This window comes from Xanthomonas melonis, from assembly GCF_020783655.1.
GTDB classification, from domain to species: Bacteria; Pseudomonadota; Gammaproteobacteria; order Xanthomonadales; family Xanthomonadaceae; genus Xanthomonas; species Xanthomonas melonis.
Genome location: NZ_JAJGQH010000009.1, coordinates 115,343 through 228,298 on the forward strand (window position 1 = coordinate 115,343; position 112,956 = coordinate 228,298).

Sequence of the window (112,956 nt, forward strand, 5' to 3'; positions counted from 1 at the left end):
CCGGGCTGCGGAGCGAACGTGCTCGGTGCCAGATACGGGGTGTGCGCGGAGGCGGAGGCCGCAAGCAACAGCGCCGACAGCGTCAGATATTTCATGGGGAGCCCTGTTCCGAATGAGTCGCTGGCGGACGGGGCGCAGGCGCGCACGGGCTGGCTGATGACGCGATATTAACGAAAATGCGAATCGTTCACAATGAGGGTGTGCACTGTCGCGCTGATCGCCGTCTCGCGATCCATGACGTTGGCGCTGCCTGACGTGTACCGTAGCGCGATGGCATTGTTCTCCCCCGCACGATGAGTACCTACCACCTGCAGCAGGTCTTTCGTCCCACCACCGTGGCGGTGGTCGGCGGCAGTCCGCGCGATCGCTCGGCCGGGCGGGCGGTGGTGCGCAACCTGCGCGCGGCCGGGTTTCCCGGGCAGATCGGCTGGGTGAGCCCGCGTTACAGCGAGATCGATGGCGTGCGTACGGTGGCGCGGCTGACCGATCTGCCCTGGGTGCCGGACCTGGTGGTGATCACCGCGCCGGCGCGCATCGTGCCGCGCATCGTGTCGATCGCGGCGCGGCGCGGGGTGGCTGCGGCGATCATCCTCACCGCCGGGCTGGGCAACGGCCCCGGCTCGCCGGCCGCGCGCATGGAGGCGGCCGCGCGCGCCAAGGGCATGCGCATCCTCGGCCCGCACTGCCTGGGCGTGATCGCCCCGCATGCGCGGCTCAATGCCAGCATCGCCGCGCATTGCCCGCAGGCCGGCGACCTGGCGCTGATCTCCGAATCCAGCGCCATTGCCGCCGCACTGGTGGAATGGGGCGTGGCGCGCTCGGTGGGGTTCTCGGCGGTGGTGTCGCTGGGCGATACGCTGGATGTGGATTTCGGCGATCTGCTGGATTACTTCGCCACCGACTACCGCACCCGCGCGATCCTGCTCTACGTCGAACGCATCGGCGATGCGCGCAAGTTCATGTCCGCCGCACGTGCGGCCGCGCGCGCCAAGCCGGTGGTGGTGGTCAAATCCGGTCGCCAGTTCCGCATCGATCCCAATGCCGACACCCACGCGCAGGCGCTGGCCGGCTCGGATGCGGTGTACGGCGCGGCGTTCGCGCGCGCTGGCCTGTTGCGGGTGGGCGCGCTGGACGAGTTGTTCGCCGCTGCCGAAACGCTGGGCCGGCTGGGCAGTTTCCCCGGCCGGCGGCTGGCCATCCTGAGCAATGGCGGCGGAGTGGGGCAGCTGGCGGTGGATCAACTGGTGCTGCGCGGCGGCACCCTGGCCGAGTTGTCGGCCAAGACGCTGGAAAGACTCGATCAGTCGCTGCCCGACGGCTGGTCGCGCAGCAATCCGGTGGACATCATCGTCGACGCCGACGGCGCGCGCTATGCCGCGGCCATCGAAGCGCTGCTGGACGATGCGGAGAACGATGCGCTGCTGGTGGTCAACGTGCCCACCGCGTTCACCTCTTCGGCCGATGCGGCCAAGGCGCTGACCCGCGCGCTGGAGCAGCGCAACCGCTACCAGCGCGACAAACCGGTCTTCGCAGTGTGGCTGGGCCAGGACGATGCGGCCATCGCCGCGCTCAACGCCGCGCGCGTGCCCACCTATGCCACCGAATCGGACGCGGTGCGGGGTTTCACCCACCTGGTGCGCTACCGCGAGGCCCAGGCGGCGTTGATGGAAACCCCGCCCAGCCTGCCGGAAGACTTCGTGGTGGATGCCGGCATCGCGCGCACGCTGGTGGAGGACGCGTTGGCCGCCGGCCGGCGCTGGCTGGACCCGGTCGCCACCAACCGCCTGCTGGCCGCCTACGGCATTCCGGTGGTGCCGCTGCAGGTGGCCGCCACCGCCAACGATGCCGCCCTGCTGGCCGACCCGCTCCTGGCGGTCGGGCGCACGGTGACCTTGAAAGTGTTGTCCAGCGAGATCGCGCACAAGTCCGATGTGGATGGGGTGCGCCTGAACCTGTCCAGCGTGGCGGCGGTGCGCGAGGCAGCGACCGGCATCCTGGCGCGTGCGCGCGCCGCGCATCCTGACGCGGCGATCGAAGGGGTGATCGTGCAGCCGACGGTGCTGCGGCCGAAGGCGCGCGAACTGATCGCCGGGATCGCCGACGATCCGGTGTTCGGGCCGGTGATCGTGTTCGGGCGTGGCGGTACCGCGGTGGAGGTCATCAACGACCGCGAGCTTGCCCTGCCGCCGCTGGACCTGCGCCTGGCCCACGAGCTGATCGGCCGCACCCGCGTCTCGCGCATCCTCAAGGCCTACCGCGACGTGCCGGCCGCCGACGAGCGCGCGGTGGCGCTGGTGCTGGTCAAGCTGGCGCAGCTGGCCGCCGACATCCCCGAAATCACCGAGCTGGACATCAATCCGCTGCTGGCCGACCGCGATGGCGTGATCGCGCTGGACGCCCGCGTGGCGGTGGCCCCGGCGCGCAAGCTGCACAAGGGGCGCGGCCACCCGCGCTTTGCGATCTTTCCGTACCCGAAGGAATGGGAGCGCCAGATCGGCCTGGGCGACGGCACCCATGCGCTGGTGCGCCCGGTGCGGCCGGAAGACGACGCGCTGTTCCGCGCCTTCTTCGCTCGCGTCACCGACGAGGACCTGCGCCTGCGCTTCTTCCAGTCGGTGAAGCATTTCAGCCACGAGTTCATCGCCCGGCTGACCCAGCTCGACTACGCCCGCTCGATCGCGCTGGTGGCCATCGACCCCAGGACCGGCGACATGCTGGGCGCGGTGCGCCTGCACGCCGATGCCGATTACGAGCGCGGCGAGTACGGCATCCTGATCCGCTCGGATCTCAAGGGCCACGGCATCGGCTGGCAGCTGATGCGCATCATGATCGAGTACGCGCGCTGGCTGGGGCTCAAGCAGATCGAAGGCCAGGTGCTGCGCGAGAACCGCACCATGCTGGCGATGTGCCAGAGCCTGGGCTTCGGCGTGCGCCCGGATCCGGACGATGCCAGCCTGATGACAGTGACACTCCCTATAATGGGCGAGCCGCGCCCGGCCTGACGCCCCGTCACGCCGCGGTCCCCCATCCTCACCGCACGCCGGATCCGCCGGGCCTTGCCCCGGCCCGTTGCTTCGGCTGTCGTCTCGGCCCGCCTGGGAGTGTCAATGTTTCGCGATTTCAGAATGTCGTTCGTGGTCACCGCGATCTGCCTGGGCCTGGCGGCCTGGTGGGGTCATAGCTCGTCCCTGGGGATCTGGCAGGCCTTGTGGTTATGCCTGGTGCTGAGCGTGCTGGAGGTGTCGCTGTCGTTCGACAACGCCGTGGTCAACGCCGGCGTGCTCAAGCATATGAACGAGTTCTGGCGGAAACTGTTCCTGACCGTGGGCATCCTGATCGCGGTGTTCGGCATGCGCCTGGTGTTCCCGATCGTGATCGTGTCGGTGGCCACCGGCATGGGCCTGGTGCCGGTGATGCAGATGGCACTGAAGGAGCCGGACCGCTACAGCCAGGTGCTGACCGATCACTATCCGTCCATCGCCGCCTTCGGCGGCATGTTCCTGCTGCTGGTGTTCCTGAACTTCCTGTTCGACCAGGAGCGCAAGCTGCACTGGCTGGGGCCGGTGGAGCGGCTGGTCGGCAAGCTGGGCAAGGCCGATGCGATGTCGGTGATCGTGGCGGTGTCGGTGCTGCTGGGCACCAAGCTGTTCCTGCCCGAGGCGATCTTCCAGAGCGTGTTGTTCGCCGGGCTGGGCGGCATCCTGCTGTATCTGCTGGTCGGCAGCGTGGACGCGTTGTTCGAGGCCGAAGACAGCGAGGACGGCGGCGTGGGCCCGGCCAAGCGCTCGGGCATCGCCGCCTTCCTGTACCTGGAAGTGCTGGACGCCTCGTTCTCCTTCGATGGCGTGATCGGCGCCTTCGCCATCACCCGCGATGTGGTGATCATCATGCTGGGCCTGGCGATCGGTGCGATGTTCGTACGCTCGATGACGGTGTACCTGGTGCACAAGGGCACCCTGGACGAGTTCGTGTTCCTGGAGCACGGCGCCCATTACGCCATCGGCGTGCTGGCCATCATCATGCTGGTGGGCACCGTCTACCACGTGCCGGAGGTCCTCACCGGCCTGATCGGCGTGGCCTTCATCGCCGCCTCGGTGTGGTCCTCGATCCGCTACCGCAAGCGCAACCATCTCGGGCCGACCGAGATCTGAGCGGCGCCGCGGCGGTGGCGGTGGATGCGGGCCGACGCCTGCCGAGGCGCCAGCGGTGGCCTGGCGCAGCGACAGAAAAAGTGCGACCGATACCACGGTTGGTGTGGACGTCGAGTGAGCGCGTCAGCCGGTTCAGAAGCTTCCCGACTTGACCTGCGCAGTCGGATTCGTCCTCCGGCCGTCGCGCCCGACCGCTCGTCCGAGCAGCCCGTTACGCCACAAGGCCTGCGCGGATTTCTCCACATTTGGTGTTGACCCTCTGGGGGCACCCCACTATCTTGGGGTTCGGTGGTGACCGCCCCCCAAGTGGCACCGAATGACGACGCGGATGCGCAAGCCGCATCGCCTGTGGCTCCCAGCGCAGCGGCCCGAACGCGTTCCGGCAGTGCCGCGGGCGCTGCGGGATCCGACGACGGCAGCGCGTCACCACCGACCAACCATCACGCGACAGCACACCGCGTGATGGCGGCCATGGGACTTCGGAAGAATTGGTAGGAGATGCTGCCGTGGGCCATGGGGTCGCGCGTGGTGTGTCCGGTCTGGTCAATGCCGTCCGAAGTCCACCGGCTGTCGCCTGCTCCCCAAGCGGGTTCGTGTGCCTACGCATGGAGGACGCATGACCACCAACGACACCCTTTCCGCGATCGCCGCCGGTACCGCAGCACCCACCAGCGTTCCTGCCAGCGTTGCCGCGCCCGCCTGTGGCGCGCCGGAATTGACCGACCCGTCGGACATCGTGCCGCCTCCCCGCCAAGCCATTGCAATGCACGCACAGACCATCGAAGAACAAAACGTCTCCACCTGGATCACCAAGGAAGCCGGTAACCGCCGGATTCCGTTCGAGCCGCAGCGCCTGGAGCGCGCCATCGACCAGATCCATGCCGAGTTCCCGCAGCTGGACGTGGCCGACTACAAGCGCTCGGTGTTCGGCTTCGTGGAGCGCAAGGACAGCGTCAACGCCGACGACCTGGTGGACCACCTGATCCGTGAGGCCGAAGCCCGCGTCGATCTGACCACCCCGGAGTGGGAACACTTCGCCGCGCGCCTGTACCTGCGCCGGCTGTACAAGCGCGCCAGCCGTAACCGCTTCTACGACGCCAGCCAGAAGTACGGCTCGTTCGTGGGCCTGCAGGAGAGCCTGGCCGACCGCAATGTCTATTCCAACGACATCCTGCGCCGCTATTCCAAGGACGAACTGATCGAAGCCGGGCAGATGATCGAGCCCGAGCGCGACAAGCTGTTCGCCTATAACGGCCTGTACCTGCTGGCCACCCGTTACCTGGCCACCGACAGCTCGCGCGGCGTGTTCGAACTGCCGCAGGAGCGCTGGCTGACGATTGCGCTGTATCTGATGCAGGACGAGATCGGCACCGGCAAGGGCAGCCGCGAGCGCCGCATGCAGCTGGTGGGCGAGGCCTACTGGGCGCTGTCCAACCTGTACATGACCGTGGCCACCCCGACCCTGGCCAATGCCGGCAAGGTCGGCGGCCAGCTGTCGAGCTGCTTCATCGACACCGTCGACGACAGCCTGCAGGGCATCTACGACTCCAATACCGACGTGGCGCGCGTGTCCAAGCACGGCGGCGGCGTGGGCGCCTACCTGGGCTATGTGCGTTCGTCGGGCTCGGCGATCCGCGGCGTGTCCAACTCCTCCGGCGGCGTGGTGCCGTGGATCAAGCAGCTCAACAACACCGCCGTGTCGGTGGACCAGCTGGGCCAGCGCAAGGGCGCCATCGCGGTCTACCTGGACATCTTCCACCGCGACATCGAAGCGTTCCTGGACCTGCGCCTGAACAACGGCGACCAGCGCCTGCGTGCACACGACGTGTTCACCTCGGTGTGCATCCCCGACCTGTTCATGGAAGCGGTCGAGCGCCGCGGCGACTGGTACCTGTTCGATCCGCACGAAGTGAAGCGGATCAAGGGCTGGTATCTGCAGGACTTCTTCGACGAGAAGAAGGGCGATGCCAACGGCAGTTTCCGCCGCAAGTACGAAGAAGTCGTCGCCGACGAGCGCATCACGCGCAAGACCGTCAAGGCGATCGAGATCTTCAAGCGCATCATGGTCAGCCAGCTGGAAACCGGCAATCCGTTCATGTTCTATCGCGACGAGGTCAATCGCAAGAACCCGAACAAGCACGAGGGCATGGTCTATTCGTCCAACCTGTGCACCGAGATCCTGCAGAACATGAGCCCGACGCGCATGATGCAGGAGATCATCAGCGGCAATCAGATCGTCACCACCAAGAAGGCCGGCGACTTCGTGGTGTGCAACCTGTCCTCGATCAACCTGGGCCGCGCGATCACCGTGCAGGCCGACCAGGCCGATCTGCTGGGCGCCGACGTGCTGGAGCGCTTGATCCCGATCCAGGTGCGCATGCTCGACAACGTCATCGACCTCAACCAGCTGCCGGTGCCGCAGGCCACCATCACCAACCAGAAGTACCGCGCCATTGGCCTGGGCACCTTCGGTTGGCATCACCTGCTGGCGCAGAAGAGCATCCACTGGAATGCCAAGGAAGCCGAGGACTACAGCGACGAGCTGTACGAGCGCATCAACTACCTGACCATCCAGGCGAGCATGGAGCTGGCCAAGGAAAAGGGCACCTACAGCGTGTTCCGCGGCAGCGACTGGCACAACGGCGAGTACTTCCGTGCACGCGACTACAACAGCCCGCAATGGCTGGAGCTGTCGGCGCAGGTGGCGGTCAATGGCGTGCGCAATGCCTGGATGCTGGCGGTGGCGCCGAACATGAGCACCGCCCAGATCGCCGGCTCCACCGCGTCGATCGACCCGATCTACAGCGCGTTCTACTACGAAGAAAAGAAGGACTTCCGTCGCCCGGTCGCCGCACCCGGCCTGTCGCTGGAGACCTGGCCGTATTACGAAAAGGGCGCCTACAAGGTCGACCAGTTCGCCAGCGTGCGCCAGAACGCGCGTCGCCAGCGGCACGTGGACCAGTCGATCAGTTTCAACTTCTACGTGCCTAGCACCATCCGTGCGAGCACGCTGCTGGATCTGCACATGACCGCCTGGCGCGAAGGCCTGAAGACCACGTACTACGTGCGTTCCAACGATATCGATATCAGTGAGTGCGAGTGGTGTTCGAGCTAAAGCGCATTCAGTAGCGAAGCGCATTCGCGCTTCGCTTCCACGGTTCGCGTTGCGAACCGTGGACCCTGCTTCACCAGCTTCCACACCCCCGCGCCGTCGGCGCGCCCCCCTGACTCAGGGGGGCTTTCCTCCAGATTGATTTGTTGCGCCGTCGTTTCTGTTTGGACGCGCGACGCCTGAAATACGAGTAGAAACCCATGTCCGCAACACCGCTCGACCGCATCAAGATCCTTGAGCCGCGCAATCCGAACCGTTCGACCGGCATCATCAACGGTCAGACCTCCGGCATCCTCAACTGGAACGACATCCCGTACCCGTCCTTCTATCGGGCCTACAAGGAATTGTCGACCAACTTCTGGATCCCCGACGAGGTGGACATGAAGGGCGATGCGCGCCAGTACAACGAGCTGTCGGCGCGCGAAAAGAATGCCTACGATTCGATCATCGGCCTGCTGGCCACGCTGGATTCGCCGCAGACGCGTTTCATCTACAACGTGGCCGAATACATCACCGACCCGGCCGCGCACGCCAATGCCGCGATCATCGGCCAGCAGGAAGTGATCCATAACGAGAGCTACAGCTATGTGCTGGCCTCGATCACCGGCCTGGCCGACCAGAACCGCGTGTTCGAGATCGCGCGCACGCACCCGACCATCATCAAGCGCAACGCGCCGATCATGGGCGCCTACGAAGACTTCATGCGTGAGAAGACGGCCGAAACGCTGATCCGTTCGCTGATCCAGTCCTCGATCCTGGAAGGCATCAACTTCTATTCCGGCTTTGCGTATTTCTACAATCTGGTGCGCCAGAACCGCATGACCGGCACCGGCAAGATCATCAGCTTCATCAACCGCGACGAGCTGGCGCATTCGAAGTTCATCAGCGAGCTGATTCGCGCCATCATCGGCGAGAACCAGGCGCTGCAGGGCGACGAGCTCACCGACTACGTGCACAAGGCCTTCGAACACGCGATCGACCTGGAAACCCAGTGGACCGCCGAAGTGCTGGACGGCATCGACGGCATCGACGTGGACGAGATGATCCGCTACGTGAAGTACCGCGCCAACAAGATGGCCGGCATGCTCGGCATCGAGAAGCTGTACGAAGGCGCCAACGACAACGTGATGCCATGGATCAAGGCCTACGCCGACAACTTCACCGAGACCAAGACCGACTTCTTCGAGATGCGCAATGCCTCGTACAAGAAGACCAACTCGGATAACGGCTTCGACGATCTCTAGCCGCAACTGACCCTATACCTTCTACAGAGTTGCCACGTTAGCGCGGGCTCGATGGAGTGATCTCAGTGCAATACGATAATCCTGCCGCTCGCCTTTTAGCCATTTTGGAAGAAGGTCAGAAGATTTCAATAAACGAGCGCTGTCGAAATGCTTGGCAGTCTCTGTTGGAAACCGAATCGCAGCCTCAGTTGATGTCAAGGCTTGGGAAGCTTATGAGCCTTCCTCAGGAAATTATTGACCAGACCAGAGAGCTGTATCCTAACCAGAGGCCAACATGGAGCCATTGGTCCAATCAAGTAAATACGGCATTTGCTGCCCAAAATATAAATGCAGAATGGAATACTTTTATCCGCTACATAGATAGTCATACTATTGATTATCTCGCGATTTCGGCAGATCTGCTTCAGGCGAAGTCAACAGCTCGGCAGCTTAATTTTGATGAATTGCTGTCCACTCGTGAAATGATCGATTCTTTGCTCCAAAGCGTTCTTGAATCAGAAATTTCCCAGGGCCTCAAGAAGTTTATTGTTCATCACTTGCGTAAAATTCTTACCTCTATTGAAGAATTCAAGATAACTGGCTCAATCCCGATTCTTGACGCTGTTGAATCTACAATTGGCCACGCTCACTTGGAGAAGGGTTTCTATGAATTTTTGAAGGATACAGAGCTAGGGCGCAGGATCTTGGACACACTTGCTGCTACTGCAAACGTAGTAACCGTGGCAGTTGGAATTCCTCAAATAAGTCAAGCATTGCTCACCATCTCTTGAACATTTAACTCTTGGCACGTCGATGCCAGATAAGCTGTTCACTAGTCGCATTGAGAACTGCCGCATGCGAAGTCCGGTCCAGCCCATGCGCATCCTCCTAGCCCACACCTCGCTCAGCGGCAACACGCGCGACGTTGCGCGTGCGATCTGCGCGCGCTGTGAGGAACTGGGCCACGCGGTAACATGGATCGATGCCGACATCCAGACGCTGGCGCAGGCGTGCCCGAACGGGGCCGAGCACGATCTCTACATCCTCGGCAGCTGGAGCATCAACGCCGGGCGTACGCCGCCGGAGATGAAACGCTTCATCGAACAGCTCGTCAACGCTGTCGGCAAGCCGGAGCGCATGGCGGTGTTCGGCACCGGCGAGACGCAGTGGGGTGAGGAGAACTACTGCGGCGCGGCGCGGCGCATCGCCGCGTTCTTCGGTACGCGCTACCCGCGACTAGAGATCGAACAGATGCCCCACGGCGAACGCGACGCCACTAAGATCCAACGTTGGACCGACACCATTCTTGCCCTTACCGACACACCGTTCGAGAACACGCCCCATGCAGACGCTCCACGCCACCACCCCTGATGACTACGCCGCCGCCCTGGCTGCGCATCCGCGCCTGCTGGTCGACTATTACAAGGACAATTGCCCGGGCTGCAAGATGCTCGACATGTCGCTGACCAAGTTTGCTGCGAGCGAGGACGCCGCGGGCGTCGCACTTCTCAAGGTGAAGCTGGAAGTGGTTGGCGAGGAGTTTTTCCGCAGCTTGGGCTTGCGGCAGACGCCGACCCTGGCCTTGTTCAAGGACGGCGCCGAAGTGACGCGCTTGCCTGGCTTCCAGTCGCCGGCGCAGGTGGAAGCGGCGGTACGCAGCGGGCTGTGAGCACGCCGCACGTCCATCGCGACCGCATAGGCGCCCGGCGATGAACACCACCGTCACCATCGTCGCCTGGAGCTTCCTGCTGGCAGGGCTGGGCATGCTGGTCGGCGCGGCGCTATTGCCGGATCAGGCGCGCTGGATCCTGTTGCTGCTGAGCGTGGCGTTCGGTGGAGTGGGGGGCGGCATCCTCGGCTATCGCGTCTGGCATGCGCGTCGTGCTGCCTGGTTGCGCCAGCACGGCACGGTAGTGGAAGCGCGCTTCGTCTGCGTTGAACGCAATGCGTCCGTACAGGTCAACGGCATGCACCCGTTCCGTATCCTGGCCCATCGCCACGACCGCACACACAACATCTTGATGGAGTATCGCAGCGACAACCTGTGGACCGATCCGCAGCCGTTCCTGCGCGAGGGGCAATCGCTGCGTGTGTTCGTCGATCCGCAGCGGCCGTCGCGTTACCACATGGACCTGAGTTTCCTGCCGACGCTGCGTAGCTGAGCGGCTGGCTTTCCTTCCTTCTGACGGCACTTCTTCATGACCAGTTCCACGCCTGTTGCACCCACCGAAGCCCGCATGGTCGAGATCGTCTTCCCCAATCACACCAATCACCTGGGCACCCTGTTCGGTGGGCAGGCACTGGCGTGGATGGACAAGGCCGCATTCCTCGCCGCCTCGCGCTATGCGCGCCGCACGGTGGTGACCGCGCGTTCGGACCAGGTGGATTTCAAGCTGCCGATCCGCCAGGGCCAGATGGTGGAAACCATCGCCCGCGTGGTGTCGGTGGGGCGCAGCTCGATCAAGGTGGAAGTGGAATTGATCGCCGAAGATCTGCTCAGCGGCGCACGCGAGCTGTGCACCCGCGGGCAGTTCGTGATGATCGCGCTCGATGCCGATGGCAAGCCCACCGCAGTGCCGCCGCTGCCTGCGCAAGTGTGACGGCAGCGGCTGTCCGTCGCCGCGCATTCCGCACTCACCATGACATCTGCATGCCCTTGGTCTGATGCCGCGTGCGCAGGCAGGCGCTGGCATTGCCGCCTGGTAGCGCAAGTCTCGCACGCCACGGTGAGCAATGCATGACGTTCGCCAGGCAGCCCATCTTCGTTGCGCAGTCGCTCCGCCGTGCTCGGACTGGGCGCCGCCGACGGCGGCATGCACGCCGCCGCCGTCACCAGGAACCAGTGATTTAGTTGATCTTGCCAACCCCGGCATTCGCGCGCACGGTGTTCGCGGCGCTGGACGCCGAGGCCGGTGTCACCAGCGATGCGCTGACCGGGCCGAACGCTGCCAGGGCTTGTTCGTCCAACGGCCGATTCTTGCTGCCGCTGGCGATCTGGTCATTGGCCACGCATTCCCGACCGAGGTATTGCAGGCAGAGGTCGTTACGCGGATCGCGCATGCCGACGAAGGGCGCAAACGTGTAGCCGGGGCCCGGGTTGTGCGGATAGATGTAGACCGGCAGGCTCACCTTGTTGAAGTAATTGCCTTCCAGCAGCAACAGCGCCGTCGAGGTCAACGGCATCGCGGCGCCCTCCCGGGAAAGGTCTTCGAAATAATTGTTGACCATATGCGCCAGCACCGATGCGTTGTTCAGTCCGCCGGCATGCGGCCCACGACCGGAGGTGTGATGCACATAGTTGCGTGCGACGGTGATGGTGTCGTGCGCGCCCAGGAACAGCCACAACCAGTAATGCCGATTGTCGCAAGTGGACGAGGTGTCGGTGCGTCCATCGAATTCGTTGTTGGACAGGGTGACGTGCGAAGCGCTGCCGAAGCCGGTCACCACCATTTGTCGGCCGATGCGCGCAAAGCGGTTGTGGTCCACCCAGACGCCGTCCGCGTCGTCGATTGCGAGTGCATCGCCACCCCACACCACGCCTGGATTGATGTCGGAAATCGTGATGTTCTGGATGATGACGTTGCTGTTGCCGCCACCCACGCGTAGCCCGCGCCCGGTGATGGCGCCATCGCTGGCCAGACCGATCAGGGTCTTGTTGGAGCCGATCTGCAGGGGCGTGCGTCCGGCATTATCGAAGCTGACCTGCGCAGCGGTGCGGCCTGCGCAATAGTTGGCGATGTTCAAGCCCAACTGGCTGGTGCCGGTGCTGCAGGTGGTCGCCACGCACCCGGTCGTGGTCGTGATCGAGGACCCGTTGGTGATCAGCGAGCCGGTGAAGTCGAAGGTTCTGTCCAGCACGATCACGCGTGGAGTGGTGTCAATGCATCGATTGCCGTCGAAGCTGCTGCAGAGCGCTTGCTGCAGTTCCAGCAGGGAGGTGGGTCTGACAGCGGCGGCATTACCGCCACCGGTGACACCGGCGGCGAAACCATCTGGGGCGCCGACTGCCTGGGCGCATGCCTGGTTGGCGAACACAGCTGCCGCCAGCAACAGTGCCGATGAAGCACAGCGGAGAGAAAGAGAGAGCATGGAGGACTTCAATGAAAATCCCCGCTCGGTGTGCCCAAGCGGGGATAGGTGGATGCAAGGAATGTCATGTCCAGATGGTGAAGGCCTGAACAGGTGGACTCTAGCAGCCCACTCTTGCCGCCATGTCTTGGGCCAAGGCGATTCTAATGGTGAGAAGAAGGCTGGTTCGCTTCACGATACAAACATGCGTGTGCGTGTGCGTGTGCGTGTGCGTGTGTCGCGCAGTGCGCGCGTCGGCCGAGGGTGTTGCACGATGGCAATGAGCGCGCTGCTGGGCTTGTGAAGCGGAACGTCCTACTCCTCGACCTCGCGGTCTTCGCGCTTGGCTTCTTCCATCGCCTCCGGTTCCAGCTCTTCGGCGCTGCGATTGAGTTTGACGAACACGCCCCAGGCGACCAGCAGCAGCGCCGCGCATGAGCCGACGGCGGCGGCATAGGGCAGCTTGGCCGGGTCGGCGTGCATCAGTTCGAAGATCGATACCAGTGTTTCGATCGCCAGCGCGATCACGATCACCACGAAGAAGCGCGACAGATAGCGCCGCACGCGCGTAGGACCGCTGACCTTGACGTCGCGCAGGATCTCTTCTTCGAAGATGGTCTGGCCCAGTTCCAGCGTCACCAGTGCCACCGTGAGCAGGCCAACCGCCTCCAGGACCACGTTGAAACGGTCGCGTATCACCATGTCGCCGCCCGGGCTGAAGCCATGCCATAACTCCAGTCCCGCCATCGCCACCAGGCCGGCCGCGCACAGCACGAAGAACGCCAGGATCACGAAATGACCGGCACGGAACAGGTGGCTGAGCAGCTTCATGGCAGGCGTGGCTTGGAGGGGATGCAGAGCATCGTGTGCGCGGCGTGGTGGCGGCGCGAAGGCTGCGGCAAGCAGGTGCGCCCTCATCCGGCGCTACGCGCCACCTTCTCCCGCGCGCGGGAGAAGGGCCATGACGGGGCGGCCGTCGGCTCACCGCCGTGTAGCGACCGCCGTCCTCGGTAAGCGCTCCCTCTTGGTACGCGCTCCCTTCCCCCGCCTGCGGGGGAAGGTGCCCGAAGGGCGGATGGGGGCGGCCGATGCCGCGCGCACACATCGCGCACACCAGCGCCTGTCATCCCATCAGCGCTGCCGCAGCACTCGATACGCCTGCAGCGGCAAGCCGATTGCCGTGTAGGCGACCGCCGTCCCTGGTCTCAGCTCCCTTCCCCCGCCTGCGGGGGAAGGTGCCCGAAGGGCGGATGGGGGCAGCCGATGCCGCACGCACACAATCGCGCACACCAGCGCCTGCACACCCCATCAGCGCTGCCGCAGCACCTGATACGCCTGCAGATGCACGTTGGCGGCCATCAATAGCGGCGTATTGCGTCCGGTCTCGCGCACGCGCGCCAGCATGTCGCCGACGATCTGCGCCGCTTCCACGTCCTGGCCGGCTTCCAGATCCCGCAGCATCGAGGCCTTGAGTGGCGAATCCACCTGCAGCAGCGTTTGCAGGGCCTTGCTGCGGGCCGCATCGGGAATCGATTGCCCGGCCGCATCGGCAGCCCACAGGCATTCGTTGTACAGGCCATTGATCAGCGCGCGGCCATCGTCGGTGGCCACGATCGCGCCCACCGGCGCACGCATCAGGCAGGTGGCCGCGGCCAAGGCAGTGAGAAAGCTGTACTTGATCCACTGTTCCTGCGCGATCTGCTCGCTGGCGAGATGGTCGATGCCCGCCTGCGCGCAGGCGGCGGCGAACGCCTGCACCCGTGCCGAGGCCGCACCCCCATCGCGCTCGCCAAAGGTGATCGCCGCCGGTTTGCCCAGGTGCAGGATCTCGCCGTGCTCGCCCTTGCTGGCGCTGATGAAGCACAGTCCGCCCAGCACCCGCGCGGCGCCGAAGCGTTCGTCCAGCACTGCGTAATGGCGCAGCCCGTTGAGGATCGGCAGCACCGTGGTGTGCTCGCCCACCGCCGGCGCAATCGCTTCGATCGCGCTGTCCAGGTCGTAGGCCTTGCAGCTGAGGATCACCAGATCGAACGGCTGCTGCGCCACCAGCGCCGGCAATGCATCGGCGGTGACGTGCGCCACCGGCACCTGCGCATCGCCGAGCGGGCTGCGGATGCGCAAGCCGTCGGCCTGCAACTGCGCCGCACGCGCATCGCGCACCAGGAAGGTGACATCCACGCCGGCCTGCGCCAGTCGTCCGCCGAAGTAACCGCCGGTGCCACCGGCGCCGAGAATGAGCATGCGCATAAAGTGATCTGTCCTCAGTCAATCTGGTCTTGCCCTTCCCCCGCTTGCGGGGGAAGGTGCCCGAAGGGCGGATGGGGGGGCAGCGCGTCCGCCAGCCACCGACGTTGCCAATGAAATCCGCGCCCGGCGTCAGCTACGCAGCCCGACACCACGCCGCAGCAACCACAGCGCCAGCGCGCTGAGCACCGTGACAAAGCCCAGCATCAGCGCGTAGGCGACCCAGATCGGCACATCCGAGCTGCCCAGCAGGCCATAGCGGAACGCGTTGACCATGTAGAAGATCGGGTTGGCGTGGGTGGCCGCCTCGGCCCAGCCGGGCAGCAACTTGACCGAATAGAACACGCCGCCCAGGTAGGTCAGCGGGGTCAGGATGAAGGTGGGCACGATCGCCACGTCGTCGAACTTCTTGGCGTAGACCGCGTTGACGAAGCCGGCCAGCGAGAAGATGGTCGCGCCCAGCAGCACCGTGGTCAGCGTGACGATGGGATGCGGGATGCGCACCGGGGTGAAGAACATTGCGATGATCAGCACGATGGCACCGACCATCACCCCGCGCAGCACCGCCCCGGCCACGTAGCCCCACAGGATCACCCAGTTGGGCATCGGGCTGACCAGCAGCTCTTCCACATGACGGCCGAACTTGGCGCCGAAGAAGCTGGAGGAGATGTTGCCGTAGCTGTTCTGGATCACGCTCATCATCACCAGGCCCGGCACGATGAACTGCATGTAGCTGTAGCCACCCATCTCGCCCACGCGCGAGCCGATCAGCCCGCCGAAGATCAAAAAGTACAGCGTCATGGTGATGGCTGGCGGCACCAGGGTCTGGCCCCAGATGCGCAGGATGCGCTGCACTTCGCGGCGCACGATGGTGCCCAGCGCGATCCAGTTGCGTTGGCGGGGTGTGGCGGGCGTGGCGGACATCGACGGCTCCGAGAAACTCATGGGTGACCTGCCGGGCGCGCAGGCGCCGCTGCGGCAGGCGCCGGGGCGAGGCTCTCGCCGGGCCCGGTCAGGCGAACGAACAATTCTTCCAGCCGGTTGCTCTTGGTACGCATCGAGCGTACCCGGATGCCGGCAGCACCCAGCGCGGCGAACACGCGGTTGAGGTCCATCGCACGCGGCATGTCCAGATCCAGCGTATGGCCGTCGACGGCGGTGAGCGTGGTGCCTTCGATCACCGGCAGCTGCGCCGGCAGCTCGCCGTCGATATCGAACAGGAAGCCCTCCACATCGAGCCTGGCCAGCAGTGCGCGCATCGGCCCCTGGGTGACGATCTGGCCGTGGTTGATGATGGCCAGGTTGCGGCACAGGTGCTCGGCTTCCTCCAGGTAATGCGTGGTCAGGATGATCGTGGTGCCGGCAGCGTTGATGTCCTTGAGCACTCGCCACATGTCGCGGCGGATCTCGATGTCCACCCCGGCGGTGGGCTCGTCCAGGATCAGCAGGCGCGGCTGGGTCATCATGGCGCGGGCGATCATCAGCCGTCGCTTCATGCCGCCGGACAGCGTGCGGCTCATCACCTGGGCCTTCTCCCACAGATGCGCGCGGCGCAGTTCCGCTTCGGCCAGACGCTCGGCATCGCTGCGTGGCATGCCGTAGAAGCCGGCGTAGTTGACCAGGATATCGAACGGCTTCTCGAACAGATTGAAGTTGATTTCCTGCGGTACCAGGCCGATCAGCCGCATCGCCTCGCTGCGGTGGGCGACCAGGTCGGTGCCGAACACTTCCACCTGCCCGCCGGACAGATTCACCAGCGAGCTGATGATGCCGATCAAGGTGGACTTGCCCGCACCGTTGGGGCCGAGCAGGGCGAAGAAGTCGCCCGGCGCCACATCCAGCGACACGCCCTTGAGCGCCTGGGTGCCGTTGTCGTAGGTCTTGCGCAGATCGCACACGCGCAGGGCGGGCGCACTGGGAGAGGGGGAATTCAAGCAGGATCCTTCGCGCCAGGGTCACGGCGCAGCGAGTTGCAGCCCGCTATTATAGAAGGCCGCGAGGGTACGCCCCGATCACAGACTGTCCCAAATACGTTCGTGCCTGTTCAATTTCCCCTCAAGCTTGTCGACCGGCGCATGCTCGCGCCGACCGTGGCCCACTGCCAGTTCGTACGCGACGACGGCCAGCCGCTGGATTTCCAGCCTGGGCAGTTCATCCAGATCCATTTCGCCTATGCGGACGGGACCGCGACCAAGCGCAGCTATTCGCTGGCCACCATCCACGACCATGCGCTCGGACCGGGCGAGGCGGTGGACATCGCGGTAAGCTTCGTGCCCGGCGGCTCGGCCACCGCGTTGTTCGAAGGCCTGGAAATCGGCGACCAGTTGCAGGCCAGCGGACCGTACGGCCGGTTCTGCCTGCAGGCCGGCGACCACAATCGACGCTATCTGCTGATCGCCACCGGAACCGGCGTCACCCCGTACCGCTCGATGCTGCCGTTGCTGGCCGAGGCGATCGCCACCCGCGGCGTGGAAGTGGTGTTGCTGCAGGGCGCGCGGACGCCGGCCGAACTGCTGTACGGCGAGGATTTTCGTGCTTTCGCCGATGCGCACCCGCAGTTCCGCTATGTGCCGTGCTTCTCGCGCGAGCTGCCGGCGCAGCCGCATCCCGATGTCCGGCACGGCTACGTCCAGCAGCAACTGGCCGAGTTCGCGCCCGATGCCGCGCACGATATCGCCTACCTGTGCGGCAACCCGGACATGGTGGACAGCTGCGCCGAGGCGCTGAAGGCTGCCGGCCTGCCGAATGCGCAGATCCGCCGCGAGAAGTACGTCAGTTCGTCGCCGCCCAAGAGCTGAGCGCGAAGACGGGGTTCGCCTGGCAGGCGCCGGTGTCGGCGCTCGCCAGCAGCGCGATGCCGGCGCGATCACACCCGCTGCCCAGATCTGCCGGCCACCAGGGCGGCCCTGGTGGCCCCTATGGATCAACGCGGTTGCAGCGTGACCAGCACCACGTCGTTGCTGCGCATCGGTACGCGCACCTCCACCACGCCATCGGCACCGACGCGCACGGCCCTGTCCTGCTCGGGCGCATCGACGCTCGCCTGCTGCAACTGCGTGAGCTGCTGCGGGCTCAATGCCTTGGGCATGCCCATCTCGATGTACAGCGACAGCGGATCGTTGCGCTTGTAGCCGGTCTTGTGGACTTGCAGACGGTAACTGCCGGCCGGCACCTGGGTCATGCGCAAGCGCAGCGGTGCGGAGTCGGTGGCCGGCACCTGGCGGGTGTAGAACGGCGTATTGCTCACCGCCTGCACCGGTTGTTGCCAATCCCACGCCAGCGCGGCGATGCGTTTGCCATCCACGGCGGCCATGGCATGCGCATCGGCCAGCGGAATGTCGCGGCCGGTGAGTGCGTTCAAATACTTGTAGGCAAACCATGCCGGCTTGCGGATGCCTTCGCGATTCATCAGCCCGAATCCGCCGTGGAATGGCGTGGGCGGCGGGCCGGGTTCTTCGAACAGGTCGGTATAGGTCCAGTAGCTCATGCCCTGCACCAGGCCCTGCACCTGTTTGAGCTTGGTCAGGATGTAGGGCGCGCTGATGTAGCTGTCGTGGACGAAGTCGCGCGGTGTATAGCTGGTGCTCCACTCGGTGAAATGCAGCGGAAGATCGGGAAAAGCCGACGCCTGGATCTGCGCGCGAACCCGGCGCACATCGCCGACGATGGCGTCCGCAGATGCGGACAGCTTGGTGTCCTGCTTGCCGTTCTCGTCGAGAAACCCGCCTTCCACGCCGTAGGTATGGGTGGTCACGAAATCGATCGGCAGTGCGTTCTTCGCCACGAAGGCGAGCAGTTCCGGCACCCAGGCCGCTCCTGCGGTGGAAGGGCCGCCGACACGCAGCTGCGGATCGATCGCCTTGATGGTGCGCGCGGTGTTGGCGTACAGGTCGAAGTAGGCCTGCTGGTCGGCGTTCTCCCAGAAATCCTTCAGGTTGGGCTCGTTCCACACTTCGAAGTACCACTGCCGCACTTCGTCGGCGCCATAACGCGCACGGATGTGCCGGATGTAGGCATCGATCAGCTGCGTCCACTTGGCCGGATCCGGATGCGAGGTGTTGCCCTTCCAATAGAACAGCGTCTGCTCGGACGTCTTCATCGCAGCGGGCGTAAAGCCCAGTTCGACGAACGGGCGGATGCGTTTGGCCAGCAGCGCGTCGTAGAGCTGATCCAGCCGGGTCCAGTCGTAGACGAGCTTGCCGTCGACCTCCTTCACCGTGCCCAGCACGTCGTGGAAGACATCGTGGAAGCGGATGTAGCGAAATCCCAGCTCCTGGACCGCAGGCACCAGATGCGCCTGGGTGTCGCTGCGGATCAGCGTGCCCGGGAAATCCGACCCGACCGACAGGTCGTAGAACCGATCCACCGGTTCGCCGGCCGCCGCGACATCCAGCACGATCTCCCGCGGTGCCGCGCCTTGCGCCAGGGCCGGGGTGGCGATGCAACAGGCCAGCGTCATCGCAAACAGGGTGTTCAACCGCATGGTCGCTCCGGGAGTTGAGTGCGGGGACCGCCACCGACTGCGACCGCGCTTGGCGCGGCGGTCATGGGGGGGCACTGTGAAGAGGCGTTCAAGGGTAACGGAATCGATCGGCCACCGGCCGCAGGGCGGCACGCAGTGTGATGCGTGTACTGCAACGTGGTCGCGCTCGTTGGCCGGTGACCTGCGCGATGGAGCCGAGCAGAGTGCCTGGCCGTGGTCGCCACATGGCGATATGCGGCCTGCCATGTGCGAATGCCGATCGCGCACCTGCACTGCGCCACGGTGCGGTGTAAAGGACGCTTGACAGGATGCGCATCGACGCGCACTCTGCCTGTCAAGGGAACTTGACACTGGCTGCGGGATAGATGAGATGAAGAACGACGCGATCCCTCTGCCGCCGCAGGCGCGGCCCGACAGCACTGCACGCGCACATATCCCGCGCTGTGTGGCATCCCTGCGGCAAGCCACGGGTGCACAGGCAGTGGTCACCGCGAGGGCGACACCATGAGCCTTGCTGCCTTGGCGCGTCGCGCCTTGCAGGTGGTCAGTGTCGGCGTGCTGCTGCTGGGCGGTGTGCGGCGCTGGTTGCCGTGGCAGATGAGCGACTACACCCAGGGATTGCTGATCGGTTGCGGGATCAGCGGCTTGCTGGTGGCCTTGATGCTGCGCGTCGGGCGCGACAGCCTGCGCGATTGCGCACCGCCTGCGCTGGTACGTCGCTACCGCCGCGAATTCGCTCCGCCGATGCTGGCCTACGTTGCAGTGATGCTGTGCTGGCGCCGCTTGCTGGCCGGCGTGCATGAGAGCTGGGGTCGGGTGTTGATCGCATTGCTGCCGGCGCTGCTGCTGATGCTGGCGATGCGTGCCGTGGCGCGTTTCGTCCGCGATTCGGACGAACTGCAACGCCGCATCGAGCTGGAATCGATCGCCATTGCCGCTGGCCTGGTCAGCATGGTCTATATGACCGCCGGCTTCCTGCAATCGGCGCAGCTGATCGCGGTGCCGGCAGCGGCGGCGATGATCTGGGTGTTTCCGATGTTGTGCATGACCTACGGATTCACCAAGGCCATCAATGCGCGTCGGTATCAATGAACAGTCGGGTACGCGTGTTGCGCGAGGCCAACGGCTGGTCGCAGGGCGAATTGGCCGAGCAACTGGGAGTGTCGCGGCAGACCATCAATGCGTTGGAGACCGGCAAGTACGATCCCAGCCTGCCATTGGCGTTTCGCATCGCGCGTCTGTTCGGCGAGCCGATCGAACAGGTCTTTCTATACGAAGAAGGTCAGTAGCTGCGGCGGTCATTCGGGCGGCAGCAAGGTCAGGGAACGGGCACTAGGAGAGATGGATATGTACAAGCAGGTCAATCTGGCAGCGGCCTTGCTGATCGCGCTGCTGGCCGGTGGATGCCAGCGCACGCAGGCGCCGCAGGCAGGCGCGTCCGGCAAGACGGCAGACGCCACGCCGACGGTTGGAGCAACGGCAGCCACGGCCACCGGCGGCAATCGTTACGGCGCACTGGAATTCGCCCCGTGCACGCTCAGTTCCGGCAGCGCCGCCGGCAACATCGAAGCACAATGCGCGCACCTGCAGGTGCCGGAAAATCCGGCGGTGCCGAACGGGCGGAAGATCGCATTGAAGATCGCCTGGCTCGAAAGCGACGCCGGCGGCGGCAGCACGCCCGATCCGGTGTTCTTCATCGCCGGCGGGCCGGGGCAGTCGGCCACGCAGGTGGCCGCGATCGTGGACATGGGCTTGCGTGAGGCACGCAAACAACGCGATGTCTTTCTGGTCGATCAGCGCGGCACCGGCGGATCGCATCCGCTGGTGTGCCGCGATCCCGCCGGCAAGCCGCTGGAGATGGACGGTGGCGCCGCCGCCAGCGTCGCGCAGCTCACCGACTACGCACGTCGTTGCGCCGACGGCCTGCGCAACGACGCAGATCCCCGCTACTTCACCACCACCGAGGCCATTGCCGATCTGGACGCGGTGCGTGCAGCGCTGGGCGTGCAACAGCTCAATCTGATCGGCGCCTCGTACGGCACGCGCGTCGCGCAGCAGTACGCCATGCGCTATCCCGCTCACACCCGCAGCGTGGTGCTCGATGGTGTGGCTCCCAACGATCTGGTGATCGGCGGCGAGTTCGCACGCACCTTCGAAGATGCCATTGCGCTGCAGACCAGGCAATGCGCCTCCACCGCAGCGTGCGCCGAACGTTTCACGGTGGATACGCGCACGCAGTTGCGGCAGGTGGTCGAACGCCTGCGGCAGGCTCCGGTGGCCGTGGATTACCGCGACCCGCGTACCGGTGTGCTGCGGCATGAACAGGTCACCGCCGATACGGTCGTGGGCTTGGCCTTCGGATTTTCATACGCGCCGGAAACCGCCTCGCTGCTGCCGCTGGTGCTGGATGAGGCGGCTGCCGGACGCTATGGCGCGTTGATGGCGTTGGCGCAGATGAGTGCTTCGGACATGTCCGACCAGATGAATCGCCCGATGCAATGGTCGGTGTTGTGCAGCGAAGATGCAGGGCGTTATCGCGCGCCCGAAGACAAGGACGCCACCCTGCTGGGCAACGCGGTGGCCGAGATGTTCTTCGCACCGTGCAAGGTGTGGCCTTCCAAGCCTGCGCCCAGCGCTGCGACTGCGCCGTTCCAGTCGACGTTGCCGGTACTGCTGTTGTCCGGCGAGCTCGATCCGGTGACGCCGCCACGCTATGCGCAGCGTGTGCTGCAGGGCCTGCCCAATGGCCGTCACGTGGTCGCGCCGGGGCAGGGTCACGGAGTGTTCCGGCTCGGCTGCATGCCCAAGGTGCTGAGCCAGTTCCTGCAGACCGCCGATGCCAGGACGCTGGACACCACCTGTGTGGCCAGCCTGACCACCGTGCCCGCGTTCACCTCGTTCAACGGATGGGAACCATGAGCCACATCGACCACGCCACGGAGGCGCACGCATGATCGTCGTCGAAAATCTGCACAAGTCGTTCCAGACCAAGACCGGGGTGGTGAAGGCGGTCGACGGCGTCGGTTTCAGCGCGGCCGATGGCCAGATCACCGGCCTGCTCGGCCCCAACGGGGCCGGCAAGACCACCACCTTGCGCATGCTCTATACGCTGATGTCGCCGGAGCAGGGCCGTGTCACCGTCGATGGCGTGGATGCCGCGCACGATCCGGTGACGGTGCGCCGTGCGCTCGGCGTGCTGCCGGACGCGCGCGGTGTGTACAAGCGGCTGACCGCGCGCGAGAACATCGCCTATTTCGGCGAGCTGCACGGCATGTCGCAGCTGCAGATCGCGCAGCGCACCCAGGTGTTGTCCGCCGCGCTGGACATGGACGACATCCTCGACCGCCAGACCGAAGGCTTCAGCCAGGGCCAACGCACCAAGACCGCCATTGCACGCGCGCTGGTGCACGACCCGCGCAACGTGATCCTGGACGAACCCACCAACGGACTGGACGTGATGACCACGCGCGCGATGCGCGGATTCCTGCAGCAGCTGCGTGCGGAAGGACGCTGCGTGATCTTCTCCAGCCACATCATGCAGGAGGTGGCGGCGCTGTGCGATCGCATCGTCATCATTGCCAGGGGAACGGTGGTGGCATCCGGCAGCGCCGACGAGCTGCGCGCGGCCACCGGCGAAGACAATCTGGAAGACGCCTTCGTCAAGGCGATCGGCTCGGAAGAAGGACTGCACGCATGAGCAAGACCTCCCTGTTCGCTACGGTGTGGACGGTGCTGCGCAAGGAACTGCGCGATATCTCGCGCGACCGCCGCACCCTGGCACTGGCATTGCTGCTCTCGCCCTTGCTGTATCCCATCCTGATTCTCGGCATGGGCGCCTTGAGCGAGAGCCGCGTACGCACGCAGATCGACAAGCCGCTGGACATTCCCACGCTCGGTCGCGCGCATGCGCCGAATCTGGTGCGCTTTCTGGCCGCGCAGGGGCTCAATGCGGTGGATGCACCCGCGGATCTGACCGCCGCCATCCGCAATCAGGATGTGGACGTCGCCTTGCGCATCAGCGACAGCTATGCGGAGGATTGGCGCGAGGGCCGCCCGGCCCTGGTGGAGGTCATCAAGGACAGCACCCGTCGCGAGGCCGATGTGCCGAGCATGCGCCTGCAGGCGGCATTGAGTGCGTACAGCCAGCAGGTGGGCGCACTGCGTCTGCTGGCGCGCGGCATCGATGCGCAGGTGGGCAGGCCGCTGGAAGTGGCTGCGCAGGATCTGGCCACCGCCGAAGCCAAGCGCGGCCAGGTGATGGCGATGCTGTTGCCGGTGCTGCTGGTGATCACTTCGTTCCTGGGCGGCGCTTCCTTGATCCTGGATGCCACCGCCGGCGAGCGCGAACGGCAGTCGTTGGAACCACTGCTGGCCACGCCCGCGCCGCGTAGCGCGATCGTCAGCGGCAAGATCGCCGCCGCCTGCGTGATCGGCATGGTGTCGCTGCTACTCACGTTGTTGGCGTTCAAGCTCAGCGCACAGCTGTCCACATCGACCCTGGGCCGCCAGCTCAACGTCGGCTTCGTGCCGATGTTGCAGATGTTGTTCATCCTGGTGCCGATGCTGTTCGTGGGCACCTCGCTGCTGACCTACCTGGCGGCCGCTGCCAAGAGCATGAAGGAAGCGCAGGCGCATATGACCTGGCTGCTGCTGCTGCCGATGCTGCCCGGTTACGCGTTGATGGCGTATCCGCTCAAGACCCAGCTCTGGCAGTTCGCGGTGCCCTTCCTGGCGCAGAACCAGATGCTGCTCAAGGTGATTCGCCATGAGACCATCACCGCGCAGACCTGGGCGGTGTATCTGCTGGCCGGCTTTGGTCTGGCCGCGGGGCTGTGGTACGCAGCGGTGCGTCGCTACCACCAGGAACGTCTGGCCATCTCGGGCTAGGTGCTGCGCGATGCTTCGGCCTCATGCCCCAGTCGTTCGGCAACCGATGTAGGAGCGGCCCCCGGCCACGATGGGGGCGTTACCGATAGCGTCGCATTGCGATTGCAGATGTCGCCAGAGACGCAAACGCCCACAGTGCTGCGGGCGTTTGCGTGTCCACTCTCTCGCGTGTCGATCGGCAGCGGCCAACGACTGGGCAGTTCGCGTCGGTCGCGATGGAGACTGATCCCAATTCCAGTTCCAGTTCCGGCGCCGAGCTCTCCGCTCGGCGCGCGGTCTGCCGTAGCCGCATCAACCGCCCGGGTTGAACGACAGCGTGCGGCGGGTGGTCACTGGTGCGGCGACCGGTTCGAAGCGCCAGCGCTTGACCGCGTTGAGCGCTTCGCGATCGAACACGCGTGGCGGATTGGCGCGCAGCACGCGCGAGGCGGTGATCGAACCATCGGTGCCGACCGTGATCTCCACCAGCACTTCGCCGGAGGTACCGGCGCGCAGCGCTTCGGGTGGGTAGCGCGGTGCAGGTGTGCTGATCGGGCGCAGCGATTGCGCGGCCGGCGCAGCGGCGGCGGGCGCCGGCGTCGGGCGGGGCGCAGCGGCGGTCGGCGCGGCCGGTTCGGCCGGGCGCCTGGCAGCTACCTGGCGCTCGGCTTCGGCGGCCTGCTGGCGTGCGGCTTCCTGCTGGGCGGCGATCTGCTGGGCCGCAGCGGCTTCGCGCGACTGCTGCTCGGCCAGGCGCTTCTGCTCTGCGGCCTGCTTGGCCTTGTCCTCGGCCAGCTTCTTGGCCTGCTCGGCATCCTGCTCGGAGCGGCTGGCGGCGGTCTTCATGGCGGTGTCCAGGCCGCTCTTCAGACGCGGCAGCGCCGGTGCCTTGGGGTCGACCTTTTCGATCAGCGCGATCAGCCGCTGCGCTTCGGGAAACTCCTCCCGGCCGATGCCCTGCTCGGCGGCGATCAGCGTGTACGGCATCAGGTCGGTCAGCGCGCTGTTGACGGTGGCGTCCTGCGGCTGCTTCTCGCGCAGCGCCAGGTAGTACTCCACCGCGTTGTCGCCGGCCGGGGCGTACATGCGGTTCTCCTGCAGCGCCTTGGTGGCCGATTCGCGCAGCTGGTCCGCGCCCATCGACTGCACTTGCGGCGAGACTGCGGTGGCCGGCGTCGGTGCCGGCGTGGTGGCCGGTGCCGCAGGCGTGGCAGCGGTGGTGGCGGCCTTGTCTTCCTGCTTGGAGCAGGCGGCCAGGCCGACCAGCAAAATGACCGGCGCGATCCGGCGTGCCATACGGCCCTGTGTCAGATCCAACATGCGTCCCCCTTACCCCGAGTGCGAAAGATACGTTGCTGCGGTGAGCGCCGGCCCCTGTTCCCGCAAGGGACGGCAAAGCCGCAATCTAGCATTGCTGGGGCGGTGGAAGCCAAGCCTTGCATCGGCCGGAGGCGAATTTCATCCTGCCGGGCTCCCCAGCGCCGCAGGGGACGGCAACGGTGTGGCCGTCCCCTGCGGCGGCGCGGCCGGGCAGTAGCGGTGCAGGAAGTCCGCATGCGCCGGCAGCCGCACCAGCGCGGCCTCCACCCGCCCGCGGATGCCCTGCAGAAACTGGCTCAGCTCCGTATCGCCCATCAGGTCGGCCACCGGGTGGTGCTGGCGGGGTGTGATGCCCTGGCCCAGCATGACCTGCACCCAGGAGTTTTCCGCGAACAGCTCGTTGCCGCGGTGGAAGACCCGCCCGCTCTCGCGAAACAGTTGCATCCGGTGGCGCAGCGAATCGGGGATGTCCATCGCCGCGCAGTCGCGCCAGAACGGCGTATCGCGGCGGTCGGTGGCGTGGTAGTGCAGGATCACGAAATCGCGGATATGCGCGATTTCCTCGGCGGCCTGGCGGTTGTATTCGGCAACGTCGACCGGGTGGATGACCTGCGGGAAGGTCTGCAACAGCCGCACGATGCCACGCTGGATCAGGTGGATGTTGGTGGACTCGATCGGCTCCAGGAACCCGCTGGCCAGCCCCAGCGCCACGCAATTCTTCTCCCACACGCGGTGGCGCTGGTTGGGGGTGAAGCGCAGCGCGCGCGGTTCGGTCAGCGCACGTCCCTGCAGATTGCGCTCCAGCACCGCCCTGGCGCTGTCCTGGTCGGTGTAGCGGCTGGAATAGACGATGCCGTTGCCCACCCGGTGCTGTAGCGGAATGCGCCACATCCAGCCGGACTGGTCGGCGCGCGCACGGGTGTAGGTCACCGGCGGGCCGACCGATTCGGTCTGCACCGCCAGCGCGCTGTCGGCGAACAGCCACTGCGACCAGTCCTCGCTGCCCACGCCCAGGGTCTTGCCGATCAGCAGCCCGGCAAAGCCGGTGCAGTCGACGAACAGGTCGCCTTCCACGCGCGTGCCGTCGCGCAGCGTCAAGGCAGTGAGGAAACCGCTCTCCGGGTCGGTGTCGACCTCGCCGATGCGCCCTTCGATGCGCCGCACGCCGAAGCCTTCGCTGAAACGGCGCAGGAAGCGTGCGTACAGGCCGGCATCCAGATGGTAGGCGTAGTTCATGCCGCCGTTGGGCAGATGCGCGAAACGCCCTTCTTCGGCCGCGCGCAGTTCCAGGCAGTAGTCGCCGAAGGCGCGCGCCACCCCGCGCTGGCAGCCTTTCAGCCAGAAGTGGTGGAAGCCGGCGCTCCAGTGGTCGGTACCGGTATGCCCGAAGGAATGGATGTAGTGCCTGTCCACATCGCGCCAGTGCTCGAAGGCGATGCCCAGCTTGAAGGTCGCCTGGGTGGCGGCCATGAACGCGGCCTCGTCGATCTCCAGCAGGCGGTGGAAGGTGACCAGACTGGGGATGGTGGCTTCGCCCACGCCGACGGTGCCGATCTCGTCCGATTCCACCAGGGTGATCTGCAGGTGCCGGCCCAGCAGCTTGGACAGCGCAGCGGCGGCCATCCAGCCGGCGGTGCCGCCACCGGCAATGACCACGCGGCGCACCGGGCGCTGGCGTGGGTCGAAAAGGGGGGCGTGGTCCATCGGCAGTCCTCAGCGGTTCAAGCGTTGCAGCAGCCGCGCGCGCAGGCTGCGGGCACGGTCCGCGTCCATCGGTGCCAGCACGCCGCGTGCGGCCTCGGGCACATGCGCAGCGGTGTGCGCGTCGGGCTCGAACACGTAATGGCGAAACACCTCCTGCCAGGTGGCACGCTGTTCGGGCGGAAGATCGCGCACCGCCAGCAGCGCCAGCATCAGCGCGTTCATTGGCGAGTCCATATAGGCCGCGCTCTGCCGCCACCAGAAATTGACCAGCACATTGAAGCCCTCCAGCGCCTGCACGTGATGCCACCACATGCTGGGAATGAACAACGCATCGCCAGGTTCCAGCTCGGCGACGAGGGCGTGCTCCAGCGCCTGCGCATAGCGTGGAAAGCGCTGCAGATCCGGTGCGGCGATGTCCACCAGGCTGACCGGTTGCCCGGCCGGGGTGAGATCCAGCGGGCCGATATACAGATTGCGCAGCTGATCGGGCGGAAACAGGGTGAAGCGGCGGCGCCCGGCGACCACGCAGGCCAGGTTGTCCGGCAGGTCCTGATGGGCGGCGATGCGGGTGCGGTTGCCGATCCAGATGCTGGCCAGCGGTTCGGCCTGCGGCAGCGCGATCGGATTGTGCGCGCGCAGGCCGGGCAGGTAGGTGTCCAGCGTGGTGGAGCCGACATAGATCGCCGGCGGCTGCGGGTTGTCCAGGTCGCGCAGCAGCGTGTCCAGCACCACCCCCAGCGGCACGCGCTCGGGGCGGAAATTGAAGCCGCTCATGTCCGCGTTGTAGAAGAAGCGCCCGCCGATCTCCGGCGGCCCGACCTGGGCCACGACGGCCTCACCGCGGTCGTAGCCGCGCAGGTAGGCGGCGGCGGCCTGCGCGGACTGCGCGCCGGCGCGGGCCAGCGGCCAGTCGCGCACCAGTCCGCGCAGCACCAGCGGCGTGGTCGAGCGCAACAGCGCCGGATCCAGCTGCTGCGGATCCAGGCCGTGGCGTTCGTCGATAGGGCGCGGCTCAGCCGGCATGGCGACGGTTGAGGCGTTCGAGCAGGTGGCGGAACTGCGCGATCGAGGCCACTGCCATGTACAGCGGCTCCAGATCGCCGTGCCGGTGCAGGTCCAGCAGCGCGGTATTGCCGAGCGCGCGCAGGCGCTCCTCGTGCACGGTGTACAGACCGGCCAGACGGCAGTCCAGGCCATTGTCCAGGGTGGCTTCGAAGACGAACGGTTCGAGCAGCTCGTAGCGCAATGCGCGCTCCACGAAGGCATCGCTCTCGGCCAAACCGTCGTGCAGGGTGCGCAGCAACTGGCTGATATGGTCGAGAAACTCGGTGGTGCCGCCATGTTCGCGAAACAGTAGTTCGCCGTCGTGCCGGCCGATGCGTGGGCTGTCCAGGTCCACATGCACCATCGGCCCCTCCGGTTGCTGGCCGATCAGAAACGGTTGGCGCTGGATCGCCAGCGGCACATAGGGCGCATCCCAGCGCGCGCCCTCCAGAAACAGGTTCTCGCCCAGTCGCAACCCCAGCAAGGCCAGCGGCTGAAAACGCCCGTTGCCGCTGCGGTGGAAGACGATCGGGTACTGCGCCTGCAGCTGGCGGAATTCCTGGGGAAAGGTCGCCGCCGACATCACGTCGTCGCCGTAGGCGGCGCCATGGGCGGTGATCACGCGCAGGTCGCGGTGATCGAGGTTGTTCAACAACACGGCATTGGTCATGGGGGCAGCCACATCACGCGGGGCGCGTGGCCCATGCTTGGACAGTTGCCCTTCGCCAGGCAAGTGCCGGATGGCCCGCATCCGGACACCGCACGGGAAGGTCGAAACAGCGACCCGGCAGACGCGCTGCCGGGTCGCCTGGAGCGGCTCACATCACCAGAACTTGTAGCGCAGGCCCAGCATGTAGCGCGGGCCGGTCTGAGTGGCGAAGATCACCTGGTTCGGATGACGGCCGTGCTGGCGCTGGACCGCATCGTTGAGGTTGATCGCCTCCAGGCTCAGCGACAGGTTCTCGTTCCACTGGTAGCCGATGTTGAGGTCCAGCTGCCCATAGGCTTCGGTATAGACCGGGTTGGGCTGACCGCTGCCGTCGAACCGCGCGGCCAGGAACTGGTCGCGCCAGTTGTAGGCGGCACGGATCTGCCACGGCCCCTTGTCGTAGAAACCGACCACGTTGGCCGAATCGCTCAGCCCTTCCAGCGCGAACTGCTCGCCGATGACGTAGTTGTCGTAGGTCAGGCCCGAGTCGACCATGGTGTAGTTGGCCGACACGCCGAAACCGCTGTCGCCGAACATGTGCTGCACGTTGAATTCCCAACCGTCCAGCGACGCCGAGCGCTGGTTGGCCGGCGCGGTGATGGCGAAGTTGGCCACCGGATCGCCCGGCCGCCCGCTGATCACGCCGGTGGCGTTGCCGTTGGAATCGTCGGCTCCGCGCACCACGCCGGGCTGGCCGTTGAAGTTGCGGAAGATGTAGTTGCGGATGCAGGTCAGGTCGGCGGTGGCACAGCTGTTGGCCAGCGCCTGGTTCCAGTACGCGCCGCCGATCGGCGTGTTCAGACCCAGCGAAGCATCGTTGCGGGTGGTCACGCCGACGTAGTTGTCGATGTTCTTGCGGAAGAAGCCCACCGAGGCGTAGCTGGCGTCGCTGTAGTACCACTCCAGCGAGAAATCGATGTTGTGCGACAGCAGCGGCTTGAGGCCGGGATTGCCTTCCTGCCCGGTGCCGCCTTCGATGCGCGCGATCTGATTGAGCGTCTGCCCGCCCTGGATGTCGCCCCAGCCGGGACGGCCGATGGTTTCGCCATAGCTGCCGCGCAGCACCAGATCCTCGGTGAGCTTGAAGCTCAGGTCCAGGCTGGGCAGCCAGTATTCGTACTTGCCGCTGCCGCCGGAGAACGCCGAGTCGGCCAGACGGATCGGCAATTCGTTGTTGGCTACCCAGTCGATACCCACCGCCACCGGCACCAGCGCTCGCGCCTGGACCTCGGTTTCCTCATAGCGCACGCCGGCCGCCAGGGTGATCGGCACGCGCAGATCGTCCCAGCTGTTGCCCCATTGCAGGTAGGCGCTCTTGGACTTTTCGGTCACGCGGCGGTCGGTGTTGTAGATCGGCGACGGGCGGTACAGCGCGTCGTCGCCGGCGACCCGCGCGGCCGCCTGGCGCGCACGCTCGAAGTCGAACAGGAACAGCTGGCTGAACTGCGCCGGATTGCCGCTGCCGTCGATCGCATCGAAATAGCGCGGGAACGAGGTGGGAATCCACAGGTCGTCCGGGTAATCGGCTGCGGTACCCGCGCCGCCCCAGGTGTCGCGCTGCACATTGGAGAACGCCGAGCGGTTCTTGACCTCGGTGCTGCCGATGCCGAACTTCAACTGCGAATAGTTCTCGAAGGTGAAGTCGCCATTGACCTGCGCCTGGTCGATCTCCGACTTCATGTAGCTATTGCGGAAGGTGGAGCCGGTGACCAGGGTGCGAGAGGGATCTAGCCCGGTCAGGCCGAAGCCCAGCTGCTGCTGCAGCACCGGGAAATCCTTGCTGAAATCCACCACCGAGGTGCCGCGGTAGAAACCGGCCACGCCCAGCGAATTGCCCGAGCCGTAAGGGCCGTCCGGGCCGGCCTCGGCGGTGGAGCGGTGGACGTCGAAGTTCAACTTGAACTGGTCGTTCACCGCCCAATCCACGTTGAAACCCAGCGATTTGTTCTGGTTGCGGGTGGCCGCGTTGGAGCCGGCAGTGGCCAGATCGCTGGTGGCCGGATCGACGATCTCCGAATAGCTGATCGGGCCGGCCACCGGACCATTGGTCCAGGCGCTGGCCGACGGGCCGTAGTTGAACCACACCGACATTTCGTTGCGCTGCTGCTGGATCTTGTTTTCCGAGTAGGTGTAATCCAGCGTGGTGGTGATGTTGTCCAGCGGCTTGTATTGCAGGGTCAGCTGGCCGTTGGTGCGCTGGCGTTCCACGCCGACCACGCGGTAGTTGAGGTTCTGCGGCACCGAGTAGATGTCGTTCGGGCCGGGGCGGTTGACGATGTTCTGCGCGCCCGGCGTTCCGGGCTGCGGGATGGTGCCGTAGGCGGTGGAATCGCCGCGGAAGGCGCGCCAGCCGTTGGGCACGCCGACCTGGCTGTAGCCGAAATCGCGTTCCTGGTAGCTGCCGGTGACCGCAACGCCGAAGCGCCCGTCGGCCGAGGTGTTGCTGAAGATGCCGGAGATTTCCGGGGTCAGCGAATCGCCCTGCAGGCGGCCGGGCAGGTTCTCGTTGGACGCATCGTGCACGCCCTTCAGACCCACGTTGGCATGCAGGCCCGGGTTGTCCAGCGGGCGGGTGGTCTTGATGTTGATGCTGGCGCCGATACCGCCGGTAGGCGTGCTGGCGCGGCTGGTCTTGAACACCTCGATGCCGGAAATCGATTCCGACGCCAGGTTGGCGAAGTCGAACGCGCGCGAGTTGGAGGCGCTGGCATCTTCGATGGTGGCGCCCGGCATCTGCCGGCCGTTCAACAGCACCAGATTGAAGTCGGGGCCGACGCCACGCACGGTGACGCGCGAGCCTTCGCCCAGCGAGCGATCGATCGACACGCCGCTGATGCGTTGCAGCGATTCGGCCAGGTTGGTATCGGGGAACTTGCCGATGTCCTCGGCCACGATGCCGTCGACGATGCCTTGCGCATCGCGCTTGACGTTCATCGACGAGGTGAGGCTGCCGCGGATACCGCTGACCTGGACGGTATCGAGGGTGGCCGGATCGGCCTGGCTGGAGCCGGGTACGGTGGACGCCGATTGCGGCGCCGGCGCGGTCTGCGCAGCCAGCGGAGTCGACAATGCGAACAGCAGGGCAGACGTCAGGCGCCGCGTGCGCGGCAGGGTGCGTGGCTCTCTCACGATGATTCAATCCCCAAATGAAGAAGCACCGGTCCCGGGCGGGACAGGTGAAGGTCGTCAAACAATCGCGCATTTGTTAGCTGCCGCTTAACAAAGTCAATTTGCAGTGCAGCATCGGTCCGGAGCTACCGGTGTCACACAGTGTTCCGGTCCCGGCCGCGACTAGGCGCCTGCCGATCACGGCGCCGGCCTTACCATCGTGGGTCCCTGGCGCCGCCTGGCGTCGCCCTCGACAGTTGGAGCGCGTGATGATCGATCTGTACTACTGGCCCACCCCCAATGGCCACAAGGTCACCTTGTTCCTGGAAGAAGCCGGGCTGGATTACACCGTCAAGCCGGTCGACATCGGCAAGGGTGCGCAGTTCGAGCCGGCCTTCCTGCAGATCTCGCCCAACAACAAGATGCCGGCCATCGTCGATCATGCGCCGGCCGATGGCGGCCCGGCGCAGAGCGTGTTCGAGTCCGGTGCCATCCTGCTGTATTTGGCCGAGAAGACCGGCCGCTTCCTGCCGCGCGAGCCACGCGGCCGCATCGCCGCGCTGGAATGGCTGTTCTGGCAGATGGGTGGGCTGGGCCCGATGAGCGGCCAGATGGGGCACTTCAACGTCTACGCCCCGGAGAAGATTGCCTACGCGATCGAACGCTACAACGCCGAGGTCCGCCGCCTGCATGGCGTGCTCGACAAACGCCTGGCCGCGCAGGCGTTCCTGGCCGGCGACGACTATGGCATTGCCGATATGGCCAGCTACCCGTGGATCGAGGTGTACGCCGACCTCACGCCCGACTATGCCGCCTTCCCGCATCTGAAGCGCTGGCACGACGCCATCGCCGCGCGCCCGGCCACCCAGCGCGCCTACGCGCTCAAGCAGAAGGTCAACCCCAACGCCGGCAAGCCGCTCAGCGATGAGGAGCGCCGGCACCTGTTCGGCAAACGCTGAACGCACCGGCAGAAGGCTGCGTAGCCGCGATCGTTCGCGGCTGCACCTCAGTCTCCGAAAGGGGGAGTGCACGGCGCCGCCGAAGACACGCAGTCCACTGCCGGGCGCTGGCGTTCGTTTTGCTGGGCAGGCGGTCCGCAGCCTGCGCCTGCACGATCCTGTAGCGCACCGCACCAAGCGCCAGCGGCGAACATCGCCGATCGCCCCCCGCGAGCGCGCGCTTCTCAAACCCCCTTCCCCCCTGCATCCTGTGCGCAGCCTTTTTTCAGGATCCTCGATGCGCGCCCTGTTCGCCGCCCTCGCCCTCATGCTCAGTCCCGTTCCCATGGCCCACGCCGAGAAGCTCACCCTGGAGGCCATCACCGGCCCGATGCCGTTGTCCGGACCGACATTGATGAAGCCCAAGGTGGCCCCGGACGGCTCGCGGGTGAGCTTCCTGCGCGGCAAGGACAGCGACCGCAATCAGCTGGATCTGTGGGAATACGACATCGCCAGCGGCCAGACCCGTCTGCTGGTGGATTCCAAGGTCGTGCTGCCGGGCACCGAAACCCTGAGCGATGCGGAAAAGGCCCGCCGCGAGCGTCAGCGCATCGCCGCCTTCGCCGGCATCGTGGATTACCAATGGGCGCCCGACGCGCACGCGCTGCTGTTTCCGCTCGGCGGCGAGCTGTATCTGTACGACCTGCGCAAGACCGGCGCGGCAGCGGTCCGCCAGCTCACCCATGGAGAAGGCTTCGCCACCGATGCCAAGTTGTCGCCCAAGGGCGGCTTCGTCAGCTTCGTGCGCGCGCGCAACCTGTGGGTGATCGATCTGGCCAGCGGCAAACAGCTGCAGCTCACCCGTGACGGCAGCGACACCATCGGCAACGGCGTGGCCGAATTCGTCGCCGACGAAGAAATGGACCGTCACACCGGCTATTGGTGGGCGCCGGACGATTCGGCGATCGCCTTCGCGCGCATCGACGAATCGGCGGTGCCGATCCAGAAGCGGCCGGAGGTGTACGCCGACCACACCGAGGTGATCGAGCAACGCTACCCGCAGGCCGGTCAGCCCAATGTCGCCGTGCAGCTGGGCGTGATCGCACCGCGCGCAGACGCGGCGCCGCGCTGGATCGACCTGGGCAAGAACCAGGACATCTACCTGGCGCGCGTGGACTGGCGCGATGCGCAGCGGCTGACCTTCCAGCGCCAGTCGCGCGACCAGAAGACCCTCGAACTGATCGAAACCACGCTGGCCACCGGTCGGCAGCGCATGCTCGTCACCGAGACCTCGCCCACCTGGGTGCCGCTCAACAACGATCTGCGCTTCCTGAAGGACGGCCGGTTCGTGTGGAATTCCGAACGCAGTGGCTACGCGCATTTGTACCTGGCCTCCGAAGACGGCCGCACGCTCGCGCCGCTGACCTCCGGGCAGTGGGTCGTGGATGCGCTACTGGCAGTCGACGAGCAGGCCGGGCTGGCGTACTTCTCCGCCAGCAAGGAGTCGCCGACCCAGACGCACGTCTACGCCGTTCCGCTCGCGGGTGGTGCCATCGAAAAGCGCTCAGCCACCCACGGCACGCATGCGGCCAGCTTCGCCAGCAACGCCAGCGTGTATGTCGATAGCTGGTCCAACACCGCCACGCCGCCGCAGATCGAGCTGTTCCGCGCCAATGGCGAAAAGATCGCCACGCTGCTGAAGAACGATCTGGCCGATCCGCAGCATCCCTATTCCAGGTACCGCGACGCGCAGCGGCCGGTGGAATTCGGCACGCTCACCGCCGCCGATGGCAAGACCCCGCTGCACTACCGGCTGATCAAGCCGGCGCAATTCGACCCGTCCCGGCGCTACCCGGTGATGGTGTACGTCTACGGCGGTCCCGCCTCGCAGACCGTACTCGATGCCTGGCCCGGTCGCGGCGATGCCTTGTTCGATCAGTATCTGGCCCAGCGCGGCTACGTGGTGTTCTCGCTCGACAATCGCGGCACCCCGCGGCGTGGCCGCGATTTCGGTGGTGCCTTGTATGGCAAGCAGGGCACGGTGGAAGTGGACGATCAGTTGCAAGGCGTGGCCTGGCTGAGGCAACAACCCTGGGTCGATGCCCAGCGGATCGGCGTCCAGGGCTGGTCCAACGGCGGTTACATGACCCTGATGCTGCTGGCCAGGCACAGCGAGGCCTATGCCTGTGGCGTGGCCGGTGCACCGGTCACCGATTGGGGCCTGTACGACACCCACTACACCGAACGCTACATGGACCTGCCGGCGGGCAATGCCGAAGGCTACCGCCAGGCGCGCGTGGCCACCCATCTGGATGGCCTGCGCGCCAGGTTGCTGTTGATCCACGGCATGGCCGACGACAACGTGCTGTTCACCAACGCCACCACGCTGATGAGCGACCTGCAGCAGCGCGGCACCCCGTTCGAACTGATGACCTATCCGGGCGCCAAGCACGGTTTGTCCGGCGCCACGGCCTTGCATCGCTACAGGACTGCGGAGGCGTTCCTGGCACGTTGCCTGAGCCCCTGAACCCCCTGAGCGGGGCGCCCCCGTCCGTCGGGTGCGCCCACACGTCAAGTAGCGCGCGCAATCGGTCGTCACGCGCCGCCGGGAGCGCTGGCAGCATGCAGCAGCCCGGACAGTGCGCAGGGTATCGATGCAAGGTGCCGCAAGAGGCTGTATCTGTGGGGACGGGCTGCCGCATGGGCAACCGCACCGGGTAGCCTGCTTCGATAGCGCATGCATGGCCGGACGATGACCTTCGGCAGGTTGCCGGCATCGTGCGCTGCGCGTACGGTCGCGCATCGCCCCGTTGGAATCCGCTCGATGAAACCTCTCGTGATTGCTGTCGCCCTGGCGCTTGGCGTCTGCTCGCCGCTGCAGGCGCAGACCACCCCGGCCGCGGCCAGCGCCCCCGCCACGCCCGCCTGGGTGCAGACCAGCAACGGCTATGCGCAGATCCTGCTGAGCGCGCAGGCGCCGTTCCAGCCCGAATCGGCCACCGCGTTCGGCCTGGAAGGCTATGACGATCAGGTGGCCGACCTGGGACCGAACAACGCGCAGCGCTACCGCGAGGCGATGCGCAAGGCGCGTGGCGAACTGCAGGCCAGGCTCGCCAGCGAGCGCGACGCCAACGTGCGTCAGGACCTGCAGATCATGATCGGCGCGGCCGAGCAGAACATCGAGGGTAGCGAGCTCAACGAGCGCTATCTGCTGCCGTGGACCGATGCGCCGCAGTTGGTCTTCAGTGGGCTCAACGACCTGCTGTCCGAACAGGTGCCGGCCGCGCGTCGGGCCAAGGCGCTGGACCGCCTCAAGCGCTATCTCGGCCTGCTGCCGGGTAGCACCCCGATCACCACGCTCGCCCGCCAGCGCTACGAAGAACAGCTGTCCAACAAGGCGCTCTTGCAGCCCACCGAACGCGAGGTGCAACAGGCGCTGGCGAATGTGGACACCTATGTCGCCGGTATCCGGGAATTGTTCGCCGAATACAAGGTCGCAGGCGCCGATGACGCGCTTGCGTCCATGGCCAGCCAGCTCAAGGACTATGCCGCCTGGACGAAGAAGACGGTGCTGCCCAAGGCGCGCAAGGACACCCGGTTGCCCGAGCCCTTGTACGCGTTCCAGCTCAAGCAGGTGGGAATCGATATCGCGCCGCAGTTGCTGATCCAGCGCGCGCAGCTGGAATTCATGGAAACCCGTTCGGTCATGCAGCAGCTGGCGCCGCTGGTGGCCAAGGCCAAGGGCGTGCAAGGCGACGACTACGCGCAGGTGATCCGCGCGCTCAAGCGCGACACCATCGCCGACGACCAGCTGGAAACGCACTACCGCGGCGTGATCGACCGGATCGACCCGATCATCCGTCAGCAACGCATCGTCGATGTGCCCAACCGTCAGATGCAGATGCGGCTGGGCAGCGCTGCCGAGAGCGCGGCTTCGCCGGCCCCGCACTTCCGTCCCGCACCGCTGATCGGCAACACCGGCCAGCAGGGCCAGTTCGTCCTGCCGCTGGGCAACCCCTCGGCCGATGGCAGCAAGGCCGAGGGCAGCAAGAAGGATCAGTACGACGACTTCAACTTCGGCTCGGCGGCGTGGACGCTCAGCGCGCACGAAGGGCGTCCCGGCCACGAGCTGCAGTTCACTGCCATGGTCGAACGCGGCGTCTCGCTGGCGCGCAGCCTGTTCGCGTTCAACTCGGTCAACGTCGAAGGCTGGGCACTGTATGCCGAAGCCGAAATGGTGCCTTACGAGCCGCTCGACGGGCAGTTGATCGCCTTGCAATTCCGCCTGTTGCGCGCCGCACGCGCCATGCTCGACCCGATGCTCAATCTCGGCCTGATCGATCGCGAACGCGCACGTCAGGTGCTGGAAGACGATGTCGGCCTGTCGCCGGCGATGGCACGCCAGGAACTGGATCGCTATACCGTGCGCGCCCCCGGACAGGCCGGCAGCTATTTCTACGGCTATACCCGGATCCTGGAACTGCGCATGCGCACCGAGCTGGCGCTAGGCAAAAAGTTCGACCGCCTGGCGTTCAACAACTTCCTGCTCGACCAGGGCCTGCTGCCACCGGATCAGTTGGCCAAGGCGGTAGAGACACAGTTCATTCCGGAGCAGCAAGGAGGTCGCAGCAAGCGGCCGAATTGATTGTTTTGCACAGCTGCATGAAGTGAATCTATGGCGTGGTCTGGATGACACGCCGATAGATCCGCGATTCTTGAGATTGCCGCCACGCTCAGCAGATGCAGTATGTTCAGAATGCATCTCATCTCACACGGCAGAAATGATAGCCCCGACGAGACTGATCGGCCCGGCCCTATGAATCTGTCGGATCCTGGCAATGAATGACGTAGTGTCGGAAGCATGTCTGCCTTGCGACAATCATCCGATGCACTCACCCAGTTTCCAATGCATCCACTCAGTGGTCGTGAGGAACCTTTTCAGGGGGCGTCTTACCATTCCAACGACCCTGTTTCATCGCTTTGGGGCAGATCCTTTTGTACTGGTAATAAGCATCAATGCCAGTCTGCGTCCATGGTCCGCAATAGGGACCCTTACAGCAAACAGAAAGACTAGGCTGCACGCAATATCCGAGCATTGGTGCAGTTGTCCCGCTTATGGGATCTACCGCAATCCAATTCTTGTCGGCTCCCTTGCATCCCTGCGTGCAAAACACGAAAGGATCGTTGTCGCGGCACACGAGCTTTTCATAAACGCTTTGGGCTTGAAGCTCGGCTTGGCCGGCAAAAAGTAGCGCCAATGTCCATATCAATCTCTTCATCACTATTCCTTAGTTCAGGAAGTTCACCACACGAGTTTCATCAGCTGCTTGAGAACCTGAACGCTTGCCAATGAATACGTGGCCTTGAATGACGCTGTATCCGAGCGCAACGACTAACTCGGTTGGGCAAGATAACGCATCTTATCGTTGGTTTCACCCTTTGGTGGTGCGCCCGATCTGCGTGCATCCGGGATAGACTCCAAACCAAGGACTGATACCCTCATGCAACGCTTCCACGTCGGCCGTTAGCAGGCTGCAGAAGTTGGACCAAATCTAGTCTTCGGCCCCCGCCGGCACCCAGATCGCCATGCCGGCCGCGCGCTTCTGCGTGGTCGGGATGCCGATGCCCAGGCCGCCGCCGACGCGGCCGCCATAGCTGCCGCCGCCGACCGACAGGCCGCCGCCGGAGCGCTCCGAGCCCACGCCGACGATCACCACGCCATTGGCGCCGAGCTTGGCCGCTTCGCGTTTGAGGCGTTGCACGGCGGCATCGGTCTGGCCCTGGGTGCCGAAGCCGGCGGCGCTGGTGGATTCGAGCTGGGCGATTTCCACCGAGCCGGCCGGCGCGTGCGAGTAGACCTGTACCTGCGCCGGGTCGATCGGTGCGCGCGCCTGGCCCAGCATCACCTTGGAGCTGCTGGCGCAACCGGCCAACAGCGCGGTAGCGGCCGTGGCGATGGCGGCGCGCCTGATGTGCGACTGCAGGTTCATATCGAAGCCCCCCGTGGGTAGTGATGGCGATGATCCGGTGCCCGGACTGAACGGCACCGAATCCGACCGGACAGTGCCGAACACTAGCCATGCCCATGTGAGGCCGTTGCCAAGCTGCCATTGGTCAGGGTGACCACCCGCCCACGGCGTCTTGCCAGGTGCAGGGCTAAGCTCGGGTTTTCTCCGGATGACGAGGTGACCTGTGGGATTGATCAGCCTGTTGTGGGGCATCGTGGCCTTGTTGTGGATGGTGCTGGCCTTCATCCCGCTGTTGGGCTGGGGCAACTGGTTCCTGATTCCGTTCGCGGCAGTGGGCGCGTTGATCGCTGCAATCGCCCTGCTGTTCACCTCGGCCGGTCACCGCGGCCGCGCCAAGACCGGCCTGTTGCTCAATGGCCTGGTGATCGTGGTCGGGGTGATCCGGCTGAGCCTGGGCGGGGGAGTGATCTAACGCGGTATCGGTGGCCGGCGCCGTACCAAGGCCGCCATCGGCTGCACGTGCCGCACGTGTCGTACGTGTCGCTGTGGCGCGCAGGCCAACAACCTGCGTGGCCTGCCGTTGCAGCGCTGCGACACTGCGTCGCAGCGCGTCCTGCGGCAGATGGCGGGCGTAAACTTGGGGGCTGTCTCCAGGAGCCTGGTCATGGCCCACCCGCATTATCGCCCCCGCCGCATGCGCCACGATGCGTTCTCGCGCCGGTTGATGCGCGAAAACACGCTCACCACCGACGACCTGATCTGGCCGGTATTCGTCCACGAACTGCCGGGCCGCGCGCCCATCGCCTCGATGCCGGGCGTGGAGCGCCTGTCGCTGGACGAACTGCTGCGCGAGGCGGAAAACGCGCTGGAACTGGGGATTCCGGTGATCGATCTGTTCCCGGTGATCGACCCGGCCGGCAAGAGCCTGGATGCGGCCGAGGCCTGGAATCCGGACGGTCTGGCCCAGCGCGCAGTGCGTGCGCTGAAGTCGCGCTTTCCGGAACTGGGGATCATGACCGACGTGGCGCTGGACCCGTACACCACCCACGGCCAGGACGGGCTGATCGACGACAAGGGCTATGTGCTCAACGAGATCACCGTCGAAGCGCTGGTGAAGCAATCGCTGTCGCACGCGCAGGCGGGCGTGGACATCATCTCGCCCTCGGACATGATGGATGGCCGCATCGGCGCGATCCGCCGCGCGCTCGATGCCGAGCAGCATCTCAACGTGCGCATCATGGCGTACTCGGCCAAGTACGCCTCGGCCTTTTACGGCCCGTTCCGCGATGCGGTGGGCAGCGCCGGCAATCTGGGCAAGGCCGACAAGACCACGTACCAGATGGACCCGGCCAACGGCGACGAGGCGCTGCGCGAGATCGCGCTGGACCTGGAAGAGGGCGCGGACATGGTGATGGTCAAGCCGGGCATGCCGTACCTGGACGTGGTGCGGCGGGTGAAGGACGAATTCCGCGTGCCCACCTTCGCCTATCAGGTCAGTGGCGAGTACGCGATGCTCAAGGCCGCTGCCGCCAATGGCTGGCTGGACGAGCGCAAATGCGTGCTGGAAGCGCTGATGGCGTTCAAGCGCGCCGGCGCCGACGGTGTGCTGACCTATTTCGCTCCGCAGGTCGCGCGCTGGTTACGCGACACTGACTGAGGCCCCCGCGGCAGCTGGGTTGGACCGCAGGCGCGGGTGCTGCTGATTGCACCCTGCGGCACCGGGTTGCTCGCGCCGACCGCCGCAGCGAGACGCATTCTCATCTACAATGGGCGGCCGCTCTCGGGTCGTTGCTGTCTTGATCAAAACGCTGCTGTTCCAGCTGCATTGGTTGCTCGGCATCACTGCCGGCCTGGTGCTGTCGGTGATGGGAGTCACCGGTGCGTTGCTCTCCTTCGAGGACGAGATCGTGCGGCTGGCCAATCCTGCAGTGGCGCAGCTGGCCGAGCGCAACGCGGCGGGCGAGCGGGCCTTGCCTGTAGATGTCCTGCTGCAGCGGCTCGAGCTGGACCGCAGTGATCCGGTGCAGGGCCCGGCGGTCACGCGCATGTTGATCGATCCCACCGGGACGCGGCCGTCCAACGCACGCCTGCCTGCCAAAGGCAGTGCGCGGGTGTATTTCGATCCCTACACCGGCGAGCGCATGGCCGCCCCGCGGCTGAGCGATGCGTTCGCCTTCATCGAGGACCTGCACCGCCATCTGGCTGCCGGCAAGCGCGGTCAGGCGGTGACCGGCGCGTGCGCGCTGATCCTGCTGTTCTTCTGTGCCTCGGGCCTGTACCTGCGCTGGCCGCGGCGTTGGTGGAGCCCACGCACCTGGCTGGCGGTGGAATGGCGGCGGCAGGGACGCAGCTTTCTGTGGAGCCTGCACGCGGTGTTCGGCACCTGGTGCCTGCTGGTCTATCTGCTGGTGGCGCTGACCGGCCTGACCTGGTCCTATCCCTGGTATCGCGACGGCATGGCGGCGTTGCTGGGCGCCGAGCCGGCGCCCCGCAGCGAACCTGCCGAACAACGTGCTGCAACGGTGGATTTCGCTGGCGTGCAGCGTACGCTCGATGGCATCGCGGCCACCCAGCATGGGGCGGTGGATCTGCGCATTCCCGCCCGTTCCGGGCAACCGCTGATCGCCCGCTTCCTGCCCGACCATCCCGATCACGACCGTGCCTTCGATACGTTGGAGATCGACCCCGGCAGCGGCGCGTTACTGCAGCGCCGCGACTATGCGCTGCTGACGCGCGGGCAGCAGTGGATGCTCAGCATGTTCGCGCTGCACACCGGCAGCTTCTTCGGGCTGCCCGGACGCATCGTGCTGATGCTGGCCAGCCTGGGCATGGTGGTGTTCTTCGTCAGCGGCTGGATGCTGTATCTGGATCGACGCCGCAAGAAGCGCGCGCTGCGTGCCGCACGCGCGGTGCTGCAGAGCGCACCGCCGGCATCGCAGGCCGAGCCGTGGCTGATCGCCTTCGCCAGCCAGAGCGGTTTTGCCGAACGCCTGGCCTGGCAGGCGGCCGGCCATCTGCAGGCGGCCGGTCTGCCGGTGCAGGTGTGTCCGCTCGCGCAGGTGGATGCGCAGCGCCTGCAGGCGACCCGGCATGCCTTGTTCGTGATCAGTACCTTTGGCGATGGCGAGCCGCCGGATGCGGCGCGTAGCGTCGAGCGCGAGCTGCTGCGTCAGCGCGTGGCATTGCCGCAACTGGCCTATGCGGTCCTGGCATTGGGCGATCGCCAGTACGCGCGGTTCTGCGGGTTCTCGCGGCAGACCGAACACTGGCTGCAGGCACAGGGCGCGCGCGCGCTGTTCCCGGCGGTGGAAATCGACAAGCTCGACCCGCAGGCGCTGGCGCAGTGGCACGCGCAACTGGAGCAGATCGCCGGCACGCCGCTGGCTGCGGCGCCACCGCCGCGACCGCGCCGCACGGGCTGGCTGCTGCAGTCGCGCAGCCTCCTCAACCCTGGCAGCGAAGGCGGGCCGATCTGGCGCATCGACCTGCAGCCGCCGGCCGATGCCCACTGGCAGGCCGGGGACATCCTGGAAGTGCAGCCCGCGCATGCCGACGCGCAGGTGCGTGCCTGCCTGGCGGCCTGGGGCCTGTCGGCGGAGGCATCGGTACACGTGGAGGCGCAGTTGCTGCCGCTGCACCGCGCCGCCGCCGAGCGCGTGCTCCCGGCGGCACCGGCCACGCCGCCGGTGCCGGGGCCGGATCCCCAGACCTGGCTGGATGCGTGCAGCTGGCTGCCCACGCGCGACTATTCGCTGGCCAGCGTGGCAGCCGATGGTGTCGCCACCGCCGTGGTCAGGCTGACGACCGCTGCCGATGGCCGCCCCGGCCTGGGCTCGGGCTGGCTGATCCTGCACGCCGGGCTCGGCGCGCCGGTGCAGGCGCGCCTGCGCACCAATCCCGGCTTCCATCGCGTCGATGCGGCACCGATGGTGCTGATCGGTAACGGCACCGGCATCGCCGGCCTGCGCGCCCTGCTGCGCGAGGCCGAGCTGGCCGGCGTGCACGGGCACTGGTTGCTGTTCGGCGAACGCCAGGCCGCGCACGACCGGCTGTTCGCCGACGAACTGCGCGCCTGGCAGGCGAGTGCGCATCTGCAGCAACTGGATCAGGTGTTCTCGCGCGATCAGGCGGACAAGCGCTACGTGCAGCATCGGCTGCGTGAAGCCGGCGATGCGTTGCGGCACTGGATCGACCGCGGTGCGGTGATCCACGTCTGCGGTAGCCTGGACAGCATGGCGCGTGCGGTCGACGCCGCATTGCGCGACATCCTGGGCCAGACCCGCCTGGAATCGCTGACCGCAGCCGGCCGTTACCGGCGCGACGTGTACTGATAGCGGCGACAGTGCGCAGCGAGCAGTCGTGCGGCGCGCTGCGGTGGGAACGGCCGGTGCGCACAGGCTGCGGCGGTGTGGCGCACGGCTCGCCATTGCCCTGCTGCTCACCGATCGCCGCCCCGCTCAGCGGCAGCTGAGCTCTCCATCGACTGCCGGCACCTTCATCCGGTAGATGTCCAGCTGCCCGGCGCGTGGTGCGCGTGCGCTGCCGGTCACCAGCAGTTCGCCCGGCTTGGCCGTGTCCACCACCGCGCCGAAGGTACGCTCCTGCGGCCCGTTGAACGACAGCTGCAGCGGCTGGCCAGGGCCGTAAGCGCCGTCCTTGCAGGCGGCCAGCAGCAACTGGCCAGGGCCGTCTGCACGGCCGCGCGCCCAGACCAGGCCACGGCCATCGGCAAGCCAGGCCGCATCCGCCTCGTCGGCGGCGGTATTGATCCCGCGCAACGGCTCCGTTGCCGCGAAGGCCCGCCCATCCCAGCGCGCCACGAACAGATCCAGGCCGCCGGCACCGCCGTGCCCGTCGCTGGCGAACAGCAGGCGCGTGCCGTCCAGCGACAGCGTGGGCGCACGCTCGTTGCCCGGGCCGTTGATCGCCGCGCCCAGCGACTGCACCGCACCGAGGCTGCCCTGTGCGTCCACCGGAACCCGGTAAAGATCGTCGCCACCGGCGCCGCCCGGCCGCGACGAGGCGAACAGCAGCCAGCGTCCGTCGGCACTGAACAGCGGCGTGCTCTCGTCCTGGGCGGTATTGATCGGCAGCGGTTGCGCGTCCTGCCAGCGCCCGCCGCGCAGGTGCGCCTGCCAGAGATCCCAGCCGCCGGCGCCTCCGGCGCGGTCGCTGGCCCAGACGATGCGCTGCCCGTCCGGGCTGAGCGTGGCGCGCGCCTCGTTGGCCGGGGTGGAGACCACGCCCATGCCTTCGATGCCGAATTCGGCCAGCCCCGACGCCGACGGCGCGAAGAGTAAACTCGCCGCCAGCGCGGGCAGCGTCCATCGAAGTCGCATGCGGTGTTCCTGTCCTGTCCCACGCACAGTCTAGTCAACCAGAGAGCGTTTCATGCCCGCATCCCGTTATGCCGTGTTCGGTCACCCCGTTGCCCATTCGCTGTCGCCGGCCATCCATGCCGACTTCGGCAAGCAGACCGGCATTGCGCTGGACTACACCGCCATCGATGCGCCGCAGGAGGACTTCGCCGCGGCGCTGCAACGCTTCGCCGACGAAGGCGGCAAGGGCGCCAACGTCACCCTGCCGCTGAAGGAGGACGCCTATGCGCTGGCCAGCAGCCTGAGCGCGCGCGCGCGCCTGGCCGGTGCGGTCAATACGCTGGTGCGCAACGACGGCCGGTGGCAGGGCGACAACACCGACGGTGCCGGCCTGGTGCGCGATCTCACCGAGCGCCACGGCCTGGATCTGCGCGGCCGCCGCGTGCTGCTGCTCGGCGCCGGTGGTGCCGCCCGCGGCGTGGCACCAGCGCTGCTGGAAGCCGGTATCACCGCAATGGTGGTGGTGAACCGCTCGCCCGAGCGCGCCGATGCCTTGTGCGACGCACTGGGCGAACCGGCGCGGGTGACCTCGCGTTACATCGAAGACCTGCGCGAGCTGGGCGACTTCGAACTGATCGTCAATGCCACTGCCGCCGGCCGCGACCGCGACGCCGGCGCGTTCGCCTTGCCGCTGGGCCTGGTCAACAGCCTCACCGCCGCGGTGGATCTCAACTATGGCGACACCGCCATCGCGTTCCTGGCCTGGGCGCGCGCGGCGCAGTGCCGGTATGCCATCGACGGCCTGGGCATGCTGGTGGAACAGGCGGCCGAAAGCTTCGCGCTGTGGCATGGCGTGCGTCCGCAGACCGATCCGGTCTACGCAGCGCTGCGCGCGCGCGAGGCCGTGCTGATCAGCGCCGACTGAGCCGGACCATGATGACCACCGAGCTGCTGCTTGGCCTGATCACCAGTCTGCTGTCGCGGGTTCCGCTGCTGATCGCCGTGCTGCTGGGTCTGGTGCTGCTGTGGCGTGCACCGGTTGGCCCGCTGCGGCGCGCCGGGCTGGCCGGGGTGTGGCTGTTGCTGGGCTGCGTCCTGGCCGAGGTCGCGTTGCAGGCGATTCCCATGCTGCTGATGCAGCAGGGCAACGTGCGCCGGATCGCCATGCTGATGGGCGTCGGCAGCTTCGTGCTGACGGCCGTGCAGGCGGTCGGCATCGGCCTGCTGGTATGGACCTTGGCGCGCAGCCTGCAGCGGCCGGACATGGGCGCGGGTCAGCGCGGCTGATCCTGCCCCGGATACCGGCCCGCGCACGGGCCGGCGCACCGGTATCGAAGCGGCGACAGAGCGCCCCCGGCGCCCATGCGCGCGATGCAGCCCGGCGACTCGCCGCAGGACGCCCGGCAACCATGTTCAGCTGCGCGGCCGATCGGTCGCAGCGGCTGCGCCGGTCCATGCGAAAATGGCGCGATGAGTGATCTCGCCCCACCGGCCGCGCCGTCTGCGCCCGTTCCCACCCAGCGCGTGCTGACCGACCCGATCAAGGCCGGCATCCGCGATGCCTACGCCAAGCTGCAGGCCAATACGCCCGGCTTCGCCACCCGCCGCGCGCAGAGCCAGATGATCGGTCTGGTGTCGCGTGCGCTGGCCACTTCCGGCGGCATCGGCATCGCCGAGGCGCCCACCGGCGTCGGCAAGAGCCTGGGTTACCTCACCGCCGGCGTGCCGATCGCCCTGGCCACCAAGAAGAAGCTGGTGATCAGCACCGGCACCGTCGCGTTGCAATCGCAGTTGGTGGAACGCGACATTCCGGCCTTCCTCAAGGCCACCGGGCTGGAGGCGAGCGTGGCGCTGGCCAAGGGCCGTACCCGCTACCTGTGCACCCGCAATGCCGCCGAACTGGAAGGCGACACCAGCCAGAACGCCATGTTCGAAGACGAGCAGGCGCTGTACGAGCGCCCGCTCAGCCCGGCCGATGCGGATCTGGCCAAGCGGCTCGCCAAGGCCTATGCCGCGCGCACCTGGAACGGCGATCTGGACGATGCCCCCGAGCAGGTCTCGGTGCCACTGCGCATGCGCATCACCACCCCGGCCTCCGGTTGTGCCGGGCGGAGGTGCAGCTACGCCGCGCAATGCCCGGTGCTCAAGGCCCGCACCGACGTACGCGAGGCGCAGATCGTGGTGACCAATCACGCCCTGCTGCTGTCGTCGCTGTCGCTGGGCGATGCCGAAAGCGGCCAGCCGCTGATCGCCCCGCCCTCGGACATGCTGCTGGTGCTCGACGAAGGTCACCACATCGCCGGCGTGGCGATCGATCAGGGTGCGGCCAACCTGCCGCTGGACGACATGGCCCGTCGCACCGGGCGCATGCAGATCCTCATCGCCGCCGCCTATCGCGCGGTGGACAAGGACCGGATCGGCAATCTGCTGCCCAACGAAGCCATCGACGTGGCCGCACGCGTGTCCAAACTGCTCAAGGCCTTCCATGCCGAGGTCGAACGCGTGTGGAAGCCCGAGCCCGGCGAGCGCGATCCGCTGTGGCGTGCGGCCAACGGCAAGCTGCCGCCGCAGTGGGGCCCGGCCATCGAAGAACTGGGCGAAGAAACCCGCGCACTGTTCAATTGGGTACACGCCGCGCATGGCGCCGTCGCCAAGGGCAAGCAGGACGATGCCGCGCGCGAGCGCCTGCAGCGCAACCTCGGCCTGGCGTTGGAAATGGCCGAGCAGCAGCACAATCTGTGGAGCGGCTGGCGCCGCGAAGACAAGGAAGGCCAGCCGCCGATGGCGCGCTGGATCACCCTCTCGCGCGATGGCGATCTGATCTGCCATTGCTCGCCGGTGTCGGCCGCGCAGGTGCTGCGTACGATGATCTGGAACGAGGTCGATTCGGTGGTGATGACCTCGGCCACGCTCACTGGCGGCGGCGATTTCCAGTCCTTCGCCATCGACAACGGCCTGCCCGATCACGCCGAGATGGCCTCGCTCGCCTCGCCGTTCGACCTGCCCAACCAGGCCGAATTGATCGTGCCCAATTTCCCGGTCACGCCGGACGACCGCGAAGGCCATCCCAAGGAAGTGGCCAGATATCTGGTGCGCGAACTGGATTGGAACGCCAAGGGCAGCATCGTGCTGTTCACATCGCGCTGGAAGATGGAAAAAGTGGCCGACCTGATGCCGCTGGCGCAACGCAACCGCGTGCTGGTGCAGGGCGAGGGCAACAAGTCGCAGTTGATCACCGAACACCTGCGCCGCATCGCCGCTGGCGAGGGCTCGGTGTTGTTCGGGCTCAATTCCTTCGGCGAAGGGCTGGACCTGCCGGGCGACGCCTGCACCACCGTGGTCATCACCCAGGTGCCCTTCGCCGTGCCCACCGACCCGCAGACCTCCACCTTGAGCGAATGGCTGGAAAGCCGCGGCCACAACGCCTTCAACCTGATCGCGATCCCGCATGCACTGCGCACGCTGACCCAGTTCGCCGGCCGTTTGATCCGCAGTTCCAGCGACCACGGCCGCGTCATCATCCTCGACTCGCGCCTGCTCAGCCGCCGCTACGGCAAACGCATCATCGATGCCTTGCCGCCGTTTAAGCGGGTGATCGGCTAGTTCGGAGCGGCCTTTCTTGCCAAGTGATTTTCCCAGGCGGGGCATATTTTATGCTACGCAGTACGCTTGACAGGGGATATTTCTTTGGATTAACTGGACCTGAAGGAAGTGGGCGCGTCTCTTAGCGAAGCAGGGAATGCATATGCCGGGAAGTTTCTTCAGGGAGGAAGTATTGCGCGCACGCCGGGACGCTTGGCTTGCGCCGGTGCGCCTCGAGGCGCCAAGGTTTGGTTGGCCATGCCTTGCCACTGCGGTACTTCTCATAGTCACCGTGTTTGCGTTGCTATGCTTTGGGAGTTTCACCCGGCACGAATCCGTCAATGGTGCATTGGTACCGGACCGTGGCCTGTTGACACTGACGCCGCTCAGCGCGGGTATGGTTTCCAAGGCATTCGTGGTCGAGGGAGCCACGGTACGGGCTGGTGACCCCGTACTGGAAATTTCGGGAGAACTGGACAGTACGTCGCTCGGGGACACGCAGGCATCGGTCATCTCTCAGCTTGAGATAAAGCGCAGTCGTCTGAACGCCGATATGCAGGCGCAGGATCATCTGTACGCCGCCCAACAGCGCGATCTGCACCGAAGGATCGCTTTGTTGCAGGCGCAATTGGACAACACCACCGAACAAGTCCGGTTGCAGCGCCAACGCGCAGACAGTGCGCTTCGACTCTACGAGCAATGGGTGAGCGCTGCAGAAAAGGGAATATTGACCAAGGTTCAATTGCTGCAGCAGCAGGACATTGCAATCCAGCACCAAGGTCAACTCAAGGAGCTGCAAAAGCATGCGCTGGATCTGCGCGTGGAACATTCCCAACTGCAATCTCAGCTGGAACAGAATCCTGCGACCTTAGAGGCAAAGCGCAATGAAATTGCCAGGCAGATCGCCGACGTCGCTCAATCCCTTTCAGAGAGTGAGGCGCGCCGTTCCATCATCTTGCGCGCTCCGGCTGACGGCATCATTGGAAACCTGTTTGTCCACGCCGGACAGCCGGTCAGCGCGCAACAGCCGCTGGTCACATTGTTGCCCAAGAACATTACGTTGCGCGCTGAGCTCTGGGTGCCTTCCAAGGCCGTTGGATTCGTGACGCGTGGCGATCGTGTCCTTCTCCGATACCAGGCGTTTCCCTATCAGAAGTTCGGCCGCCACGCAGGCCGTGTGGTCGAGGTCTCGCGCAGCGCGGTCACTTCGAAGGAGTTGTCATCGCTGCTGGGGCAGCAGATAGATGAAGCTCGCTATCGTGTCATCGTCGAACTTGAAACACAGCATATTGTCGCCAACGGAAGAAACGAACTGCTGCGTCCAGGCATGGTGCTGGATGCCGACATACTTCTGGAGCAGCGAAAGCTGATCGAATGGATGTTTGAACCCGTTTATGAAATGACGGGACGTTTCTTGGATGATCCGGTCGGGAAACACACATGAGTGGTACCGTATCGATCCACCAATTATTGTCCAATCGCGCGCACATTGTTCCGGTGATGCAGACGGAAGCGGCCGAGTGTGGTCTTGCCTGTCTGGTCATGGTCGCCGGACATCACGGCGACAGAATCGATCTGCCCCAGGTCCGTCGGCGGTTCAATATCTCGCAGAGAGGCGTGCGCCTTGAGCGGCTGGTGCAGATCGGCCGTGCCATGGGCCTGGATGTTCGGGCAATGCGGGCCGAGCCTGACTATCTGCAAGACCTGAAACAACCATGCATCCTGCATTGGGACATGTCGCACTTCGTTGTCCTTGAGCGCGTCACGCGAGGCGTTGCGCTGTTACACGACCCTGCACGAGGGACATTGCGGCTACCGATGTCCGAGGTCGGCAAACACTTTACGGGCGTCTTGCTGGAATTGCAGCCCGGCACCGATTTTCGGCCTTCCGCCGAGACGCCCAAAGTGTCCTTGCGATCCCTGACAGGGCGAATTTTTGGCCTCAGGCGCGGGTTGCTGCAGATATTCGTTCTGGCGCTGACGATCGAAGTGCTTGCGTTGCTGCTGCCTTTCCAGATGCAGTGGGTGATCGACCATGTACTCGTTTCAGCGGACATGCAGCTGCTCAAGATACTGACCATTGCTTTCTTGCTTACCGTCGTTTTCCAGACCATCCTGACAGTTGCGCGGAGCTGGATCGTCAGTTGGCTCGGTGCATCATTGAATACCCAATGGATCACCAACCTGTTTGGGCATCTGATGCGGCTTCCACTCGAGTATTTCGACAGGCGGCACATGGGCGATGTGTTGTCGCGCTTTTCTTCGTTGAAATCCATTCAGACCACATTGACCGGCAGCTTTGTGGAAGCGATGCTCAACGGGCTCACGGGATGCCTGGCCGTGGTGATATTGATGGCCTACAGCCTGCCACTCACGGGCCTGGTTCTCGCAGCTTTCGCCCTGTATCTCGGCTTGCGTCTGGCGTTCTATCGGCTGCAGTTCGTGATCAGTCGTGATCAGCTGGCATATGGGGCGCGTCAGCAAAGCGAGCTGATGGAGTCGGTACGGGGCATACAGGCGATCAAGCTTGCCAACAAGCAAGGGCTTCGCCAGGGAAGATTATTCAGTGCAACAGCACAGAGTGTGCGTCTGGAAATGCAGGTGCAGCGTTTTGGCCTTGCATTCAATGCGCTGAATCAGGGGCTGTTTGGAGTACAGAGAGTATTTCTAATCGCCCTCGGCGGTTACTTGGCACTGAATGGAACGTTGTCGGCAGGCATGCTTGTTGCCGTCCTGGCGTACGCGGATCTTTTCACCAGCAGGGCCGCGGTCCTAGTCGATAAATTCATCGAGCTAAAGATGCTGCGTCTGCATGCCGAGCGGATCGCCGATATCGCAACGACTACTCCGGAGCTCGATGAAATTTCCGGTTACAGCGGCCCGGAGCCCATTCCCGAGATTCACGTCAAGGGGTTGAGTTTCCGTTATTCAGACGACGATCCATGGGTTATCCGCAATCTTAACCTGCGCATCGAAGCGGGTGAGTCGGTTGCCATTGTCGGGCCAAGCGGCTGTGGTAAGTCCACACTCGCCAAGTTGTTGCTGGGATTGATCGAGCCGACCGAGGGCACCATCGAAGTTGGTGGTATCGATATCCGCAAGTTTGGGCTGGAAAACTATAGAGCCATGGTGTCGGCAGTCATGCAGGATGATCAGTTGTTTGCTGGATCGTTGGCCGACAACATCGCATTCTTCGACCCGGATTCGACTATCGAGCGGATCGCCAGTGCCGCGCAGCTGGCTGCAATCCATGACGATATCGCCAAGATGCCGATGGGGTACGAATCCCTTGTCGGCGATATGGGTTCGATTCTGTCCGGTGGCCAACGTCAGCGCGTCATTCTGGCGCGTGCTCTGTACCGGCAGCCGAAAATCCTTGTGCTGGACGAGGCGACGAGTCATCTGGATTCCATCAGGGATCAAGTGGTCAACGCGCATATCAAGGCCATGAAGATGACCAGGATCATCATCGCACACCGGCAGGAAACGATCGCTTCTGCCGACCGCAGGATATCGCTTGTCGCCGAGTCGCGGGACAAGCAGGCTGCCAGTCATGGCGCCGAGAGACTTGATGCCAGTGATGGTGTCGAGAAGCACGCCGGCAATCTCGCCGGCGAACTACCCTGAAGCAGCCAAGGAGTAAGTAATGGAAAACTTTGAACTCATGGAAAATTCGCGTCCCGTCGCTCAGCGCTTCGCACGTGAGATGACTCAGGAAGAAATCAGTGCTGTGTCCTGCGGTGGTGCTGGCGATACATTAGTCATCATCATTGTCGAAGCCATCGACACCGAAACCATCATCATCGTCAGCTAAGCGTCCCCCGGCATGGCGGCATGCAAGTGTCGCCATGCTCCTGTCGCGTCTTGGAATGTGTAGCGCCTATGGACGAAAATGTAAAGAATGTGTTGATCGTCGCGCCGCGGAGCGATAAACACGCGTCTACGATTGCTGCGATGATCGTCGCATCGGGCCACGCCGCAAGCCTGTTGGACACCGGGCAGTGGCCATGTGGTCTCGATGGGTCTCTGCTGTATGGCTCGCAGGGCGTAAGTGTTGCTCGAGATGGTGCTCCGATTGCCTACGACGCGGCTTGGAGCCGCCGTTTGTTGTTCAATAAATCTGCACCTGCGCATGTCCACGAACAGGACATCAAATTTATCAGGACAGAAGGATTGCTGTTCGATCTTGGGGCTGTAGCCCTGCTTGCAGCCGGATATGGCGCAAAGCGCTGGGTCAATGCACCGCTGGCTTCACTCGCCGCTGATCAGAAGCCGCTGCAGCTTGCCACTGCAGTTGCCAGTGGTCTATTGGTGCCGGAGACATTGATCAGCCAGCGTCCCGACGATATCCGTGCATTTCGTCAGAAGTATGCTGATGGCGTTGTCGTCAAGCCGTTCAATGTCGGAGCATGGGCAGATGGTGAAAACTACAGTGTCTCCTATGCGACGCGCATTGCTCTGAAAGAGCAGCTGGCCGATGCGGATCTACGCGCCTGTCCGACAACATATCAGCAGGTTATCAGAAATCAAGCTGACCTACGTGTGATTTGCATGGGAGGGGAGTACTTCTGCATGCAGATGCGCCATTCCTTGTTGGGCGAGATCGACTATCGTGCTATCAGGCATAAGACGACCATGCACTACGAGTGGATACCTCTGTATTCCGGCTTGCAGGCGAAGCTGGATGTGCTTCGATCAGCATTGGGGATCGACTTCTTCTGTGCAGATTTTGTCGTTCCCATCGCTGGGGGGGAGCCGGTATTCCTGGAGCTCAATCCAGGTGGGCAGTTTCTCTATCTGGATGAAAAGTCGCCTGAGATGGACATCGCTGGCCGGTTTTGCTCGTTCCTCGTGTACGGGGAAACGGGCAGACATCAGGAATTTCCGCGTCTGGAAAAAGAGCCTGTGGTTATTCAGGACAAGACGCGTGTTGGGAGTTTTCCGGAATCGGGAGTTGCTTGCTCATGAAAGCGGTAATGTTAGGAATGCTGCTGTGGCAGTTGGCGACGATGGGACATGCTGTTGCCGAAACAGGACAGAATCCACAGTCGAGCCGACAATCTATGAATTCTGCCTACCGCGAACAGCTGTTGGCGCTGGCTGATGCCGATCAGAAGATCCGTGAGCAGATTCGTGGCGCTTTCACAGCGCAACAGCTGCAGGCCAACCAAGGCGCAGCAAAAGAAATGGCAATGCGTGTGGTGGCGTCGCAACGGGAGAACCAGGTTACGCTGTCTACACTGATCGAGCAATTCGGCTTCCCCGATGTCGCGTCGGTCGGTGAAGACGGTGCACATGCAGGTTTCCTGGTCGCGCAACACTCCACTGACCGCAAGTTTCGCGATGATTTCTTGAAGAACATCGAGGCTGCGGTCGCGCGCGGGTCTTACAGCACTGCGGACATGGCATTGTTCGTGGATCGCAACCTGATCATGTCGGGCAAGCCGCAGCGTTATGGCACCCAGCGCAAGGCGGACGGAAGCCTGTTCGAGCTGGAGGATCCTGCGCGGCTGGCGCAAAGAAGGGCCGACATTGGCTTGCATGACGAACAGAGCGGTTCTGGTGGCCTGTGAATCTCAGGGGATCGCCAAGTGCGCTGAGATGGATGCTGATCAGCACACGGTTCGTGGGTGATCGAGCATGCGTTACGGGAGCTCGACGTCCTGCTTCCAATGAGCGATGACCCGGTCCCCCATGCATGCTCTCACTGCAGGCTGTTGCGCGTGTGCAAGTCTGCCAGCAGTGTGCACCGCAGTATTTTTAGTCGCCAACGCACTACGTGCTTCCCGGTGGATCCGGCTTCGTCTCCGTACGGGTGGCACCAGCAACATGATCTTCCACGTAGCACCGCTTTATAACGCGATGCTTATCACGTCCTGTAGTCATCATCATGTTCGCCTATCGTAGCGATCAGAACTAACGACTTCTCACGCTACCGCTCGCTGGCGATGATTCAGCTCCCTCAACACGAGCTGCCGCCATGCGCCCTGGATCCCTCATGGTGCTAGCCCTGCTAGCCCCCACGCTGATCGCGCCGCCGGTCTTCGCCCAATCCGCGCTGACCCGCGACAATGGCGCCAAGGTCGGCGACAACCAGAACTCGCAGACCGCCGGTGCCGCCGGTCCGACCTTGCTGCAGGACGTGCAGTTGATCCAGAAGCTGCAGCGCTTCGATCGCGAGCGCATTCCCGAGCGCGTGGTGCATGCGCGCGGCACCGGCGTCAAAGGCGAGTTCACCGCCACCGCCGATCTGTCCAACCTGACCAAGGCCAAGGTGTTCAGCGCTGGCGAAAAAACGCCGGTGTTCGTGCGCTTTTCCTCGGTGGTGCATGGCAACCATTCGCCGGAAACCCTGCGCGACCCGCACGGGTTCGCCACCAAGTTCTACACCAGCGAAGGCAACTGGGACCTGGTCGGCAACAACTTCCCCACCTTCTTCATCCGCGATGCGATCAAGTTCCCGGACATGGTGCATGCGTTCAAGCCGGATCCGCGCACCAACCTGGACGACGATTCGCGGCGCTTCGATTTCTTCTCGCATGTGCCCGAAGGCACCCGCACGCTGACCCTGCTGTACTCCAATGAAGGCACGCCCGCTGGTTACCGCTTCATGGACGGCAATGGCGTGCACGCCTACAAGCTGGTCAACGCGCAGGGCGAGGTGCATTACGTCAAGTTCCACTGGAAGACGCTGCAGGGCATCAAGAACCTCGATCCCAAGCAGGTCGCCGCGGTGCAGGCCAAGGACTACAGCCACCTGACCAACGATCTGGTCGGCGCGATCAAGAAGGGCGACTATCCGAAGTGGGACCTGTACATCCAGGTGCTCAAGCCCGAAGACCTGGCCAAGTTTGATTTCGACCCGCTCGACGCCACCAAGATCTGGCCCGACGTGCCGGAGCAGAAGGTCGGCCAGATGGTGTTGAACAAGAACGTGGACAATTTCTTCCAGGAGACCGAGCAGGTCGCGATGGCGCCGGCCAATCTGGTTCCGGGCATCGAGCCGTCGGAAGACCGCCTGTTGCAGGGTCGCATCTTCTCCTACGCCGACACCCAGCTGTATCGCATCGGTGCCAATGGCCTGAGCCTGCCGGTCAACCGTCCGCGCGTGGCCGTCAACAACGGCAACCAGGATGGTCAGGGCAACATCGGCCAGACCACCAGCGGCGTGAATTACGAGCCGAGCCGCCTGGAGCCGCGTCCGCAGGACACCGCGGCGCGCTACAGCGAACTGCCGCTGTCGGGCACCACCCAGCAGGCCAAGATCGCCCGCGAACAGAACTTCAAGCAGGCAGGCGAGTTGTATCGCTCCTACAGCAAGAAGGATCGTGCGGACCTGGTGCAGAGCTTCGGCGAGTCGCTTGCCAACACCGACACCGAAAGCAAGCACATCATCCTGTCGTTCCTGTACAAGGCCGATCCGGAGTACGGCACCGGCGTGGCCCGCGTCGCCAAGGGCGATCTGGCCCGCGTCAAGCAGCTGGCCTCCAGCCTGCAGGACTGATCCACCCGACGGCATCGCGGCCGGGCCGCGGTGCCGTCCTTGTTCAGGAGAGTGCCATGCGCACGCTGATGTTGGTCTTGCTGAGCGCGATCAGCGCGCCAGCCATGGCCGCCCCGCCGGCAGCGGCACCGACCGCCGCGGCAAGCCCCGAGCAGATCAAGCGGCAACTGCGCGAGTATTTCTTCGATGCCGCGCGCGCAGGCCGCCAGGACATGCTGGCCGAATTCATCCGCTCGCACTACGACCTCAATACCCGCGACGAGAAGGGCTACACCGCACTGATCCTGGCCGCCTATCACGGCCAGCGGCCGGCGGTGGAACAACTGCTCAGTGCCGGAGCCGACCCCTGCGCACAGGACAAGCGCGGCAACACCGCATTGATGGGGGCGATCTTCAAGGGCGAACTGGCGATCGCCAAGCGCCTGATGCAGGCCGATTGCGCACCCGACCAGCGCAACAATGCCGGACAGACTGCGGCCATGTACGCGGCACTGTTCCAGCGCACCGACGTGCTCAAGGACCTGGCGGCCAAGGGCGCGGATCTCAGCCTCAAGGACGGCCAGGGCAACGACGTGACCAAGCTGCAACGCGGCGAGTTCGCCACTGCTCCGGCGCGCTGAGCGCGCCGCTGTGGTGTCGGCGTTCCTGCGTGCGGCCAGCCGATGCATCGACAGACCGGTTGCGCACCGCCTGGGTAAGTCGTCGGCCCGTATCCCGCCTCGTGCTGGGGCGATCATTCACGGCGGACCCGGCGCGACGGCGTCGCCAGCCCAAACGTGGTTCCACTGAGCACCGGGGTGCATCCCGGTCAGCCGACAGCGGTGGCGACGGCGCGTTCCGACAGAGCGGCAGTCGACGCCAGCGCAATCGCGCAGCGCCGACAGCGATACGAGCCGCCGCCGAGGACGTCGCCTGCCTTGGACGGCGCCGTCGACCGTTCGCTGTGGATCCGCGTGCGGGCCTGCAAGCACCGACCTCCGAGGGCCAAGCGGCGCTGGTCACCGGCGACTGCGTCGCTGCCCGGGGAGAGGGTCGGCATACCGGATCGGCACCGCCACCGGCGACTGCACAGAAGCGTTCGCACGCTATCACCTCCCGCTGCATCGGCCGTCGGTTTTCCGCCGCTACCGTGTTGAAACCTTGGCGGATGTGGTGGCGTCGCTGCCGCCGCGTCAGGAAAATTCCGACGCCTACTGCGAGGTGCGCCAAGGCTTTGACATAAAACTGAGCGTCCGCTGACTTGGCCGAAAAGCCCTGGAAAAACCGCGCAAAAAAGAGTTCAAGAACCGTCCGGGAAAGCCGATGCTGCAGCTATCGCACCTTGGAACCCCCGGACCATGAAGCTCGATCCTTCCATTCCCTTCCTGATGTCGCTGCTGGCCATGGTGCTGTGCACCGCCACTGCCGTCGTCGCGTTGGTGTTCGGCCAGGTGCACGTGCTGGCGACTTCGTGGACCTTCTATGCGGTGATGGGCACGGCCCTGATCACCCTGGTCGCGTCGTACCACGCACTCGGCAAGCCGCTGAGCGCCGAAGAGCGCGTGGGCTTCCGCAACCCCTGATCGCGGTCTGTCCAGGCAGGCGCGCGCCGCCTGCCCGTGCAGCCCACGAGGCTGCAAGTTTCACTGACCATGCCCCTGCCGCTCCTGGCCGCGCAGCGCCGACAGGCATCTTGCCCGTTCAAGGACATCCAGCCCGATGACCTGTGGCTGGCGGCCGGCGGAACACGACAGCGCCAGGCGGTCGCATGCGCCGCCGGTTTCGGCAGGTGGCCTCCCCCGCGGCATCCGTATCAACTGCCCCGTCAGCCGATCCACCGCCACGTGGAGCGGGTGCACCCGGGCAGGAAATGGGCGGCCGGGTGCGCCGCCTGGCCGGTAACGCTCATGCAGCGCCCCATTCGTCGCGCACCCATCACCCCGCACCGCCGCAGATTCATCGACGCCCGTGTAAGCTGTTGATCCTGCTTCGCATTCCAATGGCTGCCTGCCGTGGCCAATCGTCGATGACCGCCTCTTCCGATCGTTATGCCGCTTCCCTGCGCCTGTCCGTCGCTCCGATGATGGACTGGACCGACCGGCATTGCCGGGTGTTTCACCGCCTGCTGGCGCCATCGGCACGGCTATACACCGAAATGGTGCATGCCAATGCGGTGATTCATGGCGATCGCATGCGCTTGATCGGCTTCGATCCGGTCGAGCACCCGCTCGCGCTGCAGCTCGGCGGCAGCGAGCCGGCGCTGCTGGCGCAGGCCGCTGCCCTCGCCCAGGAATGGGGCTACGACGAGATCAACCTCAATTGCGGCTGCCCATCCGATCGCGTGCAGGCCGGGCGTTTCGGCGCCTGCCTGATGCGCGAGCCGGCGCTGGTGGCCGACTGCGTCGCGGCCATGTGCGCGGCCACCGATCTGCCGATCACGGTCAAATGCCGGCTCGGCGTCGACGACGACAACGACTATGCGGTGTTCGCAAGCTTCGTCGATCAGGTGGTGGATGCGGGTGCGGCGATGGTCGTGGTGCATGCCCGCAATGCATGGCTCAAGGGCCTGTCCCCGAAGGAAAACCGCGAGGTGCCGCCGCTGCGCTACGACTGGGCATACCGGCTCAAGCAGGAACGTCCGGCATTGCCGGTGGTGGTCAATGGAGGAATCGCCTCCGTCGATGCCGCCCTGGCGCACCTGCGGCAGGCCGACGGCGTCATGCTCGGCCGCGCGGCCTACCACGATCCCTACGTGCTGCACCGCCTGGAGGTCGCCATGAGCGGTCGCCCGCAGCGCACGCGCGAAGACTTGCTGCGCGCGCTGCAGCCCTACGTGCAATCGCAGCTCGAACAGGGCCTGGCGCTCAAGCACATGACGCGCCATCTGCTGGGTCTGTTCCATGGCCAGCCGGGAGGGCGGGCGTTTCGGCAGGTCCTGAGCGAAGGCGCCCACCGTCCAGGCGCCGGTTGGGAGCTCATCGAACAGGCGTTGCAGCGAACCGACGAGCGGCCGTGGCGCGTGGTCGCCTGAATGGCCCGCGGCTTGCATTAGTTCGCCCGGCAAGGGATCCGCTGGCCGTTCTGGTCAGGACGAGGGGATCGATAGGCACGATACCGCGTTCATTTGGCTGAATGGCGTTAACACCGTGCTAAAAAGTTCAGATCGGATTCACTCCACAAAATCAAGAATTTGGCTCGATTCTGGTACCGGGCAACAGTGTGATACGTTGCCGATTTCACGAATTTTGAATGTTCCTGAACAACCCGCTAGGATTCAGCTGTGACCTATTCCGCCTGCCGCGCTCGCTACACCGCCCTGGTCGCCCTCTGGGTCGCCATGGCCGCGCCGTCGGCGTGGGGGCAGGGCTATCCGCCAATGGGCCAGGGCGGGCGCGAGGCCATGCCGGCCTCGGCGCGCGGCAGCAGCCGGACCTTGTCGGACACCATCCGGCATGTGCAGCGCTCCACCGGTGGACAGATCCTGGGTGCCGAACGCGTGCCGTTCGACGGCGGCAATCTCAACCGGGTCAAGTACATGAAGGATGGGCGCGTGCACACGGTGTACGAGTCGGAACAACAGAGCCAGGCCCAGCCGTCGCGCATGCCGCCGCCCTCCGACACGCCACCACGCGACGATAACCACTGAGCGTGGATAGTTAGGCGTTCAGTCTCATAAATTCCCCCGGCCGCTGGCCGCCAACGTAACTAGGGAGAGTGCATGCGTATTCTTTTGGTCGAAGACGAAGCTCCGCTGCGCGAGACCCTTGCCGCGCGCCTGAAGCGTGAAGGCTTTGCTGTCGACGCCGCACAGGACGGCGAAGAAGGCCTGTACATGGGACGCGAGGTGCCGTTCGACGTCGGCATCATCGATCTGGGCCTGCCCAAGATGTCGGGCATGGAGTTGATCAAGGCGTTGCGCGACGAAGGCAAGAAATTCCCGGTGCTGATCCTCACGGCGCGCTCGAGCTGGCAGGACAAGGTCGAAGGCCTCAAGCAGGGCGCCGACGATTACCTGGTCAAGCCCTTCCACGTCGAGGAACTACTGGCTCGGGTCAATGCACTGCTGCGCCGTGCCGCTGGCTGGAGCAAGCCGACGCTGGAATGCGGGCCGGTGGCGTTGGATCTGGCTGCACAGACGGTCAGCGTCAATGGCGCCAATGTCGATCTGACCAGCTATGAGTACAAGGTGCTGGAGTATCTGATGATGCATGCCGGCGAACTGGTCTCCAAGGCCGACCTGACCGAGCACATCTACCAGCAGGATTTCGATCGCGATTCCAATGTGCTGGAAGTGTTCATCGGGCGTCTGCGCAAGAAGCTCGACCCCGATGGCGAGTTGAAGCCCATCGAGACCGTACGCGGCCGCGGCTATCGCTTCGCCATCCCGCGCACCGAAGGCTGAGCCTGCGCAGCGGCAAGCAGGAAGACCTTAGGTGTCGGTGCGCTCCAAGTGGTACAAACGCTGGCGGCCGCGCTCCCTGCAGGCGCGTCAGCTGCTGGCCGCCAGCCTCAGCCTGGTGGCTTTCCTGGCGCTGGCCGGCTATGCGCTGGATGTGGCATTCGCCGACACGGCCGAGCGCAATCTGCGCGAACGGCTGAAGAACTACGCCTCCGCCTACGCGGCCAATATCGATTTCGTTCGCGACGGCTCGCTGTATATCGGCGGGCAGCCGCCCGATCCGCGCTTCGATGTACCTGGTGGCGGGCTGTATGTCGAGGTGGTGCGCCCGGACGAGAGCTGGACCTCGATGTCGGCCGAGGGGCCCAACATTCCGCACGGTCGCATGCTCGAACCGCGCCAGGAAGAGTTCATCGGCCCGTTGGAGATGACCCAGATCGACGGCAGCGTCGGGCAGGTCTACCGCTACGGGCTGGGAGTGAGTTACGTCGAGCGCGAGCATGGCGGCGAGATTCCGTACACCATCTACGTGATGGAAGATGCGCGCTCGATGGGTGCGCAGCTGCGTGTGTTCCGCGGCGCGGTCTGGTTCTACCTCGGTAGCGCCGGCGTGGTGCTGCTGGTGTTGCAGGCTTTCATCCTGCAATGGAGCCTGCGTCCGTTGCGGCGGGTGATCAACGAGTTGACCAAGGTGCAGCGCGGTGAAATCCAGCGCATGAGCGAGCAGCATCCGCGCGAACTGGAGCCGCTGACCGAAAGCATCAACGCCTTCATCGAAAGCGAGCGCGATAATCTGGATCGTCAGCGCAATACGCTGGCCGACCTCGCGCACAGCCTCAAGACGCCGATCGCGGTGTTGCGCACACAGCTGGACAGCGGCGCCTCCGAGCGCGATCTGCATGAGGAGATGGACGTGCAGCTGCGTCGCATGAACGATCTGGTGTCGTATCAGCTGGCGCGCGCCGCCTCCAGCGGCCACAAGCTGTTCGCCGCCCCGTTGCCGATCGAGCCCACCGCCGAAGAGATCGTGCGCGGGCTGGAGAAGGTGTATTCGGCCAAGGGCGTGCTGTGCGAATTCGATATCTCTGCGGAGGCGCGCTTCCACGGCGAACCGGGCGACCTGCAGGAGTTGCTCGGCAACCTGCTGGAGAATGGCTTCAAGTGGGCACGCAGCCGGGTGCTGCTGACCGCCCAGCCGGGCCCCACCACCGGAAGCCGGCGTGCCGGCCTGATCCTGTCGGTGGAAGACGATGGGCCCGGCATCGCGCCGGAGGACGTGGCCAAGATCCTGCAGCGCGGGGTGCGCGGCGATGAGCGCGTGCATGGGCATGGCATCGGCATGTCGATCGTGCAGGACCTGATCAAGGCCTATCGCGGCGAACTGCAGGTGGTGCGCTCGCAGGAACTGGGCGGCGCGCGTTTCGATGTGACCCTGCCGCCGGGACTGTGACGGCCGGCGCAGCCGGATGAACTCTTCGGCAACGGTGCCTGGTGCCCGGACAACCGTTTAACGCCTCGTGCGTTGGCTTGACCATACTTGTCCGATCTGCAGGCAGTTGCGATGGAGAACCGCATGTTCGAGTGCGTGGGACGGGCGCCTGGCACGGAGACGCGCTACGCAGTGATACGGCGCTGGAGCGCCGCATTGCTGCTTGCCGGCTGCGCAGGTGCAACGGTGGGCCGCGCCGCCGAAGCGCCGGTGACGGCAACGCAGACGCGCTGGCTGCAGCGTGCCACCTATGGCGTGGACGCCGAGAGCGCCAGCCAGCTGCAGCGCCTCGGTCGCGCGCGCTATGCCGCAGCGCTGCTGCAGCCCAGCGACGATGCGGTGTTACCGGAGCCGGTGCGTGCGCAATTGCAGCGTTTCGATGCGCTGCACACGCCGCTGGTCGCCTTGCTGACCCAGTACGAGGCCGACAAGCTGCGACTGCAGGCCATGCCCGACGGCGACGAGAAGACGGCTCTGCGCAAGGAGTGGCAGGCGCGTGGCGGACAGATGCTCAGCCAGGCCCGTCAGGCCCAGTTGCTGCGTGCGGTGTACGCGCCGGATCAGTTGCGTGAGCAGCTGGTGTGGTTCTGGCTCAATCACTTCAGCGTGTATGCCAACAAAGGGCGCGTGAAGTGGATGGCAGCCGACTTCATGGAGAACGCGATTCGTCCCAACGCCACCGGTCGGTTCGCCGATCTGGTGATGGCGACGCTGCAAAGCCCGGCGATGCTGGAGTATCTGGACAATGCCAAGAATGCCAAGGGCAAGGTCAACGAGAACTACGCGCGCGAACTGATGGAACTGCACACGCTCGGTGTGCACGGCGGCTACACGCAGCAGGACGTGCAGCAGCTGGCGCTGATACTCACCGGTGCCGGCCTGGTCCCGATCAAGGCAGACGGTGCGCCGCCATTGTCGGCGACCAGGCCCGGCCAGCCGGCGGTCGTGCGCAGGGGCTTGTTCGAATTCAATCCTGCCCGCCACCAGCCTGGTGACAAGCGCTTGCTCGGCCAGCGCGTCGCCGCAGGTGGGCTGGATGAGATCGAACAGGCGGTGCACCTGCTGGTGCGCCAGCCGGCGTGCGCGCGTTTCGTGTCGCAGCGCCTGGCGGAGTATTTCGTGAGCGATACGCCGCCGCCTGCCCTGGTCGCGCGCATGGCCGACAGTTTCCAGCGCAGCGACGGTGATATCGCCGCAGTGATGCAGGCCATGCTGGCCTCTGCTGAATTCGTCCAGGCGCAACCACGCAAGTTCAAGGATCCCAATCGTTTCGTGGTGTCGGCGATGCGGCTGGCCTACGACGGTCAGCCGGTGATCAATGCCGGCCCGATGGTCAGTTGGGTACAGCAACTGGGCGAGCCGCTGTTCGGACGCATCACCCCGGATGGATGGTCGCTGCAATCGCAGGCGTGGACCAGCTCGGGACAACTGGCACGCCGGTTCGAAGTGGCGCGCGCGCTGGGCAGTGGGCCCAAACAGCTGTTCAGACGCGACGGCGACACCACTACGCCACTGCCCCCACTGATGCAGATCGAGATGCGTGCGTCGTATCGCTGGTTGGCGCCATCGCTGTCGGCGGGCACGCGCCAGGCACTGCAGCAGGCGCGCTCGCCGGCGGAATGGAATGGCTTTCTATTGTCTTCTCCGGATTTCAATTACCGCTGATGCACCGCATGCGGTGCGGTCACCGTCGCAGGAGGACATCCATGCAACGTCGTCAATTTCTACTCGCCTCTGCCGCCGCTGCGAGCCTGCCCTGGGCCGGCCGTCTGTTCGCCGCACCACGCGACAGCGCCCGCTTGCTGGTGGTGTTCCTGCGCGGTGGCTACGACAGCAACAATCTGCTGGTCCCTTATGGCAGCGACTTCTATTACCAATCGCGGCCCACGCTGGCGATCGCGCGGCCGGATCCGGCCAACGCCAGCAGCGCCATCGCACTGGATGCGCAGTGGGGATTGAACCCGGTGATGCGCGAGGCCTTGCTGCCATTGTGGCAGCGCGGGCAGCTGGCCTTCGTGCCGTTTGCCGGCACCGACGACACCTCGCGTAGCCATTTCGAAACCCAGGACGACATCGAATCCGGCCAGGCCGGCAAACACCGCGACTACCGGTCCGGCTTCATGGCGCGGTTGTCGGGCGTGCTCAGCGCGGTGCCGGCGATCGCCTTCACCGATTCGCTGCCACTGACCTTCCAGGGCGGCGGCGATCTGCCCAATGTTTCGTTGCGGGGAATCGGCAAGGGCGGGCTGGATGCGCGGCAGGCGCAGATCCTGGCGCAGATGTACGAGGCCACACCGTTGGCCGCCGCCGCGCGCGACGGCCTGGCCTTGCGTCAGCAGGTCACCGCGCAGCTGCGCGAGGAGATGGAGCAGGCCGGCCGTGGCGCCGCCAGCGCGCGGACATTTGCCGATGAAACCCGACGCATGGCGAGTCTGATGCGCGAGCGTTATCGCCTGGGATTCGTCGATGTCGGCGGTTGGGATACGCATGCCAACCAGGGCAGCGTGACGGGCGGGCTGGCCAACAACCTGCGCAACCTCAGCGAGGGACTGGCGGCATACGCCGACGCCCTGGGGCCGGCCTGGAACGAGACCGTGGTGGTCGTCATTTCCGAGTTCGGCCGCACCTTCCGCGAGAACGGCAGCAAGGGCACCGACCATGGCCACGGCACCGCGTACTGGGTGTTGGGCGGTCGCGTGCGCGGCGGTCGCATCGCCGGCGAGCAGGTCGCGGTCGAACAGGCGCAGCTGCTGCAGAACCGCGACTATCCGGTGCTGACCAACTACCGCAGCCTGTTCGGTGGCGTGCTGCAGCGGCTGTGGGGGCTGTCGCCGGCGCAGCTGGAGCGCGTGTTTCCGGGGGCCGCGCCGCGGGATCTTGGCTTGGTGTAAACGATGTAATCGCGCGGCGATCTCACATCGATGGGCGCGAGGCGAACGGCGATGGTCCGTACAGCCGCACCAGATGCGCGGCCACAGCCGGCATCACCCGTTGCAGGACCTGCGGTGCGGAGAAGTGATACTCGCTGACCACTGCGAAGAATTCCTCCGGCGCTTCGGCGGCGTAAGGGTCGATCTCGGTCTCTTCGCCGGCATCCACGCAACGGCAGAACGCATCGTAGGCGTGCTGGAAGTCGCGTGCCCAATGGCGCTGTGCCTCGCGCGGCAGTGGTGGTGTGCCGTCGAGTGCACCATCCAGGGCATCGAGCTTGTGCGCCATCTCATGCACGATCACATTGAAGCCGGCATGCGGATCGCGCAGATCGGCCTGCACATCAGCCCAGCTGACGATCAGTGGACCTTGTTCCCAGGCCTCGCCGATCAATGTGTCGTCCCAGGCGTGCATGACCCCGGCCGCATCCACGTGGGTGCGCTGCACGCGGAAGGCGTGCGGATAGACGATCAGCTGCGACCAGCCGCGCCAACCGGCCGCGCCGATGTCCAGCAAGGGCAGGCAACAGGTGGCCGCCAGCAACACGTCATCCTGCGGTTGCAGTTGCAGCCCATCGACCGGCGAAATGGTCTTCTGGTGCAGGAACTGCGCGGTCAGCGCGCGCAGGCGCTGTTGACGCTCAGGATCCAGCGCGGCAACCCAGGGGCAGCCGGCGCAGACCGGCTGCCAGGCTGCATCCGGAATCTCGCGAGGCTGCCGGCGTAGCCAGCGCGTCAACCACTGGATCAGCGGAACATGCCCGGCAGAAAGCTATGCCAGTGCGGCATCATGCGCACGCGCGGGAACAGCCCGTCGGCATCGCCGCCGCCGCCGTTGGATGGCGCAGGCTTGTGCGGCTGGGGGCGTGCCGGAGTGGCCGGCTCGCCGCGCGGTGTACTGCCGCGGGCGGCCGAGTTGGCGCTGACGCAGGTGTCGTGATCGCCGTCGGCCAGCTGGTCCGATGCCAGTGCGGCAAGCGGAGCCAACGACAGCAGCAGGCAAACCGTGAGTCGGCGCATCGTCCACATCCAGGGCAAGCGGCGTGAGTCGCCGATCATAACGCGGTTTTCACTTGCGCACGCAAGCCGCGCTGGGCGGCCGGGAGGGCTTGGCGCATACTTCCGAGCATCGATTTGGGAACCGTTGCCGTGGACGACCGCGCGTTGCTGGCCAAACTTGCGAGCGGCCGGCAGTCCGGCGATGCGCTGGCGCGCGATGCCGGGATGACACGTGCTGCGGTGTGGAAGCGCATCCAGAACCTGCGCGCGGCCGGCGTGGACATCGACGGTCAGCCCGGTGACGGCTATCGCCTGACTGCGCCGCTGGACCTGCTGGATGCCGGGCGCATCCGCGCCGCCATGGCCGCCGAGGCGCTGGCACAGCTTGCGTCGCTGGAGGTGGCCTGGAGCCTGGAATCGACCAATACCACCTTGCTGGCGCGTCCGGCGCCCGCGCAGGGCGTGGAGGTCCTGCTGGCCGAGCGCCAGACCGGCGGGCGCGGCCGTCGCGGCCGCCAGTGGGCCTCGCCATTGGGCGCGCATCTGTATCTGTCGGTCTCGCGCAGCTTCGGTGGTGGGCTGGGGCAGCTGGCCGGGCTCAGCCTGGCAGTGGGCGTGGCGGTCGCCGAGGCCTTGCGTGGATGCGGGTTCGCGGAGGTCGGGCTGAAATGGCCCAATGATCTGCTGGCACGCGAGCGCAAGCTGGGCGGCCTGCTCATCGAAGGCGGTGGCGAGATGGCCGGCACCGCGCGCGCGGTGATCGGACTGGGATTGAACGTGCATATGCCGCCGGCGGCGGCCGCCATGATCGACCAGCCGTGGGTGGATCTGGATACCCTGGCCGGCCGCGCGGTGTCGCGCGATGCGGTGGTGGCGGCCGTGCTGTCTGCGCTGTTGCCGGCGCTGGAGCTGTTCGAGGCGCAGGGACTGGCGGCATTCCTGCCCCGCTATGCGGCCCTGGATGTCCTGCGGGGCCGTGCCGTGCAGGTGGAAGAGGCGGGCGTCCGCCATCACGGCACTGCGCTGGGCCTGGCGGCCGACGGCGCGCTGCAGGTGCAATCGGGAACGGCGATGCGCCTGTTCCACTCCGGAGAAGTCAGTGTGAGACCTGCATGAGCGAATGGTTGTTCGACCTGGGGAATTCGCGGTTCAAGTACGCGCCGCTGCGCGGCGATCGTGCCGGCGAGGTGCAGGCATGGGCGCATGGCGCCGAGGCGATGGATGCCGCCGCGCTGTCGGCGCTGCCATCCGGGCGCATCGCGCATGTGGCCAGCGTGGCGGCCCCGGTCCTGACCCAGCGCGTGCTGGGCTGCCTGCAGGAGCGTTTCGAGCAGGTGCGCATCGTCCGCACCGCAGCCGAATGCGCGGGTATCCGCATCGCCTATGCCGATCCGGGCCGGTTCGGAGTGGACCGTTTTCTGGCGCTGCTCGGCGCGCGCGGCGACGCGCCGGTGCTGGTGGCAGGGGTGGGCACCGCGCTGACCATCGACGTTCTCGACGCCGACGGGCGGCACCACGGCGGACGTATCGCTGCCTCGCCCACCACCATGCGCGAAGCGCTGCATGCGCGGGCGGTGCAGTTGCCGGCCAGCGGCGGCACGTATGTCGAGTTGGCCGACGCGACCGAGGATGCGCTGGTCTCCGGCTGCGACGGTGCGGCAGTGGCCTTGATCGAGCGCAGCCTGCAACACGCCCAGACCCACCTGGGCAAACCGGTGCGCTTGCTGCTGCACGGCGGCGGTGCACCGGCGTTGCTGCCATTGCTGCCCGGCGCCAGCCTGCGTGCTGCGCTGGTCCTGGATGGCCTGGCGATCTGGGCGACCGATTCGTCCTGCACGTAGAATCCGGGCATGTACGTCCGCGCGCTCATCGTGGTGCTGATCGTCCTCAATGCCGGGGTGGCCTTGTGGTGGGCGATGCAGCCGCCTCCGGCACCGCCGGCCGCGCCCGCGCAGCCGTCCGGTGTGGCGCGGCTGGAGATCGTGCCGCAATCGGCGCGCAGCGCGCCCGGCACAGGCGGGCAGCCGCGGGCGGGCGAGACGGGCGACGCTGCCGCCTCTGGCGCGTCGGCCGAGGGCCAGGCCCCTGCCGCAGCGGCGGCCGCCACCGCCACCGCCGAAGATTCCTCCGCCACTGCCCGGGATGCCGCTCTGCCAGAGCGCGGGAGCAGCACCACCGGCGTGGCGGCCGCCGCCACGACACCTGAGACGGCAGTGCCGGTGCCGCCTGCGGCATCCGAACGCTGCGTCAGCCTCGGGTCGTACGCGACACGCGCCGACGCCGAGGCCGCACTGGCGCGGATCCGTGGCCAGGTCAGCCGCAGCAGCGTGCGCGAAGACACGGATGCAGGGGTGAGCACATTCCGGGTGATGTTGCCCAACGTCGGCGATCGCGAAGCGGCGCAGGCATTGGTCAAGCGCATCGCGGCGGCCGGCATCGGCGACTACTACGTGATCGCGCAAGGCGAGGACAACACCGTGGCTCTGGGGCAATACCAGAGCCGCGAGCGCGCCGAGCGGCGCCAGGCGAGCCTGGTGAGCGCGGGGTTTCCGGCACAGCTGGTACCCAGTGGTAACGGTCAGTCGCGCTGGTGGATCGATGTGCGCAGCACGGCGGCGGCCGCGGCGTTGCAGGGCACCGCCGGCGCAACGCGCCAGCGGTCGCTAGATTGCGCCGCGCTGCGCTAGAATGCGCACCGGCGCGCAACGCGCCTGCCTTCGCCGGCATAGCTCAGTTGGTAGAGCAACCGCCTTGTAAGCGGTAGGTCCCCAGTTCGAATCCGGGTGCCGGCACCATCCCGCAGATCGTCTCCCCCTTTCCGATGTGCTGGCTCTGTGCGGCGTGGCTGCGGCTGTCGCGTCGATGCGATCGTTCTGCAGGCAACGGCACCCCGCGCTGCGCGCAGGCACCGGCTTTGTCATTCCCGGCTGCCTTGTTTTCGTCGTCCGGACGAAAGAGGGCAGCGGCGGGGGATCTGCGCGCCGCCACCGTCGAAAGACTGATGGCTCCGGCAGGCTGGGCTCAGGCCGGCCGGCCGGCCGACAGCAGCTGCAGCGCGGCGCTGCCTGTCTCGGCGTTTGCATCGCTGCGCAGGCGCTCGGCGGCGGCGGCAACGACACTGGCCAGTGCCTGGCGCAGCACGCTGTCGGCGTCCGCGCTGGCATCCACCACATGCTTGCCCGGCAATTGCAGGGCGTTGAAGATCGCGCGGCAACGTTCCAGGTTGTCCTGGGTTTCGAAATGATTGGGCGCATCGCCGCGGGCACGGATGCGCGACAGCCCGGTGGACGGCGGCAGATCCAGCAGCAGCAGCAGGTCCGGACGCGGCGCGAAGGCGTTGCGCTCCAGCAGCTCGTCCAGCGGCAGGCCGGCGGCGCCCTGGTAGGCGACCATGGACGGAAAGTAACGGTCCAGTATCACGATGTCGCCACGTGCCAGCGCCGGGGCGATCAGGGTGTCCACGTGTTCGTGGCGATCGCGGATCAACAGCTCTGCTTCTTCGTCGGCGCTCAGGCGGCCGGTGGCGGCGGATTGGCGCAGTTGCGTGCCCCAGGGGCCATTGGTCGGCTCCTTGCTCAGCACTACGCGCGCGCCGGCCGTCTGCAAGGTGGTCGCCAGGCTGCGCGCCAGCGTGGTCTTGCCGGCGCCGTCGATGCCTTCGATCGCGATCAATAGCCCGCCGGGCTTCAGTTCGATTGTCATCGCGCTACTTTATCCGATCGCGACGGGGGATCCGCAGCGCGGCGATACCGCCTGACAGCGGCGAAGTGCGAACGGTGCCGGCGGACCTGCGTCCGGCAGGTGGGCGGGGCTCTGTCAGCGGCCATCGCCGGATCGGCGAGGTACCACGTCCATTGCGCCGCAGGGACTGCACGACAGTCGCTATCCAACCGCGGCCGCGGTGCCGATGACGCACCGTCCAGTCACGCCGCCGCTGTCGCCGATGCCGTCACAGGGATGTTCTGCGTGCTGTCAGGAATGTCCCGATGTCAACGCTCCTGTCTGCTGGTCATACTGAACAAGTCAGACGCAGCGCACATTCGTAATACGAGTGAGTCGTGTTTCTGACGGCAAGGAAGATGGACGCGTCGCCGCCACCCTAGAGGCGGCATCCCCCGCGTGACGCCCGACAAGGCACGTCGTGACCGGATTCCTTGTTTTCATCGCCGCATCGTCGCGGCGTCACCGTGACTGCATTGCCGCTGGGCAGTTGCCGCCTGTTTCGGGCATGGCGTCTGTCGTCAGCCTTGCGATTTCGTGTGTCGCTGACAGTCGGTCGCGCTCCGTCCGGACGCACTGCCGCCCGGCTCAGGTCGCAGAGGTATAGCGATAGGACAGCAGCGATTTCACCAGGAAGGTGATCTGGGTCGCCGAGCGCGCGTCCACGCGCATGACCGGAATGCGGAAGCCTTCGGCCACCAATGCGTCGCGGAATGGCGGCAGCAGGAAGTGTTCGACCTCGTCGGTCATGGTGATGCCCACCGCCAGACTGGCGCCGGGGGCGATCTGGGTGAATTCGCGTAGCAATGCCAGCGTGGCGTCGCGCATCTGCGGGTCGCGTGCACTGGCCAGCACGATCACACCCAAGGCGCCGTCGCACACCAGCGGCCACATGAAGTCCAGATACTTCTGCCCGGGAACGCCGTAGACATGCAGCAGTTCGCCGTCTTCCAACTCGATCGAGCTGTAGTCCAGTGCCACCGTCGTATAGGTCTTGTCGCCGTAGGCCTCCTGGCTGAGCGGCATCTCGGTGCTGACCGGCTCCACGTCGGAGATGGCGCGCACCGCGGTGGTCTTGCCGGCGCCCATGCCGCCCACGAACACCAGTTTGTTGGCTGGAAGACTCATGACTGCGCCTGGAAGAGGGAGAGGCCGAAGCGGCGTGCAACCCAGGAGAAGAAACGCGCGTTACCCTTGTCCGGGCGGGGCGGTGGTGCAGGCACGGGAATCTGAGCGGTTTGGGCGAGACCGCTGGCGAAGGCGGCGGCGAACAGGCATTCCACCGTTTGCAGCGGGAGCTTGCAAGCGGTGGCCAGCGCCTGCGGGCGCCATGGCCTGGCATGCAGGTGGGCGATGGCAAGCAGCTGCGCCGGCGAGCTGGTGTCGGCGCTCAGCTCCGGCCATTGCCGCAGTTGCACCGCGTGGCTGGGCTCCACCGCCGGCAGCGCGGGACGCAGCTGCTCGGGCAGGGCGAAATACAACGCTTCGAAGGAGATGCGCTGCGTCAGGCTGGGATCGAAGGCACCGGCCACCACCTGCCAGCCGGGACGATCCAGCGCGGCTACCAACGTAGACAAGCGGACGCCGGCCGGCAGCTGCACGCAGCCATTGGCCGGGTCCACCGCCACCTGCAGGTCTGCTTGCCGCAGCAGGACCGGTGCCGCGCCGAACTCGCCGCGGCAATACCGGATCAAGAGTGCCGGCTCGGCGACGTGCGCGATGTGCGGCGAGGACAGCAGCAGGCGCACCTGCTCGTTGAGTTCGCGCACGGTGGCGCCGTGCCTGAGCCACGCCCCGGCAATCGGCGTGCGCGAAACCACCAACACCCGCACTGGCTGGCCTTGCAGGGCCTGCCACGCAGCCAGACCCTCGGCGGTTTCCAGGCCCAGCACCACCACGTCGGCGGCATGCTGCGGCCACTCGCCCAGCTGCACGTCGATGCGTTCGGCAAGCAGCAGCGAACACGCCAGTTTCAGGCGCGTGGTGTGCAGCAGGTCCAGGCCTGCCGTGGCGACCCGCATGGCGTGGATGGGTGTGGTCATGGAATGGCGCCGTCGTGGCGCATGGGGATTGAAGCGCCTGCCGGTGCGCGCCGGCAGGCAGGACGGGCGCGGCGGTCGCACCGCCGTGCCGGCATCAACCGAAATCCAGCGTTTTCTCGAAGGCCTTCAATTCATGACGCGCCATCGCCAGGTTGGCCTTGGCACGGTCGAGCACCACGTACAGGAACAAGGTGCCGTTGCTTTCGAGCGGACGCAGCAGGTGGTACTGGCGCGCCAGGGTGATCAGGATGTCTTCGATGGTGTCGTTCAGCCCGAGCTGCTCGGCGATCCGGCGCTTGGCACGCACCACTTCGGTATTGCCGGCCGCGGCCAGCTCGAGGTTGAGGTCGCTGCCGCCGGTCATGCCCAGCGCCATGCCGCTGTCGCTGTCGACCAGGGCGGCGCCAACGAAGCCGGCGAGCGAATGCAGATGTTCCAGATTGAGTTTCGACATTGGTAGTCCCCTTGCAAACGTTGAGAAAATCGGTGCGCTGACGCAAGCACGAACGGTGCCAGGCACGTCAGCCTGCAGGCTGCGCCAGCGCAGTGGCCAGCCGCCCGGCGCAGTCGCGCGCGTTGAACAGCAGGGCGGCGGCGTTGATGTCGCTGCCGCCCACGGCGGTCAGCGTCAATGGTCTGTCGGCGCGAATGCGGATCAGCACCAACTGCCCGCCGCGCGTGCTGACGGTGGCGTAGTCGGCTTCGCTCAGGCCGGATTCGCGCGCCAGGGTCTCGCCCAGGGTCAGGAACGAATTGGCCATTGCGGCCAGGCGGCGCCCGTCGGCCTCCAGGCTGGACTGTTCGGCGATGGCGCGCCCGTCGGCGGTAGACAGCATCAGCAGGCGGATGCCGCGCTCGCGCTCGATGGTCTGTGCGAATTCGCGCCCGATACGCTGCAGATCGTAGTGATGCGACGCCCGCGCGACGTCGCCCACGGCAGCCTTGACGACCTGGTTGACGGCGTTATGCGGCATGAAGATCCCCTGTTGCTGATGGCCCGAGCGCGTGCGTGATGCGTTGGTCTGCGCTGGCGGGCGCACCATACCATCCAGGTATTAGCAAGCAGTCACACCAGCCTCAGGTGCTTAACTGGGCGGTCAGACAAGCAGAATCCGCAAAGTCCGACGCGCCAGCCGACCCGGCACGACACAGTAACGGCGCGTCGCGGCAGATCTGAACCCAGGGCATGCCGGTGCGGGACGGCGGTAGGCACCACGCCGTGCTGCGCTGCCGCGCGTCAGCGCACGGGGCGGACACTAGACTGCACGGCTTTCTCTCCGCTGGAGCAATGCATGGCAATGCAGTACGTGCCGGTTTCACTGATTGGCGTCCCCACCGACATCGGCGCCGGACATCGCGGCGCCCGGATGGGGCCCGAAGCGCTGCGCATCGCCGGGCTGCAGGAGGCCTTGATCGGCCGCGGGGTGGACGTGCGCGATCTGGGCAATCTGGACGGACCACGCAACCCCTGGCAGCTGCCGCAGGCCGGCTACCGGCATCTGGACGAAGTGGTGGCCTGGAACCAGGCCTTGATGGATGCCAGCTATGCCGAGCTGCGTGCCGGCCGCATGCCGATCATGCTGGGAGGCGATCACTGCCTGGGCATCGGCTCGATCACCGCGGTGGCCAGGCATTGTCGCGAGCAGGGTCGCCCGCTGCGGGTGCTGTGGCTGGATGCGCACTCGGACTTCAACACCAGCGAGGTGACGCCGTCGGGGAATGTGCATGGCATGCCGGTGGCCTGCCTGTGTGGCCTGGGCCCGCAGGCCTTGACCCACCTGGGCGGCAGCGCGCCGGCATTGCTGCCCGAGCAGGTGCGGCAGATCGGCATCCGCTCGGTGGACCCGGAAGAGAAGCGGCTGATCAAGCAGCACCGCATCGACGTCTACGATATGCGCTACATCGACGAGGCCGGGATGAAGCGCACGATGGAGGCCGCGCTGCAGGGCATGAGCGACGATACCCACCTGCACGTGAGTTTCGATGTGGATTTCCTCGATCCCAGCATCGCCCCCGGCGTGGGCACCACCGTGCCGGGTGGCCCCAATTATCGCGAGGCGCAGCTGGTGATGGAGATGATCGCCGATACGGGCCGCATGGGATCGCTGGATATCGTCGAACTCAATCCGGTGCTGGACAACCGCAACGCCACCGCCGAACTGGCGGTAGATCTGGTGGAGAGCCTGTTCGGCAAATCGACCCTGATGCGAGATTGATTCATCGCTGAACGCGGCGCGTTGCCGTTCACATCAAATCCACGGGCGCGCAGTCAGATTTGGCGCCAAGCGAGGTGCCTTCGCACCAGGCGCAGACCGAGGAAGACCTGATGAAGCGACTGCTGACACTGATGGTGCTGGGCCTGTTTTCGGCCGGCGTGATGACGGGCTGCAATACCGTGGCCGGTGCCGGCAAGGATATGCAGGGCGCAGGCGACAAGGTCGAGAAAACCGCTGAAAAATGCAGCGACGGAAAGTGCTGATTCGCCACCGCTGTGTGGTGGCTGTTCGATTTGACTGATCTGCGGCAACGCGCCGCTTACCCACGAAGGAGTTTGTTATGAAGCGTGCAATTGTGCTGCTGGTGCTGTCGGTGTTCTCGGTCGGCATGCTGTCGGGCTGCAACACCGTCGCAGGTGCGGGCAAGGACGTGCAGGGCGCTGGCGAGAAGGTCGAAGACGCCGCGCGTCGTTGATCCGCCCGCTGCAGCGGTGTAACGAAAACGGGCCGAAAGGCCCGTTTTTGTTTTTTGCGGCACTGGCGCTCTGGGAGCGCGCCAGCCGGCGGCGACAGGCATCTCCATGATGGCATTCGTTCATCGCGGTGAGCGAAGGCTCGACATCTTTTGATCAACGCGCAACGCCTCGCGCCGCATGCTGATCCCACGGTCAATCGCGACCGCACGCAGCGGAGAACCGCAATGAACAAAGACATCATTTCCGGCAAGTGGACGCAGCTCAAGGGCCAGATGCAGGCCAAATGGGGCGACCTCACCGACGATGACTTCAAGGTTGCCGAGGGCAATGCCGAATACCTACAGGGCAAGTTGCAGGAGCGCTACGGCTGGGACCGCGACCGTGCCCAGACCGAGGTGCGCGCCTTCGAACAATCGCTGCGCGACGACCGCTGAAGTCGTCCCCTCGCTCGCCGTCAGGCCGAGCCGAGTTCAGGTGAGACGGGCCGCATTGCGGCCCGTCCTTGTTTTGGCCGGCAGCAGGCGTGGCGGCGGGTGGCACGCCGCGAAACCGTTAAACTAGTGAGCTGATTCCCTGGCTCCTTGCAGATGACCACTCGCGTTCTCACCGGTATCACCACCTCCGGCACGCCGCACCTGGGCAACTACGTCGGTGCGATCCGCCCGGCGATCCAGGCCAGTGCCGCCGCCGACGCGGAAAGCTTCTACTTTCTGGCCGATCTGCACAGCCTGATCAAGGCGCAGGACCCGGCGCGCACCCAGCGCTCGACCCTGGAAATCGCAGCGAGCTGGCTGGCGTGCGGACTGGATCCGGACAAAGTGTGGTTCTATCGCCAGTCCGATGTGCCCGAGACCACCGAGTTGATGTGGCTGCTGACTTGCGTGGCGGGCAAGGGCATCCTCAACCGCGCCCATGCCTACAAGGCGGCAGTGGACAAGAACCGCGCCGACGGCGAAGACGAGGATGCCGGCGTGACGGCGGGCCTGTTCATGTATCCGGTGCTGATGGCGGCCGACATTCTGATCTTCAATGCGCACAAGGTGCCGGTGGGGCGCGATCAGATCCAGCACATCGAAATGGCGCGCGATTTCGCCCAGCGCTTCAATCATGTCTACGGCAGCGACTTCTTCACCTTGCCGGAAGCGGCGATCGACGAGCAGGTCTCCACCTTGCCGGGCCTGGATGGCCGCAAGATGAGCAAGAGCTACGGCAATACCATTGCGCTGTTCGCTCCGCGCGAGGAGTTGCGCAAGCTGGTGTTCTCCATCCTGACCGACTCGCGTGCGCCAGGAACGCCGAAGGACACCGAAGGGTCGGCGCTGTTTCAGCTGTACCAGGCCTTCGCGACGCCGCAGGAAACGGCGGCCTTTGCGCAGGCGTTTGCCCAGGGCATCGGCTGGGGTGATGCCAAGCAGCAGCTGTTCGAACGCATCGATCAGGAGATCGCGCCGCTACGCGCCCGTTACGAGGCGCTGATGGCCGAGCCGGCGGCGATCGAGGCGATCCTGCGCGCGGGTGGCGCGCGCCTGCGCGCACGCTATGCCACGCCGCTGCTGGCACGGCTGCGCGAGGCGGTGGGCTTGCGCGACCTGTCCAGCCAGGCAGGAACTGCCGCAGCGGAGACCGGCGAAAAACGCGCCTTGCCGGTGTTCAAGCAGTATCGCGAGCGCGATGGGCAGTTCTACTTCAAGTTGAACGATGGCAGCGGCGCACTGCTGCTGCAGAGCGATGGCTTCGCCTCGCCGCGTGAGGCAGGGCAGTTGATCGCACGGCTGAAGCAGGCCGAACAGTCGAGCGATCTGCAATTGCCGGGTGTGCATGCCCAGGCCGACGCCGACGTGATTCTCGCCGCCATGCAGGCGCTGCGCCAGGCCTGATCGTGCCTCGCCTGCACGAGGCAAGGCCTTGTCGAAGACGCATGCCGCGTGCATCGGGCGTGATGCGTCAGATCGGGTCCTGCACCCGCCTGGTGCTCGAACCAGTCGAATGATCCATCCTCGTCCGGCAGTGTAGGCGCAGCATGCGTTGCCGCAGCAGCGTCCACCTGCCTGACGCCTGGCGAGCGTGGTTGTCGCGGAGTCGACGGCGTGGGATGCGTCTTCCGGCCGGCTGGCTGGGCTGGTCGCAGGCGTGGCCGGCCGATGATGGTAGGGTCGTGTCGTCACTCGTCGGGCAAGCACGGAGCGGTCATGGCAGCATCGGTCGATAGCGGCATCCATACCATCGATACCGGTTTCGGCGGTGCGCAGTTCGATGCGGCATATCTGATCGTAGAGGCGCAACGCGCTGCCTTCATCGACTGCGGCACCTCGCTGTCGGTGCCGCACATGCTGGCGGCGCTGGAGGTCGCCGGGCTGACGCCGGCGCAGGTGGACTGGTTGATCCTGACCCATGTGCACCTGGATCACGCTGGCGGCGCCGGTGCCTTGCTGCAGCAGCTGCCCAATGCGCGCGTACTGGTGCATCCGCGCGGTGCGCCGCACATGATCGACCCCACCCGCCTGATTGCCGGCGCCACGGCGGTGTATGGGCAGGAAGAATTGGCGCGCAGCTATGGCCGGATCGTGCCGGTGCCGGCCGAGCGGGTGGTGGAGGCCGCCGACGGGCAGGTGGTGCTGCTCGGCGAGCGTGGGTTGCGCACCGTGGATACGCCCGGCCATGCCCGGCATCATCTGTGCGTGTGGGACGCGCGCAGCCACAGCTGGTTCACCGGCGATACCTTCGGCCTGTCGTATCGCCAGCTCGACAGTGAGCAGGGCGCCTTTATCCTGCCGACCTCCTCGCCGGTGCAGTTCGAACCCGAGGCGATGCTGCAGTCGATCGCACGCCTGATGGAGGCCGGGCCGCAGGCGATGTATCTCACCCACTATGGACGGGTCGCGCCGCCGGAGCGCTTGGCGCAGGCGCTGGCGCAGCAGATCCATGCGATGACCGAGATCGCGTTGGGTTGCGCGGCACGCGCGGACCGTCACCGCTGCATGGTGGCGGCGTTGACCGCGCTGTATCTGGAACGCGCGCGCCAGCACGGTTGCAGGCTGGACGATGCGGCCGTGGCACGCCTGCTGGCCACCGATATCGAGCTCAATGCACAGGGATTGGGGTGCTGGCTGGATCGTGCAGCGCACTGAGGTTTGCGCTGCGCAGATTTCGGACGACCAACGCGTAACAGGCCGATGCCGATGCGACGCGGGGCCGCGCCACTGGCGGCTGGCGCGTCGTTGCAATGACCGCTCTCGGGCGCGCGCTTGTAAACTGTCTGTCATCCATCCGTTGCAAGGCCTTACCGTGAATCCGATGCGTATCCTGCTGCTGTCCGCCTGCCTGTTCGTCGGAGGTGTGGCGCAGGCCGCCAACGATCTGCCCGGCGGCGGCATCGATGCCGAGGCGCTGTCGCGGCACGTGCGCCTGCTGGCATCGGACGACTTCGAGGGCCGCGCGCCGGCCAGTGCCGGTGAGCAACGCACGGTCGATTATCTGGTCGAGCAGTTCAAGTCGGCGGGATTGCAGCCCGGCGGCGAGCAGGGTGGCTGGACGCAGGCGGTGCCGCTGGTGCGCGCGCAGGTGGACGGCCCGGTGCGTGCCAGCCTGCGCGTGAGCGGCAAGACCCAGACCCTGGTCAACGGCACCGATGTGACCTTGCAGAGCCTGCGCCCACAGGCCGACGTGGCGCTGAAGCATGCGCCGCTGGTGTTCGTGGGCTACGGCATCAGCGCGCCGGAGCGGCAGTGGGACGATTACAAGGGTGTGGACCTGCGCGGCAAGATTGCGGTGGTGCTGATCAACGATGCCGACTTCGAGAGCGCGCAGCCGGGTGCGTTCGATGGCAAGGCGGTGACCTATTACGGCCGCTGGACCTACAAGTACGAAGAAGCCGCGCGGCGCGGCGCGGCGGGCGTGCTGATCGTGCACGAAACGGCGCCGGCCGCATACGGCTGGGCCACGGTGCAGAGCTCGGGCCTGTCGCCGCTGTTCGATATCGAGCGCAGCGATGCCGATGCCCGCGCGCAACATGTCCAGGTGCGCGGCTGGATGCAGCGCGCCTTGGCGCAATCGCTGTTCAAGCAGGCTGGGCTGGACTTCGAACAGGCCAAGGCGCGTGCGCAGCAACGCGACTTCGCGCCGATGGCGTTGGGCGATGCGGCCTTGTCGGTGGACTTCAAGCTCAAGCGCGAGCGCGTGGTCACCCATAACGTGGTGGCCAAGCTCACCGGTAGCCAGCATCCGGACGAAACGGTGATCTTCTCCGCGCATTGGGACGCGTTCGGCATCGGCAAGGCCGATGCCACCGGCGATACGCTACGGCGCGGTGCGGTGGACAACGCCACCGGCGTGGCCAGCGTGCTGGAACTGGCACGCGTGTTCGCCGCTGGCCCCAAGCCGCAGCGCACGCTGTACTTCATCGCGCTGACCGCCGAAGAAAAGGGCCTGCTCGGCGCCAGCTACTACGCCGCCCATCCGCTGGCGCCGTTGGACAAGACGGTGGCGGTGCTCAACATGGAGATGTTCAGCCCCGATGGTCCCACCCGCGACATCGCCTCGTGGGGACGCGGACGGGTGTCGCTGGAAGGCGATCTGGAAGCGGCCGCCAAGGCGCGTGGCCGCACGTATTCGCCGGATCCGAATCTGGAAGCGGGCTTCTTCTACCGCGCCGACCATTTCGCCTTCGCGCGCATGGGCGTGCCGGCGATCACCGCCGGTCCGGGCCTGGACATGCTCGAAGGCGGCATCGAGAAGGGCAAGGCGCTGCGCGAGAAGTATTTCGCCGATTGCTATCACCAGCCCTGCGATCGCTGGACCCCGCAATGGGACGCCACCGGGCATGCGGCCGATACCACGCTCGTCTACGACGTAGGCGCGGCGCTGGCCAATGGCCGGCAGTGGCCGAGTTGGCAGGATGGATCTGAATTCAAGGCGATCCGTGCGCGCAGCGACGCGGCACGCAGGTAGGGCCTGACGGCTCGGGGCCCGGGGCCGATCGCTTTCGGACCTGTATGCATGCATCGCGTCGGCCTCGATGCCAGGGGAGCAGTGGCTCCGGGCCTGTTGTAGCGGGATCGGTGCTCGCCTTCGTTCCAGCGTTCTAGTTGCGGCACGGATAGCGTTTGGCCAGGACCTGGACGATCAGCCCAGGCGCCGGCTCGTCCAGGCGTGTGTCCGGCAGCGCGGCCAGATCGGCCAGGATCGCGCGCAGATCCGGCGGGCCGACCTTGCCCGCCGGCAGGCACCACTGCGTGCGATAGCTGGCGCTGGCCACGCCCAGCAGGTAGGCGCCGGCGCGGCTGGCCGAGACCATGACCTTGAGCTCGGGCTGATCGGGTGCGTCGATCTCCGGTGCCAGCGAGCCGTCCAGCCCGGCATCGAGCAGCGCATGGCCGGTGAGCTCCCAGGGCTCGGGTGCGCGTGCGGCGACTGCGGTGGTGGAGAACAGGCCAAGGGCGAGCAGGGCCAGCCAGGGGATACGAGGCTGCATGGAGATTCCATGGTGAAGAGAGTCGCCGCGACGATAGCGCGCGCAACGTGCACTGCCTGTAAGGCGTGGGCGCGTGCAGGTGATCTAGAATTGAAGCTTCCGCTGCCGTTGACGCTTCCCCATGTCTTCCTCTCACGACGCTGCCGCGCCTGCGCGCAGCGGATTGGTCGTTGTTGCATTGTTGCTGGTCTACGTGGTCTGGGGCTCGACCTATCTGGCGATCCGGTTCGCGCTGGAGGGCGGTGCGCAGCCGCTGACGATGGTGTCGGGTGCGCGCTTCATCGTCGCCGGTAGCGTGCTCTACGGCGTGCTGCGTTGGCGCGGGGTGGCGGCGCCGACGCGCGCGCAATGGAAGAACGTGGCCCTGATGGGCGCGGCGCTTTTGCTGCTGGGCAACGGCATGGTGGTGCTGGCCGAGCGCAGCGTGTCCTCGGGCCTGGCCGCCACCGCAGTGGCGTCGGTGCCGCTGTGGATGGCCTTGTTCGGCGCCTTGCGCGGGCAGCATGCCAGCGGCGGCGAATGGCTGGGCATCGTGATCGGATTTGTGGGGGTGGTGTGGCTCAATGCCGGCAGCAGCCTCACCGCCACGCCGGGCGGATTGGTACTGTTGCTGATCGCCCCGATCGGCTGGGCATTCGGCTCGGTGTGGTCGCGTGGGCGCGATCTGCCGTCGCCCTTCATGACTGCGGCCGGGCAGATGCTGTGTGGCGGCGTGTTGCTGGTGAGCGCCGGCCTGCTGATCGGCGAGCGCCCGCGTGCATGGCCGACACCGCACGGGCTGATCGCCGTGGCGTATCTGTGCGTGTTCGGCTCGATCGTGGCGTTCACCGCCTATGTGTGGCTGTTGCACCATGTCCGGCCGGCGTTGGCCGGCAGCTACGCCTACGTCAATCCGGTGATTGCAGTGGCGTTGGGCGCGTGGCTGGGACATGAGCGTTTCACCGCGCACGATATCGGCGCGATGGCGGTGATCCTGGCGGGCGTGCTGGTGGTCACCCTGGCCAGGGCGCGGCGATGAGTACACCGAATCCGGTGTCGCCAGCCGAAGCGCGCCGTGGCTTGTTGATCACCGCCTCCGCGTTCGTGCTGTGGGGCGTGGTGCCGGTGTACTGGCATCTGCTCAAGGCGGTGCCCTCGCTGCAGATCATTGCGCACCGCATCGTGTGGAGCGCGGTGCTGGTGGTGGCGTGGCTGCTGGCGACCTCGGGCCTGCGCTGGTGGCGCACGATTGCCGCGCAACCACACGCGCTGCGGATGCTGGCCGCCAGCAGCGTGGCGATCGCATTCAACTGGGGCCTGTACATCTGGGCGATCAACGCCGGCCATGTGATCGAAGCCAGCCTGGGCTATTTCATCAACCCGTTGCTGAGTGTGTTGCTGGGCGTACTGGTGCTCAAGGAGCGCCTGCGCGGCATCCAATGGGTGGCGGTGGCGTGCGCGGCAGTGGGCGTGCTGTGGCTGACGCTCGATGCCGGTGCGCCGCCATGGATCGCGCTGGGCCTGGCCGCTTCGTTCGGTATCTATGGCTTGCTGCGCAAACTGGTGGCGGTGGATCCGGTGGCCGGCCTGGGCGTGGAAAGCGTGTATCTGTTCGTGCCGGCGTTGCTGCTGGCAGGTTGGGGCGAGTACGGGCATGGCGGCGGGTTCTTCAGCGGCTGGAGCCTGCGCACCGATCTGCTGCTGATCTTCGGTGGCGTGGTCAGTGCACTGCCCTTGATCGGATTTGCCTACGGCGTGCGGCGCATTCCGTTGTCGCTGGTGGGGATCCTGCAGTACATCGCGCCCAGCCTGCAGTTGTTGCTGGGGGTATGGTTCTTCCACGAACCGTTCGACCAGGCGCGGGCCATCGGCTTCGCCGCGATCTGGCTGGGTCTGTTGTTATTCGTCGGCGACAGCGTGCTGCATGCACGGCGGACCGCGTCGCCGCACTGAGCCGGCGAGGTGCGGGCGTTGCGGCCAGCGGCGCACCTGGCAGCCTTCTGCGATCTGGTGAGCAGGCATTGCGCGCTGCGGCTTGTCGCGCTTTGCCATGCGCGCAGCAACGCCGCGGCGCAAGCGTGGCCACCCACACGCCGCACGATCAGCTGCGCGACGGCAATGTGGCCGCGGTGCTCACCGCCAGGGTGGGTGCCGGCAGTGGCTGCGGTGCGGGGCAATGGCCGGGCTCCTGCCGGGTTTGCGCCAGCCAGCGATCGATCGGCTCGCCCAGCAGGTCCAGCCGCAGCGGCAGGCTCAGATGGTCCTCGCCCGCCAGTTCCAGGTAGTGCGCACGCGTGCTGGCGGTTGCCAGTGCCCGCCCATGCGCCACCGGGATATGCCGATCGGCGTCGCCATGCAACAGCAGTACGCAGCTGCGTGTGCGCGCCAGGGCCCGTGCGACGTCGACCTGGTCCAGATCCAGCGCGAGCTGCGCGTCGGCGGCGGCGATCACCGCGTCGATGTTCTGGTCGGCGTAGCGCCAGCGTGCGTACGCCGCGACCGCCTGCCCGCGCCAGCCGCTGGGCCGGCTGGCCAGCAGGTGCGGCACCATGTCGCGGATGCCGCGCCCGGCATTGGCGAAGGATTCCATCGCCACCACGCCGGCGACGCGATTCCCCAGTTTGTCGGCGGTGAACAGCGCGGTGGCCGCGCCGTAGGAGATCCCGAACAGATACAGCGGCCCCTGGACTTCGCCCTGCGGGCGCAGCGCGGCCAGCACATCGATCACGTCGTCGGATTCGCGCGTGCCGTAGCCCGAGGGTCCGCCACCGGAATGGCCGTGGTTGCGCAGATCGACGGTGATCACGCGGTAGCCGGCCTGCGCCAGCTGCAGCGACCAGGGCAACAGCGAATCGCCATCCATCATCCAGCCGTGCAGGAGGACGATGGTGCCGCGCGGCGGCGCTGGCGTGGCGGTGGGAACGCTGAAGCTGAAGTCCACATCCAGCGCGTGCGCCGGGTCGTGGCGCTGGCCCAGGTAGCGGTAATGCATGGCGTACTGGCCGGGATCGATGGCGCGCCAGAAGATCGGCACCCGGTCGCGTGTGACCACATGGCCACTGCGGTTGGGCACCGTGGCGATGGCGGCGGCGATGCGCTCTTCGTCCAGCAACGGCGACACACCGCCGGGCGCGACCAGACGCTCGCTGAGCGAGGTGGAGGACGAAGAGCAGCCGGCCAGCCACAGGCAGGCGCAGGCCAGCAGAAGCAGGCGCGTCATGGCGATACGTCAACGGAGCAAACGGCCGGGCAGACTACCGCCTGCCCGATCCGCGCATCTACCGCACTGCAGTGACAAAACCATGACAGCCTGCAATACGCTTAGCCGCAGCAGCCAAGCGCTTTGCTCCGGTCGTTACCAATCCCTAATCCCGACTCCCTAATCCCGGGCGGGCCACAGCCCGCCTTACACCTCACGCAGCGCGGTGGTGATCGGCAACCGCGCCGCCCGCAACGCCGGGAACAGTCCACCGACCAGGCCGATGCCCAGCGCCCATTTCAGACCGCTCCACAGCAGCTCCGGCGACACCTTGAACTGGAACACCACCTGGCTGAAGTTGTTGCCCAGCGTGGACACGGTGTAGCCGTTGAACACCGCCCAGGCGATCAGCCCGCCCAGCAAGCCGCCCAGCAGCGCCAGCAGCATGGTTTCCAGCATCAGCGCCATGATCACCGGCGTGCCACGGAAGCCGATCGCGCGCATCGTGGCGATCTCGCGCGCGCGCGTGGCCACTGCTGCATACATGGTGTTGAGCGCCCCGAACACCGCGCCCACCGCCATGATCGCGCCGATCACCGTGCCCAGGATGCTGATCAACCTGTTCAAGCCGCCACCCTGCTTGCCGTAGTACGCGCGGGTGGTCTCCACGTCCAGCTTGAGCCGTGGATCGGCGGCCATGGCGGCCTTGAACTGCGCGAAGCCGGGCTTGCCGGTGGTGCGCACGTTGATCGACTGGTAGGCACTGCGGTTGTAGGCGGTGGCCAGGGTCTGCGCATCGGTCCACAGCTCCGAATCGTGCGCATCGCCGGAGGCGAAGACGCCTACCACGGTCCACTGCTGGTTGCCGAGGGTGAGCGTCTTGCCCAGCTCCAGGCCACGGAACTGGTTCAGCGCGCCCTTGCCGACCACCAGTTCGCGCAAGCCCGTGTTGAAGCGGCGGCCCTGCACGATCCTGACCTTCTGGTGCACTGCCCAGGCCTGCTCGCCCACGCCGCGCAACTGTGCGTTGACGTCGGTACCATCGGAGCGCGACGCGATGTTGACCACCTGCGACAGTTCCGGCGATACCAGCGGGCGCCCGTTGGCATCGCTGGCGATACCGGGCAGGGCGCCGATCAGCGGCACCAGGTCGCGGGTGATCACCGAGTTGGTCTCCGCCTGCGAGCCGCCGCGCAAGACAATCGCGGTGGTGTCGTCGCCGGTGCTGTTGAGCGTGGCCTGGAAGCCCTGGCCCATCGCCAGCATCGCCACCAGCACGCCGACCACACCGGCGATGCCGACCACGATCACCGAGGTGGAGCCCCAGCGCTGCGGCAGGCTGGCGATCCCGATGCGCGCTGCGGCCAGCGACAGGCGGCCGCTGCGCGTGGCCACCAGCCATAACGCCAGTGCCACCGCGATCGCCAGTACGCCGATCCACGGCAACGCGATCCAGATTCCCAGCCCGACTGCCAGCAGCACCACCGACAGCAGGTTCGCACCACGATTCTTCCATTTGCGTTGCATCTGCGTGCTCCTGTCAGCGGCCGGCGAGGGCATCGACGATCTTCAAGCGCTGCGCGCGTAATGCCGGCAGCATACCTACCACCAGGCCGATCCCGACCATCAGGCCCAGCGCCACCAGCCAGGTCTGCAGTGGCACGCTCTGGGTCGGCATCAGGCCGCCGCTGCGCGCGGACACCGCCGGGATCACCAGTGCCGCCAGGCCCATGCCGATCACGCCGCCCAGGCCGATCAGCAGCACCGATTCGAACATCACCAGGCTCAGTATCGTGCGGTCCTGGAAGCCCAGCGTCTTGAGCGTGGCCAGTTCCGGAATACGCTCGCGTACCGCCTGCGCCATGGTGTTGCCGGTGAGCAGCAACAAGGTGAAGAACACCGCCGCCATGATCGAGGTGACGATCAGGCCGATATCGGCGAACTGCTTGACGAAGGCCTGCTGGAACGCCGATTCGGTCTGCGACTTGGTTTCGTGATCCGAATTGGCCGACAGTGCGTCGATGGCCTGCGCCACGCGCGAGGCCTGGTCGGGATCGCTCAGCGTCACCGTCAGCCAGCTCACCTGGTTCTTGATGTAGTCGTTGGACTCATCGAAGTATTTCCAGTTCATCATCAACTGGCGTTCCTGGTTGGCCGCCACCGTGCGGTCCTTCATGCGGAAGATGCCGACCAGCTGCAACGGCCAGTCGTTACTGCCGCCGCGCGGGAAGATGGTGGCCTGCAGCGGGATGGTGTCGCCGATCTTCCAGCCGAATTGCTTGGCCAGGGTTTCGCCCACCACTGCGCCGGTGCGCGTGGTCTGGAAGGCCTTGAGCTGGTCCTTGGGCAACTCGTACTCGCTGTAGACGTCGAAGAAGTTCGGCGCCACCGAGAAATTCGGGAAGAAGTTTTTCGGATCGCGATAGATGCCGCCGAACCACATTGCCGAGGTCACATCGCGTACGCCCGGCACGCGGCGCACCTGCTCTTCCAGGCGGATCGGCAGCGATTGGGTGATCGACAGCCGCGAGGCCACCACCAGCCGGTTCACCCCGCTGACGCTGCCGCCGGAAGTAAAGGCCACGCGCACCGAATCCAGCATGCCGAACAGCAGGAATGCCGCCACCACCGACAACAAAGTCAGCAGCGTGCGCGTCTTGCTGCGGAACAGCTGCGCCCACACCAGCGAGAGATACTTCATGGCAGCGCTCCTTCAGAGCACGAGCGGCGCATCGGCCAGCTCGCCCTTGTCCAGATGGATGGTGTGCGTGGCGTACTCGGCGGCCTTGGGATCGTGGGTCACCATGACGATGGTCTTGCCGTGTTCGCGGTTGAGTTCCTGCAGCAGGCGCAGGATTTCCTCGGCATTCTGGCGATCCAGATCGCCGGTGGGTTCGTCGCAGATCAGGAACGTCGGGTCCGACACGATGGCGCGTGCGATGGCAACGCGCTGCTGCTGACCACCGGACAGCTCGCTGGGCTTGTGGTTGCGACGTTCCTGCAGGCCGACCAGGGTGAGCGCGATCTCCGCATTGCGCTTGCGTTGCGCGGCATTGAGCGAGGTCAATAGCAGCGGCAGCTCCACATTCTTCTGTGCGGTGAGCATCGGCATCAGGTTGTAGAACTGGAACACGAAGCCCACATGGTGGCTGCGCCAGGTGGCGAGCTGGCCGCCGCTCATGCGGTCGATGCGCTCGCCCTCGATTTCGATTTCACCACCGCTCGGGCTGTCCAGGCCGCCGATCAGATTGAGCAAGGTGGTCTTGCCCGAACCGGAGGGGCCCATCAGGGCCACGAAATCGCCGCTGGCGATCTCCAGATCGATCCCGTGCAACACCTGCACCTGCTCGGGGCCGCGTTGGTAGGTCTTGGTGATGTTGCGCAAGCTGACGAGAGCGGTCATGGCGAGTCCTGGCGAGCGAGAGAAGGAGAGGCACGGACGGTACGGCGACTGCATGAGCGGTGATGCGAATGCACGAGCGGTGTCGCAATGTGTCGAGGCGATGGGGGCGGCTCACCCGCGATCGAGGCTTCCAGGGTCGATCATCGATTGCGCAACGCTCCCGAACGAACGCTGCTTCGGTAGGGTGCCCGGCCAGACCCGGATCCAGTGCAGCGCTGTTCCCGTCGCAAGGTCCGAGCACGGTCTTTCAGTGGTTCATCCATTCGTTGCGGCAGCGACGACGCATGCTCACGTCGCGAGCGCGGTGTGCTGCGCGCTGCCGCTAGGCCGTGCATCATTCGGTCGCGTCCGGTTGCGCGTCGCTCACCGTGTCGCCGTCCTTCAACGCCTGCGGCGGACTCAGCACCACGCTGTCGCCCGCGGCCAATCCGGAGAGCACCTGGCGGTCGTCGCCCATCGCCATGCCGGGGGTGACGGTCCTGGCGGCGACCCGACTCTGCTCGCCGACCACGAACGCCATGGTGCTGCCACCGCGTTCGACCAGCGCAGCAGCCGGCACGCGCACGCCCTGAGGCTTGGCGGCTTGCTGCGGTTTGGCCTGTTCGAGGAAGCTCACCCGTACGCCCATCTCCGGCACGATGCGCGCGTCCTTGACCTTGAAGGCCACCCGCACCTTCACCGTGGCCTTGCCGCGGTCGGCGGTGGGAATGATGGCGATCACCTCGCCGGGGATCTTCCAGTCCGGATAGGCGTTGAGCACCGCTTCCACCGGCATCTTCGGCTGCACGCGGCCGATATAGGACTCGCCCACTTCCACTTCGATCTCCAGCGAGTCCATGTCCACGATGGTGCCGATGCCGGTGCGGGTGAAGCCGCCACCAGCAGACAGCGGAGAGACGATCTCGCCCGGCTGCGCGGCCTTGGCCGTCACCACGCCGGCGAACGGCGCACGCACCACATTGAAGTCCGAACGGATCCCGGCGATGGCCAGCTGATCGGCGGCGACCTTCACATTACGCTGTGCGTTCTGCAATTGCGCGCGCAGGGCGTCGCGCTGCGCGGCGGCCTGTTCGTACTGCGAGCGCGAGACCAGCTGCGCGCCCACCAGCGACTGCAGGCGCGTGGCATCGGCATTGGCCACGGTCAGCTGCGCCTGCATGTTGTCGACCTGGCTGCGCGCGGCCGACAGCTGCGAGGCCGACAGCGTGCGCTGCGCATCGGCATCCAGCGGGTCGAGGGTGGCCATCACCTGGCCTTCTTCCACCCGCATGCCTTCTTCGATCATCACCTGGCGCACCTTGCCGGTGACCTGGGCCGATACCGTGGCCATGCGCCGTGCCACCACGTAGCCGGACGCATCCAGCACCGAGGCACTGCTGCTGCCGGCGCTGATCGCCACCACCGGCGCGGTCTGTACCTTCAGCACCGGTGTACGGGTGAACCACCATGCCGCCGCTGCCAGCAGCAGGACGAGGACGATGGCGGCGATGATCCAGCCGGTACGTCGCGCAGGCGGCGGTGCGGCGGGGCGCTGGCGGTCGATGCGGAGTTGCTTGAGCAGATCGGCGGATGTGTTCATCGATGACCAGGACAGAGGGCTGCGCAGAATGTGACCGCCCGCAACGCGCGCCGCAAGCTGCCGGAAGTCACCAGCCGCAACGCGACGACAAATGGTCGGGACGATCGTCGCCGCGGCCGGACGCTGTGCAGCATGCGGCCGGACCCCTGCGCCCGCCAGTGACAGCTGTCATCCGCACGCCGTGACAGGCGCGACTGTGCGCGGCTGGCCTGGCCGCTCAGGCTTGTGTGCCGCATCACCGCTGGATCTTCCATGCACCGACCCGACCTGGATGAAAGGCACACCCGGTGGCCCCGCACTGTTCGGACGCTGGACGTGAGCGCAACCTCCGGGGACACCACCGCCCGTGCACCGGCACGTGCCCAGGCGGACGCGGCAGTGGCAGAATCGGCCGCTCGACAGGGATTCATTCCGATGCATGCAAGGCTCCCGGCCTGGCTTCGTCCGGCCGCCGATTCGCAAGTGGCCGCGCGCCTGGCGCAGGGCCAATCGCCGTGGATGGACTGCGTGCACCTGCTGTGGTCGGCCTGGGTGTTCGTGGTGCCGGTGTTTTCGCCGCGCGGCTACGATGCGACCTGGCTGTGGTGCACGGCGCTGTCGTATCCGCTGTTCCTGCTGCTGTACGCCCGCATGCTGCTGGCGCCGCGCGGCACCTTGCATCGCTATGCCCTGGCGATGGGGGGGCTCAGTGCCGTGCTGCTGCCGGTGTACGCCTCGGGCATCAGTTACTTCGTGTTCTCCTGCCTGAGCCTGCGCCCTTCCGCGCGGCATGGGTTGTGGCGGCATTTCGCGATCCTGCTACTGATGAATGCGCTGTACCTGGCCTGGGCGCGCTGGCTCGGGCTGGGTTGGCAGGCGCTGGTGTGGTTGCCGGTGTCGGTGCTGGGCATGGCCGCGGTCGGCGCGGTGTACAGCATCAACGAGCGTAAGGATGCGCTGCTGCGCTTATCGCAGGACGAGGTGCGCCGGCTGGCGGCCACCGCCGAGCGCGAACGCATCGGCCGCGATCTGCACGACCTGCTCGGCCACACCTTGTCGCTGGTGGCACTCAAATCCGATCTGGCCGCGCGGCTGATCGAGCGCGACCCACAGGCGGCGCGCGGCGAGATCGATGCGGTGGCGCAGATCTCGCGCGACGCGCTGGCGCAGGTACGCCGTGCCGTCACCGGCATCCGCGCCGCCGGGCTGGTGGCCGAATTGGCGTCCGCACGCGTGCTGTTGGACATCGACGGGATCGTGCTCGACGACCGGCTGGAGGTGCTGCCGCTGCCGTCCGAGCACGAGACCGCATTGGCACTGGTGGTGCGCGAGGCGGCGACCAATGTGCAGCGCCATGCGCAGGCCAAGCGCGTCCGCGTCAGCCTGCGTGCCGATGGTGCGCAGGCGCTGCTGGAAATCACCGACGATGGGCGCGGCGGAGTCATCGTGCCCGGCAACGGCCTGGACGGCATGCGCGCGCGCCTGCAGGCCCTGGGAGGCGGGCTGGAGGTGGAGGCGTTGCCACGTGGCATGCGTCTGCGCGCACGGGTGCCATTGCCGCCTTCGGTGTCCGCGCCGGTCGACGCGTCGCAGCCGGCCCCACTGCTGCCGTAACGCGCCGTGGCGATCGCAGCGCACGTACACGGCATGCGCCCGCGCTGGTATCGTGCGCTGCCGTGCAGGCATGCGAGCGCGAGCGATGATCCGGGTGTTGTTGGCCGAAGACCAAGCCTTGCTGCGTGGCGCGCTGGTGGCCTTGCTGGGGCTGGAAGACGATCTTGCCGTGGTCGGCAGCGCTGGCGATGGCGAGAGCGCGTGGCGCGAGCTGCAGCGGCTGCAGCCGGATGTGCTGGTCACCGATATCGAGATGCCCGGCCTGAGTGGCCTGGAGTTGGCGCAGCGCATCCAGCGCCATTCGCTGCCGGTGCGGGTCATGATCGTCACCACGTTCGCGCGCCCCGGATTCTTGCGGCGCGCGCTCGATGCCGGTGTGGCCGGCTACCTGCTCAAGGATGCGCCGGCCGAACAGCTGGTCGGCGCCCTGCGTCAGGTGCATCGCGGCGGAAGGGTGATCGATCCGCAACTGGCGGTGGATGCCTGGGTGGAAGCGGACCCGTTGAGCGAGCGCGAACGCACCGTGCTGCGCCTGGCCGGCGAAGGCCGCTCGGCCAGCGAGATCGCCCAGCAACTGCAGTTGTCGCACGGCACCGTACGCAACTATCTGTCCGAATGCATCGGCAAGCTGGGCGTGGCCAACCGCATCGAAGCCTACCGGCTGGCGCGGCAGAAAGGCTGGTTGTAGCGCCGCCCAGTCGCAATGAGTGCATGCGGGCGTCGCACTCACTTTCCAGCCTCCGTCAGGCGCCAGCCCTCCGATCACCGCGCGCGGATGTGTGCGCAAGCATGCCGCCTGCGCGCGGGTACACTGCAGAACGATTTCAACCAGGGCGAGCAAACGCATGAAGTTTCTGTGGCTGTCGGGCCTGCTGCTGGTGTGCGCATTCAACGCATCTGCCGAGCAATTCAAGATCCTGGTGGCGGCCATTCCCAACCAGTATCACCACGACTATATCCCCGTCGCCAAACCGCAGTTCGAAGCGATGGCGCGCAAGCACTATGTCGAGATGGTGTGGGCATGGAATGCCAAGGCCTTCGATGGCGACCTGTCGCAATACGCCGCCATCGTGTTGCTCAACACGCCGGCCACCGAGCTGGATCCGGCCCAGCGCGCCAACTTTCAAAAGTACGTGCGCAATGGCGGCGGCGTGGTCGCCGTGCACAAGGCGTTTGCGATCAAGCGTGGCGAATGGGAGTGGTACGACCATCTCATCGGCCGCTCGTTCCGCACCCATCCTTACCTGCAGACCGCGATGGTCGACGTGGTGGACGCCAACTTTCCGGCAACGGCCGGCCTGCCCAAACGCTGGGTGTGGAGCGACGAGTGGTACGAGTACGATCCGCCGTACAGCGACGACTTGGTCACGCTGATGACGGTGGACGAAACCACTTACGATCCCACGCTGATCTGGCCGGGCCAGGTCGCCAAGGGCATGGGCAAGCCGCATCCGGTGGCCTGGTACCACCATTTCGAAGGCGGCCGCGTGTTCGCAACGGCCCTGGGACACCAGGCCGAGGCCTACAACGATCCACGCTATCTGGATCACTTGTACGGTGGAATCTACTGGGCGGCGACCGGTAAGGGTATCGAAGCGCCTGCGCCAGCGGCCAACACAAAACAACAGCGTTAAACATTGGCCCCTTCACCTCGGGAGAAGGGAGCTAGCGCTGCGGCCGGCCATCTTCAGTGCTCCAGCTGCTCACCATCACCCCACGATCAACCACAACCGCATCAACGCGCAGACCGCTCCCCACGCGCCATGCTGGAAAACACCCCGTCGCGGCGTACCCAGGCATGGAACAGCGCCGCGCTCAGGTGCGCCAGCACCGTCGCGAACAGCAGATACGCCAGCCAGCCATGCGCGCTGCGCAGCCAGGCATACAACGCAGGGTCGTGCGGTGCGATCGCCGGCAGGTTCGCGCCCGGCCACAGCACGATCGGGTAGCCGCCAGCCGACAGCATCGCCCAGCCGATCAGCGGCATGCCCAGCATCAAGGCATACAGCAGCCAGTGCGAGGCGATCGCAGCGGCCTTCTGCCACGCCGGCAGATCGGCGGGCAGCGGCGGCGGACGATGGCGCAAGCGGTTGATCAGGCGCAGCACCGCCAGAATCAGAATCGCGATGCCCAGCGGGCGGTGCAGGTCGATCAGCCACGGCCGTTGCGTCACCGAGGCGACCATGCCCACGCCGACGAACAGCATGGTCAGGATCATCGCGGCCATCAGCCAGTGCAGCACGCGTGCGGGAAGATTGAAATGTGTCGTGCGGCTCATCGGCGTGCTCCCTGGCCGGTGGCGGCACTGCCCTGGCCGCTGGCGATCTCGCGCTCGCGGCGGTTGAACGACTGCGCATACACCGACGAGCGCGCGGCCAGGATCGGGTCGTTGGAGGCCGCCAGACCCTTGGGCAGGATCAGCGGGTCGTAATTCAGATCGCGGCACGGCCCGGCGGCCTGCGGCTGCGCATGCTCCAGGGTCAGCGTGCCGGCCACGATCTGCTTGCGGTTCTCCGGCCACGGCTGCGACGGGTCGTCCACCGGATCGCCCGGTTCGGCCACGGTCAGCACCATATCCCAGCGCAGCGGCCCCTCCGCCAGCCGTGCGTCCAGGTCGGTGGCCAGAAAATCGCCATCGGCCTGCTGGCGTTGCTGCGCGCTCAATTCCTTGAACGGGGTATGTGGGTGCATCGACCAGCGGATGTAACGCTCGCGCCCGTCGGCCGCAACCGCGCGGAACGCGTTGACGCCGTTGTATTGCGTGTTGGCCCAGCTATCGGACCAGGGCGCGGTCTTGGCCCACTGCTGGAACTTGGCCGCCTCCGGATACTGCTTGCCGAAGGCCGCCAGCTTGGCCGGGTCCGGTTTGCCGGTGGCCGGGTCGGGCCGGGAGGCCACGTTCAAGGCCTGAAAACCGGCCGGCGTGGCGACCACGAAGAACGGAAAACTGTTCATGGCGGTCCGCCATTCCTGCCCGTCGTCGCTGCGCAGCAGCAGCGCCATGCTGCGTACGCGCGCCTGCCCGTCAGGGCCATACGGATCGCCACCGCCGATGGACATACGGCCCAGCACCGGCGTACTGGGCTGGCTGAAGATGCGTGCCGACGACAGCCAGGTGGCCTTGCCGCTGGATTGGAACTGTCCGCTCACGCAGACACCTTTGGTATGCGCACGCCGGAAGCCCGGATGCGGCGGCCCGCTGGCTTCGATGGTATCGGTCATGCGCGCGGCGGTGAGCCGGTCGCCGCCGATCCAGCCCGCCGTCCAGGCGAAGGCAACGGCGAGACCGCCGGCAATGGCGGCGATGCCCAGCAACGGCAGCACCGGGCGGCGCGGACGTCGGTCGGGGGGAGGTGGCAACGTCATGGCTGGCTCCGGAAGGGTTGGATGGAGTGGGACGATGCGCAGACCCGTTGATTCCACGACCATGCATGCGTTGCGATCGGTTTGCGCAGGTGGGGAATAATCCTTCGTCCGGCGCGTCCAATGCGTGATGCCACTGCCTCGATCGCCCAGGCACGGGCTCGACGACACCAACTGTAGGCCGTGCTGCCTTGTCGCCAGGCAAGCTCAGCTTTTCTCGCCAGCTGCCGAACGAGCGCTCTGGGCATGCAGGCGCTAGGCAGACACCGCCATGCCCCATGCAGAGGCGGGTTGCGCTTCGCTCAGCCGCCGTAACGCTGCTGCAGCATCGCAAACGCCGAGCGCAGCGCCAGCGCTTCGCCGCCGGCCGGGCGCCCCGGGCGGTCGCTGTCGTTCCAGGCGTAGACGTCCAGATGCGCCCACGGCTGGCCCGGGGCCACGAAGCGCTCCAGGTAGAGCGCCGCAGTCACCGCGCCGGCCATGCGCGAACCGGCATTGGCCATGTCGGCCACATGGCTGTTGAGATAGCGCAGATATGGCCGCCACAGCGGCATGCGCCAGACCGGGTCGCGGGTCTGCTCGCCGGCATCGATCCAGCCTTGCGCCAACGCATCGTCGTTGGCGAACAACGCCGGCAGATCCGGGCCCAGCGCGATGCGTGCGGCACCGGTGAGCGTGGCGAAATCCAGGATCAGGTCAGGCTTCTGCTCGGTGGCGTAGCTCAAGGCGTCGCACAGCACCAGCCGGCCCTCGGCATCGGTGTTGTCCACTTCCACCGTGACGCCGGCGCGGGTGGTGAGTATCTCGCCGGGACGGAACGCATTCGGGCCAACCGCATTTTCCACGGCGGCGATCAGCAGGGTCAGCCGCACCGGCAACTGCTGGGCCATCACCAGGCCGGCCAGCGCCAGGGCATGCGCGGCGCCGCCCATGTCCTTCTTCATGTTGCGCATGCCGTCGGCGGGCTTGAGATCCAGCCCGCCGGTATCGAAGCACACGCCCTTGCCGACCAGCACCAGATGCGGATGCGCCGCATCGCCCCATTGCAGCTGGATCAGCCGCGGCGCGCGGTGCGAGGCGCGGCCCACCGCATGGATGGTGGGAAAGTTCTGCGCCAGCAAGGCATCGCCGACGATCGCCTCCACCTGTGCGCCGTGCGCCTGCGCCACCGCACGGGCGGCATCTTCCAACTGCTCCGGTCCCATGTCTTCGGTGGGCGTGTTGACCCAGTCGCGCACGCGCAGGCAGGCCTCGATCAGGGCCCGCGTCTGCGCCGAGGGTGTGGCCGCCAGCTCGGCCGGTGCGCGCGGCACCTTGCGGTAGCGCGCGAAGCGGTAGGCACCCAGGCCCCAGCCCAGATGCAGCAAGGCCTGTTCGGCAGCATCGAGCGGCGTGGCCAGCGTCCAGCGGCTGGCCGGCGGCAGCGCCATCGGTGCATGCGCATAGGCGTAGGCATCGGCACGGTCGCCGATGCCGATCACGGCCCCTGCCAGTCCCTGTTCGCCAGGCAGCAGCAATACGCTGCCGGGAGCGGCATCGAACCGCTGCGCCTGCGCCCACGCCAGCACGCTGGTGGCCTGCTCGGCGCACCAGCGGCTAAACCCTTCGCGATCGAGGACATGCAGCGGTAGCGCGGCAGCGCTGGGATCGGTGAAACCGGTGAGGTGCGACATGGACATCCTTCGATGGCGCCGTGCGCCGGCGGGGTGAACTCAGGCGGGAAGACAGAGGCCGTCGCGTGCGGCGTCGGGGTTCGGGTACTGGGCATCCAGCCACTCGGCCAGCCCGGTCAGGCTGTCGAACTCCAGGTCCGGCCGCTGGGTCGGGTGCGGCCATGGCGCGCCGTCACGATTGATCCAGCACGCGCGCAGCCCTGCATCGAGCGCGCCCAGTACATCCATGCGGACGTGGTCGCCCACATGCAGCACCTGGGCCGGCGGTACCTCCAGGCGCGCGCAGGCCGCCAGGAAGATGCTTGCCTCCGGTTTGGCACAGCCGTGCTCGCGCGAGCCCAGCTGGAAGACGAAGTGATGCATCAGGCCGATGCGCTGCAGGTCGGCATTGCCGTTGCTGAGCGCGGCCACCGGCACGTGACGGGCGAGCCGCGCCAGCGCGTCCAGCGCATCCGGATAGCATTCCACCTGGTTGCGTGCGGCATAGAACACCTCATAGGCGGGCTCCACCAGTGCCAGATCGCCACCGCTTTCGCGCAAGGCCATTTCCAGCGTCAGCCGGCGCAATGCGCTGAGGTCGTGATGCAGCTGCGGATTGTCGGCAAAGCTGCGCTCGCGCAGTTCCCGCATCGCGTCCACCGGGAACCGCTGCGCGGTCGCCGGGCTGTGCTCGCACATCCACTCATACAACACCTGGTCGATGCGCGCACCGATCGGTGCAAACGGCCACAGCGTATCGTCGAGGTCGAGGGTGATGGCGCGGACGTGGAAGCTCATCGCAAGATTTTACGGGCTTGCGCCGGAATTGGGGAATCAGGATCGGGCAACGGCAACTGCGCGGTTGCCTCTACCAATCCCGAATGCCCAACCCCCAATCCCGGCTACTCAAGCAGCCTCGCCCAGCGCTGCATGCCTTCGACCCGGCTCAGCACCATCTTGATGCACACCAGCAGCGGCACCGCCAGCAACAGGCCGACCATGCCCCAGAGCCAGCCGAACAACATCAGTGCCAGGATCAGCATCAGCGGCGAGATCGCCATGCGGCGGCCCAGCACGATCGGAGTGACCACCTGTCCTTCGATCGTATGCAACGCCAGATACAGGATCGCCGGCAGCAGCGAGGAGACCGTACTGCGGAATTCCACGAATCCCATCAGCAGCATCAGCATCACCCCGATCAAGGGGCCGACATAGGGCGCGAAGTTGAGCAGCGCCACCACCGTGCCCCACAACAGCGCCTCGGGCAGTGGGATCTTCAGCACGTACAGGATCCCGGCGAACACCAGGCCCACCAGCGTATTGATCACGCTGATGGTGAGCACATAGCGCGACACCTCGCGCTCGATGTCCAGCATGATCTCGGTGGTGAAGCGTTGCTGCTGCCGGTTGGGCAGCAGGGCGATCGCATGCCGCTGCAGGCTTTCGCCATAGACCATGAAGAAAAAGGTCAGCAGTACCACCGCCAGCACCGAAGCAGCGAGCTTGGGCGTGCGCACCAGCGCCTTGTACGGGTCGTCCAGTTGGGTGCGCACGATCTGCACGCCGCGTTGCTGGCCGCCGCCGGCAGCACGGGCAAAGTTTTCTGCGGCCTGGTTGGCCTGCATCACCGGTTTGGTGAAATCACGCACGTCGCGCGCGATCTGGCGCATCTGCCGCGGCGCCTGCTGCACCCATTCCGATGCCGGCCCAGCCAGTTGCACTGCCAACGCAGCAGTGGCGGCAAGTCCCAGGCACAGCACCAGCAATGCACCCAGGAAACGCGGGATGTACAGCTTGCGCAGTCCACGCAGGATGGGATTGCCGATCAGCGCGAAGAAAGCGGCCAGCATGATCGGCAGGATGATGGTCTGCGCTGCCCATAGCGTGTAACCGACCGCCAGGGTCGCCAGCACGACCAGTGAAGCGGGTGCGCGGGGGCGCGGCGCCGGCGGTGGCGGCAGTGGATCTGCCGGTGCGGCAGGGTCCAGCGAATCGACGGAAAGAGACATGCGCACCCTGGCGGCGGACTGGCATGCTGCCAGCGGAGCGTCATTATCGGCACATTGCGTCAACGGCGCGCACAGGAACCGTGTGTTCGATGTCACCGTGCGACCGGCCGGCGGTCCCGGCGACTGCCGTCACCAGAACCCCACTATCGCGCTGACTCAGGCCGCGCGTTCCACCGGCACCTGCACCACCGTCACCGGTGGATCGGCCGCCACTTCTTCGGCATTGTCGGCAGCGCGCTCGGCCTGTTCGGAGGCCTCCTGCGCACGGTGCGCGGTAAACAGTGCGGAGATCGTGCTGATCATCTGCAGAATCTTGGGAATGCCTCCCAGCTTGCCGGCGATGCTGCCCAGCGCGGCCTGCGGCTCGTTGCGACCAGTGACAAAGCCCAGCCCGAAGCCGACCGTGAGAATCCGTAGCGGCGACCACCCAGCCCGCCAGGTCTGCCGTAATTCGCCCCAGTGCGCGCGCGTCTCCTGCGCTCGGCCCTCGACCAGAAATTCAGCGCGCTCCACGCGCTGACGCAAGGTGCCGAATTTCATGCGCGTCCTCCACTGGCGTGCGACGCGTTTGCGTCCTCATCGCCGTTGCTGTCGTCGAAAATGCCCAGCCTGATCAACTGCCGACGTGTGGCGTTCATCCCGGTGTGGTCGAAATAGAAGAACACGCGCCACGCCGCGATGCCGGTCACCAACAGGCTGGCAAGTGCAGTGAAGAACATCGCCTGGAACCACGACAGCCCCGCGCGCTGCAGCAATGCAATGATCGCCCCGGCAAGCAACAGCCACGACGACGCACCGAACACCACCGCCACGCAGGCCCAGGCCAGGCCACGGCCAAAGGCGCTGCGCGCCAACTGCAGGTCGGCCGACACCAGCCGGCGCAACGCGCGGCTGGTGTCCTTGGCCGAACCCAGGGTGGCGCGGCCGGCAGCGCCAACTGCGCGAACGCTCTCGTCCAGCCCCGGCGTCGTCTCGCGCGCGTCCGGCGCGTCGGCCCCGGCGGCTGTGGAAGCCTGATCGCTCACGGCTTAGTTGTCGTTGCTGCGTGCCAGCTTGGCGATCACCCAGCCAGCGGCGAATGCCACGCCGAATGCGGCCAGCGGACGTTCGCGGATCAGATCGGTGGCGCTATCGAGCAGATCGTTGCCCTTGGCGACCAGGACGTCCATCTGCTCCTTGGCTGCGGCGCCGCCGAACTCGGCAGCGGCCATGCCGGCCAGGGCGGTATCGGACAGCTCGGCCTTGACGTTGGCTCGACCGAGCTTGAGTTCGTCGCCGGCGGCGCTGGTCGCGCCCTTGACGGCTTCGCCGGCGGCGCTGGCAGCGGACTTCAGGTGGCTGCCGGCTTCGCTCAGGTTTTCCTTCAGCTGTTCGGTATTGGTGGGGCTCATGTGGTATCTCCTTCAGTCGTTGATGGCAGCCGCCACTCGCGTGGGGTCGTGCGGTAGCAATAGCATCGGGGGGGTGTAGGAGGTGTTAGTGGGATCGGCGGCGGCTGCACATGCCGTCAACGCATCAGTGCGTCGTACTGCGCATTGCCGCGCAGGATCCGTACCACCAGCTGCTGCGGTTTGCGCTGGAAGTTGGCGCGCCAGGTGGCCAGGTCGGCGACCTCGCCCACGCTGCTGGCCACGATCACATCGCCGGACACCAGGCCGTTGGCGGCAGCGCGTCCGCCGCGTTTGACCTCGCTGACCATGACCCCGGTAATGCCGGATTGGCGCAGCGATTCGGGCAGGTCGGTGAACGTGGCGCCGCCCAGCCGCGGGTCCAGCATGTCGCCGGTGACCGTACGGTCCTGCTCCTTCAAGGTGGCCCTGAGCTTGAGCGGTTTGCCATCGCGACGGATGTCCAGCGTCACCGCACTGCCGACCGCCTGCAGGCCTTCGTAGTTATGCAGCGCTTCGGCGCTGTCCACGCGCTGGTCGTTGGCAGCCACCACCACATCGCCCGGCTGCACGCCGGCGGCAGCGGCGGCCGACCCCGGCAGCACGCGCGTCACCAAGGCGCCGCGTTGCGATTCCAGCCCCAGGCCCTGGGACATCTGCACAGTGAGGTTCTGGGTCTCCAGGCCCAGCGTGCCGCGCACGACCACGCCCTTGGTCACCAACTGCTCCACCACGCTGCGCGCCAGGTTGGACGGGATCGCCAGGCCCAGGCCGATATTGCCGGCCATGCTGCCCTGCGGATTGAAGCTGGCGGTATTGATGCCCACCAGTTGCCCTTGCAGGTTCACCAGTGCGCCGCCGGAATTGCCGGGATTGATCGATGCATCGGTCTGGATGAAGTTCTGATAGCCCAGCCCGCGGATGCCGCTGCGACCCACCGCCGAAACGATACCGGAGGTGACGGTCTGGCTGAAACCGAACGGATTGCCGATCGCCACCACGAAGTCGCCGACACGCAGCTGGTTGCTGTCGGCCAATTTGATGTCGGTGAGCTTGTCGGCCTTGATGCGGATCAGCGCGATATCGGTGTCGGCGTCGGATCCGATGAACTCGGCCTTGACCGTGCGACCGTCGCCGAGCGTGACCTGCACATCGTCCGCATTCTCGATGACATGGTGGTTGGTCAGTACATAGCCCTTTTGCGCATCGATGATCACGCCCGAGCCGAGCGATTCGTTGATGCGGTCCTGCGGTATCTCCGGAAACAGCCGGCGCAGGATCGGATCGTTGAAGAAGGGATTGCGTACGCGCACCACCTGCTTGGTGTTGACGCTGACCACCGCCGGCATCGCCTGCTGCAACATCGGCGCCAGCGAGGGCACCGGTTGTCCGGCGACGGCAGCCGGCAATGCGGCCGCCGTCGGCAAGCTAAAGGTGGCGTTGCCGGAAGGCGTGGCTTCGGCACGGTTGTCCAGCCAGGCATTGATGCCGGTTGCGGCGAAGCCGCCGAACGCAGCGGCCAGGGAAAGCGTAAGCAAGGTGGGAAGCGGTCGCATGGAACGGATTCCGGAGTTGCGCGGTGGAGAAGGAATAGGGTGTCTGACTGCGTAAATCAAGCTGAACGAGAGTGCCAGTCGGCAATTTAACTGCCGGTGAAAGCGTCCTGCGGCGGGGGATGCGGTTGCGTTGACAGCCCGTGTGGCCCGGCGTAGCGTCCGCTTCATCCGATGCCTGTTCAGCATATGCATGCTCGCCCGCATCGCCCGCGTTTTTCGCACTGATGCCCTGAAGGAGGGTCTATGAGCAACGGCAATGGTGTGACGGCAACCCTGTCCGACGCCGTCGAGAGCGTAAAGAGCAGCGCAACCGAACTGACCGAGACTCTCGCCAGCAGCACCAGCGAAGCGGTGAGCACTGCGCAGGAAGCGGCAGGCGCAGCGGTGGAAGAGGTCAAGACGCGGGTCGCAAAGGCACGCAAGGCGGTAGTCCAGGCCGAGCAGCGGGTGGTCGAGAAGGCCGGCGAAGCGGCCGGCGCCGTCAAGCGCAGCGTCGCCAGGACCAAGCGCTCGCTGGGCGCGACCAAGGACGCTGCCAGGGACAAGCTGGTTGCCACCAAGGATGCTGCCAAGCAGAAGCTGGTTTCGACCACGGACGCTGCCAAGCAGAAGCTGAGCAAGACCAGTGCCGCAGCCAAGAAGAAGATTGCGGCCACCAAGGCCAATACCAGGCAGAAGCTGGAGACTGCCAAGGCCAACGCCAAGGCCGAAGCGGCCGCACTGACGGCCAAGACCGCGGCCAGGAAAGCCGCGCGCAAGACTGCGGTGGCGACGGTGGGTGCGCGCACGGCGGCCAAGAAGGCGGCCGCCAAATCGGCAGCGGTCAAGACCTCGGCGGCAAAGAGCCCCGCCAAGAAGACGCCAGTGGCCAAGCAGACCGCCACCAGGCAGGCGGCGATCAAGAAAGCACCGCTGAAGAAAACGGCGACCAAGACCGCCTTGAAGAAAGCCGCCAAGGTGACCAAGACCCCGGCAACGCGTGCGGTGGCCAAGACCACCGCCGCCCGCAAGGCCGTGGGCAAGAAGGCAGCCAAGCGGGTCACGCGCTGAGGCGTCGTGCCGCAGGCGGCATCTCAAAAAACCGGCGCTGTTCGCACAGCGCCGGTTTTTTGTGGCCGAGGGTGATGAATGCGCTGCGGCGGACCGACATCTTCGCAGAGCAAAACATCAGCCATCGCGTCGTTACCGACGTGCTTTCTCAGCGGAAGAGTTGAACTGAGGGCAACGCACGGAGCTTGCCGTTGTAGCGATGATGCAGCGCGCAGCGCGTCACCTCGTCCGCCCTTGCGGGGCACCTTCTCCCGGCGGGAGAAGGGAGCAGCACCGTTGCGACACCACGATTCCCGATTCCCACCTACTCCAGCCCCTCGACCAACTGCTCGGCACCTTTGCGAATCCCTGCCTTTGCAGCGTCATAGGCGCCCAGGCTGGCCTTGATGTTCATGGCACTTGGGTACTGCTTTTCGACATACGCAGCGAGCAGGCGATCGGTCTGCGCGTCGAAGATCTCCACCGCGTAGCTCACCGAGCCGGAGAATGCGCCTTGCTTGCCGCGTGCGGCCTGCACCACGTTGTAGGAGCCGCCGCCCAGGTCCACCTTCATCAAGGTTCCCAGTACGCGTTTGCTGGGCTTTGCGCCGGTCAGGGTGATGCGTATCCGCAAGGTGTCGCGGTCGGCCGAAAGCGTGGGGCGCCAGCGCCGCGCGATGGCGTTGCCGAAGTGCTGCTGCATCTCATCGGCGAGCATGCGCTTGTCCTGCTCGGGCACGTTTTCGAACTGCGCATCCGGGCCGCGGTAGATGGCGACCGGCTCGATGATGGCGGCGCGATAGCGCGACCAATCCACCTCGCTCTGGTAGGCATACGGCATGCGATTGCCACGGCTGCCGTCGTGCGGGCGCAGATAGCTGGACGAGGCCAATTGGCGGTAAGGCATCGGGCCGGTGCTGGCGCAGCCGAACAGGGTCAGGCCGACGAGGGCGAGCGTGCAGCAACGAATGAGACGCTGGGACATGATGACGAGCCTGTGGGAAAAATCGAACGGGGGCGGGCGCCAGCGGTGCGGATGCCGGCTTCAGTGCAGCAGCGCATAGACCAGGATCAACGCAAAGGCGATGCCCGACGCGGCCAATAGCCCGCCGCGCGTGGCCCAGCGCTGCAGGCGGCGCTGCTTGCGCGCGCTGCGGATGTCCGGCAGCGCGCACCAGACGTCGCGGTTACGGATGCCGATGCGGCCGCAGCGCAAATCCGCCAATGAAAGTGGATCGCCGGCAGTGGCGATCGGGTTGTCGTTGGCCGCCCTGTGCAGCGTCGACAGCGCCGGACGGGAACCTGCGATTGGGGTGGGACGGGGCGAGTGCATCATCACCAGGCATCCTGGATGCTTGCGGTAACTGCACTCTAGACAGACAGGTTTGGGAACTTATTGGATACGACCGGCATGCGCGCCGTGTGCGTGGCGGGTTCAGCGCGCGGTGGGGCTACTGTCGCCGGCAAATACCACGCGCACGCAGAAGCCGCGCCCATCGTTGCCCTCGCCGGTCTCGATCGTTGCGCCATGCAGGCGTGCAATGCCCGCCACCAGCGACAGCCCAATGCCGCTGCCCTGCACTTGGCTGCCTGGCACGCGGTAGAACCGCTCGAACACGGAGACGCGCGCCACCTCCGGCACACCGGGACCGTCGTCGCTGACCTGCACGAACGGATGCAGAATGTCGGCGCGCAGGCAATAGCCGCAACTCACCTCCACCAGGCCGCGTGTGCGTCCGTAGCGGATGGCGTTGTCGACCAGATTGCGGATCAGGATGCCGACCGCATCCACATCGCAGCGCAGCAGGCAGGGCGCGGCCGCGATGCGCAGACCAATCTCGCGTGCGTGGGCTTGCACGCTGAACTCGTCGAGCACATGCGAGATCAATTCCCCCATCTCCACGCGTTGATACGCCGTCGAGCTGATGCCGGCATCCAGCCGTGCCAGATCCAGTAACTGCTCGGCCAGCCGATTGCTGCGACGCGCAGTTTCCAGCAACCGCTGCAGCGCTGCGTCCTTGGCCTGTAGCGTGGGGGCGCGCAGTGCCACTTCTGCATAGGTGTGCAGCGCCGAGAGCGGTGTCCGTAGTTCGTGCGCGGCATCGGCGACGAAGTCGCGCTCGGCCTGCACGGCCTTTTCCAGGCGGGCCAGCAGGGTGTTGAACGCATCGATCAGCGGACGGATCTCGTCCGGCACCCGATCCAGCGGTACCGGCTCGGTGTCCAGGCCGGTGCGTTGTGCAATCGCGGCCGACACGCTGTGCAACGGCCTCAACGACGTGCGCACCGCCCACCACACCAGCAGGCCAAGGATGCCCAGCTGCAGCGTGTTGAGCACCATTGCAATCAGCGTCTGTTTGAAGCTCATGCGCGAGGAGACATCGTCGTCCAGTGCGGCCGTGTTGGCCTCGGCAGGAGGTGCTGCGGGTCTGTCGAAGCGGTGTTGCAAGGTGTCGGGCAGCACGCTGACCAACTGATCGCCAAGCAGGTTGAGTTCCTGTTCGAACATGCTGTGATGTCCCTGGGTGACCAGGGCGACCAGGATCCACAGCGAGGTAGACCAGCTCAGCAGGACGATGGCGGCCAGCGCCGCCAGCATGCGCGCCTGCAGAGACCTCATTCCGGTGCCTTGCCGATCATGTAGCCCTGGCCATAGACGGTGGAAATGAGTTCGTCACCGAGTTTGCGCCGCAGCTGGTGCACATAGACCGCGATCATGTTGCTGCCGCCCTCCGAGGGGCCGCCATACACGGCTTCTTCCAGCTGGTCCTTGGTGACCACCCGCCCGGCGCGCTCCATCAGTGCCAGCAGCAGGCGGTACTCGTGCACGCTCAGCGCTACCCATTTGCCGGCCTTGGTGACCTTGCAGCTGCTCGGGTCCACGCTGACATCGCCCTGGCCGAGCAGTGGCACCACCCGGCCCTGGCTGCGCCGGATGACCGCGCGCAGCCGCGCCATCAGTTCATCGAACTGGAACGGCTTGACCAGGTAGTCGTCGGCGCCGGCATCCAGGCCGCGGATGCGGTCGGTGAGCTGTCCGCGTGCAGTCAGCGCGATGACCGCGGTGGCGTCGTAGTGGCCACGCAGGAAGCGCAGGACCGCCAGCCCGGATTCGCCAGGCAGACCGATGTCCAGCAGTACCGCGGTGTAGCGGTGATCCACCAGCGCGGTCTTGGCTGCGCTGGCGTTGTCGACGTGATCGATGGTCCAGCGTTGCTGGCGCACACCCTCGCAGATGGCATTGGCCAGCATGGTGTCGTCTTCGACCAGAAGCAGGTGCATGAAAATTCCGCCGCGTATGGGGCCGGTCCGAGATACGCACCATTGTCGGAGATGGTCGTTAGTCAAACATTAGTGCATGTTCGCCCGCCGAGCGGCGCTGCGGCTGTGCCGGCTCTGGCTGGCCCGCGCTGGGCAGATGGCCGGGACCGGAGCTCAGCGCTGCAGGATGGCGCGCAGGGCCGCGTCCAGCTGTGGGTACTGGAAGCCAAATCCTGCATCGAGCGCGCGCTGCGGCAGCACACGCTGGCTGATCAGCAGCAGCTCGGCCATCTCGCCGAACCCCAGCCGCAGCAGCGCGGCCGGCAGCGTCAGCAGCGCCGGGCGATGCAGCACCTCGGCCAGCGTGTGGGCGAACTGCGCATTGGTGACCGGGTTGGGTGCGGTGGCGTTGTAGGCACCGGCCTGCCCGTGCTGCAGCAACCAGACCAGCAGCGCCACCATGTCGGCGCGATGGATCCAGCTCATCCAGTGGCGGCCGTCGCCGAACGGCCCGCCGCCGCCGAACCGGAATGCCGGCAGCATGCGCGCCAATGCACCTCCGTCGCGGTCCAGGACGATACCGGTACGTACCCAGCTCACCCGCGGACCCAGCGCGGCGATCCGCGCCGCTTCGCTTTCCCAATCGCGGCACAGCACCGCCGCAAAGTCGTCGCCTGCGCCATCGGCTTCGGTCAGCACGGTGTCGCCACGCTCGCCGTAATACCCCACCGCCGAGCCGGAGATCAGCACCGCCGGGCGCTGCGCCTGGGGCTGGTGCGCGATCCAGTCGTGCAGCAGGCGCGTGGTGCCCAGCCGCGACGCGCGGAAGCGTTGCTTGCGCGTATCGCTCCAGCGGCCAGCAGCCAACGGTTCGCCGGCCAGATTGATGACCGCATCGGCCTGCACGCCATCCAGGCTGTCCACGGCAGTGATGCCAGGCACGTGGCGCTGGGCTCGGCTTACATCACGGGTCAGCACGCTGACCTGGTGGCCGTCACCCAGCAAGGTGGGGCACAGGGCCTGGCCGATGAAGCCGGTGCCACCGGTGATGAGCAAACGCATGCGCAGGTCCTGGGCGGGTCGATGCTGCACCATAGGCCACGGCGGACACAGGCAGAGTGAAGCCGGCGATCAGGGCCGCTGCATGGGCGGTGTGCAGCGACGCGATAACGTCAATGCCACTGCCCTGTCGGCAGGTTGCGATATCGGGGCGTTGCGCCAGGACGTACGCGCGCCGGCCAGGCGGGGCGCGCGTCGATCGACAGCGTACCAGGCGGGTTACCTCGAAGAAGACACCGCATGCGCGCGTTCGAAGTGCGCCGAGACCGCGCGGCGGGTCTCCTCCAGGTGTTGTTTGACGGGTGCGCTTTCTGCGGCCGGCAGCAGTTCGGCATCGATGATCTTGATGGTGTCGCCGTGGTCGCTGACCATGGTGCGCATGAAGGCATTGCGGTAGGCATCCTTGCCATCGGGCAAGGTGAGTGTCTTGGCCAGCGCATCCACGGCCGCCTTGCCCTTGGCGCGTACCGCTTCGGCACGGGGGCTGTCGGTTGCACCCAGCGCCTTGGTCTTCTCCAGGTTGGCCTGGTGATCGTGCAGCATCTGCTCGGCGAATGGCCCGGTGGCTCCGCCCAGATCCTGTTCGATGGCTTGCTTGGCCAGGGCGATTTCGCTTTCGTCGATGGCGGCCAGCACGCCCAGCGCGCCGGCATCGCCTTTGGCCAGCTCGGTCGCGCCGCTACCGGATACGGGCGCAGCGGTTGGCTCGGGCGAGACCGCCGGGGCGGTGCGCGAGGCATCGCCGCCGGGGCGGTCGCAGCCGACAAGGAACAGGGCGGTCAACAGCGAAGCAGTAGCAAGAGTGGATTTCATGGATGTCCTGGGTGCGCCGGGATCTGCCGGCGGTGGAATGCAAAGGAGCCGCAATGCGGCTCCGGGAGTGCCTCGGTCAGGCCCACTGCGGTTGGGCAATGGGGCCAACGCTCAAGGGTCTGGGTGGTGTTCGTACCGCATCCTGCGCAGTGCGGCATTGGCGCGCCATGCGTGCGGTGCGCTCGCGAATCAGGGCGTGCTCGCTGTTGGGCGCGCTACCGAGCAGGCTGGCGACGTGGAAGCCAAGGATTTCCTCCGCGCGGTCGCCCTGGTCGCTGATGATGTGCGGCACCAGCCGCTCCAGTCGTTCCAGCTCCTGCTGCACTTGGTACGGGGTTTTCATGACGATCTCCATTGAGTAACGGCTCTTGCTCACCACAATCCAACGCTTGCATGTTCAGCTGTTGCGTGTGCTCAAGCGTTGCCAGCAGTCGGTCGCCAACTGTTCGTAGTTGGATTGCGTGCTGGACGAAATGAAATGATGTTCCAGACGGTCGCGAAACAGACGCAGCCGCTCCTGGTCGCTGGAACGTGGCGCCTGCAGATAGATATCGCAGGCCATCTTGACCACAGGGGATAACTCACTGAACTTGCCTGTCCCCAGATTGCCTTGGGCATGTCGCGCCTGCCAGTGCGCGATTTCAGCTTGGACATCGATGACGGATGGATCTCTGCTCATGGCTTGGGGTGTTCCGACGTAAACAAACTTGACCTGCAGGGTAACTGCGGGTATGTCAACGGATGATCATCGAACCCGACTACAACGCCATGTGTTGGCCCTGCGTGCTTAACTAGTCAGCTTTCTCTTCGCTGTCATGCGTGGGTGCGCGCGTAGCCCGTGCGCAAGACATCGGCACACCACACGCGTATGGCCGGGCTGCCGCCCGCAGATGACTCTACGCGGACATGGCGTGCGACGCCGCAATTTACGGAAGATTCTGAACCGCTCTACACCTGTGTAACGTGCATTCGTTAAGGTAGGCACGGACGTAATGGAGAGAGTAAACAGGATGCAGGACAGCGAAAGCAGTCGTCGTAAGCCGCAGGAAGCAAGCGGTACGCCCGAGGCCCGCGTGTGGTGGCATGCCTTGCTGGAACTGAGGGGCGGGCGTGTGATCCTCAGTCTGATCGTCGTCGCCATCATCGTGCTGGGCTTGTATCTGGCGTTGAAGTAGAGCTGCGACAGCATTGCGTTGCGATCGGTGGCGAGGCCGGTAGGTTCCACCTTCCATCTCGCTACAGGAGTCATTCGACATCAACGTTGCCGACCACCGGGTCGCGCAATGAAACGGGCCCCTTAGGGCCCGTCTCAGTCAGTGCTATTGCAGGTCAGCGGATGTCACATGCGCGTGTCGCTGGGATAACGGCGCGATGCTTCATCGTGACGATCCGAATCGAATGCCTCGCGCACAGCATGCTTGGCCTTTTCCCAACTCAGGCGCGAATTGGCCTTGAACCGATCCCAGCCATCGCCAAGATCGCGTTCCAGGCGATCGTCCCACTGGCGACCGACGTGCAGTTGGCGCGCCTGCATTCCATAACGGTAGGCCGGACGATAGTCGTCGTAGGAGTAGTCGGCGTCGCGGTAGCTGGCGCTATCGAGCCGATCGGAGTAATGCACATCGCCGTCGCGGTAGACGGTATGGGTACGATCGGCGCGTTCCCAGGCGTCGCGTGCGGCCAGGCGGGCATCGTCCCACTCCAGGCGCGACTGACCGCGGTTTCGCGGCCATTCGCCGGCCAACGTGGCTTCGGTTTCTTCCCAGGTGCTGGTAGGGCGCGTTTCCCGCGCCTGCAGGCCGAAGCCATAGACGGTTGCATAGTCGCGATCGTAATCGGTGCCCTCTTTGTAGTACGGTCGATTGCGGTATTCCTGGCGCCAGTATTCGGCTTCCACCGTGGGATCCAGGCGCTCGGCCACTCCCTTGCCCGCAGCAGCACCGGCAACCACGCCCGCCGCAGCGCCGATCAAGGTGCCGAGCGGACCGAACACGGTGCCCGCCAACGCGCCTGCAGCGGCGCCGCCGGCGATACCGCCGACGCCGACGCCGACCGGATGCGAGCCAGGCGTCCCGGTGATCGGATCACGATTCAAATCCTGTGCCTCAGCCTTGCGTTCCTGCTTGTCGAGATTCGTCATATCGCCTCCGGCTTGCTTGTCTGATTGGATGCGTCCTGGCGGTGCAGGCCACGATGTGGAGCAACCTTGGCGAGGCCGGAGTGAAACGCATGTGCGCGGATGTGAGCGGCTCCGCGACATGGCTGAACTGCTTACACACGCGTGCGGATGGGTCCGCCTGAGATGTCAGAACAAGCAAGGGCCGCAGGCGCGGCCCTCGCTTACCCCTTGATACAGACCACCTGGCGCAAGGTGTGCACCACTTCGACCAGATCCTGTTGTGCGGCCATGACTGCATCGATCGACTTGTAGGCTGCCGGCGATTCGTCGATCACCGCGGCATCCTTGCGGCACTCCACATGTGCGGTGGCCTCGCGGTGCTGCGCCAGCGTGATCTGTGCACGCGCGGCCGTCCTGCTCATCACCCGTCCGGCGCCATGACTGCAGCTGTGGAAGCTCTCCGCATTGCCCAGCCCACGCACGATGTAGCTGCGCGTGCCCATGCTGCCCGGAATGATGCCCAGCTCGCCCGCACGGGCACTGACCGCGCCCTTGCGGGTGACCAGCAGCTCTTCGCCGTGATGCGTTTCCTTCTGCACGTAGTTGTGGTGACAGTTGACCGCCAGCTTTTCCAGCTGGAACCTGGGCAGGCGGTGACGCATCTCGGCCAGCACCCGCGCCATCATCGCTTCGCGATTCTCGCGGGCGTAGTCCTGCGCCCACGACACCGCTTCCACATATTCGTCGAACAAGGGCTCGCCCTGCAGGAAGAACGCCAGGTCCTTGTCGGGCAGGTGGAAGCCCAGCACACGATGCGCCAACTGCTCGCGTGCGCGCTCGATGAAGTAGGTGCCGATCAGGTTGCCGGTCCCGCGCGAGCCGCTGTGCAACATCACCCACACCGCATCGGTCTCGTCCAGGCAGATCTCGATGAAGTGATTGCCACCGCCCAGGGTGCCGATCTGGCATTCCAGCTTGTCGGTACGGATGCGCCGGTGCTGCTGTTTGATCGCGTCCAGCCTCTGTACCAGCCCGGATTGCGCAATGCGGGTCTGGATGCTGTCGGGCAGCGAGCGATGCTCGCCGCCGCGCCCGTTGCCCACCGGTACGCTGCGCTCGATGCTGGAGCGCAGCTGCACCAGGCTGTCCGGCAGGTCGCTGGCGCGCAAGGTGGTACGTACCGCAGCCATGCCGCAGCCGATGTCCACGCCAACCGCTGCCGGGATGATGGCGCCACGGGTCGGGATCACCGAGCCTACGGTGGCTCCCTTGCCCAGGTGTACGTCGGGCATCACCGCTACCCACGGGCCGACGAACGGAACCGCGGCGATGTTGCGCAACTGTGCATGCGCCTGCGCCTCCAGTGGCACGCCGCGTACCCAACCCTTGATCGGCGTGGCGCTGCCCTCGGCATGCAGGAATTCGAAGTGTTGTGAAGTACTCATTGTTCATTCCTTTGCGCAGGCGTGCGACGGTTCCCCGGCGCACGCCTGCATGACTATCGGATCGTCACCAATTGCTTCAGTACGCCGTCCAGGCCGCCGAACACGGTGAGCTTGTCGATCTTCTCGGTGACCTTTTCCAGCGCCTCCAGCTCCTTCAACCGCATCAGTACCGGGCTTTCGTCGATCAGCCTGGCCGTGTTGAGCAGCGAGCGGGTGGCGTTGGCTTCTTCGCGGCGGCGGATGACGTTGGCTTGCGCCTGCTTCTCCGCCTGCACCACCGCGTTGAGGATCTCGCGCATTTCGCCCGGCAGGATCACGTCCTTGACCCCGACGCCCAGCACCTCGATGCCGAAGCCGCCGAGGCTGCCACGCACGTAGCCGAAGATGTCGGCATCCAGCGATGCCTTGTCGCCCAGCAACTCGTCCAGCGTCTTGGCCGCCACCGCGCGCCGCAAACCGTACTGCAGCTCGCGGTAGAGGTAGTCGCCGGCCTTGGCCACCCGCGTGCGCATTGCCACCGCATCGGTGACGCGCATGCTGGCCGCCAGGTTCACGCGCAGCGACACCTTGTCGCGCGTGAGCAGTTCCTGCCCGGAGACTTCGACCGACTGCACGCGCAGATCGACCACGTCGGTGACAACGTTCTTCTGGAAGTTCCAGAACGCATACGCGCCGGGCCCGAACGGAGCCATGAGCTTGCCGTCGACGAAAACCAGCCCCAGCGATTCGGCGGGAACCTCCATGCCGATCGCCACGCGCGACAGGATGCCGAGCTGGCGCAGGCGGCGCTGCACGTCGGTGGGCACCTGCAGCCCATCGCCGAGCGACAGCGGCTGCACCTCGATCGCCGCGGCGCCGCGCCAGTACAGCGTCCGCGTTCCCGGCGCCAGCACCTCATCCAGCTTGCCGTTGCGGATCAGCAGGCCAACCTGCGCGGTGCCGATGTCGGCCAGCACGCAGTGCTGGGCCAATGTGGCGCCCAGGGTAGCGATCAACATGTCCGCCTCGCGGCCGACGTGATTGCCGTTGCCGGTGGCGTGCACGGTGATGTCGGTGCGACCCAACGGGTCGAACATGCGGTAGACGCCGGGTTCGAGCACGCGCTCGAACCGACGGTTGCGATACACCAGGCCGCGCTCGCCGTCACCGATCACGACCCTCTTGGTCCAGAACATGGCATTGCTCCTTGGTTTGGCTCTGGTGGTCCGATCCGTGGAATACGGCTCCGCCATCCGGATCGGACAATGGCGAGGTCGGTGCCGATGCAACGCGGCGTAAGAAGGTGGAAACGCCCGTCACGGCCGCGCAGCGGAAGCGCGGCGCGCTGTCGGTGCATGCCACCGCGTTGGGCCTGCCGGCGCGATCCAATGCGACGGCGGGTGGGCGGCGGGGCAGGGCACGTCCAGGGCGCAGGCCCGGCGACGCTGCCGCTGCCGCGTGCGATCGAGCGATGCACTGCTCCCGCGCAACCCGGCAAGGGCGTTTCCTGATGGGACTTGCGTCCCGTGCTGCATGACGTGACAGGTCATGGTTGGAGCGGGAGTCGAACCCGCGACCGACAGATTAAGAATCTGCTGCTCTAACCGTCTGAGCTATCCAGTGGGGGTATGCCGGAATCGAACCGGCCCTGCGGATTGCGCCGCTACTCCTCCAGGAGCCGTACCCAAGACAGAAACATCGGAAAGAGTTCGGTATACGCCACGGCATGGCCGCGCGCACCGGCTGGATAAATACCAGGCCGCTGAATTTTCTTCGCAATGATTCCGATCACCGTTTTATTCAAACGGTAATTCGATAAGTGCATGACCACGTGCCGCCCGTGCCCGAAACCTGGGCACAGCGCTTTCGCGCCTCGCGGCATGACAACATCCCTGTTGTCGGGCAATCCCTGCCCGGGTTTCCGTCATGGTCATTCACAGGAGCGGGACGAACGCGCAACGAAAAACGCCCCTGGATGCAGCATCCGAGGGCGTTCGCGTGCCTCGGAGATCGGGTGGCCGATCTCCTTGAATCAGGACATCAGCCGGTCGTGGTGCGCAGATCGCGCTTGGACATGCGTGCAATCGCTGCAGCGCGTGGAGCGCCGGGCAGTCGATCGAACGTGGTGAGGTGGCTGGTGTGCATGAAAATCAATCGGTCTGGATGCAGGCGTCGCTGCGTAGGGCGCGAACATTACCTGCTTGATTTTTCTTATGCAAGCACTTTATGAAAAATAATCGATGATTTTTCGATGGCACGAGAAATCCACAGCGGCGACTGAATGGATGCGTTAGATAATCTCGACGATGCATCCGGATTGAAAATATGCGTTACGCACGCCACGCCGACGAGCAGCGCATGAGCATGCCTTGCGAAAAGTGTTGCACGCGACGCGGGTCATGCCGGCATGCAGGATCCAGCGGCGCCGCCACCGCGTCGGGCCAGGCCGAGTCGTGGCCGAGGTCGGCCGTCTCAGGCAGATGCCGGCGCGTGCCGGCGTCCACATGCGACCAGCACGCACAACCGCGCGATGTGCATAGTTGCGTGCGTTCTTGCATCGTAACCAGAGGCGATCACGGCCGGGCGCGGCGATCGACTGGCTCAGCCGCCGTGCGTGCCCAAGGTGCGCGCGCCGGTCAGGATCATGCGCAGCATCTGCGAGATCTGCTCGATCAGCTCGGGGTCCTTTTCCGGCGGCAGATCCATTGCCACCGCGCCCATCGCGAACACCAGGCGGGTGATCGCCTTGGACACCAGTGCCGGCGCGTGCAAGGTGGCATTGTCGGCGGCCGCCAGGCGGATCAGATCCACCCGCAACTCGTCTTCGAAGTAGGTCAGCTCGCGCTCCACTGCCTGCTTGAACGCGTCCGAACCCACCGCGCCTTCGCGCAGCAGCACATGCAACAGCTTGTCGTCGGCGCGCAGTTGCTCCATGAACGTCTCGACCGAAACGCGGATGACGCTGCGATCGGTGGAGGTGGCGCGCTGGCGGGCCTGGCCAATGATGGTGCGCAGCGAGCGCCCGGCCAGGTCGATCAGCGCCACGGCGAGCTCGTCCATGTCGCGGAACTGCCGATAGAAGCTGTTGGGCGCAATGCCGGCTTCGCGCGCGACCTCGCGCAGGCTCAGCGTGGACAGGCTGCGATGCGGCCCGATCAGCGACAGGGCCGCGGCGATCAGGTCCTCGCGTGAGATCGCCGGCTTGCGTGACGGCGGCGCGTCGTGGGAAGGCAGGGCGATGGAGGTCATGTGACGGCAGCCGGGTGTGGGCCTGAATCATAGCCGCTTCGTCAATATACAAGTGTATACACGCATGTGCATGCATGCGTATAGTGCGCTCCATGAGCCTGGAACACACTGCCAAGTCCAAGTCCCCGCTGCCCGCACGGCTGGCGCGCCGCCTGGTGTCGCCGCAGCTGTTCGACTTCTGGGCAACCCGGATCAATCCGCTGTGGACGCTGGAGCGGCCGATGGCGCGCCTGGTCGAGCGCGTGCCGGCCAGCCGCGATGCGGTCACCCTGGTGCTGCGGCCCAACGGGCACTGGCGGGGCCTGCAGGCCGGTCAGCACGTGAGTCTGGGCGTGGAGATCGATGGCCGCCGGTTGCTGCGCAGTTACAGCCCGACCGTGCTGGACGACGGCCGCCTGGCGGTCACGGTCAAGGCGATCGAGGGCGGGCAGGTGAGCCGCTACCTGGCGCACGATGCCGTACTTGGCACGGTGGTCTCGCTGGACCCGGCCTTCGGCGACATGCTGCTGCCGGCGGCGCCGACGCCCTTGCTGCTGCTGGCTGCCGGTTCCGGCATCACGCCGATGCGGGCGCTGTTGCGGGCGGCCGCGCAGGCCGGCATGCCGATGGACGTGGACCTGCTGTACTGGGTCCGCCAGCGCGACGAAGCCTGCTTCATGGACGAGTTCGAGGCACTGGCCGCGGCGCATCCGCGCCTGCGCGTGCGCCTGCTGACCACCCGGGAGGGTGTCGCACCGGCAGCCCGAGTGGATACCCATGCGCTGGACGAGATTGCCGAGCTGCCGCGTCGTCATGTGATGGCCTGCGGTCCGGGTGGCTTCGTGCAGGCCGCGCGCGAACGCCTGCACGGACGCGTGGCGGCATTCCAGGCCGAAGCCTTCAGCGTGCCGGCACTGGAAGAAGCCGATGCCGGGCAGGTGCAGGTCCAGCTGTCACGCAGCGGCCGTACCCTGACCCTGCCGCGCGGCCAGTCGCTGCTGGAAGGGTTGGAGGCACACGGCCTGCGCCCGAAACATGGCTGCCGCATGGGCATCTGCAATAGCTGCGCCTGCGCCCGCCAATCCGGCACCACGCGCCATCTGTTGACCGGCGAGCGCAGCAACGAACCCACCGCACAGGTGCGCCTGTGCATCAGTGCGCCGAGCACCGACCTGATCCTGGATCTGTAAGGAATCCTCATGAGCCGAGTCCATAACCGCGCCCTGTCTGCTGCCGAAC

The 112,956-nt window shown here is 66.0% G+C and carries 106 protein-coding genes and 2 tRNA genes (2 of these 108 only partly in view); 58 read left to right on the forward strand and 50 right to left on the reverse strand.

Going from position 1 to position 112,956, the window contains the following annotated elements:
• Positions 1 to 95, reverse strand: the 5' portion of a protein-coding gene (locus LL964_RS10670) for a DUF4198 domain-containing protein (protein ID WP_104587743.1). The gene continues 691 nt to the left of window position 1, outside the view; 95 of the gene's 786 nt are visible here — the first part of the coding sequence; its start codon is at positions 93 to 95; its stop codon lies beyond the left edge, outside the window.
• A gap of 198 nt (positions 96 to 293) precedes the next feature.
• On the opposite strand from LL964_RS10670, the gene LL964_RS10675 reads away from it, so the two are divergent.
• The 9 genes from LL964_RS10675 to LL964_RS10715 all read left to right on the forward strand — a co-directional run bounded on the left by LL964_RS10675 (position 294) and on the right by LL964_RS10715 (position 11,086).
• On the forward strand, positions 294 to 3,002 hold the full coding sequence (locus LL964_RS10675) for a bifunctional acetate--CoA ligase family protein/GNAT family N-acetyltransferase (RefSeq protein WP_104587742.1): 2,709 nt from the start codon (positions 294 to 296) through the stop codon (positions 3,000 to 3,002).
• Between the two features lie 105 nt (positions 3,003 to 3,107).
• Positions 3,108 to 4,151 carry a DUF475 domain-containing protein gene (locus LL964_RS10680; protein WP_104587741.1) on the forward strand — a complete coding sequence of 348 codons (1,044 nt, stop codon included), beginning with the start codon at positions 3,108 to 3,110 and terminating at the stop codon, positions 4,149 to 4,151.
• Positions 4,152 to 4,767: 616 nt separating this feature from the next.
• Positions 4,768 to 7,266: a ribonucleoside-diphosphate reductase subunit alpha gene (locus LL964_RS10685; RefSeq protein WP_104587740.1), complete on the forward strand. Its 2,499-nt coding sequence runs from the start codon at positions 4,768 to 4,770 to the stop codon at positions 7,264 to 7,266.
• Between the two features lie 197 nt (positions 7,267 to 7,463).
• Positions 7,464 to 8,507: a ribonucleotide-diphosphate reductase subunit beta gene (locus LL964_RS10690; RefSeq protein WP_005914812.1), complete on the forward strand. Its 1,044-nt coding sequence runs from the start codon at positions 7,464 to 7,466 to the stop codon at positions 8,505 to 8,507.
• A gap of 65 nt (positions 8,508 to 8,572) precedes the next feature.
• Positions 8,573 to 9,277, forward strand: a complete 705-nt coding sequence (locus tag LL964_RS10695; protein ID WP_146092377.1) for a hypothetical protein — start codon at positions 8,573 to 8,575, stop codon at positions 9,275 to 9,277.
• An 85-nt stretch (positions 9,278 to 9,362) separates the two neighbouring features.
• A complete protein-coding gene (locus tag LL964_RS10700; protein ID WP_104587828.1) occupies positions 9,363 to 9,857 on the forward strand; it encodes a flavodoxin in 495 nt (164 codons plus the stop codon).
• Positions 9,829 to 10,155, forward strand: coding sequence for a thioredoxin family protein (locus LL964_RS10705; RefSeq protein ID WP_104587739.1), 327 nt, complete (start codon positions 9,829 to 9,831; stop codon positions 10,153 to 10,155). Before LL964_RS10700 ends, LL964_RS10705 begins: the two co-directional genes overlap by 29 nt.
• Before the next feature lie 40 nt (positions 10,156 to 10,195).
• Complete coding sequence (locus tag LL964_RS10710; protein WP_104587738.1) at positions 10,196 to 10,648, forward strand: DUF3592 domain-containing protein; 453 nt, start codon at positions 10,196 to 10,198, stop codon at positions 10,646 to 10,648.
• A 36-nt stretch (positions 10,649 to 10,684) separates the two neighbouring features.
• Positions 10,685 to 11,086, forward strand: coding sequence for an acyl-CoA thioesterase (locus tag LL964_RS10715; protein WP_104587737.1), 402 nt, complete (start codon positions 10,685 to 10,687; stop codon positions 11,084 to 11,086).
• A gap of 247 nt (positions 11,087 to 11,333) precedes the next feature.
• Here LL964_RS10715 and LL964_RS10720 read toward each other — a convergent pair whose 3' ends face one another.
• From LL964_RS10720 to LL964_RS10740, 5 genes are all read right to left on the reverse strand, one after another.
• Positions 11,334 to 12,575 carry a pectate lyase family protein gene (locus LL964_RS10720; RefSeq protein WP_104587736.1) on the reverse strand — a complete coding sequence of 414 codons (1,242 nt, stop codon included), beginning with the start codon at positions 12,573 to 12,575 and terminating at the stop codon, positions 11,334 to 11,336.
• Positions 12,576 to 12,869: 294 nt separating this feature from the next.
• Positions 12,870 to 13,385, reverse strand: coding sequence for a hypothetical protein (locus LL964_RS10725; protein ID WP_104587735.1), 516 nt, complete (start codon positions 13,383 to 13,385; stop codon positions 12,870 to 12,872).
• A 477-nt stretch (positions 13,386 to 13,862) separates the two neighbouring features.
• Complete coding sequence (panE, locus tag LL964_RS10730) at positions 13,863 to 14,801, reverse strand: 2-dehydropantoate 2-reductase (protein WP_104587734.1); 939 nt, start codon at positions 14,799 to 14,801, stop codon at positions 13,863 to 13,865.
• Between the two features lie 129 nt (positions 14,802 to 14,930).
• On the reverse strand, positions 14,931 to 15,743 hold the full coding sequence (locus tag LL964_RS10735; RefSeq protein ID WP_208621452.1) for an ABC transporter permease: 813 nt from the start codon (positions 15,741 to 15,743) through the stop codon (positions 14,931 to 14,933).
• Entirely contained in the window at positions 15,740 to 16,732 is a 993-nt protein-coding gene (locus LL964_RS10740) for an ABC transporter ATP-binding protein (RefSeq protein ID WP_104587733.1), read from the reverse strand. Before LL964_RS10740 ends, LL964_RS10735 begins: the two co-directional genes overlap by 4 nt.
• Before the next feature lie 36 nt (positions 16,733 to 16,768).
• Between LL964_RS10740 and LL964_RS10745 the strand changes: the two genes are divergently transcribed.
• Positions 16,769 to 17,596, forward strand: coding sequence for a ferredoxin--NADP reductase (locus tag LL964_RS10745; RefSeq protein WP_167395356.1), 828 nt, complete (start codon positions 16,769 to 16,771; stop codon positions 17,594 to 17,596).
• Between the two features lie 125 nt (positions 17,597 to 17,721).
• Here the strand turns inward: LL964_RS10745 and LL964_RS10750 are convergent, their stop codons facing one another.
• Positions 17,722 to 19,281: a GH39 family glycosyl hydrolase gene (locus tag LL964_RS10750; RefSeq protein ID WP_104587731.1), complete on the reverse strand. Its 1,560-nt coding sequence runs from the start codon at positions 19,279 to 19,281 to the stop codon at positions 17,722 to 17,724.
• Positions 19,282 to 19,785: 504 nt separating this feature from the next.
• Between LL964_RS10750 and LL964_RS10755 the strand changes: the two genes are divergently transcribed.
• Genes LL964_RS10755 through LL964_RS10775 form a run of 5 tightly spaced genes read left to right on the forward strand, consistent with a single transcriptional unit; the run spans position 19,786 to position 24,168 of the window.
• A complete protein-coding gene (locus tag LL964_RS10755) occupies positions 19,786 to 20,373 on the forward strand; it encodes a hypothetical protein (protein WP_104587730.1) in 588 nt (195 codons plus the stop codon).
• Positions 20,370 to 20,570: a helix-turn-helix transcriptional regulator gene (locus LL964_RS10760; RefSeq protein ID WP_104587729.1), complete on the forward strand. Its 201-nt coding sequence runs from the start codon at positions 20,370 to 20,372 to the stop codon at positions 20,568 to 20,570. The genes LL964_RS10755 and LL964_RS10760 overlap by 4 nt, the downstream gene beginning before the upstream one ends.
• Positions 20,571 to 20,628: 58 nt before the next feature.
• On the forward strand, positions 20,629 to 22,200 hold the full coding sequence (locus tag LL964_RS10765; protein ID WP_425478168.1) for an alpha/beta hydrolase: 1,572 nt from the start codon (positions 20,629 to 20,631) through the stop codon (positions 22,198 to 22,200).
• 31 nt (positions 22,201 to 22,231) lie between these two features.
• On the forward strand, positions 22,232 to 22,978 hold the full coding sequence (locus tag LL964_RS10770; protein WP_104587727.1) for an ABC transporter ATP-binding protein: 747 nt from the start codon (positions 22,232 to 22,234) through the stop codon (positions 22,976 to 22,978).
• Positions 22,975 to 24,168 carry an ABC transporter permease gene (locus LL964_RS10775; protein ID WP_104587726.1) on the forward strand — a complete coding sequence of 398 codons (1,194 nt, stop codon included), beginning with the start codon at positions 22,975 to 22,977 and terminating at the stop codon, positions 24,166 to 24,168. Before LL964_RS10770 ends, LL964_RS10775 begins: the two co-directional genes overlap by 4 nt.
• Positions 24,169 to 24,459: 291 nt before the next feature.
• Here LL964_RS10775 and LL964_RS10780 read toward each other — a convergent pair whose 3' ends face one another.
• From LL964_RS10780 to LL964_RS10800, 5 genes are all read right to left on the reverse strand, one after another.
• Positions 24,460 to 25,467 carry an energy transducer TonB gene (locus tag LL964_RS10780; protein WP_104587725.1) on the reverse strand — a complete coding sequence of 336 codons (1,008 nt, stop codon included), beginning with the start codon at positions 25,465 to 25,467 and terminating at the stop codon, positions 24,460 to 24,462.
• 138 nt (positions 25,468 to 25,605) lie between these two features.
• A complete protein-coding gene (locus LL964_RS10785; protein WP_104587724.1) occupies positions 25,606 to 27,171 on the reverse strand; it encodes a tryptophan halogenase family protein in 1,566 nt (521 codons plus the stop codon).
• A gap of 9 nt (positions 27,172 to 27,180) precedes the next feature.
• Entirely contained in the window at positions 27,181 to 28,194 is a 1,014-nt protein-coding gene (locus tag LL964_RS10790; protein ID WP_104587723.1) for a cupin-like domain-containing protein, read from the reverse strand.
• On the reverse strand, positions 28,184 to 28,885 hold the full coding sequence (locus LL964_RS10795; RefSeq protein ID WP_167395355.1) for a SapC family protein: 702 nt from the start codon (positions 28,883 to 28,885) through the stop codon (positions 28,184 to 28,186). The genes LL964_RS10790 and LL964_RS10795 overlap by 11 nt, the downstream gene beginning before the upstream one ends.
• A gap of 153 nt (positions 28,886 to 29,038) precedes the next feature.
• Positions 29,039 to 32,053 (reverse strand): TonB-dependent receptor, encoded by a 3,015-nt coding sequence (locus tag LL964_RS10800; RefSeq protein WP_104587722.1) that lies wholly within the window; start codon positions 32,051 to 32,053, stop codon positions 29,039 to 29,041.
• A gap of 248 nt (positions 32,054 to 32,301) precedes the next feature.
• Here LL964_RS10800 and LL964_RS10805 point away from each other — a divergent pair, with 248 nt between their 5' ends.
• The 3 genes from LL964_RS10805 (at position 32,302) to LL964_RS10815 (ending at position 37,615) form a co-directional block, all read left to right on the forward strand.
• On the forward strand, positions 32,302 to 32,991 hold the full coding sequence (locus LL964_RS10805) for a glutathione binding-like protein (RefSeq protein ID WP_104587825.1): 690 nt from the start codon (positions 32,302 to 32,304) through the stop codon (positions 32,989 to 32,991).
• Between the two features lie 277 nt (positions 32,992 to 33,268).
• Positions 33,269 to 35,497 (forward strand): S9 family peptidase, encoded by a 2,229-nt coding sequence (locus tag LL964_RS10810; RefSeq protein ID WP_167395354.1) that lies wholly within the window; start codon positions 33,269 to 33,271, stop codon positions 35,495 to 35,497.
• A 297-nt stretch (positions 35,498 to 35,794) separates the two neighbouring features.
• The gene (locus LL964_RS10815; protein WP_167395353.1) at positions 35,795 to 37,615 is read left to right on the forward strand and encodes a DUF885 domain-containing protein; all 1,821 of its coding nucleotides are present in this window, start codon (positions 35,795 to 35,797) and stop codon (positions 37,613 to 37,615) included.
• A gap of 271 nt (positions 37,616 to 37,886) precedes the next feature.
• Here LL964_RS10815 and LL964_RS10820 read toward each other — a convergent pair whose 3' ends face one another.
• Positions 37,887 to 38,249: a hypothetical protein gene (locus tag LL964_RS10820; protein WP_104587719.1), complete on the reverse strand. Its 363-nt coding sequence runs from the start codon at positions 38,247 to 38,249 to the stop codon at positions 37,887 to 37,889.
• Positions 38,250 to 38,522: 273 nt separating this feature from the next.
• Positions 38,523 to 38,960 (reverse strand): hypothetical protein, encoded by a 438-nt coding sequence (locus tag LL964_RS10825; RefSeq protein WP_104587718.1) that lies wholly within the window; start codon positions 38,958 to 38,960, stop codon positions 38,523 to 38,525.
• A 208-nt stretch (positions 38,961 to 39,168) separates the two neighbouring features.
• Between LL964_RS10825 and LL964_RS10830 the strand changes: the two genes are divergently transcribed.
• The 3 genes from LL964_RS10830 to LL964_RS10840 all read left to right on the forward strand — a co-directional run bounded on the left by LL964_RS10830 (position 39,169) and on the right by LL964_RS10840 (position 43,270).
• Entirely contained in the window at positions 39,169 to 39,411 is a 243-nt protein-coding gene (locus tag LL964_RS10830; RefSeq protein ID WP_208621455.1) for a hypothetical protein, read from the forward strand.
• A 192-nt stretch (positions 39,412 to 39,603) separates the two neighbouring features.
• Positions 39,604 to 40,596: a porphobilinogen synthase gene (gene hemB / locus LL964_RS10835; RefSeq protein ID WP_104587717.1), complete on the forward strand. Its 993-nt coding sequence runs from the start codon at positions 39,604 to 39,606 to the stop codon at positions 40,594 to 40,596.
• A 139-nt stretch (positions 40,597 to 40,735) separates the two neighbouring features.
• A complete protein-coding gene (locus LL964_RS10840; RefSeq protein WP_104587716.1) occupies positions 40,736 to 43,270 on the forward strand; it encodes a PepSY domain-containing protein in 2,535 nt (844 codons plus the stop codon).
• 126 nt (positions 43,271 to 43,396) lie between these two features.
• Here LL964_RS10840 and LL964_RS10845 read toward each other — a convergent pair whose 3' ends face one another.
• A complete protein-coding gene (locus LL964_RS10845) occupies positions 43,397 to 44,278 on the reverse strand; it encodes a TolB-like translocation protein (RefSeq protein WP_104587715.1) in 882 nt (293 codons plus the stop codon).
• A gap of 52 nt (positions 44,279 to 44,330) precedes the next feature.
• Here LL964_RS10845 and aroE point away from each other — a divergent pair, with 52 nt between their 5' ends.
• From aroE to LL964_RS10930, 17 genes are all read left to right on the forward strand, one after another.
• On the forward strand, positions 44,331 to 45,182 hold the full coding sequence (gene aroE / locus LL964_RS10850; protein WP_104587714.1) for a shikimate dehydrogenase: 852 nt from the start codon (positions 44,331 to 44,333) through the stop codon (positions 45,180 to 45,182).
• 8 nt (positions 45,183 to 45,190) lie between these two features.
• Positions 45,191 to 45,544, forward strand: a complete 354-nt coding sequence (locus LL964_RS10855; RefSeq protein ID WP_104587713.1) for a hypothetical protein — start codon at positions 45,191 to 45,193, stop codon at positions 45,542 to 45,544.
• 183 nt (positions 45,545 to 45,727) lie between these two features.
• Positions 45,728 to 47,860 (forward strand): ATP-dependent DNA helicase DinG, encoded by a 2,133-nt coding sequence (gene dinG / locus LL964_RS10860; protein ID WP_104587712.1) that lies wholly within the window; start codon positions 45,728 to 45,730, stop codon positions 47,858 to 47,860.
• A 136-nt stretch (positions 47,861 to 47,996) separates the two neighbouring features.
• Positions 47,997 to 49,283 (forward strand): beta-barrel domain-containing protein, encoded by a 1,287-nt coding sequence (locus LL964_RS10865; RefSeq protein WP_323132944.1) that lies wholly within the window; start codon positions 47,997 to 47,999, stop codon positions 49,281 to 49,283.
• Positions 49,280 to 51,466, forward strand: a complete 2,187-nt coding sequence (locus LL964_RS10870; protein WP_104587710.1) for a peptidase domain-containing ABC transporter — start codon at positions 49,280 to 49,282, stop codon at positions 51,464 to 51,466. Before LL964_RS10865 ends, LL964_RS10870 begins: the two co-directional genes overlap by 4 nt.
• Before the next feature lie 19 nt (positions 51,467 to 51,485).
• Entirely contained in the window at positions 51,486 to 51,653 is a 168-nt protein-coding gene (locus LL964_RS10875; protein ID WP_167395352.1) for a hypothetical protein, read from the forward strand.
• Between the two features lie 20 nt (positions 51,654 to 51,673).
• A complete protein-coding gene (locus LL964_RS10880; RefSeq protein ID WP_104587709.1) occupies positions 51,674 to 52,807 on the forward strand; it encodes an ATP-grasp domain-containing protein in 1,134 nt (377 codons plus the stop codon).
• Positions 52,804 to 53,412 (forward strand): DUF6624 domain-containing protein, encoded by a 609-nt coding sequence (locus LL964_RS10885; protein WP_104587708.1) that lies wholly within the window; start codon positions 52,804 to 52,806, stop codon positions 53,410 to 53,412. Before LL964_RS10880 ends, LL964_RS10885 begins: the two co-directional genes overlap by 4 nt.
• A 425-nt stretch (positions 53,413 to 53,837) precedes the next feature.
• Positions 53,838 to 55,343: a catalase KatB gene (katB, locus tag LL964_RS10890; protein WP_208621451.1), complete on the forward strand. Its 1,506-nt coding sequence runs from the start codon at positions 53,838 to 53,840 to the stop codon at positions 55,341 to 55,343.
• A 56-nt stretch (positions 55,344 to 55,399) separates the two neighbouring features.
• Positions 55,400 to 55,963, forward strand: coding sequence for an ankyrin repeat domain-containing protein (locus tag LL964_RS10895; RefSeq protein WP_104587706.1), 564 nt, complete (start codon positions 55,400 to 55,402; stop codon positions 55,961 to 55,963).
• Between the two features lie 717 nt (positions 55,964 to 56,680).
• A complete protein-coding gene (locus LL964_RS10900; RefSeq protein ID WP_167395351.1) occupies positions 56,681 to 56,905 on the forward strand; it encodes a hypothetical protein in 225 nt (74 codons plus the stop codon).
• Between the two features lie 443 nt (positions 56,906 to 57,348).
• The gene (dusA, locus tag LL964_RS10905; protein WP_104587704.1) at positions 57,349 to 58,353 is read left to right on the forward strand and encodes a tRNA dihydrouridine(20/20a) synthase DusA; all 1,005 of its coding nucleotides are present in this window, start codon (positions 57,349 to 57,351) and stop codon (positions 58,351 to 58,353) included.
• A gap of 306 nt (positions 58,354 to 58,659) precedes the next feature.
• Positions 58,660 to 58,968, forward strand: a complete 309-nt coding sequence (locus LL964_RS10910; RefSeq protein ID WP_104587822.1) for a hypothetical protein — start codon at positions 58,660 to 58,662, stop codon at positions 58,966 to 58,968.
• 72 nt (positions 58,969 to 59,040) lie between these two features.
• Positions 59,041 to 59,724, forward strand: a complete 684-nt coding sequence (locus LL964_RS10915) for a response regulator transcription factor (protein WP_002808458.1) — start codon at positions 59,041 to 59,043, stop codon at positions 59,722 to 59,724.
• Between the two features lie 76 nt (positions 59,725 to 59,800).
• Complete coding sequence (locus LL964_RS10920) at positions 59,801 to 61,171, forward strand: ATP-binding protein (protein WP_208621454.1); 1,371 nt, start codon at positions 59,801 to 59,803, stop codon at positions 61,169 to 61,171.
• A 123-nt stretch (positions 61,172 to 61,294) separates the two neighbouring features.
• Positions 61,295 to 62,875, forward strand: coding sequence for a DUF1800 domain-containing protein (locus tag LL964_RS10925; RefSeq protein ID WP_425478167.1), 1,581 nt, complete (start codon positions 61,295 to 61,297; stop codon positions 62,873 to 62,875).
• Positions 62,876 to 62,916: 41 nt separating this feature from the next.
• Positions 62,917 to 64,101 carry a DUF1501 domain-containing protein gene (locus tag LL964_RS10930; RefSeq protein ID WP_104587702.1) on the forward strand — a complete coding sequence of 395 codons (1,185 nt, stop codon included), beginning with the start codon at positions 62,917 to 62,919 and terminating at the stop codon, positions 64,099 to 64,101.
• A gap of 22 nt (positions 64,102 to 64,123) precedes the next feature.
• Here LL964_RS10930 and LL964_RS10935 read toward each other — a convergent pair whose 3' ends face one another.
• Positions 64,124 to 64,879 (reverse strand): M90 family metallopeptidase, encoded by a 756-nt coding sequence (locus LL964_RS10935; RefSeq protein ID WP_104587701.1) that lies wholly within the window; start codon positions 64,877 to 64,879, stop codon positions 64,124 to 64,126.
• Between the two features lie 8 nt (positions 64,880 to 64,887).
• Positions 64,888 to 65,199 (reverse strand): hypothetical protein, encoded by a 312-nt coding sequence (locus tag LL964_RS10940; protein ID WP_104587700.1) that lies wholly within the window; start codon positions 65,197 to 65,199, stop codon positions 64,888 to 64,890.
• A gap of 75 nt (positions 65,200 to 65,274) precedes the next feature.
• On the opposite strand from LL964_RS10940, the gene birA reads away from it, so the two are divergent.
• The 4 genes from birA (at position 65,275) to LL964_RS10960 (ending at position 67,934) form a co-directional block, all read left to right on the forward strand.
• Positions 65,275 to 66,255 carry a bifunctional biotin--[acetyl-CoA-carboxylase] ligase/biotin operon repressor BirA gene (gene birA / locus LL964_RS10945; RefSeq protein ID WP_267190413.1) on the forward strand — a complete coding sequence of 327 codons (981 nt, stop codon included), beginning with the start codon at positions 65,275 to 65,277 and terminating at the stop codon, positions 66,253 to 66,255.
• Entirely contained in the window at positions 66,252 to 66,980 is a 729-nt protein-coding gene (locus LL964_RS10950; RefSeq protein WP_104587698.1) for a type III pantothenate kinase, read from the forward strand. The genes birA and LL964_RS10950 overlap by 4 nt, the downstream gene beginning before the upstream one ends.
• Positions 66,981 to 66,989: 9 nt before the next feature.
• Positions 66,990 to 67,826 carry an SPOR domain-containing protein gene (locus tag LL964_RS10955; RefSeq protein WP_104587697.1) on the forward strand — a complete coding sequence of 279 codons (837 nt, stop codon included), beginning with the start codon at positions 66,990 to 66,992 and terminating at the stop codon, positions 67,824 to 67,826.
• 32 nt (positions 67,827 to 67,858) lie between these two features.
• A tRNA-Thr gene (locus LL964_RS10960) sits at positions 67,859 to 67,934 on the forward strand.
• Positions 67,935 to 68,160: 226 nt separating this feature from the next.
• On the opposite strand, the gene tmk is transcribed toward LL964_RS10960, so the two are convergent.
• The 5 genes from tmk to LL964_RS10985 form a co-directional block, all read right to left on the reverse strand.
• Positions 68,161 to 68,841 carry a dTMP kinase gene (tmk, locus tag LL964_RS10965; RefSeq protein WP_104587696.1) on the reverse strand — a complete coding sequence of 227 codons (681 nt, stop codon included), beginning with the start codon at positions 68,839 to 68,841 and terminating at the stop codon, positions 68,161 to 68,163.
• A gap of 606 nt (positions 68,842 to 69,447) precedes the next feature.
• Positions 69,448 to 69,987, reverse strand: coding sequence for a GTP-binding protein (locus tag LL964_RS10970; RefSeq protein ID WP_104587695.1), 540 nt, complete (start codon positions 69,985 to 69,987; stop codon positions 69,448 to 69,450).
• Positions 69,984 to 70,901 carry a hypothetical protein gene (locus LL964_RS10975; RefSeq protein WP_104587694.1) on the reverse strand — a complete coding sequence of 306 codons (918 nt, stop codon included), beginning with the start codon at positions 70,899 to 70,901 and terminating at the stop codon, positions 69,984 to 69,986. Before LL964_RS10975 ends, LL964_RS10970 begins: the two co-directional genes overlap by 4 nt.
• Before the next feature lie 94 nt (positions 70,902 to 70,995).
• Complete coding sequence (locus tag LL964_RS10980) at positions 70,996 to 71,355, reverse strand: roadblock/LC7 domain-containing protein (protein ID WP_104587693.1); 360 nt, start codon at positions 71,353 to 71,355, stop codon at positions 70,996 to 70,998.
• 67 nt (positions 71,356 to 71,422) lie between these two features.
• Positions 71,423 to 71,875, reverse strand: coding sequence for a roadblock/LC7 domain-containing protein (locus LL964_RS10985; protein WP_104587820.1), 453 nt, complete (start codon positions 71,873 to 71,875; stop codon positions 71,423 to 71,425).
• Between the two features lie 318 nt (positions 71,876 to 72,193).
• Between LL964_RS10985 and rocF the strand changes: the two genes are divergently transcribed.
• The 7 genes from rocF to LL964_RS11020 all read left to right on the forward strand — a co-directional run bounded on the left by rocF (position 72,194) and on the right by LL964_RS11020 (position 78,540).
• Complete coding sequence (gene rocF, locus LL964_RS10990) at positions 72,194 to 73,117, forward strand: arginase (RefSeq protein ID WP_104587692.1); 924 nt, start codon at positions 72,194 to 72,196, stop codon at positions 73,115 to 73,117.
• Positions 73,118 to 73,227: 110 nt separating this feature from the next.
• Positions 73,228 to 73,380, forward strand: coding sequence for an entericidin A/B family lipoprotein (locus tag LL964_RS10995; RefSeq protein ID WP_011348912.1), 153 nt, complete (start codon positions 73,228 to 73,230; stop codon positions 73,378 to 73,380).
• Between the two features lie 77 nt (positions 73,381 to 73,457).
• On the forward strand, positions 73,458 to 73,592 hold the full coding sequence (locus LL964_RS11000; RefSeq protein ID WP_104587691.1) for an entericidin A/B family lipoprotein: 135 nt from the start codon (positions 73,458 to 73,460) through the stop codon (positions 73,590 to 73,592).
• 225 nt (positions 73,593 to 73,817) lie between these two features.
• Positions 73,818 to 74,027: a CsbD family protein gene (locus LL964_RS11005; protein WP_104587690.1), complete on the forward strand. Its 210-nt coding sequence runs from the start codon at positions 73,818 to 73,820 to the stop codon at positions 74,025 to 74,027.
• Positions 74,028 to 74,180: 153 nt separating this feature from the next.
• A complete protein-coding gene (locus LL964_RS11010) occupies positions 74,181 to 75,470 on the forward strand; it encodes a tryptophan--tRNA ligase (RefSeq protein ID WP_167395350.1) in 1,290 nt (429 codons plus the stop codon).
• Between the two features lie 312 nt (positions 75,471 to 75,782).
• On the forward strand, positions 75,783 to 76,721 hold the full coding sequence (locus LL964_RS11015; protein WP_104587688.1) for an MBL fold metallo-hydrolase: 939 nt from the start codon (positions 75,783 to 75,785) through the stop codon (positions 76,719 to 76,721).
• A gap of 166 nt (positions 76,722 to 76,887) precedes the next feature.
• Positions 76,888 to 78,540: a M28 family metallopeptidase gene (locus LL964_RS11020; RefSeq protein WP_167395349.1), complete on the forward strand. Its 1,653-nt coding sequence runs from the start codon at positions 76,888 to 76,890 to the stop codon at positions 78,538 to 78,540.
• Between the two features lie 133 nt (positions 78,541 to 78,673).
• Here LL964_RS11020 and LL964_RS11025 read toward each other — a convergent pair whose 3' ends face one another.
• Positions 78,674 to 79,063, reverse strand: coding sequence for a Rap1a/Tai family immunity protein (locus LL964_RS11025; RefSeq protein WP_104587686.1), 390 nt, complete (start codon positions 79,061 to 79,063; stop codon positions 78,674 to 78,676).
• Between the two features lie 121 nt (positions 79,064 to 79,184).
• Here LL964_RS11025 and yedA point away from each other — a divergent pair, with 121 nt between their 5' ends.
• Together yedA and rarD are read left to right on the forward strand one after the other, a co-directional pair.
• Positions 79,185 to 80,081 carry a drug/metabolite exporter YedA gene (yedA, locus tag LL964_RS11030; RefSeq protein WP_104587685.1) on the forward strand — a complete coding sequence of 299 codons (897 nt, stop codon included), beginning with the start codon at positions 79,185 to 79,187 and terminating at the stop codon, positions 80,079 to 80,081.
• Entirely contained in the window at positions 80,078 to 80,995 is a 918-nt protein-coding gene (rarD, locus tag LL964_RS11035; protein ID WP_104587684.1) for an EamA family transporter RarD, read from the forward strand. The genes yedA and rarD overlap by 4 nt, the downstream gene beginning before the upstream one ends.
• A gap of 148 nt (positions 80,996 to 81,143) precedes the next feature.
• Here the strand turns inward: rarD and LL964_RS11040 are convergent, their stop codons facing one another.
• From LL964_RS11040 to LL964_RS11060, 5 genes are all read right to left on the reverse strand, one after another.
• Entirely contained in the window at positions 81,144 to 82,262 is a 1,119-nt protein-coding gene (locus LL964_RS11040) for an alpha/beta hydrolase family protein (RefSeq protein WP_104587683.1), read from the reverse strand.
• A gap of 186 nt (positions 82,263 to 82,448) precedes the next feature.
• Positions 82,449 to 83,768: an ABC transporter permease gene (locus LL964_RS11045; protein WP_146092375.1), complete on the reverse strand. Its 1,320-nt coding sequence runs from the start codon at positions 83,766 to 83,768 to the stop codon at positions 82,449 to 82,451.
• 13 nt (positions 83,769 to 83,781) lie between these two features.
• On the reverse strand, positions 83,782 to 84,942 hold the full coding sequence (locus tag LL964_RS11050; protein WP_104587682.1) for an ABC transporter permease: 1,161 nt from the start codon (positions 84,940 to 84,942) through the stop codon (positions 83,782 to 83,784).
• Between the two features lie 12 nt (positions 84,943 to 84,954).
• The gene (locus tag LL964_RS11055; RefSeq protein WP_104587681.1) at positions 84,955 to 85,644 is read right to left on the reverse strand and encodes an ABC transporter ATP-binding protein; all 690 of its coding nucleotides are present in this window, start codon (positions 85,642 to 85,644) and stop codon (positions 84,955 to 84,957) included.
• Between the two features lie 334 nt (positions 85,645 to 85,978).
• A complete protein-coding gene (locus LL964_RS11060; RefSeq protein WP_167395348.1) occupies positions 85,979 to 87,223 on the reverse strand; it encodes an efflux RND transporter periplasmic adaptor subunit in 1,245 nt (414 codons plus the stop codon).
• Positions 87,224 to 87,637: 414 nt separating this feature from the next.
• Here LL964_RS11060 and LL964_RS11065 point away from each other — a divergent pair, with 414 nt between their 5' ends.
• The 3 genes from LL964_RS11065 to LL964_RS11075 all read left to right on the forward strand — a co-directional run bounded on the left by LL964_RS11065 (position 87,638) and on the right by LL964_RS11075 (position 90,450).
• Positions 87,638 to 88,816: a sensor histidine kinase gene (locus LL964_RS11065; RefSeq protein WP_104587680.1), complete on the forward strand. Its 1,179-nt coding sequence runs from the start codon at positions 87,638 to 87,640 to the stop codon at positions 88,814 to 88,816.
• A gap of 85 nt (positions 88,817 to 88,901) precedes the next feature.
• Positions 88,902 to 89,504 (forward strand): response regulator transcription factor, encoded by a 603-nt coding sequence (locus LL964_RS11070; RefSeq protein ID WP_104587679.1) that lies wholly within the window; start codon positions 88,902 to 88,904, stop codon positions 89,502 to 89,504.
• Between the two features lie 157 nt (positions 89,505 to 89,661).
• Positions 89,662 to 90,450 carry a ThuA domain-containing protein gene (locus tag LL964_RS11075; protein WP_104587678.1) on the forward strand — a complete coding sequence of 263 codons (789 nt, stop codon included), beginning with the start codon at positions 89,662 to 89,664 and terminating at the stop codon, positions 90,448 to 90,450.
• Positions 90,451 to 90,551: 101 nt separating this feature from the next.
• Here LL964_RS11075 and LL964_RS11080 read toward each other — a convergent pair whose 3' ends face one another.
• From LL964_RS11080 to LL964_RS11120, 9 genes are all read right to left on the reverse strand, one after another.
• Positions 90,552 to 91,094, reverse strand: coding sequence for a cytochrome b (locus tag LL964_RS11080; protein WP_104587677.1), 543 nt, complete (start codon positions 91,092 to 91,094; stop codon positions 90,552 to 90,554).
• A complete protein-coding gene (locus LL964_RS11085) occupies positions 91,091 to 92,182 on the reverse strand; it encodes a catalase family peroxidase (protein WP_104587676.1) in 1,092 nt (363 codons plus the stop codon). The genes LL964_RS11080 and LL964_RS11085 overlap by 4 nt, the downstream gene beginning before the upstream one ends.
• Before the next feature lie 299 nt (positions 92,183 to 92,481).
• Complete coding sequence (locus LL964_RS11090) at positions 92,482 to 93,852, reverse strand: leucyl aminopeptidase family protein (protein ID WP_104587817.1); 1,371 nt, start codon at positions 93,850 to 93,852, stop codon at positions 92,482 to 92,484.
• 39 nt (positions 93,853 to 93,891) lie between these two features.
• Positions 93,892 to 94,629, reverse strand: coding sequence for an HAD family hydrolase (locus LL964_RS11095; RefSeq protein ID WP_104587675.1), 738 nt, complete (start codon positions 94,627 to 94,629; stop codon positions 93,892 to 93,894).
• A 104-nt stretch (positions 94,630 to 94,733) separates the two neighbouring features.
• Positions 94,734 to 95,840, reverse strand: coding sequence for an AI-2E family transporter (locus LL964_RS11100; RefSeq protein ID WP_104587674.1), 1,107 nt, complete (start codon positions 95,838 to 95,840; stop codon positions 94,734 to 94,736).
• 156 nt (positions 95,841 to 95,996) lie between these two features.
• Positions 95,997 to 96,380 (reverse strand): hypothetical protein, encoded by a 384-nt coding sequence (locus LL964_RS11105; RefSeq protein ID WP_104587673.1) that lies wholly within the window; start codon positions 96,378 to 96,380, stop codon positions 95,997 to 95,999.
• Entirely contained in the window at positions 96,377 to 96,865 is a 489-nt protein-coding gene (locus LL964_RS11110; protein WP_104587672.1) for a hypothetical protein, read from the reverse strand. Before LL964_RS11110 ends, LL964_RS11105 begins: the two co-directional genes overlap by 4 nt.
• A 3-nt stretch (positions 96,866 to 96,868) precedes the next feature.
• Positions 96,869 to 97,231: a hypothetical protein gene (locus LL964_RS11115; protein ID WP_104587671.1), complete on the reverse strand. Its 363-nt coding sequence runs from the start codon at positions 97,229 to 97,231 to the stop codon at positions 96,869 to 96,871.
• A 116-nt stretch (positions 97,232 to 97,347) separates the two neighbouring features.
• Positions 97,348 to 98,784 (reverse strand): Do family serine endopeptidase, encoded by a 1,437-nt coding sequence (locus tag LL964_RS11120; RefSeq protein WP_104587670.1) that lies wholly within the window; start codon positions 98,782 to 98,784, stop codon positions 97,348 to 97,350.
• Between the two features lie 243 nt (positions 98,785 to 99,027).
• Between LL964_RS11120 and LL964_RS11125 the strand changes: the two genes are divergently transcribed.
• The gene (locus LL964_RS11125; protein ID WP_104587669.1) at positions 99,028 to 99,834 is read left to right on the forward strand and encodes a histidine biosynthesis protein HisIE; all 807 of its coding nucleotides are present in this window, start codon (positions 99,028 to 99,030) and stop codon (positions 99,832 to 99,834) included.
• Positions 99,835 to 100,138: 304 nt separating this feature from the next.
• Here LL964_RS11125 and LL964_RS11130 read toward each other — a convergent pair whose 3' ends face one another.
• From LL964_RS11130 to LL964_RS11165, 8 genes are all read right to left on the reverse strand, one after another.
• On the reverse strand, positions 100,139 to 100,798 hold the full coding sequence (locus tag LL964_RS11130; protein WP_167395347.1) for a DUF3313 domain-containing protein: 660 nt from the start codon (positions 100,796 to 100,798) through the stop codon (positions 100,139 to 100,141).
• A 60-nt stretch (positions 100,799 to 100,858) separates the two neighbouring features.
• The gene (locus LL964_RS11135) at positions 100,859 to 101,149 is read right to left on the reverse strand and encodes a hypothetical protein (RefSeq protein ID WP_104587667.1); all 291 of its coding nucleotides are present in this window, start codon (positions 101,147 to 101,149) and stop codon (positions 100,859 to 100,861) included.
• A gap of 99 nt (positions 101,150 to 101,248) precedes the next feature.
• Complete coding sequence (locus tag LL964_RS11140) at positions 101,249 to 102,433, reverse strand: ATP-binding protein (protein ID WP_104587666.1); 1,185 nt, start codon at positions 102,431 to 102,433, stop codon at positions 101,249 to 101,251.
• Complete coding sequence (locus LL964_RS11145) at positions 102,430 to 103,095, reverse strand: response regulator transcription factor (protein WP_104587665.1); 666 nt, start codon at positions 103,093 to 103,095, stop codon at positions 102,430 to 102,432. Before LL964_RS11145 ends, LL964_RS11140 begins: the two co-directional genes overlap by 4 nt.
• A 153-nt stretch (positions 103,096 to 103,248) precedes the next feature.
• On the reverse strand, positions 103,249 to 104,136 hold the full coding sequence (locus LL964_RS11150; RefSeq protein WP_104587816.1) for a TIGR01777 family oxidoreductase: 888 nt from the start codon (positions 104,134 to 104,136) through the stop codon (positions 103,249 to 103,251).
• A 216-nt stretch (positions 104,137 to 104,352) separates the two neighbouring features.
• A complete protein-coding gene (locus LL964_RS11155; protein ID WP_104587664.1) occupies positions 104,353 to 104,946 on the reverse strand; it encodes a DUF4142 domain-containing protein in 594 nt (197 codons plus the stop codon).
• A gap of 76 nt (positions 104,947 to 105,022) precedes the next feature.
• On the reverse strand, positions 105,023 to 105,289 hold the full coding sequence (locus LL964_RS11160; protein ID WP_167395346.1) for a hypothetical protein: 267 nt from the start codon (positions 105,287 to 105,289) through the stop codon (positions 105,023 to 105,025).
• 54 nt (positions 105,290 to 105,343) lie between these two features.
• Complete coding sequence (locus LL964_RS11165; RefSeq protein WP_104587662.1) at positions 105,344 to 105,625, reverse strand: hypothetical protein; 282 nt, start codon at positions 105,623 to 105,625, stop codon at positions 105,344 to 105,346.
• A 331-nt stretch (positions 105,626 to 105,956) separates the two neighbouring features.
• On the opposite strand from LL964_RS11165, the gene LL964_RS11170 reads away from it, so the two are divergent.
• Complete coding sequence (locus LL964_RS11170; protein ID WP_167395345.1) at positions 105,957 to 106,121, forward strand: hypothetical protein; 165 nt, start codon at positions 105,957 to 105,959, stop codon at positions 106,119 to 106,121.
• 164 nt (positions 106,122 to 106,285) lie between these two features.
• Here the strand turns inward: LL964_RS11170 and LL964_RS11175 are convergent, their stop codons facing one another.
• From LL964_RS11175 to fabR, 5 genes are all read right to left on the reverse strand, one after another.
• Positions 106,286 to 107,086, reverse strand: coding sequence for a hypothetical protein (locus tag LL964_RS11175; protein ID WP_104587661.1), 801 nt, complete (start codon positions 107,084 to 107,086; stop codon positions 106,286 to 106,288).
• Between the two features lie 200 nt (positions 107,087 to 107,286).
• The gene (locus LL964_RS11180; protein ID WP_104587660.1) at positions 107,287 to 108,510 is read right to left on the reverse strand and encodes an RtcB family protein; all 1,224 of its coding nucleotides are present in this window, start codon (positions 108,508 to 108,510) and stop codon (positions 107,287 to 107,289) included.
• A gap of 53 nt (positions 108,511 to 108,563) precedes the next feature.
• A complete protein-coding gene (locus LL964_RS11185) occupies positions 108,564 to 109,685 on the reverse strand; it encodes a slipin family protein (RefSeq protein WP_104587659.1) in 1,122 nt (373 codons plus the stop codon).
• 353 nt (positions 109,686 to 110,038) lie between these two features.
• Positions 110,039 to 110,109 (reverse strand) — tRNA-Lys (locus tag LL964_RS11190).
• 981 nt (positions 110,110 to 111,090) lie between these two features.
• Entirely contained in the window at positions 111,091 to 111,738 is a 648-nt protein-coding gene (gene fabR / locus LL964_RS11195) for an HTH-type transcriptional repressor FabR (RefSeq protein ID WP_104587658.1), read from the reverse strand.
• Positions 111,739 to 111,830: 92 nt separating this feature from the next.
• Here fabR and LL964_RS11200 point away from each other — a divergent pair, with 92 nt between their 5' ends.
• Both LL964_RS11200 and LL964_RS11205 read left to right on the forward strand, forming a co-directional pair.
• Positions 111,831 to 112,907, forward strand: a complete 1,077-nt coding sequence (locus tag LL964_RS11200) for a ferredoxin reductase (protein WP_104587657.1) — start codon at positions 111,831 to 111,833, stop codon at positions 112,905 to 112,907.
• A gap of 9 nt (positions 112,908 to 112,916) precedes the next feature.
• Positions 112,917 to 112,956, forward strand: the start of a protein-coding gene (locus LL964_RS11205) for a fatty acid desaturase family protein (RefSeq protein WP_104587656.1). The gene runs 1,082 nt beyond the window's last position; 40 of the gene's 1,122 nt are visible here — the first part of the coding sequence; its start codon is at positions 112,917 to 112,919; the stop codon falls past the right edge of the window.

What these genes read in the sequence shown, in the direction of transcription:
- LL964_RS11160 (WP_167395346.1), bottom strand. Translation starts at nt 105,289, where the DNA reads ATGAAAACCCCGTACCAAGTGCAGCAGGAGCTGGAACGACTGGAGCGG.
- LL964_RS10810 (WP_167395354.1), top strand. Translation starts at nt 33,269, where the DNA reads ATGCGCGCCCTGTTCGCCGCCCTCGCCCTCATGCTCAGTCCCGTTCCC.
- tmk (WP_104587696.1), bottom strand. Translation starts at nt 68,841, where the DNA reads ATGACAATCGAACTGAAGCCCGGCGGGCTATTGATCGCGATCGAAGGC.
- LL964_RS11130 (WP_167395347.1), bottom strand. Translation starts at nt 100,798, where the DNA reads ATGTCCCAGCGTCTCATTCGTTGCTGCACGCTCGCCCTCGTCGGCCTG.
- LL964_RS11060 (WP_167395348.1), bottom strand. Translation starts at nt 87,223, where the DNA reads ATGAACACATCCGCCGATCTGCTCAAGCAACTCCGCATCGACCGCCAG.
- LL964_RS10725 (WP_104587735.1), bottom strand. Translation starts at nt 13,385, where the DNA reads ATGAAGCTGCTCAGCCACCTGTTCCGTGCCGGTCATTTCGTGATCCTG.
- yedA (WP_104587685.1), top strand. Translation starts at nt 79,185, where the DNA reads ATGTCTTCCTCTCACGACGCTGCCGCGCCTGCGCGCAGCGGATTGGTC.
- LL964_RS10865 (WP_323132944.1), top strand. Translation starts at nt 47,997, where the DNA reads ATGCATATGCCGGGAAGTTTCTTCAGGGAGGAAGTATTGCGCGCACGC.
- dinG (WP_104587712.1), top strand. Translation starts at nt 45,728, where the DNA reads ATGAGTGATCTCGCCCCACCGGCCGCGCCGTCTGCGCCCGTTCCCACC.
- LL964_RS10710 (WP_104587738.1), top strand. Translation starts at nt 10,196, where the DNA reads ATGAACACCACCGTCACCATCGTCGCCTGGAGCTTCCTGCTGGCAGGG.
- LL964_RS10700 (WP_104587828.1), top strand. Translation starts at nt 9,363, where the DNA reads ATGCGCATCCTCCTAGCCCACACCTCGCTCAGCGGCAACACGCGCGAC.
- LL964_RS10910 (WP_104587822.1), top strand. Translation starts at nt 58,660, where the DNA reads ATGGCCGCGCCGTCGGCGTGGGGGCAGGGCTATCCGCCAATGGGCCAG.
- LL964_RS10680 (WP_104587741.1), top strand. Translation starts at nt 3,108, where the DNA reads ATGTTTCGCGATTTCAGAATGTCGTTCGTGGTCACCGCGATCTGCCTG.
- LL964_RS11105 (WP_104587673.1), bottom strand. Translation starts at nt 96,380, where the DNA reads ATGAAATTCGGCACCTTGCGTCAGCGCGTGGAGCGCGCTGAATTTCTG.
- LL964_RS10995 (WP_011348912.1), top strand. Translation starts at nt 73,228, where the DNA reads ATGAAGCGACTGCTGACACTGATGGTGCTGGGCCTGTTTTCGGCCGGC.
- LL964_RS10875 (WP_167395352.1), top strand. Translation starts at nt 51,486, where the DNA reads ATGGAAAACTTTGAACTCATGGAAAATTCGCGTCCCGTCGCTCAGCGC.
- LL964_RS11120 (WP_104587670.1), bottom strand. Translation starts at nt 98,784, where the DNA reads ATGCGACCGCTTCCCACCTTGCTTACGCTTTCCCTGGCCGCTGCGTTC.
- LL964_RS10825 (WP_104587718.1), bottom strand. Translation starts at nt 38,960, where the DNA reads ATGAACCTGCAGTCGCACATCAGGCGCGCCGCCATCGCCACGGCCGCT.
- LL964_RS10675 (WP_104587742.1), top strand. Translation starts at nt 294, where the DNA reads ATGAGTACCTACCACCTGCAGCAGGTCTTTCGTCCCACCACCGTGGCG.
- LL964_RS10815 (WP_167395353.1), top strand. Translation starts at nt 35,795, where the DNA reads ATGAAACCTCTCGTGATTGCTGTCGCCCTGGCGCTTGGCGTCTGCTCG.
- LL964_RS11010 (WP_167395350.1), top strand. Translation starts at nt 74,181, where the DNA reads ATGACCACTCGCGTTCTCACCGGTATCACCACCTCCGGCACGCCGCAC.
- LL964_RS10690 (WP_005914812.1), top strand. Translation starts at nt 7,464, where the DNA reads ATGTCCGCAACACCGCTCGACCGCATCAAGATCCTTGAGCCGCGCAAT.
- LL964_RS11020 (WP_167395349.1), top strand. Translation starts at nt 76,888, where the DNA reads ATGCGTATCCTGCTGCTGTCCGCCTGCCTGTTCGTCGGAGGTGTGGCG.
- LL964_RS11040 (WP_104587683.1), bottom strand. Translation starts at nt 82,262, where the DNA reads ATGACGCGCCTGCTTCTGCTGGCCTGCGCCTGCCTGTGGCTGGCCGGC.
- LL964_RS10790 (WP_104587723.1), bottom strand. Translation starts at nt 28,194, where the DNA reads ATGCCGGCTGAGCCGCGCCCTATCGACGAACGCCACGGCCTGGATCCG.
- LL964_RS10885 (WP_104587708.1), top strand. Translation starts at nt 52,804, where the DNA reads ATGAAAGCGGTAATGTTAGGAATGCTGCTGTGGCAGTTGGCGACGATG.
- LL964_RS10795 (WP_167395355.1), bottom strand. Translation starts at nt 28,885, where the DNA reads ATGACCAATGCCGTGTTGTTGAACAACCTCGATCACCGCGACCTGCGC.
- LL964_RS11000 (WP_104587691.1), top strand. Translation starts at nt 73,458, where the DNA reads ATGAAGCGTGCAATTGTGCTGCTGGTGCTGTCGGTGTTCTCGGTCGGC.
- LL964_RS11095 (WP_104587675.1), bottom strand. Translation starts at nt 94,629, where the DNA reads ATGAGCTTCCACGTCCGCGCCATCACCCTCGACCTCGACGATACGCTG.
- LL964_RS11070 (WP_104587679.1), top strand. Translation starts at nt 88,902, where the DNA reads ATGATCCGGGTGTTGTTGGCCGAAGACCAAGCCTTGCTGCGTGGCGCG.
- LL964_RS11065 (WP_104587680.1), top strand. Translation starts at nt 87,638, where the DNA reads ATGCATGCAAGGCTCCCGGCCTGGCTTCGTCCGGCCGCCGATTCGCAA.
- LL964_RS10775 (WP_104587726.1), top strand. Translation starts at nt 22,975, where the DNA reads ATGAGCAAGACCTCCCTGTTCGCTACGGTGTGGACGGTGCTGCGCAAG.
- LL964_RS11125 (WP_104587669.1), top strand. Translation starts at nt 99,028, where the DNA reads ATGAGCAACGGCAATGGTGTGACGGCAACCCTGTCCGACGCCGTCGAG.
- LL964_RS10895 (WP_104587706.1), top strand. Translation starts at nt 55,400, where the DNA reads ATGCGCACGCTGATGTTGGTCTTGCTGAGCGCGATCAGCGCGCCAGCC.
- LL964_RS11175 (WP_104587661.1), bottom strand. Translation starts at nt 107,086, where the DNA reads ATGACGAATCTCGACAAGCAGGAACGCAAGGCTGAGGCACAGGATTTG.
- LL964_RS10845 (WP_104587715.1), bottom strand. Translation starts at nt 44,278, where the DNA reads ATGCGACTTCGATGGACGCTGCCCGCGCTGGCGGCGAGTTTACTCTTC.
- LL964_RS10780 (WP_104587725.1), bottom strand. Translation starts at nt 25,467, where the DNA reads ATGTTGGATCTGACACAGGGCCGTATGGCACGCCGGATCGCGCCGGTC.
- LL964_RS10985 (WP_104587820.1), bottom strand. Translation starts at nt 71,875, where the DNA reads ATGCCGCATAACGCCGTCAACCAGGTCGTCAAGGCTGCCGTGGGCGAC.
- LL964_RS11075 (WP_104587678.1), top strand. Translation starts at nt 89,662, where the DNA reads ATGAAGTTTCTGTGGCTGTCGGGCCTGCTGCTGGTGTGCGCATTCAAC.
- LL964_RS11055 (WP_104587681.1), bottom strand. Translation starts at nt 85,644, where the DNA reads ATGACCGCTCTCGTCAGCTTGCGCAACATCACCAAGACCTACCAACGC.
- LL964_RS10750 (WP_104587731.1), bottom strand. Translation starts at nt 19,281, where the DNA reads ATGCGGTTGAACACCCTGTTTGCGATGACGCTGGCCTGTTGCATCGCC.
- LL964_RS11090 (WP_104587817.1), bottom strand. Translation starts at nt 93,852, where the DNA reads ATGTCGCACCTCACCGGTTTCACCGATCCCAGCGCTGCCGCGCTACCG.
- LL964_RS11115 (WP_104587671.1), bottom strand. Translation starts at nt 97,231, where the DNA reads ATGAGCCCCACCAATACCGAACAGCTGAAGGAAAACCTGAGCGAAGCC.
- LL964_RS10805 (WP_104587825.1), top strand. Translation starts at nt 32,302, where the DNA reads ATGATCGATCTGTACTACTGGCCCACCCCCAATGGCCACAAGGTCACC.
- dusA (WP_104587704.1), top strand. Translation starts at nt 57,349, where the DNA reads ATGACCGCCTCTTCCGATCGTTATGCCGCTTCCCTGCGCCTGTCCGTC.
- LL964_RS10975 (WP_104587694.1), bottom strand. Translation starts at nt 70,901, where the DNA reads ATGACCACACCCATCCACGCCATGCGGGTCGCCACGGCAGGCCTGGAC.
- LL964_RS11170 (WP_167395345.1), top strand. Translation starts at nt 105,957, where the DNA reads ATGCAGGACAGCGAAAGCAGTCGTCGTAAGCCGCAGGAAGCAAGCGGT.
- LL964_RS10735 (WP_208621452.1), bottom strand. Translation starts at nt 15,743, where the DNA reads ATGAGTTTCTCGGAGCCGTCGATGTCCGCCACGCCCGCCACACCCCGC.
- LL964_RS10915 (WP_002808458.1), top strand. Translation starts at nt 59,041, where the DNA reads ATGCGTATTCTTTTGGTCGAAGACGAAGCTCCGCTGCGCGAGACCCTT.
- LL964_RS10715 (WP_104587737.1), top strand. Translation starts at nt 10,685, where the DNA reads ATGACCAGTTCCACGCCTGTTGCACCCACCGAAGCCCGCATGGTCGAG.
- rocF (WP_104587692.1), top strand. Translation starts at nt 72,194, where the DNA reads ATGGCAATGCAGTACGTGCCGGTTTCACTGATTGGCGTCCCCACCGAC.
- LL964_RS10950 (WP_104587698.1), top strand. Translation starts at nt 66,252, where the DNA reads ATGAGCGAATGGTTGTTCGACCTGGGGAATTCGCGGTTCAAGTACGCG.
- katB (WP_208621451.1), top strand. Translation starts at nt 53,838, where the DNA reads ATGGTGCTAGCCCTGCTAGCCCCCACGCTGATCGCGCCGCCGGTCTTC.
- aroE (WP_104587714.1), top strand. Translation starts at nt 44,331, where the DNA reads ATGCCCGCATCCCGTTATGCCGTGTTCGGTCACCCCGTTGCCCATTCG.
- LL964_RS11150 (WP_104587816.1), bottom strand. Translation starts at nt 104,136, where the DNA reads ATGCGTTTGCTCATCACCGGTGGCACCGGCTTCATCGGCCAGGCCCTG.
- LL964_RS10760 (WP_104587729.1), top strand. Translation starts at nt 20,370, where the DNA reads ATGAACAGTCGGGTACGCGTGTTGCGCGAGGCCAACGGCTGGTCGCAG.
- LL964_RS10770 (WP_104587727.1), top strand. Translation starts at nt 22,232, where the DNA reads ATGATCGTCGTCGAAAATCTGCACAAGTCGTTCCAGACCAAGACCGGG.
- LL964_RS10940 (WP_104587700.1), bottom strand. Translation starts at nt 65,199, where the DNA reads ATGATCGGCGACTCACGCCGCTTGCCCTGGATGTGGACGATGCGCCGA.
- LL964_RS10970 (WP_104587695.1), bottom strand. Translation starts at nt 69,987, where the DNA reads ATGAGTCTTCCAGCCAACAAACTGGTGTTCGTGGGCGGCATGGGCGCC.
- LL964_RS11155 (WP_104587664.1), bottom strand. Translation starts at nt 104,946, where the DNA reads ATGAAATCCACTCTTGCTACTGCTTCGCTGTTGACCGCCCTGTTCCTT.
- LL964_RS11025 (WP_104587686.1), bottom strand. Translation starts at nt 79,063, where the DNA reads ATGCAGCCTCGTATCCCCTGGCTGGCCCTGCTCGCCCTTGGCCTGTTC.
- LL964_RS10980 (WP_104587693.1), bottom strand. Translation starts at nt 71,355, where the DNA reads ATGTCGAAACTCAATCTGGAACATCTGCATTCGCTCGCCGGCTTCGTT.
- LL964_RS11045 (WP_146092375.1), bottom strand. Translation starts at nt 83,768, where the DNA reads ATGCAACGCAAATGGAAGAATCGTGGTGCGAACCTGCTGTCGGTGGTG.
- LL964_RS11185 (WP_104587659.1), bottom strand. Translation starts at nt 109,685, where the DNA reads ATGTTCTGGACCAAGAGGGTCGTGATCGGTGACGGCGAGCGCGGCCTG.
- LL964_RS11135 (WP_104587667.1), bottom strand. Translation starts at nt 101,149, where the DNA reads ATGATGCACTCGCCCCGTCCCACCCCAATCGCAGGTTCCCGTCCGGCG.
- LL964_RS11015 (WP_104587688.1), top strand. Translation starts at nt 75,783, where the DNA reads ATGGCAGCATCGGTCGATAGCGGCATCCATACCATCGATACCGGTTTC.
- fabR (WP_104587658.1), bottom strand. Translation starts at nt 111,738, where the DNA reads ATGACCTCCATCGCCCTGCCTTCCCACGACGCGCCGCCGTCACGCAAG.
- LL964_RS10880 (WP_104587709.1), top strand. Translation starts at nt 51,674, where the DNA reads ATGCAAGTGTCGCCATGCTCCTGTCGCGTCTTGGAATGTGTAGCGCCT.
- LL964_RS10785 (WP_104587724.1), bottom strand. Translation starts at nt 27,171, where the DNA reads ATGGACCACGCCCCCCTTTTCGACCCACGCCAGCGCCCGGTGCGCCGC.
- LL964_RS10955 (WP_104587697.1), top strand. Translation starts at nt 66,990, where the DNA reads ATGTACGTCCGCGCGCTCATCGTGGTGCTGATCGTCCTCAATGCCGGG.
- LL964_RS11165 (WP_104587662.1), bottom strand. Translation starts at nt 105,625, where the DNA reads ATGAGCAGAGATCCATCCGTCATCGATGTCCAAGCTGAAATCGCGCAC.
- LL964_RS10900 (WP_167395351.1), top strand. Translation starts at nt 56,681, where the DNA reads ATGAAGCTCGATCCTTCCATTCCCTTCCTGATGTCGCTGCTGGCCATG.
- LL964_RS11140 (WP_104587666.1), bottom strand. Translation starts at nt 102,433, where the DNA reads ATGAGGTCTCTGCAGGCGCGCATGCTGGCGGCGCTGGCCGCCATCGTC.
- LL964_RS10870 (WP_104587710.1), top strand. Translation starts at nt 49,280, where the DNA reads ATGAGTGGTACCGTATCGATCCACCAATTATTGTCCAATCGCGCGCAC.
- LL964_RS10685 (WP_104587740.1), top strand. Translation starts at nt 4,768, where the DNA reads ATGACCACCAACGACACCCTTTCCGCGATCGCCGCCGGTACCGCAGCA.
- LL964_RS10720 (WP_104587736.1), bottom strand. Translation starts at nt 12,575, where the DNA reads ATGCTCTCTCTTTCTCTCCGCTGTGCTTCATCGGCACTGTTGCTGGCG.
- LL964_RS10925 (WP_425478167.1), top strand. Translation starts at nt 61,295, where the DNA reads ATGTTCGAGTGCGTGGGACGGGCGCCTGGCACGGAGACGCGCTACGCA.
- LL964_RS10930 (WP_104587702.1), top strand. Translation starts at nt 62,917, where the DNA reads ATGCAACGTCGTCAATTTCTACTCGCCTCTGCCGCCGCTGCGAGCCTG.
- LL964_RS11050 (WP_104587682.1), bottom strand. Translation starts at nt 84,942, where the DNA reads ATGAAGTATCTCTCGCTGGTGTGGGCGCAGCTGTTCCGCAGCAAGACG.
- LL964_RS11005 (WP_104587690.1), top strand. Translation starts at nt 73,818, where the DNA reads ATGAACAAAGACATCATTTCCGGCAAGTGGACGCAGCTCAAGGGCCAG.
- LL964_RS10820 (WP_104587719.1), bottom strand. Translation starts at nt 38,249, where the DNA reads ATGAAGAGATTGATATGGACATTGGCGCTACTTTTTGCCGGCCAAGCC.
- panE (WP_104587734.1), bottom strand. Translation starts at nt 14,801, where the DNA reads ATGCGCATGCTCATTCTCGGCGCCGGTGGCACCGGCGGTTACTTCGGC.
- LL964_RS10765 (WP_425478168.1), top strand. Translation starts at nt 20,629, where the DNA reads ATGTACAAGCAGGTCAATCTGGCAGCGGCCTTGCTGATCGCGCTGCTG.
- LL964_RS11145 (WP_104587665.1), bottom strand. Translation starts at nt 103,095, where the DNA reads ATGCACCTGCTTCTGGTCGAAGACGACACCATGCTGGCCAATGCCATC.
- hemB (WP_104587717.1), top strand. Translation starts at nt 39,604, where the DNA reads ATGGCCCACCCGCATTATCGCCCCCGCCGCATGCGCCACGATGCGTTC.
- LL964_RS11200 (WP_104587657.1), top strand. Translation starts at nt 111,831, where the DNA reads ATGAGCCTGGAACACACTGCCAAGTCCAAGTCCCCGCTGCCCGCACGG.
- rarD (WP_104587684.1), top strand. Translation starts at nt 80,078, where the DNA reads ATGAGTACACCGAATCCGGTGTCGCCAGCCGAAGCGCGCCGTGGCTTG.
- LL964_RS11100 (WP_104587674.1), bottom strand. Translation starts at nt 95,840, where the DNA reads ATGTCTCTTTCCGTCGATTCGCTGGACCCTGCCGCACCGGCAGATCCA.
- LL964_RS10755 (WP_104587730.1), top strand. Translation starts at nt 19,786, where the DNA reads ATGAGCCTTGCTGCCTTGGCGCGTCGCGCCTTGCAGGTGGTCAGTGTC.
- LL964_RS11180 (WP_104587660.1), bottom strand. Translation starts at nt 108,510, where the DNA reads ATGAGTACTTCACAACACTTCGAATTCCTGCATGCCGAGGGCAGCGCC.
- LL964_RS10705 (WP_104587739.1), top strand. Translation starts at nt 9,829, where the DNA reads ATGCAGACGCTCCACGCCACCACCCCTGATGACTACGCCGCCGCCCTG.
- LL964_RS10855 (WP_104587713.1), top strand. Translation starts at nt 45,191, where the DNA reads ATGATGACCACCGAGCTGCTGCTTGGCCTGATCACCAGTCTGCTGTCG.
- LL964_RS11080 (WP_104587677.1), bottom strand. Translation starts at nt 91,094, where the DNA reads ATGAGCCGCACGACACATTTCAATCTTCCCGCACGCGTGCTGCACTGG.
- LL964_RS11085 (WP_104587676.1), bottom strand. Translation starts at nt 92,182, where the DNA reads ATGACGTTGCCACCTCCCCCCGACCGACGTCCGCGCCGCCCGGTGCTG.